Source organism: Serratia sp. K-E0102, from assembly GCF_029962625.1.
In the GTDB taxonomy this organism is placed as follows: domain Bacteria; phylum Pseudomonadota; class Gammaproteobacteria; order Enterobacterales; family Enterobacteriaceae; genus Serratia; species Serratia sarumanii.
Genome location: NZ_CP124754.1, coordinates 2,711,592 through 2,826,934 on the forward strand (window position 1 = coordinate 2,711,592; position 115,343 = coordinate 2,826,934).

The following is a 115,343-nucleotide window of genomic DNA, read 5'->3' on the forward strand; positions in this document are numbered from 1 at the left end:
TTTGCGTCTATGCTGGCGGCGCTAAGTAATTAGCATTCCACTATTTTCAGTGAATGATGGCTGAATTCTTCAACCGGCGCGACTTGCTGTCGCGCCGGCCTTTTTTCACATTAAAATAACACTCAGTGCACCGTGGCTTTCGACAGTAAATTAATCACCAGCACGCCGGCAATAATTAATCCCATGCCGACGATCGCCGGCCAATCCAATTTTTGCTGATAAACAAATACCGCGGCGACCGACACCAGCACGATCCCCATGCCTGACCAAATCGCATACACGATGCCCAGCGGCATACTCTTGACCACCATCGACAGCCCCCAAAATGCCACGCCGTAGCCCAGCACCACCAGCAGCGACGGCCACAGGCGGGTAAAGCCCTCGGAAGCTTTCAACATGGTGGTGGCGATCACTTCCGCGACTATCGCCATCGTCAAATACATAAATGCGCTCATGATTTTCTTCTGTCAGTTTGCCGATGCGCAATTATGACGTGCCGGAAATAAATTGTCTTTAAACGGTGAAAACAATTTATTGCCGCCGACCCCCAATCGACGAGGAAATAGGCCTTTGACGATTTGTCACCCGCCACACAAACACGATAAAGCCGCGTTCAAACCCTCTGTTAGACTTTTTTCCATTACTGCGAAAGTGCGCTTTCGCGGCTTTGAGAGCAATGAAAAGGTAACGCCGATGATAACTACAGATGGTAATAATGCAGTCGCTTCCGTGGCCTATCGCACCAACGAAGTGATTGCCATCTACCCTATCACGCCGAGTTCCACCATGGCGGAGCAGGCGGATGCCTGGTCCGGTGATGGCCGGCAAAACATCTGGGGCGATATTCCCCGGGTAGTGGAAATGCAGTCGGAAGGCGGCGCTATCGCCACCGTGCACGGCGCGTTGCAAACCGGCGCGCTGTCGACCTCGTTCACCTCATCGCAGGGTCTGCTGCTGATGATCCCGACGCTGTACAAACTGGCCGGCGAGCTGACGCCGTTTGTGCTGCACGTCGCCGCGCGCACCGTAGCCACGCACGCGCTGTCTATCTTCGGTGACCACTCGGACGTGATGGCGGTGCGCCAGACCGGCTGCGCCATGCTGTGCGCCGGCAGCGTGCAGGAGGCGCAGGACTTCGCGCTGATCTCGCAGACCGCCACCCTCAACGCGCGCGTGCCGTTTATCCATTTCTTCGACGGCTTCCGCACCTCGCACGAAATCAACAAGATCGTGCCGCTCAGCGACGATACGCTGCGGCAAATGCTGCCGCAGGCGGCGATCGACGCTCACCGCAGCCGGGCGCTGTCGCCGGATCATCCGGTGGTGCGCGGCACTTCCGCCAACCCGGACACCTATTTCCAGTCGCGCGAAGCCACCAACCCGTGGTATGACGCCACCGGCCAGCACGTGATCGACGCCATGGAAGCCTTCGCCGCCCTCACCGGCCGCCACTATCGGCCGTTCGACTATTACGGCCACCCGCAGGCCGAGCGCGTGGTGGTGGTGATGGGCTCCGCCGCCGGCACCTGCGAAGAGGTGATCGACACCCTGCTGACCCGCGGCGAGAAAGTCGGCGTGCTGAAGGTGCGGCTGTTCCGGCCGTTCTCCGCCCAGCATATGCTCGGCGCGCTGCCGGACAGCGTGCGCAGCGTCGCGGTGCTCGATCGCACCAAAGAACCGGGCGCGCTGGCCGAGCCGCTGTATCTGGACGTGATGACCGCGCTGGCGGAAGCCTACAGCCGGGGTGAGCGCGCCACGCTGCCGCGGGTGATCGGCGGCCGTTACGGCCTGTCGTCGAAAGAATTCGGCCCCGACTGCGCGCTGGCGGTGTTCCGCGAGCTGGCCCAGCCGCAGCCGCGCCCGCGCTTTACCGTCGGCATCTTCGATGATGTCACCGGGCTTTCGCTGCCGCTGAGCGACGAAATCCTGCCGCAGCGCGCCTCGCTGGAAGCGCTGTTCTACGGTTTGGGCAGCGACGGCTCGGTCTCGGCCACCAAGAACAACATCAAGATCATCGGCAATGCCACGCCGTTGTATGCCCAGGGCTATTTCGTCTACGACTCCAAAAAGGCCGGCGGCCTGACGGTGTCGCACCTGCGCGTCAGCGAACAGCCGATCAACTCGGCCTACCTGGTCAGCCACGCGGACTTCGTCGGCTGCCACCAACTGCAGTTTATCGATAAGTACCAAATGGTCGAACGCCTGAAGCCCGGCGGCACCTTCCTGCTCAATACCCCTTACGGTGCCGACGAGGTCTGGTCACGCCTGCCGCAGGAGGTTCAGGCGCTGTTGCACCAACGCCAGGCGCGTTTCTATATCATCAACGCCGCCAAGCTGGCGCGCGAATGCCGGCTCGGCGCGCGCATCAACACCGTGATGCAGATGGCGTTCTTCCACCTGACGCAGATCCTGCCGAGCGACGTGGCGCTGCAACAGCTGCAGGACGCCATCGCCCGCAGCTACAGCAGCAAGGGCCAGGAGATCGTCGAGCGCAACTGGCAGGCGCTGGGCGCCACCCGGGCCGCGCTGACCGAGATCCCGCTGCAGCCGGTCGACGTCAGCAGCCCGATGCGCCCGCCGGTGGTCTCGGACGCCGCGCCGGACTTCGTCAAAACCGTCACCGCCGCGATGCTGGCCGGGCTGGGCGATGCGCTGCCGGTTTCCGCCTTCCCACCGGACGGCACCTGGCCGGTGGGCACCACCCAATGGGAAAAGCGCAACATCGCCGAAGCGATCCCGATCTGGCAGCCCGACCTGTGTACCCAGTGCAACCACTGCGTCGCCGCCTGCCCGCACTCCGCCATTCGCGCCAAGGTGGTTCAGCCGGCGGAGATGGAGCACGCCCCCGCCTCCCTGCAGTCGCTGGATGTCAAAGCGCGCGATATGCGCGGCCAGAAATACGTGCTGCAGGTAGCGCCGGAGGATTGCACCGGCTGTAACCTGTGCGTCGAGGTCTGCCCGGCGAAAGATCGCCAGAACCCGGAGATCAAGGCCATCAACATGGCTTCGCGCCTCGATAATCTGACGGCGGAGAAAGACAACTACGACTTCTTCCTGCAGCTGCCGGAAATCGATCCGGCGCAGCTGGAGCGCATCGACATTCGCACTTCGCAGCTGATCACGCCGCTGTTCGAGTACTCCGGCGCCTGCTCCGGCTGCGGCGAGACGCCGTACATCAAGCTGTTGACCCAGCTCTATGGCGACCGCTTGCTGATCGCCAACGCCACCGGCTGCTCGTCGATCTACGGCGGTAACCTGCCGACCACGCCGTACACCACCAACGCCGAAGGGCGCGGCCCGGCGTGGGCCAACTCGCTGTTCGAAGACAACGCCGAATTCGGCCTGGGCTTCCGTTTAACTGTCGATCAACATCGCGCGCGAGTGCTGCGCCTGCTGAATGCTCTGGCGCCGCAGCTGCCGGAGCGGTTGGTCAATGCCCTGCAGATGGGCGACGTGGCGCCGGAGCCGCGCCGTCAGCAGATCGCCGAACTGCGCACGCTGTTGGCCAATCTCGAAGGCGAAGACGCGCGCCAGCTGGCGGCCGGCGCCGACTACCTGGTGGATAAATCCATCTGGCTGATCGGCGGTGACGGTTGGGCCTACGACATCGGCTTCGGCGGTTTGGATCACGTCCTCAGCCTGACGGAGAACGTCAACGTGCTGGTGCTCGACACCCAGTGCTACTCCAACACCGGCGGCCAGCAGTCGAAGGCCACGCCGCTCGGCGCGGTGACCAAGTTCGGCGAACACGGCAAGCGCAAGGCGCGCAAGGATTTGGGCGTCAGCATGATGATGTACGGCCATGTCTACGTGGCGCAGATCTCGCTGGGGGCGCAGCTCAACCAAACGGTGAAAGCAATTCAGGAGGCCGAGGCCTATCCGGGGCCGTCGCTGATCATCGCCTACAGCCCGTGCGAAGAGCACGGCTACGATCTGGCGCTCAGCCACGATCAGATGAAACAGCTGACCGCCACCGGCTTCTGGCCGCTGTACCGCTTCGATCCGCGCCGCAGCGCCGAGGGCAAGGCCGCATTGGCGCTGGATTCGCGGCCGCCGAACAGCAGCCTGTCGGAAACGCTGCTGAAAGAACAGCGTTTCCGCCGCCTGAACGCGCAGCAGCCGGAAGTGGCCAGCGCGCTGTATCAGGCCGCCGAGAAAGAGCTGCAGGAGAAATACGATTTCCTCAGCCTGCTGGCCGGCAAAGCGGAAAAATCTGCCGCAGAGTAACCTCCCTCAGGGCGCGAGCGATTCGCGCCCTGTTCTTTTACCGCCGGCGTCAGCCGCAGCAAAAACCCGCTGGCATTCCTGCGCGCAATCCGTACCATACAGGCCTCGCGTCGGGCGCGTGGCAGCAGGATGATGAATAATGATCAAAAGCGGCCGGTTGAATGGTAAACTCGCGGCTACAACGCCATGCCCCTAGTGCCCCCCATTGAGAATGAGCACGATTTAAATGTCAGAAAAGCAATCCGTTAGCCAAAAAGAGCAGTACAACCTCAACAAATTGCAAAAGCGCCTGCGCCGCAACGTGGGCGAAGCGATCGCCGATTTCAATATGATTGAAGAAGGCGACCGCATCATGGTCTGCCTGTCCGGCGGTAAAGACAGCTACACCATGCTGGAGATCCTGCGCAATCTGCAGCAGAGCGCGCCGGTCAACTTCTCCCTGGTGGCGGTCAACCTCGATCAGAAGCAGCCCGGCTTCCCGGAGCATATTCTGCCCGCCTACCTGGAAAGCCTGGGGGTGGAGTACAAGATCGTCGAAGAGAACACCTACAGCATCGTTAAAGACAAGATCCCGGAAGGCAAAACCACCTGTTCACTGTGCTCGCGCCTGCGCCGCGGCATTTTGTACCGCACCGCCACCGAACTGGGCGCCACCAAGATCGCGCTGGGCCACCACCGCGACGACATTCTGCAGACGCTGTTCCTCAACATGTTCTACGGCGGCAAGATGAAAGGCATGCCGCCCAAGCTGATGAGCGACGACGGCAAGCACGTGGTGATCCGCCCGCTGGCCTACTGCCGCGAGAAAGACATCGAACGCTTCTCGATCGCCAAGGAATTCCCAATCATCCCATGCAACCTGTGCGGCTCGCAGCCTAACCTGCAGCGCCAGGTGATCGGCGATATGCTGCGCGACTGGGACAAGCGTTACCCTGGCCGGTTGGAAACCATGTTCAGCGCCATGCAAAACGTGGTGCCTTCGCACCTGAGCGACATCAATCTGTTCGATTTCAAAGGCATTCACCACGGTAGCGCCGTGGTGGACGGCGGCGATTTGGCCTTCGATCGCGAAGACATCCCGATGCAGCCCGTCGGTTGGCAGCCGGAAGACTCGGACGACGCGGTGCCTGCGCCAGAGCGTTTGAACGTGCTGGAAATCAAATAAGCCCCTCTCGCCGCTTGCCCTCTGCAAGCGGCGACATTCCCCTCTCTCGACGATCTCGATCCTGTTCACAGTTTGCGCAAAATTTACTGGGCGGTGCCGTTTTTACCCTATACTGTTTATTTATACAGTCATATGGAGATCGCGCAATGAATATCACCCCCTGCCTGTCCCACGTCTCACTGGGCTCCAACGATTTCGAGGCCGCCGCCGCCTTTTACGATCGCACGCTGGCCGCCTTGGGTTGTCGACGCGTGCTGGAGCATCCCGGTGCCATCGGTTACGGCCGCGACTATCCGGAGTTTTGGCTGCAGGTGCCGATCGACGGCCGGCCGGCCTCGCCCGGCAACGGCACGCACGTCGGTTTTTTCGCCACCAGCAAGCAACAGGTGGATGAATTCCATCGCCAGGCGCTGCTGGCCGGCGCCGCCGATGAAGGCGCGCCCGGCTCGCGGCCGCACTACGGCGAGGCTTACTACGGCTGCTTTGTCCGTGATTTGGATGGGCACAAGATTGAAGCCAGCTTCTGGGATGAAAGCGCAGCCTGAAGAAAAGAGGAATGCCGAATAAAAAAATGCCGGTGATTAAACCGGCATTGTACGAATCAAATGTGCTATGCAGTAATTCAAAAATAAGAAAGTAAGACAATTATGGAGCGCAACGCCCATCGCTTGACGTTGCATTCACCTGCGAGAGAGATCATGCCCCATTTCCCCCGGCTAAATGTTGATATTGCTCAATGTTAACCGGGTTTTCGTCGTTTTTGCCTACAGCCAGCGGCTGCGCTTCAGCCACCAGGCGACGCCAAGCACCAACCCGCCCAGCATCAGGCAAAACGCCGCAAAACCGAGAGGATTGCCGCCGCCCGGAATGCCGCCAAGGTTGACCCCGAACAGCCCGGTCAGGAAGGTGGTAGGCAGAAATACCATCGCCAACAATGACATGGTGTAAGTGCGGCGGTTCATCGCATCGGCCATCACCGTGGTGATTTCGTCGGACAAGATGGCGGTGCGCGCGATGCTGCCGTCCAGATCGTCCAATCCCCGCCCCAGGCGATCGGCGATGTCCTGCATGCGGCGGCGATCGTCGTCGCTCATCCACGGCAGGCGGTCGCTGGCCAGCCGCGCGAAGACGTCGCGCTGCGGCGCCATATAGCGGCGCAGCACGATCAGCTGTTTACGGATCAGCGCCAGCTGGCCGCGCTCCGGCACCTGCTGCTCCAGCAAGGCGTCCTCCAGATCGATGATCTTGTCGTGCAGATCCTCGATAAATTCGCTGGTGTGATCGGTCAACGCATCGGAAATTTCCACCAGCCAGCTGCCGCTGTTGGTCGGCCCGGCGCCGCTTTGCAGATCGTTCACCACCTGATCGATGGAATACACCTTGCGGTGTCGGGTAGAGACAATCAGTTTATCGGTGATGTACACGCGAATGGTGACCAGCTGGTCCGGCCGGGAATTGGCGTTGAAGTTGATGCTGCGCAGGGTGATCATGGTGCCTTCGCCCTGGCGGCTGACGCGCGGCCGTGAGCTTTCGCCGGAGAGCGCTTCGCGCACCGAGTCCGGCAGCAGCGGCGTGGTGCTCAGCCATTCGGCGCTGGCCGGGTGCGCGTAATCAAGATGCAGCCAGCACGGCGCGTCGCAGGTGATCTTGTCACCCTGCTCGATCGGCGTGACGCCGCCCTTGCCGTCCAACTGGTAGGCGTAAACCGCATCGGCGATCTGCAGCTCGCTCCCCTCAATCACATCCATTCATTTATCCCCTCAGTCTTGCTTATGTTGCTGAGTCTAGCGTTAACGCCTTGGAGATCAAAGGCCAAGCTGTAACGCCAGTTTTCACGTTGTCCTATAAGCGTGGTCTATACTTCTGCCGCAAGGAACGCAAGACAGCCCGAGAGGAGACTCGCATGTTACAAATCAGCGCCGCGGATATTTTGAAAATCGTCTTACCGACCGTCATTACGCTGTTTATCGCCGTCGTCAAAACCCCTTTTCGCATTCGGCGGGAAAACCGCGATAAGCTGCTGAACCTGCTCGAATCCGTCGAGAAGCGCCAGAGCGCCCCCATACGCCTGTTGCGATTTCGCGACTATCTCGGCAACAGCAGCGCCGGCCTTACTGCGCTGCAACTGCTGCTGGCATTGCCGGACAGCGTAGCGGCGCTGGAACGTTATCGCTTCACCGGTGGCCGCCAGCAAATCTTGCGCGCCACGTCCGCGGGCTTCGTTTTGCGGCCAAGCGCCAATAACGCTTTCAAACGTTTCCTGCTTTCGTGCCGCTATTTTTTGCTGTATTTGCTGTTCGTCACGCTGCTGGTACTGTTCCCCGCGTTGACTCAATGGGGACTGCAACAGTCAGGGGTATTGATTACGCCCCATTCTCTCAGCTATCTGCCTAATGCGCGCATCACCGACGGCTGGCAGCTGCTGTTCCCCGGCTTATTATTTATTATCATTATGTTCAGCCTGGCATACCTGACCTTCAGACAGCTGGCACGCGCGGGTAACCTCAGCTCGGAACGCGCCTTTTATCGTTACTACCAACGAGCGCGTGAGGAACAACGATGCCGGGAAGTCCTGAGACAAATGCGCACTGCGCTGCGCCGAGCCTGACGAGAATGCGCCGCCTGCGGTGCATCGCAATGGCCGCCCTGCTGCTGTTCGGCCAATCGGTTCGTGCAGAGCCGGTGTTGGAGCGCCTCGCCACGCCCTATCGCGCGCCGACGGCGGCCGGTTCCCTGCCTTATTTTGTCGCTCACGCCCGATCCCCCCAGCCGCGTAGCGCACTGGTGGTGATGCACGGCCATCCACGCGACGCCGCCAGGACGTTGCAAGCGGCGATCGACGCCGCGCAGGGAGCGGGAGACAGCAGCTTGCTGGTCGCCCCGCTATTTCAGGTACCGGTAAAACTCGCCGCCCACTGCCATTCCGCCGGTCTGCCCCAGCCGCAAGACGGCGACGCCCTGTGGCGCTGCGGCTCCTGGATCGAGGGCGGCTTGGATAATGGCGGGAAGACCGGTTCGTTCAACGCCATGGATAACCTGCTGGCCGAGCTGAAACGGCGCTGGCCGTCGCTGCAGTCGATAACCGTGGCCGGTTTTTCCGCCGGCGCCCAGTTCGTGCAGCATTATGTCGGCTTTGCCCAGCCGCCACGCGGAGTGCGTCTGCGCTATGTGGTGGCCGATCCCGGCAGCTGGCTCTATTTTGATCGCCTGCGCCCTCTGCCCACCAGTTGGGGAAACTGCAGCAGTGAAGAAACCTGCCGTTTTCGCTGGCAAACGCTGGACGCCGGCCATTGTCCGCAGGCCAACCGATGGAAATACGGTCTGGAAGCGTTTCCCGCTCACCTGCAGCGCACCGCCGACGCGGCCCGCCGGCGTTACGCCGCCGCCGATATCACCTATCTGGCCGCCGCCGAGGATACCGGCGCCGCGCCGGGCGCTTACTATCGGATACTCGACAAATCCTGCGCCGCCCAGTTGCAGGGCCCCTATCGATTGCAGCGCGCCCTGGCCTACGCCGACTACGATCGGCGTTACCTGGCGCAGGAGAAGCCGCATCGGTTAACGATCGTTCCCGGCTGCGGGCACAACGTCGCCTGCGTATTTTCCGCCCCGGCGGCCAGGCAGGCGCTTTTCCCCATTAATGCAGACTAATAATAACGGCAATGAAATAAACCTTTGCCGACAAATCAGGCAATATCACCGATAAAACGCTGGCAATGCCGTTATTATTATGACTTAACATATTGCTATCATTTTTAATTCAAAATGATAATAATAAATCAACACAAAGCTGTTTCAGCGCAAATTTTAGGGGCATATACTTTTCTCACTACGAGGAGGTAGTTATGTTACGCGACCATTTAAAAATAAACGCCAGCGATACGCTGGAAAAAATCAGCAATATCCATTTGCAAAACCAGGGCCAGGAAGAGATCAGTGAGTTTGTGGTGATAAACGCCGCCGGCCTGCAGATTGGCAAGGTCTCCGTCCACGATCGTTTCAGCACCCGACGCTCGTACCCCACCAGTTACCGCATCACTCAAACCGACATGAACGGCCGGGTGGTGGTGGATGCCATGCGGGACTGTCTATAAGCGTAACCACTCTCTGAAATAGCGAAAATACTGTGATGATGGTAACCCTGTTTATTATTAAACGGGGTTTATCGCGTGGAATAATTAATTATCTTCTTAGTTTCATCGTCGAAAAAAAAATAAAGCCCCCGCATTAGACGGGGGCGATAAATAAATCGACTCAGTGTTTGATGATATACATCGTCTGGCTGTAGGCCACGTCTTCCGGATTGGTGATCGGGTAGCCTTTTACCCACGGTTTGATCAGGCGGCCGTTGGTGTACTGGTAAATCGGCGCGATCGGCGCCTGATCGGCAATGATCTGCTCCATCTTGTTGTAATCGGCGGTCACCGCCGCCGGATTGGTTTCCCGCCCCGCCTGCGCCAGCAGCTTGTCATAGTCCGCGTTCTTAAACTTGGCGATGTTGCCGCTGTGGGTCGAGGTCAGCAGCGACAGGAAGGTCGACGCTTCGTTATAGTCACCTACCCAGGAGGCGCGGATCACGTCGAAATTGCCGGTGTTGCGGCTGTCGATGTAGGTTTTCCATTCCTGATTCTGCAGCTTGACGTCAATCCCCAGCTTCTTCTTCCACATCGAGGCCACGGCGATGGCGATCTTCTGGTGGCTTTCCGAGGTGTTATACAGCAGCGTCAGCTTCAGCGGGTTGTTCGGGCCGTAACCGGCCGCCTGCAGCAACGCCTTGGCCTGCGCGTCCAACTCCGCCTGTGATTGCTGTTGCAGCAAGCTCACTTCCGGTTTGAACCCGGCGGTCACGTCCGGCGTGAAGTGATAGGCCGGTTTTTCGCCGGTGCCCAGCACTTTTTCGGCAATAATCTTGCGATCGATGGCATAGGACAAGGCCTGGCGCACCCGCACGTCGTTGGTCGGCGCGCGCTGGGTGTTGAACGCGTAGTAATAGGTGCCGAGCTGATCCGGTGTGTACACCTGCCCCGGAATGTCTTTCAGCAGCTTCTGATACATGTTTTTCGGGAAGGATTCGGTGATATCGATGTCACCTGCCAGGTAACGCTTGGTAGCGTTGGATTCCTGGTTGATGGGTACGAAGGTCACTTTGGTCAGCACGGTATGCGCATGATCCCAGTAATGATCGTTAGGCGTCAGTACCAGCTTCTCGTTCACCACCCGCTCCTGCAGTTTGAACGCGCCGTTGCCCACCAGATTGCCGACCTTGGTCCAGTCGTTGCCGTATTTTTCCACCACTGCCTGATTCACCGGGAACAGGCTGAAGTTGGCCGTCAGGCTGACGAAATAAGGCACCGGTTTGTCCAGCTGCACTTTTAGCGTGTAGTCGTCCGGCGCCGACACGCCCAAGCGATCGGCCGGCAATTTGCCGCTGATGATCTGTTCGGCGTTCTGGATCCCCGTCAGCTGCGCGAACCAGGCGAACGGCGACAGGTTTTTCGGCTCTACCAGCCGCTGCCAGCTGTAGACGAAATCCTTCGCCGTGACAGGGTCACCGTTTGACCACCGCGCGTCTTTACGCAGATGGAAAATGTAAGTCTGGTTGTCGCTGGTCTGCCAGCGCGTGGCCACGCCGGGGATCACTTTCCCGTTGGCGTCCTGATTGACCAGCCCTTCAAACAGATCGCGCGCCAGCTGGGCCTCCGGCAGGCCAACCGCTTTGATCGGATCGAGCGAGGCCGGTTCGTCTTTAATATGGCGCACGATTTCCTGTTTGGCCGCCAGCGCGGTGCCCGGGGGAACCTGCGCCGCCATGGCGCTGCTCATACAGGCGCCGATCGCCGCCGCGCAAAGCGCCAAACGAAAACCTCGTTGCATTTTTCTTCCCGTCATTATGATGTTCCCCCGTTAACCATCTGAATTTTTTATCATATAGCACAAGATCCGTCCGGCCTAGCGCTCACGGCCGAGAAGTTGCAAAAAGTGCGATTCAGGCGATAAAAAACCCGTGCGGCGCGGGGCGGCACGGGCGGTGTTTGCAGCGGCGACCGTCAGTCGTACACGTGGATGCTGTTGATGCGGTAGCTGAACTCTTCGCCCTCTTCTTCATCGAACACGGTGAAAAAGCCTTTCTCGGCCAGCGGACGGGCCGAGATATCGGTTTTTTGCAGCTGGCGCGCGTCGGCGTCGTCGTAGCCGTAATCGAGGTAGAAGGCATCTTTCTGGTAATCGATATGCAGGGTGAACGGATAGTTCGATTCATCCCCGCGCCCGTCGTCGTTTTTCACCACGCCGAACCACTCCCCCTGGCGGATCTGGTTTTCAGCGTCCACGCCGCACAGCAGCGTGATGGTGTCATTTTCATTTTCGCTATAGCTGGCGATGATTCTGGCTACTGGCATGTTAAATCCTCTTGCGGGTGATTGGCTTAGCACTGCCGTTAGTATAACAACAGCGTCAGGCCAGGTGCGGTTTAATTGGCGTTTTCGCCGCCGCCGCGTCACAGATCGCGCAAACGCCGCACAATTGCGATGGGAAAGATGTCTCAAAGCGTAATACACTGAATAAAATGACAATGACTCTCGACCTTTAATCCAGGGACAACACCATGACCGAACATCGACCACGCAGTGAACGTGGCCAGTTGGCCATCGCAGGAGAGAACTACGGCAGCTCGCTGCTGGGCGCACCGCTGCTCTATTTCCCGGCGGCGAGCAGCGGCCCGCAGACCGGGCTGATCATCGCCGGCACCCACGGCGATGAGAGCGCCGCCATCGTGACCCTGTCCTGCGCGCTGCGCAGCATCGCCCCCGAGCGGCTGCGGCACCACGTGGTGCTGGCGGTCAACCCCGACGGCTGCCAACTTGGGCTGCGCGCCAATGCCAACGGCGTCGATCTGAACCGCAACTTCCCGGCCGCCAACTGGCGCTCCGGCGACACCGTCTACCGCTGGAACAGCGCGGCGCCGGTGCGCGACGTCAAGCTCTCCACCGGCGGGCGCCCCGGTTCCGAACCGGAAACCCAGGCGCTGTGTCACCTGATCCATCGCCTGAAGCCCCACTGGGTGGTGTCGTTCCATGAGCCGCTGGCCTGCATCGAAGATCCCGCCAGCTCACGGCTCGGCGTTTGGCTGGCGCACAAGTTCGAACTGCCACTGGTGACCAGCGTCGGTTATGAAACGCCCGGTTCGTTCGGCAGCTGGTGCGCGGATCTGTCGCTGCCGTGCATCACCGCCGAATTCCCGCCGATCTCCGCCGATGCCGCCAGCGAGCGCTACATCGACGCGATGACCGAGCTGCTGACCTACCCGAATTAATCCTTACGGGGCGATATCGACGATCGCCCCGCATTCGAACGCTAGGCCCGGTTCGACGTCCCGCGCCAGCCAGGTCGGGCCGTCCAGATCGACGAAGCGCGCCGCCGGTGCCAGCGGCAAGGCGGCGGATATCGCCCGCGACGTGCACAACATGCAGCCGAGCATGATGTCGAACCCTTGTTCGCGCGCGGCCTGCGCCAGCGCCAACGCCTCGGTCAAGCCGCCGGTTTTGTCCAGTTTGATATTGATCATCTGATAGCGCTGCCCCAACCGCGGCAGATCGGCGCGGGTGTGGCAGCTTTCATCGGCGCAGATCGGCAGCGGATGAATAAAGTGCTCCAGCGCGGCGTCGTCACCGGCCGGCAGCGGCTGCTCCAGCATCGCCACGCCGAGATCGGCCAGCAGCTGGCAGCGCGCCGCCAGCCCTTCCGCCTGCCAGGACTCATTGGCGTCGACGATCAGCGTCGCCTGCGGCACCGCAGCGCGGATCGCCACCAGTCGTTCGCTGATATAGTGATCGTCGAGTTTGATCTTCAGCAGCGTGGCACCCTGCCGCTCCAGTTCGCGCGCGGCGAAGGCCATCGCTTCCGGCGTGCCGATGCTGACGGTCTGCGCCATACGGATATGCGCCGGAGCCGCCACGCCGCTGCGCTGCCACAGGCTCTGCCCGTGCAGGCGGCACTCCAGATCCCACAGTGCCGAATCCAGCGCGTTGCGGGCGGCGCCCGCCGGCATCTGCGCCAGCAGCTGCTCGCGGGTTATGCCTTGTGCGATCGCCGGCGCCATCTCTGCCAGCTGCGCCATCACCGATTCCTCGCTCTCGCCGTAACGCGGGTACGGCGTGCATTCACCGGTGCCGCGCACGCCCTGCTGTTCGATTTCGACCACCACCACCCGGGCTTCGGTGCGGCTGCCGCGCGCAATCACGAAGGCGGTATGCAGCGGCCAGGCTTCCGGGTAAAAACGCATGTCTCTCATAACGGCTCCTGAGCGAAAACTGCGCATTCAGCCAGGCTGATGCGCCGGTGATGTTTTATAGAACAGCCTAATATATACAACTATTTAGCAAACTTTGATATCCAATCCGCCCCGGTTGTCATAAACTGGCGCCAGGGTGTGAACCTGATGTTAAATGCCGTTGCCGGTGCGCCGTTTCATCAGGTTCATACCCTTTGTATAAACACCTGTAAAAGGAATCTAGCAATGACTCAGACAGTACATTTTCAAGGCAATCCGGTCAGCGTAGCGGGCAAACTGCCACAGCAGGGCGAACAGGCCAAGGCCTTCTCACTGGTTGCCAAAGACCTGTCAGACGTAGCGCTGAGCAGCTTCGCGGGTAAACGCAAAGTCCTGAACATCTTCCCAAGCATCGATACCGGCGTCTGCGCGACGTCGGTGCGTAAATTCAACCAGCTGGCCAGCGGCCTGGATAACACCGTGGTGCTGTGCATCTCCGCCGATCTGCCGTTCGCTCAGTCTCGCTTCTGCGGCGCAGAAGGCCTGAGCAACGTGGTCACCCTGTCCACCCTGCGCGGCGCCGAGTTCAAGCAGGCGTACGGCGTCGAAATCGCCGAAGGCCCGTTGGCGGGCCTGACCGCGCGTGCGGTCGTGGTGCTGGATGGCCAGGACAACGTGCTGTACAGCGAGCTGGTGAACGAAATCACCACCGAGCCGGACTACGACGCGGCGCTGGCTGCGCTGAAATAATAAAGCCGGCGTTCGCCGGCTCTGGAAACACGTTAAAGGCGCCGCAAGGCGCCTTTCTTATTCTTCGCCCTCGGTGCCGCCTTTGCGGCTGCTCAGGCCATACTCGCGCAGCTTGTTGGCGATGGCGGTATGGGAAACGCCCAGCCGCTTCGCCAGCTTGCGGGTGCTGGGATAGGTGCGATACAGGCGCGTCAGCACCGAGCGCTCGAAACGCTTGCTGATGTCGTCCAGCGAGCCGTCCAGCACCTCGTCGCCCAGCGACATCTCCACCTCGAACTCCGGCAACACGATATCCTGCGGCCGCAGTTCGTAGCCTTCGGTTTGCGTCAGCGCGCGGTAGATGGCGTTTTTCAACTGGCGCACGTTGCCCGGCCAGCCGTACTTGCTGAGGAAGCCGCCCAAATCGCTCGCCAGCTTGGGCCGCGCCACGCCCTGCTCATCGGCGAAGCGCGCCACGAACAGCTCGGTCAGCGGCATGATGTCCTGCGGACGTTCGCGCAGCGGCGGGATGGTGATGGTCAGCACGTTGAGGCGATAATAGAGATCTTCGCGGAATTCGCCGCGCTGCACCAGCTCGGTGAGGTTTTTCTGGGTGGCGCAGATCACGCGCACGTCGACGTGCACCTCATGCTCTTCGCCGACCCGGCGGAAGGTGCCGTCGTTGAGGAAACGCAGCAGTTTGGTCTGCATACGCGGCGACATTTCGCCGATCTCATCCAGCAGCACCGAGCCGCCGTTGGCCTGCTCGAAGAAGCCCTTCTTGCCTTCCAGCGCGTTGGGATAAGCGCCCGGCGCATGGCCGAACAGCTCGCTCTCCACCACGTCATCCGGCAGTGCGGCGCAGTTCAGCGCCAGGAACGGCTGTTTGCCGCGCGGGCTGCGCAAATGGCAGGCGCGGGCCAGAATATCCTTGCCGGTGCCGGTATCGCCGACGATCAGCAGCGGCGCATCAAGCATCGCCAACTTGCGCGCCTGCTCCAGCACGTGACGCATCTTGGCGCTTACCGCGACGATGTGGTCGAATTCGGTATCGTCGTTCACCGACAGATTTTGCAGCTGGCGGCCCATGCGCGCGGTGGACTTCAGCATCACCACCGCACCGACCGCGGCCGGCTGCTGCTGTTCGTCTTCCAGATAGATGGGCGTGATGTCCATCAGGAAGTCCTGGCTGCGGATCACCACCCGCTCGGAGTGCGGCGCCGTATGCTCGCTCTCCAGCCAGCGGCTGAAGTTATAGCCGCCGATCAGCGCCCCGGCGGTCTGGTTGCGGATCTTGTCTTCGTTCAGGCTGAACAGCGCCTGCGCCGCCGGGTTGGCCAGCTCGACCTTGCCCTTCATGTCGATCGAGAACACCGGTTCCGGCATCGATTCCAGCAGCGCGCGCAGCGCGCGGTGCTCGCGTTCGGAAGGCATAAAGCTGACGGTGCGCACGTCGGTCACGCCGGCGATGCGGCGGATCTCCGCCATCAGCGCGCGGAAAGTATCGAACTCCAGCTGGGAGAAATTGAGGTAAATGCGGCCGATGGGATCGATCTCGATGCCACGTAAGTCAATGCTGCGCGATACCAAAAGATCGAGTAATTCTCGAGTGAGACCGAGGCGGTCTTCGCAAAATACTTCCAAACGCATCAGTGTTGGCCTTATCTCTGCAGGTGCGGGGATCGTTGACGATGATGATACTCCCTCGCACCGGGCGGTAGAAGCGATCTGTCAGCAAAAGTTGACAGAACTCTGATTTATTGCCGTGGTTGCTGATTTTAAACGCAAGCTAATAACAGCATCGGCGTCATTTTAGACTACAAACAGAGAGTTATCACAACCAGAATTAATTTTGCAGAGATTTATCACGCACTCGCAGGGGGATCGACTGTCGTCAAGTCTCGATTACGTCCGGCGTCGGCGCCGTTGAGAAAGCGGCGCTCCTCAGAGCGCCGTGCGGGATTATTTGGCCTTGCCGTCGCTCTTTTTCAGCGTGTCTTTCAACTGGCCGATCAGCTGGCTGCGGAAATCGCCAAGCTTCGGCTTTTCCCCTTCCAGCCACGGCAGCGGGCGGCACAGTTCCATCGCCTTGATGCCCAGCCGCGCGGTCAGCAAGCCGGCGCCGATGCCCTGCGCCGCGCGCGCCGACAGCCGCGCTGCCAGATCCTGCGACATCCAGTCCATGCCCACTTCGCGCACCAGCTCGGAAGCGCCGGCGAAGGCGATGTTCAACAGCACCAGCCGGAACAGACGAATGCGGCTGAAGTAGCCCAGCTCGATGCCGTACAGCGCGGCGATGCGGTTGATCAAACGGATGTTGCGCCAGGCGATAAACGCCATATCCACCAGCGCCAACGGGCTGACGGCGATCATCAGCGTCGATTCGGCGGCGGAGCGGCTGATTTCGCGCCGCGCCTGGTTGTCGAGCACCGGCTGCACCAGTTTGGCGTACAGCTCCACCACTTCACGATCGTTTTGCGTTTCATGCAGCGAGGCCTGCCAGCGCTGCAGCGCCGGATGCCCCTGATCCAGCCCGGCCTGACGCGCCAGCTTCTCGCAGAATTCGCGCCCCTGGCCCAGCCCGTGACTGTGCAACAGCTCGCGCGCCACATCGCGCTCTTCCGCGCGCTGGCGCAGCCGATACAAACGCCGCCACTCGGTGACCACCGAACCGACGCCGGCGAACACGATCAGGCCGCCGGCCACGCCGCCGCCCATGGCGATCCAGTCCTGCTGCACCCAGGCGGTATGCACCCACTGCACGCCCTGCGCCACCACGCTGACGCCGAACAGCGCCAGGCCGGCGGTGACCATTTTGCGCCACAGGCTGCGTTTCGGTTTCAGCGCGGCGTTAATGATGCCTTCGGCGCGCCCTTCTTCCTCTTCCTGCTGCAGCTCCGGCGCAGCCGGGAAAAAGCTTTCCGCCTGTTCGGCATCGAACGCGACGCCGGCGCGCAACGCCGGCTCCTGCGGCGGCTGCAGCGGCTCGTCAAAATCGATACGCGGTTTGATCGGTTCGCTCATCGCAATTTGTCTCCCAATAAAAACTCCATCACCGCATCCAGACGGATGTGCGGCAACGGACTGTCCACGCTCATGGCGCGTGGACGAAATTCATCGAAGTGGAACCCCTGGCTCTGCCAGAACGCCGGCCCCGGCAGGCGCGCGGGCACTTCGCCGGGGAACACCGTCAGCGGCGCGCCGTCACCGAGGCGGTTGCCCTTCAGCGCCGGAATGCGTTGCCCCTGATGATCGACGATGCCGCTCTCGGTCGCCTGCACCGAGGCCAGGCCGACGCAATCCATGCTGATGCCCTCGAACGCCGCATTCTGCCACGCCTCCTGCACCAGCTGTTGCAGCAACGACACCAGATTGGCGTGCTGATCGGCGGTGATATGGTCCGCCTTGGTGGCGGCAAACATCAGTTTGTCGATGGTCGGCGAGAACAAGCGGCGAAACAGCGTGCGCTTGCCGTAATGGAAGCTCTGCATCAGTTGGGTCAGCGCCAGACGCATGTCGTTGAACGCCTGCGGGCCGCTGTTGAGCGGCTGTAGACAGTCGACCAGCACGATTTGCCGATCGAAACGGACGAAATGTTCTTTGTAGAAGTTTTTGACGATCGACTGGCAATAGTAGTTGAAGCGAGCGCGCAACATGCCGATGTTGGTGTGTTTGTCGGCCTGCGCCAGCTTAGATTCGCCGATCGCGGCCACGTCGGGCCACGGGAAAAACTGCAGCGCCGGCGCGCCGGCCATGTCGCCCGGCAGCACGAAACGCCCCGGCTGAATGAAGTGCAGCCCTTCGCTTTTGCAGCGCAGCAGATAATCGGTGTAGGCCTGGGCGATCGCCGCCAGGCGGTTTTCGTCGGCCGGGGCCAGCGGATCGCAGGCCTTGCACAACTCAAGCCAGGGTTTGGCCCATTCGGCGCGTTCGCCCTGCAGCAGCCCGGCCATCTGGCGCGACCAGGCCAGGTAATCCTGCTCGAGCATCGGCAGATCCAGCAGCCATTCACCGGGATAATCGACGATCTCCAGGTACAGCGTGGAGGTGTCTTTGAAGTGGCGCAGCAGCGAGTCGTTGGAGCGATAGCGCAGCGCCAGACGGATTTCGCTGACGCCGCGCGTCGGCGTCGGCCAGGCCGGCGGCGTGCCGTACAGCTGCGCCAGCCCTTCGTCATAGGTGAAACGCTGGATGCCGAGATCGCGCTGCGGGATGCGTTTGACGCCCAGCAGGCGCTCTTCGCGCGCCGGTGAAAACAGCGGCATGCGCGCGCCGCTGTGCACATGCAGCAGTTGGTTGACGAAGGCGGTGATAAAGGCGGTTTTGCCGCTGCGGCTCAGGCCGGTCACCGCCAGGCGCAGATGGCGATCCATTCCGCGGTTGACCAGCGAGGTTAACTCATTTTGCAGTCGTTTCATTGCTCTCCTTGACGTAACGCCCGAATGCCTTGTTCAGGCCTTTACGGAACAGCGGTTCCAGCACCAGCGCCAGCACGAAGCGCACCGGTTTGCGGCCGACGGTCTTCAACAGCCAGCCGGCGGCGCCCGCCGGGCCATAGTTCAATAACGCTATGATGATGACTTTAGCCAATGTCTTCAACATTGCCGCCGCTCCTCGTTTAAATCCACCCGTTCTGGCGGTGTTCGCAACATCGATTTTATTCATGACAATGCCCTCCGGCACAAGACGATTAATTGTACATTCAACGGGATAACGGCGGCGAAGATGCCCGGCCTGCGCAGGCCGGGTATCGCAAGAAGGGTTACAGCTTGCGGAAACGGCTCTGCACGCCGAAGGTATCGGACGTTACGTAGCGCTCGACCTGACGCAGCTGCTGCTCGCCGCTGCCCAACTCATATTCCAGTTGATCGAGCAGCTGGCGCGGCGTCTTCTGATGCTCGCCTTCGAAACGGCTGGCCGGCGCTTCGTCCAACACGAACACCAGCGCGATATAGGCCACCAGCGTGAAGAAAAACAGCCCGAAGAACAGCGACAGCACCACCATCACGCGGATCAGGCGCACCGGCACGTCGAAATAGTGGGCCAACCCGGCGCAGACGCCTTTCACCATGCCTTCTTCGGGAACGCGATAAAGCTTTTTACTGCCCAGCGTCATGCTCATCAGGACTGTCTCCAGTTCGGGTGTTCCGCATCAAGGATCTCTTCCAGCGCCTGAATGCGTTCACGCATGCGTTTGGCGTCTTCCGCCAGCTGCGCCAGGCGCTGCATTTCTTGCTGACTCAGCTGGATGCCGGTCTGTTGCCGATTGCTGTAATGCAGCCAAAGCCAAATCGGCGCGACAAACAGCACAAAAATTGTCAGCGGAATGGCAAGTAATAGAGCACTCATTGTTATTCCTTCTTATCGGGTCCTGGATAGGCGGCCACCTCCGACGTGTGGCCGCGGTTCGCCTTACTCTGAGCGGTTCATCTTGGCTTTCAGCGCCGCCAGCTGCTCACTGATGGCGTCGTCGGCTTTCAGCTCGGCAAACTCTTGGTCCAGCGACTTCTTTTTACCGATGCTGATGCTTTCCGCTTCGGCTTCCATATGGTCGATGCGGCGCTCGAACTGTTCGAAACGCGCCATCGCTTCATCCAGCTTGCCGCTGTCGAGCTGGCGGCGCACTTCACGGGAAGAAGACGCGGCCTGATGACGCAGCGCCAACGCCTGCTGCCGCGCACGGGTTTCGGTCAGCTTGTTTTCCAGCTCGCCGATTTCGCTCTTCATGCGCGCCAGCGTTTCTTCTACGGTCGCCACTTCTTGCGTCAGCGTGGCGATCAGATCGGCCACCTTTTGTTTTTCGATCAGCGCCGCACGGGCCAAATCTTCTTTATCTTTGCGCAGCGCCAGTTCAGCTTTTTCCTGCCAGTCGCCTACCTGGCTTTCGCCCTGCTCAATGCGACGCAGCAGCTGCTTTTTCTCCGCCAGCGCACGCGCCGACGTAGAGCGAACTTCAACCAGCGTGTCTTCCATCTCTTGGATCATCAACCGCACCAGCTTCTGCGGATCTTCCGCCTTGTCCAGCAGGGTGTTGATGTTGGCGTTCACGATGTCGGCAAAACGAGAAAAAATACCCATAATTCACTTCCTCTTGGTTCTGATGGCGTCTGAAGCGCCGCGTTAAGTCGTACAGCTTGCCTGAAGATATAATCAAAACCCGTGCCAACTTTTATATCATTGATAAATAATGGATATTATTTTTTGACTCTCTGCGTGCTTGCTGTAGAGTGATTATTTTCACCAAACATTGGCGAATTTCATCATGAACGAGCAGCCAGAGAATTTGTTGGGCGAGGCAAACGCCTTTGTCGACGTATTGGAGCAAGTCTCCCAGGTGGCAAAGCTGAACAAACCGGTGCTGGTGATCGGCGAGCGCGGTACCGGCAAGGAGCTGATCGCCCACCGCCTGCACTACCTTTCCAACCGCTGGCAAGGGCCGTTCATCTCGCTCAACTGCGCGGCGCTGAATGAAAACCTGCTGGATTCCGAACTGTTCGGCCACGAGGCCGGCGCCTTTACCGGCGCGCAGAAACGCCATCTGGGGCGCTTCGAGCGCGCCGATGGCGGCACGCTGTTTCTCGATGAGCTGGCGACCGCGCCGATGCTGGTGCAGGAGAAGCTGCTGCGGGTGATCGAATACGGCCAGTTGGAGCGCGTGGGCGGCAGCCAGCCGCTACGGGTGGATGTGCGCCTGGTGTGCGCCACCAACGACGATCTGCCGGCGCTGGCGGCGGCGGGCAAGTTCCGCGCCGATCTGCTGGATCGGCTGGCGTTCGACGTGGTGCAGCTGCCGCCGCTGCGCCAACGGCGGCCCGATATCATGCTGCTGGCCGAGCATTTCGCCATTCAAATGTGCCGCGAACTGGCGCTGCCGCTGTTTCCCGGCTTTACCGAACGCGCCAGGCAAACGTTGCTCGAATATGGCTGGCCGGGCAACGTGCGTGAACTGAAAAACGTGGTCGAACGTTCGGTCTATCGTCACGGCGACAGCGACAGCCCGCTTGACGAAATCATCATCAACCCGTTTGCGCCGCGTGAGGCGGCGCCGGTCGCGCCCGCCCCTGAAGGCGTCTGCGCGTTACCGGCGCTGCCGCTGGATTTGAAAAACTGGCAGCTGGAGCAGGAGAAGGTATTGATCGAAGCGGCGCTGCAGCAGGGGCGTTTCAACCAGCGCAAGGCGGCGCAGCTGCTGGGGCTCACCTATCATCAGCTGCGCGGCATGCTGAAAAAACATGCGCTGCTGCAAAACGGCGAAGCGGACGAGGAATAACAGGCAAAAAAAAAGCCAGCACCCGAGCTGGCTTAAAAAACACTGGAAGCAATGTGAGCAATGTCGTGCCTTCCACATCAGAGCCGCAAACTGTGGCCTTCCGTGAACTGCCAGGCGATGATAATAGTTATCAGTATCGTCTGTAAAGCACTTTGTTGAGAATTTTTCTCATTTCCACACGAAGATTGCGCAATTACCACTCAGGGAACGGGTCAGCCATGTCCAGCCAGTAGTCCACGCCGGCGGCCATTTCATCGTCGCTCAGCAGGCATTCGTCCAGCAAACGCACGATCGTCGCCTGCTGCAAATGCTGGCCGATAAACACCAGCTCCTGGCGCATGTCGCCGAACGGCTCCACCCATTTTTCCTGAATGTGCGCCCGCGCTTCGGGATCCTGCGGCCAGTTCTTTTGCGGGATGGCGCGCCAAAAGGTGCCCGCGAGGCCGTAGTGGGCGATGCCGCCGGCCTGGCTCCACTGCCCGGCCTGCCGCGGCCGCGTCGCCAGCCAGAAAAAGCCTTTCGAGCGCAGCAGCTTGCCGCCGCCCCAGTCGCCGTTGATCACGCGGTAAAACTTGTCCGGCGCAAACGGCCGCCGCGCCTGATAGACGAAGCTGCTGATGCCGTAGTTTTCCGTTTCCGGCACGTGTTCGCCGCGCAGCTCTTTCAGCCAGCCGGGCGCCTGCTGCGCCTTTTCAAAGCTGAAGCTGCCGGTATTCAGCACCGCCTCCAGCGGCAGCTTACCCGGCGCGATCGGCACAATGCGGGCATCGGGGTTCAGGCTGGCCAACAGCGCCATCACTTCGCCCTGCTGGGCTGGCGTCAACAGATCGGTCTTGCTGACCAGCATCACGTCGCAGAACTCAATTTGCTCAATCAACAGATCCGCCACGCTGCGCAGATCGTCCTCGCCCAGGCTTTGGCCGGCCTCCTGCAGGCTTTGCGCCCGCTGGTACTGCTGGATGAAATTCACCCCGTCGACCACCGTCACCAGAGTATCCAGCCGGGCGAACTGCGACAGGCTTTCGCCCTTTTCGTCCTCGAAGGTAAAGGTTTCCGCCACCGGCAGCGGCTCGGATATGCCGCTCGATTCGATCAACAGATAATCAAAGCGCCCGTCCTGCGCCAGCTCGCGCACCGATACCAGCAGGTCTTCGCGCAGCGTGCAGCAAATGCAGCCGTTGCTCATCTCTACCAGCTTCTCTTCCTGGCGATCGAGATGCACCGCATTTTCCACCAGCGCGGCGTCGATGTTCACTTCGCTCATGTCGTTGACGATCACCGCCACGCGCATGCCCTGCCGGTTGTTCAGGATGTGGTTCAGCACCGTGGTCTTGCCGGCGCCGAGAAAGCCGGAAAGCACGGTCACGGGAAGTTGTTTCATGGGAGCCTCATTAAAATTCATTGCGTAATGCCTGATAGCCGCGCACCAGTTCGACGTTGGTGGCGGCCACTTCTTCCGAAAACTGCAGCGCGCCGCGATCGACCTGGCGATAGCGCGACAGGTCGCTGTCCGGCCCTACGCGCTCGGTCGAGGGGATATAGCGGTTTTCCGGCAGCGTCACGCCGTCCACCACCGCGTTGTAACGCACCACGCAGCCGGACTGGATGTGGCAGTTGAACAGCACGCTGTTGAAACCGATAAACACCCGATCGTCGATGCGACACGGGCCGTGGACGATGGCGCGGTGGGCGATCGAACTGTAACGGCCAATGATGACCGCCGCCCCGCTCTTGGAGTGGATCACCACGCCGTCCTGAATATTGGAGTGCGAGCCGATGACGATCGGCTCCATGTCGCCTGCGGCGTTCAACTCGTCGGCGCGGATCACCGCATACGGGCCGACGTAGACGAAATCTTCGACGATCACCCGGCCGCAGATAATGGCGGTGGGATCGATGTAGGCCAGCGGCGAGACCTGCGGCAGGTGGCCGCTGGGATTTTTACGCAGCATGATTTTCTCCCCGCCAGCTCAGCTCCGCCACCGCATTGTGGGCATGCAGGCTCTCCTGATGCTCGACGCGCAGCGAGAACGCGCGGTAATCACACTGGCTGCGCAGCATGCGATACAGACGGCGCGCCGCATCTTCGCAAAACATCAGGTTCTGCCCGTTGGCCAGCGCGAATGCCTGCTCGTCGCGGCGTTTCACCAGCGTTTGTACCGGCGTGCCCAGCGCGTGTTCGATGCGGTCGATCAATTTCACCGGTTCGAACGCCCGTTCATTCTCGGGCGTCACGGTGACCCAGGCCCAGCTGCGCTGGCTGTGAGGGGTGGCCGGCATTCCCTGCTCCAACAGCCACTCGCTCACCTGGCGTTGGCTGATCCGCTCCGCCGCCTGTTCAAAATCAAACTGAAACTGTTGCTGCGCCAGCTGACGGCTGAGCGCCGCCGAACTCGGGCAGGTCGAGGAGTAAGGCACGCCGACGGTCAGCGCCAGCGTCAGCCTGTTCGTCAGAGTGGCCTCGATGCGCAGCGGGTAAGCCTTCCAGCCTCGCTGCGGCGACAGCAACGCCGGGCGCGACAGCAGCAGCTCGCCGCTGATCGCCAGTTTGGCGCGATCGCTGTGTTCCGGCTGCGAATCCAGAAAGGCCTGCAGCGTTCGGCCGAGGCGCTGCGGCGTCAGCTCGCCCTGCGTCAATTCGTCCAGCGCCAGATACAGCCGCGACATGTGAATGCCGCGTTCGCCCGCCGCTTCGGCGCGCAGGTTGATGCCGGCGTCGACCTTGGCCATCAGTGGCTTGCCGGCCAGCTCCAGCGGCAGCGCGATCCCTTGCATCCCGACCCAATCGAGCCCGACATCACTCATTTCGCCGCGCCATGCCTGAGCGTCCGGCAGCGAACGGCGTGGTGGAAGTGCAACTTCGTTCATACATCCCCTTGCGTTATTGTGACTTTGCCGGGGAACGGTATCATGATTTTGTTATGTTATAACATATCAAATAAGATTTTTTTCACGAACGCGAACGACATGATTAATCAAGTCGCAGAAAACTCAGCGATTTTGCTCAATGGATTGGGCTGCCGGTCAGAGTGCGATACACTAACGCTATTGCTGATTAACCCATGAGCCTCTATGCGTGGTTTACCCCTTTGGATAGTGTCGTTGTGCTTTACCGGCTCCGCCCTGGCCACAACAACACCGCCCGCGCCCGCCGCGGCGCCGCTGCCGGACATTCGCCAGAGCGGCTTTGTCTATTGCGTCAGCGGCATACTGAATACCTTCAACCCGCAAATGGCCAGCAGCGGCCTGACGGTGGATACCCTGGCCGCCCAGCTGTACGATCGCCTGCTGGATGTCGATCCCTACACCTACCGGCTGATCCCCGAGTTGGCGCAAAGCTGGGAAGTGTTGGACAACGGCGCCACCTACCGCTTCCATCTGCGCAAGGACGTGCCGTTCCAGACCACCGCCTGGTTCACGCCCACCCGCAAGATGAACGCCGACGACGTGGTGTTCAGCTTCGCGCGCGTATTTGACCAAAAACACCCGTATCACGACGTCAACGGCGGCGAATACCCCTATTTCGACAGCCTGCAGTTCGGCGATTCGGTGCAGAGCGTGAGAAAGCTCGACGACTACACGGTGGAGATCCGCCTGCAGTCGCCGGACGCCTCATTCCTGTGGCACCTGGCGACCCACTACGCGCCGGTGCTGTCCGCCGAGTACGCCGACACGCTGACGCGCGAAGGCCATCAGGAGCTGATCGACCGTGAACCGGTCGGCAGTGGCCCGTTCCTGCTCAACGAATACCGCTCGGGGCAATATATTCGCCTGGCGCGCAACGCCGCCTACTGGAAAGGCCTGCCGCGCATGCCGCAGGTGGTGATCGATCTGGGCGCCGGCGGCACCGGCCGCCTCTCCAAACTGCTGACCGGCGAGTGCGACGTGCTGGCCTATCCGGCGGCGAGCCAGCTGTCTATCCTGCGCGACGATCCGCGCCTGCGCCTGACGCTGCGCCCGGGGATGAACATCGCCTATCTGGCGTTCAACACCCGCAAGCCGCCGCTCGACAACCTCAACGTGCGCCAGGCGATCTCGCTGGCGATCAACAACCAGCGGTTGATGCAATCGATCTATTACGGCACGGCGGAAACCGCCGCCTCGATCCTGCCTCGCGCCTCCTGGGCCTACGACAACGACGCGCACGTCACCGAGTACGATCCGGCCAAATCGCGCGAAATGCTGCGGCAGGCCGGCGTCGGCCAGCTGAACCTGAAGCTGTGGGTGCCGACCGCCTCGCAGTCTTACAACCCGAGCCCGCTGAAGACCGCTGAGCTGATCCAGGCCGATCTCGGCCAGGTGGGCATCAACGTCACCATCGTGCCGGTGGAAGGCCGCTTCCAGGAGGCGCGCCTGATGGAGATGAACCACGATCTGACCCTGACCGGCTGGGCCACCGACAGCAACGACCCGGACAGCTTCTTCCGGCCGCTGCTGAGCTGCGCGGCAATCCGTTCGCAAACCAACTATGCTCACTGGTGTGACCCGGGCTTCGACGAAGTGCTGCAGAACGCGCTGCTGTCGCAGCAGCTGTCTCAGCGCATCGACAACTACCGCAAGGCGCAGAAGATCCTCGAGCAGCAACTGCCGGTGCTGCCGCTGGCCTCTTCCCTGCGGCTGCAGGCCTACCGCTACGACATCAAGGGATTGGTGCTGAGCCCGTTCGGCAACGCCTCGTTCGCCGGGGTGTACCGTGAATCCGCGCCGGAGGTGAAAAAGTGATTATCTTTACCCTGCGCCGCATTCTGCTGCTGCTGATCACGCTGTTCTTCCTGACGCTGGTCAGCTTCAGCCTGAGCTATTTCACGCCGCGCGCGCCGCTGAACGGCGCCGCCCTGCTGGACGCCTATCAGTTCTACTTCGTCAGCCTGCTGCACTGGGACTTCGGCGTTTCCAGCATCAACGGCCAGGCGATCAGCGAACAGCTGCGCGAAGTGTTCCCGGCCACCATGGAACTGTGCCTGCTGGCCTTCGCCCTGGCGCTGTTTATCGGCATTCCGCTGGGCATCATCGCCGGCGTGCTGCGCGGCAAATGGCAGGACACCGCCATCAGCACCTTCGCGCTGCTGGGCTTTTCGATGCCGGTGTTCTGGCTGGCGCTGCTGCTGATGCTGTTCTTCTCGCTGCACCTGGGCTGGCTGCCGGTATCCGGCCGTTTCGACCTGCTGTATCAGGTGAAGCCGATCACCGGTTTCGCGCTGATCGACGCCTGGCTGTCGGACTCGCCGTACCGCGCCGAGATGATCGGCAGCGCCCTGCGCCACATGATCCTGCCGATCGCCGCGCTGGCGGTGGCGCCCACCACCGAAGTGGTGCGCCTGATGCGCATCAGCACCGACGACGTGCTGAGCCAAAACTACATCAAGGCCGCCGCCACCCGCGGTCTGTCGCGCTTCACCATCATTCGCCGCCACGTGTTGCACAACGCGCTGCCGCCGATCGTGCCCAAGCTGGGGCTGCAGTTCTCCACCATGCTCACGCTGGCGATGATCACCGAAGTGGTGTTCAGCTGGCCGGGCCTCGGCCGCTGGCTGATCAACGCCATTCGCCAGCAGGACTATGCGGCGATCTCCGCCGGTGTCATGGTGGTCGGCACGCTGGTGATCACCATTAACGTCCTGGCCGATATTCTGGGTGCGGCAACCAACCCGCTGAAACATAAGGAATGGTATGCCCTTCGATAACGTATACCGCGAGAAAAAAATGCCGAGCCCGCTGCGCTACACCTGGCGGATTTTCTACGGCGACGCGCTGGCGATGATCGGTTTTTACGGGGTGATCGCCCTGCTGCTGCTGTCGCTGTTCGGCAGCCTGCTGGCGCCCTACGCGCTGGATCAGCAGTTCCTCGGCTATCAGCTACTGCCGCCGTCCTGGTCGCGCTACGGCAACGTGTCGTTCTTTCTCGGCACCGACGATCTCGGGCGCGACATCCTCAGCCGCCTGTTGACCGGCACTGCCGCCACCTTCGGCTCGGCGCTGGCGGTGACGCTGGCCGCGGCGTTCTGCGGGGTGATCCTCGGCGTGTTCGCCGGCGTCACCCACGGGCTGCGCTCGGCGGTGCTCAACCACATTCTTGATACCCTGCTGTCCATTCCCTCGCTGCTGCTGGCGATCGTGGTGGTGGCGTTTATCGGCCCCAAACTTGAACACGCCATGCTGGCGGTGTGGCTCGCCTTGCTGCCGCGCATGGTGCGCACCATCTACAGCGCGGTGCACGACGAGCTGGAGAAAGAGTACGTGGTGGCGGCGCGGCTCGACGGCGCTTCCACGCTGCAGATCCTGTGGTACGCCGTCATGCCGAACATCGCCGCGGTGCTGGTGACCGAGTTCACCCGCGCGCTGTCGATGGCCATTTTGGACATCGCCGCGCTCGGCTTCCTCGATCTCGGCGCGCAGCTGCCTTCGCCGGAATGGGGAGCGATGCTCGGCGATTCGCTCGAGCTGGTGTACGTCGCGCCCTGGACGGTGATGCTGCCCGGCGCGGCCATCCTCGTCAGCGTGCTGCTGGTTAACCTGTTAGGCGACGGTATGCGCCGCGCAATCAATGCCGGGGTGGAATAATGCCGTTACTCGATATCCGCAATCTGACGATTGAATTTATGACCGCCGAAGGGCCGGTCAAGGCGGTCGATCGCGTCAGCATGACGCTGACCGAGGGCGAGGTGCGCGGCCTGGTGGGTGAATCGGGCTCCGGCAAGAGCCTGATCGCCAAGGCCATCTGCGGCGTAACCAAAGACAACTGGCGCGTCACCGCCGACCGTTTCCGCTTCGACGACATCGATCTGCTGCAGCTGAGCCCGCGCGAGCGGCGCAGGCTGGTGGGCCACAACGTCTCGATGATTTTCCAGGAGCCGCAGTCCTGCCTCGATCCTTCCGAGAGCATCGGCCGCCAGCTGGCGCAGGCGATCCCGGGCTGGACTTATAAAGGCCACTGGTGGCAGCGCTTCAACTGGCGCAAACGCCGCGCCATCGAATTGCTACACCGCGTCGGCATCAAGGATCACGACGACATCATGGGCAGCTTCCCGTACGAGCTGACCGAAGGCGAGTGTCAGAAAGTGATGATCGCCATCGCGCTGGCCAACCAGCCGCGCCTGCTGATCGCCGATGAGCCAACCAACGCCATGGAGCCGACCACCCAGGCGCAGATTTTCCGCCTGTTGGCGCGCCTCAATCAGAACAACAACACCACCATCCTGCTGATCAGCCATGATTTGCAGATGATGAGCAAATGGGCCGACCGGGTGAACGTGCTGTACTGCGGGCAAACGGTGGAAAGCGCCCAGTGCGAAGAGCTGCTGGCGGCACCGCACCACCCTTACACCCAGGCGCTGATCCGCGCCATGCCGGATTTTGGCCGCTCGCTGCCGCACAAGAGCCGGTTGAACACGCTGCCGGGCGCCATTCCTTCGCTGGAACACCTGCCGATCGGCTGCCGTCTGGGGCCGCGCTGCCCTTACGCGCAGAAGAAGTGTATCGAAACGCCGCGCCTGCGCCCGGTCAAAAACCACTTCTTCGCCTGCCACTTCCCGCTGAACATGGAGGAGCAATAACATGGAAACGCTGTTGGAAGTGCGCAACCTGAGCAAAACCTACCGCTACCGCACCGGGCTGTTCCGCCGTCAGCACGTCGAGGCGGTGAAATCCGTCAGCTTTACCCTGCGCGAAGGCCAGACGCTGGCGGTGATCGGCGAGAACGGCTCCGGCAAATCCACGCTGGCGAAGATGCTCTCCGGCATGGTGGAACCGACCGCCGGCGAACTGCTGATCGACGATCATCCGCTGGAATTCGGCGATTATCGCTATCGCAGCCAGCGCATTCGCATGATTTTTCAGGATCCGAGCACCTCGCTCAACCCGCGCCAGCGCATCGGCCAGCTGCTGGACGCGCCGCTGCGGCTGAACACCAGTCTGGAACCCGCCGAACGCGAGCAGCGCATCAACCAGACGCTGCGCCAGGTCGGCATGCTGCCGGATCACGCCTACTACTATCCGCACATGCTGGCTTCCGGGCAGAAACAGCGCGTCGCATTGGCGCGTGCGCTGATCCTGCAGCCGAAGGTAATCGTCGCCGATGAGGCGCTGGCCTCGCTGGACATGTCGATGCGCTCGCAAATCATCAACCTGATGCTGGAACTGCAGGAAAAACACGGTATTTCCTATATCTACGTCACTCAGCACCTCGGCATGATGAAGCATATCAGCGACCAGGTGTTGGTGATGCACGAAGGAGAAATCGTCGAACGCGGCAGCACCGCCGAGGTGTTGGCGGCGCCGCTGCACGAATTGACCAAGCGCCTTATCGCCAGCCATTTCGGCGAGGCGCTGACCGCCGACGCCTGGCGGCGCGACGGCGGCCGTTTTTGAGGCCCGTCCTGGCCTGCAATAAACCCGCTGCGGCGGGTTTTTTATTGCCGCACGCGCCTGCCGCTACGCCAGAAAACGCAAATACAAATTACATTCTTGTTATATATCCTTATATTTTATTCCTTTCAGTTATTGATTAGTCCGTAACATTATTTTATCTCGCCAGGGCGATCGGTGAGGATATCCCCTACGTTGAGCCTCTCATACGACAGGATATCGCACTGATGAACAGCCTTCGCCATCGCCGCCTCTCGCAGTTTCTGCTTACGCTGGCCGCCGGTTTCTCTGTTTACGGCCACGCGCTGTGCTGCGATGAGCTGCGCTGAATCCGCCTTTCGCCCCGCCAGCGGGCATGTTGCCTCTTTGTCCAGCCGCCGCTGCCGTACGCAGCGTTGGCTGTTGATCACGATTAAGGATTGACCCTATGGAACGACTCCGTCGACAACATAATGCCCAGTGGTATCACGAAACCCAAAGCAGCGTACGGGGCGATGCGCCGCTGGAGCCGCAGGCGGCCACCCTGCGCGATCGTTTTCTGCTGGGGCTGGGCGCCTTCGCCGACGAAGCGCTAAATGCTGCGCTCAGCGCCCGCGCCGGGGTATTCAACGCCTCGCTGGCCGGTTACCACGCGCTGTTTCCCGACCAGGTGTCGCTGTCACGATACGTGACATTGTCACCCTACGATCGCCTCAGCACCGCGTTGACCGTCGCTCAGGTGACGGGCGTGCAATCGCTTTGTAGCCACTACGCCGCCCGCCTCGCCCCGCTGCACAGCCCGGACGCCTCCCGGGAAAGCAATATCCGCCTTGCCCAGATCACCCAATATGCCCGCCAGCTCGCCAGCCAGCCCACGCTGATTTGCCGCAGGGCGCTGCAACAGCTCGGCGACGTCGGGCTGAGCCCGGCGGATATCGTAACCTTCTCTCAGACGATCGGTTTTGTCAGCTATCAGGCGCGCGTAGTGGCGGGCGTCGCGGCGTTGGCCGGCCGCCCGGCGGTGGTGGTGCCCGGCTTCCCGAACGTCGAAGACGCCGATGGCGTCGCTTTCAGCGCCGACGAGTTGAGCTGGACTGCGCGTCTGCCGACAATCGACACGGAAGCCGCCGCCGCCGAACAGCTTGACGTGCTGGATCAGAGCCACCCGCAGGCGCGCGCCGAATCTTATTATTTGCTGTTGGCGCACGATGCCGCCGCGCTGCGCGAGCGTAACGGCGTGTTTAACGGCATCAATGCCGAAGGATATGGGTTATCGAGCCGATTGAAAGCGCTGGCGACGCTGGTGGTCTCGCGCATCAACGGCAGCCGCTACTGCGCGGCTACGGTGGCGCAAGAGCTACAGGACGACGGGCTGGCCCAGGCGCTGTTCGCCGGGCTGCCTCAGGGGCTGGCTTTTACCGAGGATGCCGTCAAACGTGCAGTGATCCACACCGCCGCCGAGCTGACGCGCGCTCCGGAGAAATTCACCCCGCAGAGCGTGCAGCCGTTGTTCAACAGCGGCCTGAATCAGGCGCAGGCGCTGGAAGTGATCCTCACCGCCGCGCTCTACGCCTGGGAAAACCGCCTGCGCCAAACGCTGGGCGATGCAGAGCCGGCACAGCCGGCGCAATGACCTATCACTGAGTTGACGGCTAATTTCGCCGTTAACTCTCTTTGGTCTATTTTGGCTAAAAACTTCACCAAAAGATGAACTGATAAAGTATAAATCCGAAAAAATAATATTTGTCAGAATTATGATTCGTTTTTCTCTGCCGCTCGCGAAAATAACGACTCGTCAAAATTATGTCTGCAAACAAAGCAATAGAAAGATTGCGCCCTCGCTCAATTATGTAACCGTTCTCATCGCAGAAGCAGTAAAACAAGGTTTTAACCCTGCTAATTAATAGAGAAACACATTAACGCCTCTAACTTTTCAGCAGTGGTGGGCTTGCTGTTTAGTTTCTATGATTAAGCCGATAGCGACGTTGTGATTTCCATTTCAAATATTCACTAAAAATAAACGCTCGCCGTCAACCCCATTATTTTTTGATTTTCCATCACAGCAAAAAAAATATTGTGAGGTAACCCCATGTCTGAGCAAGAACTTAAATCCAGCAACAGTATCGTTAACGTGATTGTCGTCATCGATACCGATGCTCTGATAGAAGCATTCGAGAATAACAACCCCAGTCAGGACTCCGGCAACCCAACAGGTATCGGGCATCAATACGCTTATATGGTCGTCACCTCCGAGCAGGTGATCGGCGGTTCCGGCACGGCGGACCTGAACTTTAAAGCCAATGTCGGCGACGTCATTCGCTGGACCGGCACCTCAGAATCCGCCAATTTCGACGCCGGCGTGCTGATCTACGGGCTGCCGCAGTTCGGCAGCGGCACCCAGGTCTTTTCCAACCCGACCTTCAAAATGTACACCCGCAGCTCGATGATGCCGGCGCAAAATACCGTGTTCCCCGTCACCTTCACCAACCAAACCTATTGGTTCATCCAGGCGGACATCAGCAATACCGGCACGGAAAATTATTGCATCCAATTTGGCCTCTATTATCTATTATCGGCCAAATGGCGGCGATCAGAAATTACTGGGTTATTTCTATTGGGATCCGACCATTACCATCAGCAATTAACCTTATTCCGTCGACCGTTAGGCACCACATGATTATGGCCCCTCGGGGCCATAATCGTTGCGGAAACATCGGGTAAACTTAAACGTCTCTATTCATTTTGCCGACGCAGCCACTCGCTGGCGGCGTCGAAGAATTTTTGCGCCAACGGCGTGGCGCGCTCCGCCATATCGACCACCACCGCCGCATGACGCGGCATGGCGCCGATGGCCACCGGGCGCCGCTGCAACGCCGGCATCAGCGGCGATTGCAGCTGGCCGCGCGGGAACAGCCCGCAGCCCAGGCCGACGAAAATTCCCTCCAGCAGTTGGAAGATCGAGGCCGTCTCCAGCCGCGTGTGCAGCGTCAACCCGGCGTCGCGGAAGTGTTGATCGAGATAGCGGCGGAAATAACGCGTCGGCTCGGCCAGGCACAGCGGCAAGGCGGCCACCGCTTCCAGCGGCAACGGCGTGTCGCCCACCAGCTTAGGGAAGTGTTGCGGATGAAATACCAGCTCGACGCCGGTTTCCACCAGCGGTTGCGATTGGAAATGCAGCTCCTTTAAGGTCGACAGCTCGAAAAAGCCGATGCCGATGTCAACGGTATGCGCCGTCAGCGCCTCCAGCAGCTGATCGGCGCTCAGCACCGCCAGCCGGTAATCGAGATGCGGGTAACGCGCGCTGACCGCCTTGAGCATTTCCGATACCGAGATACTGCACTGCGGCACCACGCCAAGGCGCAGCGTGCCGTGCAAGCCGTGCTTGAGCGACTCCACCTCCAGCTTCAGCCCCTGGTAGACCGAGACGATCTCACGCGCCCACGCCAGCACCCGCTCGCCTTCGGCGGTAAAACCGCCGAAATGGTTGCCGCGGTTAATCAGCGAAACGCCCAGCTCTTTCTCCAGATTTTTCAATCGCATGGATAGCGTTGGCTGGCTGACGAAGCTGGCTTCCGCCGCCCGGCCGAAGTGGCGTTCCCGTTCTAAATTACACAAATAAATCAGTTGTTTAATATCCATAGCGCGGCTCAATGATCGGCATTCGCATCAGTATACCACCGGGCGCCGTCGCCCGCCCGGCGAGTCAGAGCTTCAGCTTCACGTAATCCGCTAGGCGCGAGAACACGCCGCCCTGCGGCACCGCCTGCAGCGCGACCAGCGGCAGGGTTTTCACCACCTGGCCATTGTCGCTGATGCGGATCTCGCCGACGGTCTGCCCTTTGCCAATCGGCGCTTCCAGCCGTGCGGTATTGATTACGTACTGCGCCTTCAGCTTGTCCGCTTCGTTTTTTGGCAGGCTGAGCGACTGGTTCTGCGCGCTGCCGACCGGCAAGCGGTGATCCTCGCCGTACCAGACCGGCTCTTCCCCCAGGCTCTGCCCGGCGCTGAACAGGTGTACGGTGGTAAAGTCGCGCAGCCCCCAGGTCAACAGCTTACGCGCCTGCTCCTCACGCCCCTTAGCGCTTTTGCCGCCCATCACCACGGCGATCAGGCGGCGATCCCCTTCGGTGGCGGAGGCGATGATGTTGAAGCCGGCCGAGGCGGTGTGCCCGGTTTTCAGCCCATCGACGTGCAGCGTCTTATCCCACAGCAGCCCATTGCGGTTCTGCTGCGTGATACCGTTCCAGGTCAGCGACTTCTCGCTGTACATATGATATTCCGCCGGTTCACTCATGATAATGGCACGCGCAATCACCGCCAGATCGCCGGCGGTGGTGAACTGCCCCGGCGCATCCAGCCCGTGTACCGTTTCGAAATGGGTGTTCTGCAGGCCCAGCTGCGCGCTCTTCTCGTTCATCAGCTTGACGAAGTTGGCCTGGCTGCCCGCCACATAGTCCGCCATCGCCACGCAGGCGTCGTTGCCGGAATCGATGATAATGCCGCGGCTGAGATCGCGTACCGTGACCCTGTCACCGGGCTTCAGGAACATCAACGAAGACCCCTTGAACACCGGGTTGCCCTGCGCCCAGGCGTCTTTCCCCACGGTGACGACATCGTCAAGACCAATCTTGTGCTGGTCAAGCGCGTGGTCGATCACCAACCCGGTCATGAGTTTAGTCAGGCTGGCCGGGTTGCGCCGTTCATCGGCATTGCCGGCAGCCAACACCTGGCCGGTGGTGTAATCCATCAAAACGTAAGAGGCGGCGTCTATCGCCGGCGGGGTCATGGTGGGAAAATGGGGCGTCGTTCCCGCCGCCTGCGCCGCTAAAGGCAGTAATATACCGCCGATCACCACTGATACTGAACGCTTCACGCTGTGTTCCTCAGGCCCGCAGGCTGAATAAAATGCCAATATAATCCGCGAGATAGACTGCATTAATTCACTTTCAGACGAAACCATTACTCTTTTGCAGCGGGTGTCTTTATGCAACCATTTGTTTACGTCATCGCCCGCCGGCGATAGATAAGCTCTATGCCGCCATTGCCCCATTCGATTAGACGCCACCCGGCAGCCCCCCTAAACTTGTGACATAAATACGCAAGACGCATAAAAAAGCGTTTACTTTTTAGCTACAACCACCTGCGAAGTGTCATCATGAAATTTAAACCGTCAATCAAGCCTTACACCGGCCCGGCGGGCGGCTGGGGTTCGCTTGAAGCCACCACCCGCTTTGTCCTCGACAGTAAACAAACGCTCAAAAACATGCGCAACCTGATGCGCGTCAACAAGGCTCGCGGCTTCGACTGCCCAGGCTGCGCCTGGGGCGACGACAACCACAGCACCTTCAGCTTCTGCGAAAACGGCGCCAAAGCGGTCAGTTGGGAAGCGACGCGCAGCGCCGTCGAGCCAGAGTTCTTCGCCGCCCACAGCGTCAGCACCTTGCAGCAGCAAAGCGACTATTTCCTCGAGTATCAGGGGCGCCTCACCCATCCGATGCGCTACAACGCCGAAACCGACCACTATGAGCCTATCCATTGGCCGGACGCGCTGGCGCTGATCGCCAAGCACATCAACGGCATGGACAACCCGAACCAGATCGAGCTGTATACTTCGGGCCGCGCCAGCAACGAAGCGTCGTACCTTTATCAGCTGTTCGGCCGCATGCTCGGCACCAGCAATTTCCCCGACTGTTCCAATATGTGCCACGAGGCGAGCGGCGTTGGGCTGAAGCAGAGCATCGGCGTCGGCAAAGGCACCATCCGCATCGATGACTTCGAAAAGGCCGATGCCATCTTCGTGTTCGGTCAAAACCCCGGCACCAACCACCCGCGCATGCTGCACAGCCTGAAAAACGCCGCCCGACGCGGCGCGCGCATCGTCAGCTTCAACACCCTGCGCGAACGTGGGCTGGAAAGGTTCGCCGATCCGCAGGATCCGGTACAGATGCTGACGCCAAAATCCTCGCCGATCAGCTCTTCCTATTACCAACCGAATCTGGGCGGTGATATGGCGGCGGTGCGCGGCATGGTAAAAGCCCTGCTGGAAACCCACCGCCAGCGTCTGGCCGCCGGCGAGCCCGCCCTGTTCGACCTGGCGTTTATCGAACGGCACAGCGTCGGCGTAGAGGCTTACCTGGCGCAGGTAGACGCCACCGAGTGGCAAACCATTACCGCGCAGTCGGGCCTGAGCGAGGCGCAGCTGCGCCAGGCGGCGGCCACCTATCAGGGCGCCGAACGGGTGATCTGCACCTGGGCGATGGGCGTGACGCAGCATAAACACTCCATTGCGACGGTGCGCGAAATCACCAACCTGCAGCTGCTGTTCGGGCAACTGGGCAAACCGGGCGCCGGCCTGTGCCCGGTACGCGGCCACAGCAACGTCCAGGGTAACCGCACCATGGGGATCGACGAGAAGTCGCCCAAAGCGCTGCTCGACAGCCTGGAGCGCCACTTTAACTTCACCGCCAATCGCGCGCTGGGCCACAACACGGTGGAAGCGATCGAAGCGATGCTGCGCGGCGAAGTGAAAGTGCTGATCGCGCTGGGCGGCAACCTGGCCGCCGCGGCGCCGGACACCGAGCGCACCGCCCGCGCCCTGCGCAACTGCGATTTGACGGTGCATATCAGCACCAAGCTTAACCGCAGCCACCTGGTGACCGGCAAAGACGCGCTGATCCTGCCGACGCTCGGCCGCACCGAACTGGACATGCAGGCCAGCGGCTCGCAGTACATTACGGTCGAGGATTCGTTCAGCATGGTGCACGCCTCGGAAGGCATCGGCAAACCGCTGGCGGAGACCCAACGTTCGGAGACGGCGATCGTCTGCGGTATCGCCGACGCGGTGCTGGGCACCCGGCAGTTGGACTGGCTGGAACTGGCCGACGACTACTCGCTGATCCGCGATCATATCGCCGCCACCATTCCCGGCTTTGAGGATTTCAACCGGCGCTGCGACCAGCCCGGCGGTTTCTACCTGGGCAATGCCGCCGCCGAACTGCGCTTCGCCACGCCAAGCGGCAAGGCAGAATTCAGCGCCGCCGCGCTGCCGACCACCCTGTTCCCGCAGCTGGGCGGCGAGCAAGCGCCGTTTACCCTGCAGACGCTGCGCTCGCACGATCAGTACAACACCACCATCTATGGTCTGGATGACCGTTATCGCGGCGTTTACGGCCAACGCGAAGTGTTGTTCATCCATCCGGAGGATCTGGCGGCGCTGGGCCTGCAGGATGGCGAACGGGTAGAGATTGAAACCCTGTGGAACGATGGCGTGGTGCGTAAAGTAGACGGGTTCAAGCTGGTGAGTTACGACATTCCGCGTGGCAACCTGGCGGCCTACTACCCGGAAACCAACCCGCTGGTGCCGCTGGCCAGCTTCGGCGACGGTACCGGCACGCCGACTTCGAAGTCGATTCCGGTGGTGATCCGCCGCAGCGAACAGCAACCTTCGCTGCGCATCGCCTGAAAACGCGCGCCCGGTTCACCCCGGGCGCGCCAATATCGCCAGGATGGTCTGCAACTCGTCGGACAGCTGATGCCGTCGCCAGACGAAATACAGGTCGCTCACCCCCTCCTCACCCATTTCCACCACCTTCAGCCCCGGCGCCGGCAAGATCAGCGGCAGCAACGAACCGGGTACGCAGGCGACGCCACAACCGGCCTGCACGCAGGCCGCCATCGCGGCATAAGACTCCATTTCCAGCGTCATGCGCGGTTTCAGCCCGCGCGAGGCCAGCCAGTGATCGACCTTCAGGCGAAACGAACATTCGCGGCTGAAGGTGTAAAACTCCAGCGGCGACAGCGTGGCGGCGTCGGGTTCCCCGGCATCGGCCGGCATCAGCAATACCAGCCGTTCGTCGAATGCCTTTTGGCTGGCCAGCAGCGGATGTTCTATCGGGCCGTCGGTGATCGCCAGATCGAGATCGCTGTCGATCAACATGCGTTCCAGCACCAGCGAGTCGCGGCTCAGCACGTTGATGTGCAGATGAGGCTGTAAACGGCGCAGCCGGGCAATGCGCACCGGCAAATGGCTGACCAGCGAGAAATCCAGCGCCCCGAGGTTCAGCAGCCCATGTTGGTGCTCGCCGGCGAACAGCTGCTTGCTGCGCTCCGCCTGCGCCACAATGTCGCGCGCCTGCTGGTAGAACAGCCGCCCTTTGGGATTGACGTACAGCCGGTTCTTGTCGCGGAAAAACAGCTCGCCGCCCAGCGACTCCTCCAGCTCGCGCAGCCGCAGCGTGACGTTGGAAGGCACGCAGTGCAGCTCGCGCGCGGCGGCGGCGATGGTTTTATGTTCCACCACGGTGCAGAAAAACTTCAGCTGGCTCAGCTTCATCTATCATTCACTTTTAGTTAGTGTTTTAGTTAAAAACAATCACTTTAGATTAGCATCGATTTCACCTACAGTCTGCCGACACCCTGAGGAGGATCTCTGATGCCACTGAATGACCTACTGACGCTGCCCGGCGTGGCGGCCCAACCGGATGCGGTAACCGACGGTTACGTGTTCAACCACACCATGATCCGCGTGAAGGATCTGACCAAGGCGCTGGATTTCTACACCCGCGTGCTGGGCTTTACCCCGGTTTATCTGGAAACGTTCGAAGAAGCCGCCTTCACCATCTGCTACCTGACGCGCAGCCCGCGTGAACAGATCCCGCAGGACGACGACGAACGCAAGCGCTGGGCGCTGAGCCAGCCAGGAATTCTCGAGCTGACCCATAACCACGGCACCGAAAATCAGGCGGATTTCCACTATCACAACGGCAACGGCGAGCCACGCGGCTTTGGCCACCTGTGCGTCACGGTGCCGGACGTGCGCGCCGCCTGCGAGCGGTTTGAGCGCCTCGGCGTCACCTTCCAGAAACGCCTGCATGAAGGCCGCATGAACTACGTGGCGTTCATTCGCGATCCGGACGATTACTGGATTGAAATCCTGCAGCCGACGCCGCTGCAAGACTGACGGTCACCCGCCCTCCACCCCGGCCCTCGCGCCGGGGTTTTTCATCGATAGCGTTTCGATTGACCAATCTTGCGCAAAATCGCGCGGCAACGCGGGGTTCAGTGACGTTAGGCTTGCTCGCAGCGGGTGATTCGCGTAAAACTGTCAGCCGCAAATCTTGCCACTCACAACCCATTCACTGGACGATATGTTTCAAGATAACCCGCTGCTGGCGCAGCTTAAACAGCAACTTCACTCTCAAACCCCGCGCGTTGAAGGCGTCGTGAAAGGGACTGAGAAAGGCTTTGGCTTTCTTGAAGTAGACGGTCAAAAAAGTTACTTCATTCCGCCGCCGTACATGAAGAAAGTCATGCACGGGGATCGCATTATCGCCACCCTGCACACCGAGAAAGAGCGCGAAATCGCCGAGCCGGAAACCCTGGTCGAGCCGTTCCTGTCGCGCTTTGTCGGCCGCGTGCAAAAGCGCGACGACCGTCTGTCCATCGTGCCCGATCATCCGTTGCTGAAAGAGGCGATTCCGTGCCGCCCGGTGCGTGAATTGACCCACAACTTCCAGGCCGGCGACTGGGCGGTGGCGGAAATGCGCCGTCATCCGCTGAAAGGCGATCGCGGCTTCAACGCCGATCTGACCCAGTTTATCACCAACGGTGAAGACCATTTCGCCCCGTGGTGGGTGACGCTGGCGCGTCACAACCTGGAAAAAGAGGCGCCGGAGATGCTGGCTCTCAGCAAGCCGGCCGCCGCGTCGGCGCGTGAAGATCTGACCGCGCTCGAATTCGTCACCATCGACAGCGCCAGCACCGAAGACATGGACGATGCGCTGTACGTGACCGACAACGGCGACGGTTCACTGCAGTTGACCATCGCCATCGCCGATCCGACCGCCTACGTCGAACAAGGCAGCAAGCTGGACGATATCGCCCGCGTGCGCGCCTTCACCAACTACCTGCCTGGCTTCAACATCCCGATGTTGCCGCGCGATCTGTCGGACAACCTGTGCTCGCTGCGCCCTAACGAGCGCCGCCAGGTGCTGGCTTGCCGCGTGACCATCGCCGCCGACGGCGCGCTGGGCGAAGATATTCAGTTCTTCGCCGCCGAGATCGAATCCAAAGCCAAGCTGGTATACGACGAAGTGTCCGACTGGCTGGAAGGCATTGCCGGCTGGCAGCCGCCGAGCGACGCCATCGCACAGCAGGTAGCCCTGCTGAAACGCGTTTGCGACGCGCGCAACGCCTGGCGCCACCAGCATGCGCTGGTGTTTAAAGATCGCCCGGACTACCGCTTCGTGCTGGGTGAAAAAGGCGACGTGCTGGAGATCGTTACCGAGCAGCGCCGCAGCGCTAACCGCATCGTTGAAGAGTGCATGATCGCCGCCAACGTCTGCGCCGCCATCGTGCTGCGCGATCGCCTGGGCTTCGGCGTGTACAACGTGCACACCGGTTTCGATCCTGCGCTGGTCGAGCAAGCGGTCACCGTATTGCAGGCCAACGGCGTGGAAGCCGAAGCCGACAAGCTGCTGACCCTCGACGGTTTCTGCGAACTGCGCCGCCACCTGGACGCGCAGCCGACCCAGTTCCTCGACAGCCGCATCCGCCGCTTCCAGACCTTCGCGGAGATCAGCACCACGCCGGGGCCACACTTCGGTCTGGGGCTGGAGGCTTACGCCACCTGGACATCGCCGATCCGTAAGTACGGCGATATGGTCAACCATCGCCTGCTGAAGGCGATCATCAACCAGCAGCCGGCGGAAAAACCGCAGGATGACGTGACGGTACAGCTGGCGGAGCGCCGCCGCCTCAACCGCATGGCGGAGCGCGACGTCGGCGACTGGTTGTACGCTCGCTTCCTGCAGGACAAGGCCGGTACCGATACCCGCTTCAACGCCGAGATCATCGACGTGACCCGCGGCGGCCTGCGCGTGCGCCTGCTGGACAACGGCGCGGTTGCCTTCATTCCGGCGCCGTTTATTCACGCGGTGCGCGACGAGATGCAGTGCAGCCAGGAAACCGGCACCGTGCAGATCAAGGGTGAAGTGGTTTACCGCCAGAGCGACACCTTGCAGGTCACCATCGCCGAAGTGCGCATGGAAACCCGCAGCGTGATCGCCCGCCCTGCGGCCTGAACGCCAACCTGAAACGGTAGCAGCGCCAAACGCCGACGGTGAAAACCGCCGGCGTTTTTTTTCGCCTCATTCCGGCTAGCGCAGCGGCTCGCCGCCGGTTTCGCGCAGCAGCGGCAGTACCGCCAGCGAAGCCAGCGTCGCCAGCATCAAATAGACGGCGGGCGCCAGCAGCGAGCCGCTCAGCGCGATCGACTGCGAGGCGATGTACTGGGCAAAACCGCCGAAGATCGCCACCCCGAGGCTGTAGACCAACGCAAACCCCAAAGCGCGAATGCGCTGCGGGAACAGCTCCGAAATCATCAGCATGGTCGGCACCGAACCGAGCGTGGTCAACCCGACCAGCAGCGCGACAATCAGCAACAGCACCGCCGGATGCGGCACCGCGCTCAGCCACCAAAACGCCGGCAGGGCCACGATCAGAATCGCGATCCGCGACCAACGGATCAGCGGCAGGCGGCCGTAACGATCGCACCAGTGCCCGACCAGCAGGCTGCCGCCGAAGGTGACAAGCCCCGCCAGCAGCATCGCGGCATAGCCGTAGGCCTGCGCCATCCCCAAGTATTTCACCGCGTAGGTGCCGAGATAATACATCGAGATGTAAGTGGCGACGGTGGCGCCGATGGTCAGCATCACGCCGAGCACCACCGCCCGCGAGTGCTTGCGCAACTGCGCGGGTGGCTCGTGCGCCCGCGGCACCGACGGCCGATCGCTCTCCAGCCCGAGACGCAGCCAGCAACCGAGCGGCGCCAACGCCACGCCGATAAAGAAAGGAATACGCCATCCCCACTCGGCCATGGCGTTCGGCTCGCCGGAAAGCACCGGCAAGGCCGCGCTGAGCGCCAGCGCGGTGACGCCGCCAACCACGGTGGCGATGCCCTGCGTCGCCAACGACCAGCTGGAATAGAAGCCGCGCCGGTTGGGCGGCGCCGACTCCACCAGCAACGACATCGACGCCCCTACTTCGCCGCCCGCCGCCACGCCCTGGATCAGGCGCGCCGCTACCAAGGTGACGGTTCCCCAGTAGCCGGCGCTGGCGTAGGTCGGCGCAAAGCCGATCATCGCCGTGCCCAGGCTCATCAAGGAAATCGTCAGGATCATCGCCGGTTTGCGGCCGCAGCGATCGGCATAGGCGCCAATCAGAATGCCGCCCAGCGGCCGCATGAAGAAGCTGACGCCAAACGTCGCGAACGCCAACAGCAATGCCAAATGCGGATCGCTGGACGGTGGAAAGAACAATACGCTGATGTAAATAACGAAGAAGTTATAAATACCGAAGTCGAAAAACTCCAGCGCATTACCGAAAGAGGCGGCGAATATGACCTTTTTGCCGCTGGCGTTCGGAGCCGATATTATTGCCGTTTGAGTTTCAGCCGTATTTTCACTCATCATTATCTTCCCTGTTATTATTTTTCGCGTTTATTTTAAATACGCTTCCGCCAACGCTGCCCAATAATGGCTGCCGGCCGCCAGACAGCCGTCGTTAAAGTCATATCCCGGGTTATGCACCATGCAGCTGCCTTCGCCATCGCCGTTGCCGATGATCAGGTAACAGCCCTGCGGGTGCGCATCGAGCATGAAGGCGAAATCTTCGCTGCCCATCAGCGGCCGGGCGCCATAGTGCACGCGGGCGGCGCCGAACTGCTGTTCCGCCACGCGGTGGGCGAAACGGGTCATCCCTTCGTCGTTGATCAGCACCGGCGTGCCGTTAACATGTTCCACCACCGCGTGAGCGCCGAAGCTTGCCGCCTGCGCCTCGATCAGCGCCGGAATGCGCGCCAGCAAGGTTGCGCGCGCCTGGCGATCCAGCGAGCGCACGCTGAGCTTCATCTCCGCGCTGTCCGGGATCACGTTGGCCGCCTCACCGGCCTTGATGCTGCCGACGGTGATCACCGCCGCTTCCAGCGGATCGATATTGCGCGAGACGATGCTCTGCAGGGAAACGGTGATATGCGAGGCCACCAGCACCGGATCGATCGTCAGCTGCGGGATGGCTCCGTGGCCGCCACGCCCCTGCACCCGCACGTTGAACTGATCCATCGAGGCCATAAACGGGCCGTGCTGGAAGAAGAACTCACCGAGCGGCATGCCCGGCATGTTGTGCATGGCGAAGATGGCGTCGCAGGGGAAGCGCTCGAACAGCCCCTGTTCCACCATGCGCGCGCCGCCGTTCAGCATCTCTTCCGCCGGTTGGAAAATCAGGTGCAGCGTGCCGTTGAAGTTGCGCGTATGCGCCAGGTAACGGGCGGCGCCGAGCAGCATGGTGGTATGGCCGTCATGGCCGCAGGCGTGCATGCGGTTGGCCACGCTGCTGCTCCAGGGTTTGCCGGTGTTCTCCTCGATCGGCAAGGCATCCATATCGGCGCGCAGCCCGAGGCTTTTCACGCCGTCGCCCGCCCGCAGCGTGCCCACCACGCCGGTGCCCGCCAATCCGCGGTGCACCTCATAACCCCACGAACTCAGATAATCCGCGACCAGATCGCTGGTACGAAACTCTTCGAAACCCAATTCGGGGTGCTGATGAATATCGTGCCGAATAGCCGTGAGCTGCGGTAAATACCCTTCGATGATTTTATTTATCATAATTACATTCCTTTCGTGATTTTATTATTTATTTGGTGAATGAATAAACCTGGGGGTGAAAATAAAGGTATAACACGGCATGAATAATTTTATTTCGGCTCGCCTCGACAGATAAAATAATAATCCGCCAGACGCCGTATCCAGATAAAAAACGACAATGATTCGCTGTACGCGCCGCGAAAATGCAGAATGAATAACTGCCCGGGATTCTGTGGGCGGCAGCCTGCGCCAACGCTGTTTCATCACTTTGTTTTTACACTAAAACCCCACCTGCTTCACATTTCTCATCCGACCTGCCGCGGTTCAGCGGCAAAACTTCTACTGTTAAAACGTCATTCCAAATAACAACGTCGATTTTTACCTCTGTACGCCAAGGAGTTGTTTCATGAAAAACATCAGGTCCGGACTTATCTGGCTGCTGGTGGCGTTGGTCGGCGCCTTCGCCTTCGCCATGCTGGCGCTCAGCCGCGGCGAACACGTCAACGCCGTCTGGCTGGTGGTCGCCGCCGTCGCCTGCTACAGCATCGCCTACCGCTTCTACAGCCGGTTTATTGCCGACAAGGTCTTTGAACTGGACGACCGCCGTCTGACCCCGGCCGAACGCCGCAACGACGGCCTGGACTATGTGCCCACCAACAAATGGGTGCTGTTCGGCCACCACTTCGCCGCCATCGCCGGCGCCGGGCCGCTGGTGGGGCCGATTCTGGCCGCGCAGATGGGCTTCCTGCCGGGGACCATCTGGATCCTGGTCGGCGTCATGCTGGCCGGCGCGGTGCAGGATTTCCTGGTGCTGTTCATTTCCACGCGCCGCGACGGGCGTTCGCTGGGGGAAATGGCCAAGCAAGAGTTGGGCGCCTTCGCCGGGGTGATCACCATGCTCGGCGCGCTGGGGGTGATGATCATCATCCTGTCGGCGCTGGCGCTGGTGGTGGTAAAAGCGCTGGCCGACAGCCCCTGGGGGCTGTTCACCATCGCCGCCACCATCCCGATCGCGCTGTTCATGGGCATCTACATGCGTTTTATCCGGCCGGGCAAAATCGCTGAAATTTCGGTGATCGGCTTCGTGCTGATGCTGCTGGCGATCATTTACGGCGGCAACGTGGCGCAAGATCCCTACTGGGGGCCGTTCTTCACGCTGCACGGCACCACCCTGACCTGGGTGCTGGTGATCTACGGCTTCGTCGCTTCGGTGCTGCCGGTGTGGCTGCTGCTGGCGCCGCGCGACTACCTTTCCACCTTTATGAAAATCGGCGTCATCATCGGCCTGGCCATCGGCATCGTCTTCGCCATGCCGGAGATGAAAATGCCGGCGGTCTCGCGCTTCATCGACGGCAGCGGCCCGGTGTTCGCCGGCGCCCTGTTCCCGTTCCTGTTCATCACCATCGCCTGCGGCGCCATTTCCGGCTTCCACGCGCTGGTCTCCAGCGGCACTACGCCCAAGTTGGTGGAGCGCGAAAGCCACATCCGCTTTATCGGTTACGGCGCCATGTTGATGGAGTCTTTCGTCGCCATCATGGCGCTGATCTGCGCCTCGGTGCTGGATCCGGGGGTTTACTTCGCCATGAACTCACCGGCGGCGCTAATCGGCACCACGGTGGAAAATGCTTCGCAGGTCATCAACAGCTGGGGCTTTATCGTCACGCCGGAAACGCTGGCGCTGATCGCCAAAGAGGTGGGTGAGAACTCCATCCTGTCGCGCGCCGGCGGCGCCCCGACCTTCGCCGTGGGCATGGCACACATCATCAGCGAGGTGTTCAACAGCCGGGCGATGATGGCCTTCTGGTACCACTTCGCCATTCTGTTCGAAGCGCTGTTCATTCTGACCGCCGTCGACGCCGGCACCCGCGCCTGCCGCTTTATGGTGCAGGATCTGGTGGGCGTGGCGGTACCGCAGCTGGCCAACAACCGTTCGTGGTTCGGCAACCTGGCGGGCACCACGGTGGCGGTGGCCGGCTGGGGCTTCTTCGTGTATCAGGGCGTGGTCGATCCGCTGGGCGGCATCAATACCCTGTGGCCGCTGTTCGGCATCGGCAACCAGATGCTGGCGTCAATGGCGCTGATCCTCGGCACCGTGGTGCTGTTCAAGATGAAAAAACAGCGTTACGCCTGGGTCACCATTCTGCCGACCGCCTGGCTGTTCGTCACCTCCATGACCGCCGGCTGGCAGAAGATCTTCCATGAGAAACCGAGCATCGGCTTCCTGGCGCAGGCGAAGAAATTTTCCACCGGCATCGAGCAAGGCACGATCATTGCGCCGGCCAAATCGCTGAAAGACATGGAAACCATCGTATTCAGCAACCAAATCAACGCCGCGCTGTGCGGGTTCTTTATGCTGGTGGCGGTGACCATGCTGATCGCCGCCTTCTTCGCGATCCGCCGGGCGTTGCGCTCCGAACAGCCGACGACGCATGAGGTCAGCGCCGCGCTGCGGGAGGAGACCGGCCGCGGCTGAGTCTCGCCGTTAGGAGAAACGGCCGGCCTCTTGAGCAGTGCGCTGCTTAAGGGGTTGGGCCGTTAACGGACGACAGTTTGTCTGAAGATGTCGCCCCTAGGAATATTGTCTTCACCGACCCGCTTCTTGATTTCCGTCGCCAGGTACGGCGAGGCGCCGCTTGCCAGGTTATTGCCCGCCAGCGCCGTCAGCGCCCCCGTCACCGCCTGCGCCGCCTTCTGCAGGTCGCTGCCGGTGCCGTATTGCCGCATCGTGTTGTCGTATGCCCGCTGCATCACCGCCGCATCGTTCGTCGGTTTACCGCTCTTCTCAAGCTGCTCCCTGGCCTGCGCCTTCAGCCCGGCGATATCGCCCTGCGTGCGAATCACGTCCATCGCCTGGCCGCCAATCTCGCCGATAAGCTGCGCCTGCTTGAGCCGGTTTTGCTCCTTCTCCTTGTTGAATATCGGGCTGATGCTGCCGTCGTTGGCATGCTCGGTATCCCGGTTCAGCTGCTGTTTGCCGGTGTCGCGGACTATCAGCGCTCCCTCACTAACATCGGATTTTGCTTATGGTTGGTAATCCTCATATTCCCAAGCAAAAACACGAGAGAGTTTCTGAGCAATCTCCATCCAGTCACTACCTTCACACTGGTCAATATAATCCGTGATGGTTTTGGTGATCTCATCAAGATCGTACTTTCGAACCAACAGAGTATGACGTATCAGCTCAGGCACCCAGCGATTCTTACAAAGCCATTCAGGAGTGCAAATTAACACTTGATAATCATGCCCTCCGACCTCATTTTCAGGACCGATACATAAGTTGACCCATAATCCAAAACAATCAATCTCATCAGGTTGATAAGTTTCTGGAGTGAATTCTGCTGAGTAAACACCTAAAGATTTAAGCTCACCTTTCATTGAGTTATCACCATGTGCGCACTGCCTGTTTTTTGACCATCTTTTAATGTTTCAAATGTTGGTGGCGCCTTGTGCTGCACCTCTGTCTCCCAGCAGCAAGCCGGCGGCGGCGTTTTTCGCCTCAGCAGACGCGATCACTACACTCGAGTTTACCCCGGTCCTCATGACAACTGACGTTTCAGCATCACATACTCTGGATCACCACCGTCACCGATAAGACCACCTGGCGCGAACTCTGCCAGGCCAGCCAACAGCGGCAAGATTTGGGGGCCGACCAGGCGCGAGAGAACGGCGAGCAGGTTATCGCTGGCGACTGGCTAAGTCAGCCCGGGATCACCGAGGCGGAACACCTGGAGGTCTCTGCTGCGCCCGGTGTGATCCGGTTGCGGCGGCGAGAAGTGGGAGGATTTAGAGATTAGAAGCACAACCCCGGTCAAGACCGGGGTTACTGTTTTAATTCAGAAGATCCATTGAAACATTGCCTGTATCAAAGAACTCTTTAAAGATCCTGACAACAAGATCAAAGTCCTTAGTAAGCTGCCGCTTCGGCCAGTAATTACCAAGAATCATGACATTTTCCCCAGAAGAAGAAGTTTGATCCCATATAGACCTTACATCGCTCCCAGACTCATCATATTCAAGCAAAGTCACCAGATAAAAGCCATTCTCTGCCTCAACACTGAGTCTTTCAGGCCCAACTTCTGGAGCATTAATGATCCTAATATTTACACTACCACTACTATTCTTCAAAAGATTTAAAAAATCGAGCACATCGGGCCATAAAGGGGACTCATTTCTGGCATATTTCTCACCAGCCAATAGACACGAAAGTTCATAATTCATCATTTTGCCGGCCCTCGGTTCTCTATTTTTTTCATCCCTTGCTGCCAAAAAAGAACGTTACCAGTTGCTTCTTCGTATATCGTCAGTGACTTTAATCCGGCCTTTTCTGCCATAGTTCTTACATCACTCAGACAGTAGTTACATACTTCCTTACCAGCTACACTCATCGCCATTTCACGCCCTTGAGTCATTCCTTTATCAAAGGCTTGCTGAATCACACCTATTTCTGCATGAGCGGTGCCCATATTTCCATTAGGGTAATTTTTATCAGGCCGCTTCAGGTACTGACGAGTAAAAAGAGCCCTGCACCAAGGCCGGGCTATAATATACTGCTAATCCTTTATACCTAGACGGATTATCTCCGTTGGAAATAGAGGCTGCAATATCAATTCGTTATTAAAAATGAACATTTTAGGAGACAAAGCTGTAACATCATAAATATTTTCAGCAACCAACATTAGGTTAGCTCTAAAAATAGGAATGTTAATATCATCCACAAAAACGAACACATCATAACTTTTATTATAATTATCAGATACAAGATCATTTATATCTTCATAATCGGAATACTTAAATTCAGACCATAGTAAGTTCCCATTAGCAAAGGGATATTTATACAAAACATCAAGAGCATCCTTCTCTCTCTGACCTTCAAGCACTTCGAAATCAGCACTGAGAGCTTCTTTACATTCATCAAATAGAGTCATTTCTCTACCACTGTAACTGACTGACATTGCTGGTGACCTCCACGAAGCGCTCGCTGCTTTGCTAGACGAAGTCGATGCCGGTCTATCTACCAGCACTGTTAGTCAACTAAAAGCGGAGTCGCGGGCTCAACTACCGCCGACTTTAGTCGGCGGAATTGGCCGGGATTTTGTTACTTTAATTTAAAGTATCTATATACGGATTTTTAGTGAGGATATCATCAATTTCATGCTGAGCCTTTAATCTCCACTCATCACTAATAATCCCCATAAGATCAAGTACTTTATTGAACGCAATTCGCCGCCCATCTCTGTTCTCAACACGATTTTCCAGTTCATATTGAAAGGCTACTTTATAAATGAAGTCAGACATAATCCAATAAAACAGCTCATCTTTTGAACTCGTTGTTTTTCTAAAAAACTCTACCCCTCTCTCTGCATATACATAATTGTACAAACCACCATCATAGGAAATATGTGGCCTACCATCACCAGGTGATGATGAAAAAATGTGCAAATCACTTGCAGGAATCCCGACACTCGCCCCTAGGTCATTAATTTTTCTTTGTATTTCAGAAAAAGAGAGCAGCATATTACTTTATCTCCCGTAGATATCCATTTTTCACCAGCCAGTCAACATTTACTCGTTCTTGCATGTTGGGTAATATTTGGACACCTCCACCTGGCTGACCAAAAGCAGGAGCAATTTCTCCTTGTATTGCAGGCAAAGGTTTTATTACCTCATACTCATAATATTTTTCAGCTTTAGCACCAGGCGCAAGGGCCCGTTGTTCGTAAGGTGTCCCTTTCGGTGCAAGGAAAGAACCATTGGGCTCTCCATATCTATCCAAACGAGTACCTACTGGGATTGTAGTTTTGACAGGATCACCTTCAAATCCCAAATTCTTAGGCCAATCCCATCCCCCATTAGCATTCTTGAATTGGTCATAGTAAGAATACCCGCCTGCCTCAACATCAGTAATAGCACTTGAACTATTAGGGTTACCAGATGGTGTTTTAAGATTTGGTGAGTCAATTTTGCCAACCACTTTTGCTGCAATTTTCTCTGTGAGAGCTGTCCCCACTTTTGCAACACCAACGCCACCTGCAACAGCACCAATCAGATCAGACACTAGTTTACCGGCTTCAACACCCGCGTTATACGCACCACTTGCGCCAGCTTTCTGGTACTCCGACTCCATCAAGTTGATGCGATCAATGTAGTTTTGCTTAACGGCATCCGACATTGTGCTAAAGATGTCATCGCTCGATATCAGTTGCTTGATTGCATCATAAGCCGCAGCAGGATCACTGATGGATTTCGATAAACTCTCGACAGAGTCGTAGAGCCCTTGAGGAACACCAACTAACATGCCTGCACTGTAAGCGGTATCTTGCCCCAGACTGATAGCATCCCATTTGGCACCCACTTGCAATTGACAGGACACATTGCCTTTACAAGCATCAAACTCTTTATCTCTATCTGAGCGCTGTTGATTGCTCAGATAGTTATTCTCCACCGCATTCTTCCCAGCCTGCCCGCCGGTCACCGCTCCCGCAGTATCTCCCGTCGCCAGCCCGCCTGCAAGCCCTGCGGCCAACTGGCTCAGCGCGCTCACCTGCTGCTTCTCGCTTTCGCTCAGCTGCTCTTTCGTTTTGCCCGGGAACAGCTGCCCGGCAATGTAGCGCGCCGCCAGTTCACCGCCCCCCGCGCCCAGTCCCCCTGCCGTGGCCGACTGGTTGTTCAACTGCGCCGTCACCGCCCCCAGTACAGCGTGCGCCATTGTGTTGGCAGCAACGTCGACTTCACCGGTCAGCGGATTGGTGGTCAGTTTCTTGATTTCCGTCGCCAGATACGGCGAGGCGCCGCTCGCCAGCGCGCCCGCCAGGTTATTGCCCGCCAGTGCCGTCAGCGCCCCCGTTACCGCCTGCGCCGCCTTCTGCAGGTCGCTGCCGGTGCCGTATTGCCGCATCGCGTTGTCGTATGCCCGCTGCATCACCGCCGCATCGTTCGTCGGTTTGCCGCTCTTCTCAAGTTGTTCCCTGGCCTGCGCCAGCGCCGCCGGGTCTTTCTGCGCCTTCAGCCCGGCGATATCTCCCTGCGTGCGGGAATGACATCCATCGCCTGGCCGCCAATCTCCCCAATCAACTGCGCCTGTTTGAGCCGGTTCTGCTCCTTCTCCTTGTTGAATATCGTGCTGATGCTGCCGTCGTTGGCATGCTCGGTATCCCAGTTCAGCTGCGCCACATCCTGCTGCTGTTTGCCGGTGTCGCGGACTATCAGCGTACCTTCGCTAACCCCGGCCTTCGTCGTGCCCTCGGCGTGCCCGCTGTGGTTGGCGCCCGACAGCATGCCGCCGGCCATGTTGGTCAGCAGATCCTTGACCACCGGCCCGCCGGTGCTAAAGCTGCCGCCGCTGTGCGTTGCGCTGTAGTCCGCCTGGTTGTGGATGTCCGTCCAGCCCAGCGTGCCGGTATCGAGGCGGCTCTGTCCTTTGCCTACCATGCTTGAAACAAAGATCCCGGCCAAATTGCTGGAAACTTTGCTACTTGATAGGGCAATTATAATGCGCAGGTATTTGATAATGCTCTGGTATATCAGGCCAATCTGAAGATCTCAATAAAGAATCCGCATCCTCTTTAAATGCATCAAAAAAACTTGATAAATTCATTGAGTACACTCTGATATATACTAGTGCCGCTTGTATTGCGACCTTATCATCATCCAAGCTCGCCTTTACCAAAAACTCTTTTGCATTTCCAAGCAATTCAAGTTGACGATGGAATGAAGCACATTGTTGAGCTTTATAATCAACCAAAAGATCACTCTCATTTATTGGTTTTTTTGGCATTATCTTCGATAACTGAAGATAAATGTCTTTTAACTCATCAAAATTAATTTCTTTAATCATTTAGGTAATTTCCGTCCTTCAGTAGCAGCACTTTTTGTTTTATCTACATTAACTGAGCCATCCAGATTTAAAACAACTCTAAAGTTACCTTTGCTATCAAAAACTTCAAGATGATTTTTATGGCTAGCATCCAGATAAAATTGATCTCCCTTACGGATCTCATCACTGATGTTACTAGAAGCTTTATAAACTGTTTGTCCTTGATAAATTTTGCTAGTTTTCTGTGAACTATCTTTTGCCAAGACACCAAAACCAGCCTGCTTAAAGAACTCCCCCATATTTCCGACAGAGCCAGCATTAGGAACATATGGAACTTTCTTACCTGGAAGGATGATTCCAGCAATCAACCCTCCTGTTGCTTCCAGCGCTGCCTGATTCCCTTCAGATGCCTGAACTAACGTGTCTTTCACCGCTGACCAGGTTTCACTTTGCATCAGGGCAGTAACGGTATCCGCCACTGCCTGATTCTTCCCGGCCAGGTCGCTCATCGCCTTGCTGCAGTAGCTGTCGCCCGCAGCACATGAAGCCAGTGCCATTGCAGCATCAGCGGCGTAGTCCGCCGAGCCTAGTGCAGCATCACCTGTATCAGCAAGGCCATTGATAATGGCGTTCGCGATAGCAGAAGTGGTGCCTTTACCCAGCTTTTCCCTAACCTGATTTTTCAGAGACTCGGCGGCCTGTTTAACAGACTCCCGCGCCTTATCTCCTGACAACGAGTTATTCTCTACCGCATTCTTCCCTGCCTGCCCGCCGGTCACCGCTCCCGCAGTATCCCCCGTCGCCAGCCCGCCTGCAAGCCCTGCGGCCAGCTGGCTCAGCGCGCTCACCTGCTGTTTCTCGCTTTCGCTCAGCTGCTGCGCCGTCTTGCCCGGGAACAGCTGCCCGGCAATGTAGCGCGCCGCCAGTTCACCGCCCCCCGCGCCCAGTCCCCCTGCCGCGGCCGACTGGTTGTTCAACTGCGCCGTCACCGCGCCCAGCACTGCATGCGCCATTGTGTTGGCAGCAACGTCGACTTCACCGGTCAGCGGATTGGTGGTCAGTTTCTTGATTTCCGTCGCCAGATACGGCGAGGCACCGCTCGCCAGTGCGCCCGCCAGGTTATTGCCCGCCAGTGCCGTCAGCGCCCCCGTTACCGCCTGCGCCGCCTTCTGCAGGTCGCTGCCGGTGCCGTATTGCCGCATCGCGTTGTCGTATGCCCGCTGCATCACCTCCGCATCGTTCGTCGGTTTACCGCTCTTCTCAAGCTGCTCCCTGGCCTGCGCCAGCGCCGCCGGGTCTTTCTGCGCCTTCAGCCCGGCGATATCCCCCTGCGTGCGGATGACGTCCATCGCCTGGCCGCCAATCTCGACGATAAGCTGCGCCTGTTTGAGCCGGTTTTGCTCCTTCTCCTTGTTGAATATCGGGCTGATGCTGCCGGCGTTGGCATGCTCGGTATCCCGGTTCAGCTGCGCCACATCCTGCTGCTGTTTGCCGGTGTCGCGAACTATCAGCGTACCTTCGCTAACCCCGGCCTTTGTCGTGCCCTCGGCGTGCCCGCTGTGGTTGGCGCCCGACAGCATGCCGCCGGCCATGTTGGTCAGCAGATCCTTGCCCACCGGCCCGCCGGTGCTGAATGACCCGCCGCTGTGCGTCGCGCTGTAGTCCGCCTGGTTGTGGATGTCCGTCCAGCCCAGCGTGCCGGTATCGAGGCGGTTTTTCTCCTTGTCAGCTTGGCTTGCAATCACAGCGCCGTCGAGCTGGGTATGTTCTTTGACCTTGACGTCATACCCGCCTTTGCCGGCAAACAGCCCGGTCTGCTCTTTTACCGAGTCGAAGTTGCTGTGCAGTTTGTCCTTACTGGCGCTAAAATTCGCCGAGCCGCTGCCGGCGCCGATCGGCACGCTGATCCCGCCGCTCATCTGGGTCTGCCTGGCGTCATAGCGGTCGCTGTCCTGCTGGCTTTCCAGCGCCAGGTTACGGCCCACGTCGACGGTGACCTTTTCTCCGCTGGCCTGCGCGCCGGTAAGCCGGGTGTCGCGGCCGCTGGTCACCTTGAGATTACTGCCGGCATCCAGGGTGGTTTCGGCATGCGTCAGGCCGTTGCCGTTCTCATGCCCCTTGCCGGCATTGACGCCGGCCGAGACGCTGATGCCATAACCGCCAGAGCCTGCGCCGATGCCGACACCGACGTTGCCGCCTTTGCTGCTGTTTTTGCCGACGGTGCTTTCGCGGTTCTGCGCCGACTGCAGGGTAATGTCCCGCGCCGCATCGAGCGACAGATCTTTGCCCGCTTTCAGCTGGCTGCCGGTGACGACGATATCGCCACTTTGCGCGTTGTGGTTCTTGCCGCTCGCCGTTATCGACAGGTTTTGCCCGGCGGTGAGCGTGCTGCCCTGCGACTGGTGGCTGTCGGTGCGGGTTTCGCTTTTCGACGACTGACTGCCGTAGGAGGCGCTGATGCCCACTGTGTTGGTGGCACCTTGCGCCGCACCTTCGTCCCCCGGCTGTAAACCGGCGGCGGCGTTTTTTGCCTCCGCCGAGGCGGTCAGCGCATTATCCCGCTCCCAGGCCTGTGCAGCCTGCACGCCGGACAGCGCCGCCTTGGTGTTTTGCAGCGCGTTCAGGCGCCCATCGCCTTCTTTTCGCGCCTGCTGCGCCGAGCTGACGGCGGTGTTGAGCGCGCCGCCCACGGTGCCCGACAATGCCACGCTTAGGCCGCTCTGCTTCTGCTCGTAGGTCTCTTTACGCGTGCGCGCATCAACGCCGGGATCGATAGTCACGCTGTCGCCGGTAAGAGCCAGATCCTTGGCCGCTACCAGATCGGCGCCGCCGATGTGCAGTTGGTTGCCCGCCGTGACGTTGACGCTGCCCTGGCTGCTGCCGACGGTGCTGACGCTTTGGCTTTGGGTCCGGCCTTTCTCGTCGATTTCGTGTTTGCTCGACTGTTTGCCAATGGTGAAGCCGATGCCGCCGCTGCTCAGCAGGCCGCTTTTTTTCTTCTCTTCCAGCCGGTAATGCGTGTCGGTCTCGGTGGCCGCGCCGATGTCGACGTTACGGCCTGCCTGCAGGTTCACGTCCTGGTCGGCGGCAATGGCCGAGCCGGTGACCGTCAGATCGTTGCCGGCGCTGACGCTGACGCTGTTGCCGCTGAGCAGGCTGCCTTTCTCGCGTGTGGTGGCGTCATGCGCCACGCTGTGGCTGCTGCTTTTTTTCAGGAAACCTTTTTTCTGTGACCGCTCTTCACTGAGGGCCGACTCGCGTTCGGTGGCGGTATTGAGGGTCACATCCTGCTTCGCCTGCAGGGCGATGGCGCCCTGGTCGCTGTGCAGGGTGCTTGCCGTGGCGATGATGCTGCCGTCCTGCGCTACCACCGTGACGCCGCCCTGCCCGCTGAGGGTGCTGCCCACCACGTTTTCCCGTAGGACTTCTTCGGCGCGCTCACCTCTGGTTTTCCGGCCGCGACTTTCCTCGTTGGAGACGCGATGCTCGCTGTCGGTGGTGTGGTTAAGGATCACATCGTTTTTCGCCTGCAGGGCGATGGCGCCCTGGTCGCTGTGCAGGGTGCTGCCGGTGACCGTGACGTCGCCTTCACGCCCGATCACGGTCACGCCCTCGCGCCCGTTGAAGGTGCTGCCGGTGCTGATTTCGCGCCCGGTTTGTTCGATGCGATGGCTTTTGGTTTTGCCCTCGCGTTTGTTTTCGCTGTCCTGGTCCTGCGTGCGGGTGCGCGCGTCTTTAATGGTCACGTCCCGCGCGCTGACGCCAATACGCCCCTCTTTACTGTCAATCTGCGCGCCTTCGGCCAACAGGCGGTTGCCCGCCACCAGGGTGACGCCCTGGTCTCCGCCGAGTGCGCTTACTGTCAGGCGCTCTTCCTGGCGGTCGTTACTGACTGATGAAGTACGGCTGTTGGCGTCCAGGTGCGTGGTATTGGTGGTGCTTTCGGCCCTGATGTTGATATCGCCGCCGGCCTGCACGCGGGTGCTGCCGGCGACGCTGGCCTGGCTGCCCGTGAACGTGACGTCTCGCCCGGCATTGAGCGAGAGGTTGCCGCCAGCGTTAAGCTGACTCCCCAGAGCCTGCTGCCATTCGCCGCTGACGTGCGCCATCCGGGAGCCTGCCGCTTCCGTGCCGCCGCGGGTGCGGTTACCCATTGAACCGGAGATAACCTCAAGATCGGCGGTATGGCTGCTTTTCGCGGCGGTGATGGTCAGATCGTTACGCGCGCTCAGGCTGAGCGTATCGGTCGCATCCAGTTTCGCTCCGGTGAGCGTGATATCGGTGCCGCGCAGGCGAATGTCGCCGGCGCTCATGGTCGCCTGGCGCAGCGCGTCCTGCAGGTTAGTGCTCATGGCCAGACTGTCTGCCTGCACGTCAATGCTGCCTGCCCTGACGTCGCCGCCCTGATGCAGGAACTGCCCGGCGTCAACCGTCAGGGCTTTTTCGGCAAACAGGTTGCCGGCATTGGTGATGCTGTTTGCCGAGAGTTGCAGGTCACCGCCGCCAATTAGCGCGCCATCGCCGGTCAGGCGCAGCGTAGTCTGTGCCAGATACACCTTCGGCACCCACACCGTTTGCGGGCCGCCTTCCGTTTGCACCGTCTCGCTCACCAGCCAGACGATATCCTGTTGCAGCGCCGCAATCTGCTCCGGCGTCAACGCCACGCCCGGCACCAGATGGAAGTCCTGGGCGACTTTGCTGCCATTGTTCATCAGTTGCTGGTACTGCTCCATCGCATCCCAGCCCTTGACGGACGGTTTGCCGGTCAGCGCCAGCACCTGCTCGCGCACCAGACGCTGCTCGTAAAAACCGTCCCCCAGGCGCTTATGGGCCTGCGCGGGGTCATACCCTACGCGCTCGAGCATGTAGTCGCTGCTGATAAAGTTGTCGCGGCGGGTAAAGCGTTCATCGGTTACCACCAGGAACGGGCTGCCGATCGCCGTATGTTGACTAAACAAGCCGTTATTGGGGATGGCGGTGGCCACATTGCCCAGATGCTGTAACTGCGTCAGCGCCAGCTCAGACGGCAGCAGTGGGCGCCCCAGCGGCGAGGACGGCGTGGCGCCCGGTCTTGTCATTTGCTCGCCCGGCGCCAGCGTCGTATCGCCGTCAGGTCGGGCAGCGCCCTCTACCGTGAAGGCCAGCGGATTGCGCTCAAGCTCGGCGCGTTCGGCATCTACCGCCTTTAACGCCGCATCAAGTTGACTGATTTGCGCCTGATTGACCGTGGTGTTGGTGATGCGGGCTCCGTTGATGGTGACCGTGCCATTGCCGGTGATCACCCCGTCAACGGTCGCCAGCGCCGTGGTTTCGTCCCGGTTGAACGTGGGGTACCAGTGATGCGTGTCCTTGTCATAATGGTCAACGATAGCCGCCTGACGCCGCTCGTTAACCGAGTAACCGCGGTTGTCCACGCTGCCGCCGCCGTCCTGCTTCAGGTTGCCGTTGGCCGTAATGACGCTGGCGTCATTGAGCAACGTTCCCGTGATGCGCAGCACCATGTTGCCGCCGGCCAGAATACGCGCGCCGATCCCCTCACTCACCAGCTTATCGCGCGTCACCGTGCCGCTCTCGGTACGTTCGCGGAAGTTGTTGTAATCGGTGATGAACGGCGCGCTGTCGATATCGACATGCTTTTCGGGATCCCAGGTCATCACCTGCGTCCAGTCGTGCTCCCAATGGAAGCCGTTTTGATAAGGCGTCGGGATGGTCGCCAGCTGATTGCCCCCACGCGTTTCATAGAACGTCATCGCATAGCTGCCATCGGCATTCGGCTTGAGCGCCAGGTAGTTGACCCACAGGTCGGTCAATTGGCCCTTATTGTCCTTGACCCGTACCTGTGCGCGCTTGCCCGCCGCATCAATGGCCAGCAGTGTGCCGTAGCGGTTGGTTTGCGCCGCCGCGTCATCCTGATAGGTCAGCTGCTGGGTGGTCGGTGCCATGGTGCTTTTATCGGGATTGACCTTTGAACCGTAGGAGCGCCAGTAGTAGTTGTAGCGGTGCCATTTGTAGTCGCTCTTCTCGGCGTTACGCTCAATCACCAGCCCTTCGCGCAGGTTGTTCAGGCGACGCGCTTCCACGGTGGCGTCACCGTCCGCTTCGATAAAGCTGGCCCGGTTTTCAATCAGGTCATCGCTGTGCAGGTGCAGACGGTCGGCGCTGTAAATCAGCGCGCCCTCCCGGTTGGTCAGCCGCTCACCGGCCTGCACCGTCAGGCTGTGGGTCGCCGCCATCACCGCAGGCGCACCGTGGTTGTCGATAATGCGCCCGTTCACGGTGATGTCGTCGCCCATCAGCGCCGCGGCGTTGTCCAGGGTATCGACGTTCAGCGTCATGCTGTCCGCCTCAAGACGCCCGGTGTTTTGCAAGGCTCCGGTCGTCAGCTGCAGCGTTTTGCCCACCAGCGCCGCCGGATTGGTGATGCTGGCAGCATGGAGCGCCAGCTTGCCGGGCAGCAACCAATCCGCCAGGTTGGTAAAGGCGCCGCTCAGAGAGAACGTCACCGTACCGTTACTGCTGATCGTTTCGCCGGCCTGATGGATGTAGTCCTGCTGCGCGGACAGCGTCAACGCCTGCAGCCCCAGCAGGGTACCGTTCTGATTATCCAAGGTACGCGCATGCAAGGTAAGTTGCCCGGCGCTCTCCACTCGCCCGCCCTGGTTGAGCAGCGCCAGCGGCGAGTCGGTCCGTGACCGGTCAGTATTGATATTGAGGTTGCCGTTGGCCAGGATCCGCCCCTGGCGGTTGTCCAGCTGCGTTACCCCCGAGAGGGTCATCTGGCCGCTACTCTGCAGGCGGCCTGCGGTATTGTCGATATCACGAGAGGTGATATCGGTGCGCGTGGTGCCCAGTATCAACCCGCCATCGCGATTGTTCAGGCGCTCGGCCTGCACATCCAGTTCCGCCTGGCTGCTGAGCGTGCCCTGACCGCTGTTATCGAGCGTCCCGGCCTTGAGCGCCAGCCCCTGGGTTGACACTAATTGCCCACCCCGGTTGTTGACCTGCGCCCCCTCAAGCGTGAGCGCGTCGCCGCTGTGCACCTTGCCATGCTGATTGTTAAGCCGGTCGAGTCGGTAGGTGCCCGCCCCCTGACTGATGAGCGTACCACCGGTATTATCCAGTTGCTTTGATGCCACCGTGATGCCGCCGCGGCTGCTGAGTACGCCGCGTGTATTATTGATACCGGCGGCCGACACCTCTTGCCCGCCATTGCTGCGCACTGCACCGCCGGTATTTTCCAGCAAACCAAGAATGCGCAGCGCCACGCGTTGCTGGCCGTCTATCGTCCCGCCGGCATTATTCAGCGCCTGCGCATCAAACGTCAGCGCATCGCCGCCCTGTATTTTCCCGCCGCGGTTGTCCAGCCCGCCGTTCAAATTGAGCCGCAGCTGCTTCTGGCTGTAGAGTTGCCCCGCCTGGACGTTATCAAGGCTGCGGGCGGCGATAGTCAGCGCCTGGCCCGCCAGCCATTCGCCGCCGGTGTTATTGATGGCGCCGGCGTGCTCGCCGTCAGCGGCCCCTTGTACGGTCAGTTGCCCCTGCGCCGAGACCTTACCGCTGCGGTTATCGATATCCTGTTTGATGCGCAGCGCCAGGTTTTGCGCCGATTGCATCACGCCCCGGGCGTTATCCAACCAGTCAGCCGTAAGCTGTGTTTCCTGCCGGCTCTGTACGCTGCCCTGCGTATTGTCAAAACCGCCGCTGATGGCCCGCCAGCTCCCCAGGCTGCCCATCCAGCCCTGCGTGTTGACGATATCCTGTGCCTGCAACACCTGAGACGATTGACTGAAAACTCGCCCCTGGCGGTTATCCAGTTTGCCGGTGAACTGCATGTCCAGGCTATCCAGCGCGTTGATGGCGCCCTGAGCATTGAGCAGACTGGCGGCGCGCACCTGCGTGCGGCCATTGCCGGTCAAGGTGCCGTTTTGGTTATCCCAGCCCCCCGCCAGATTCAGAGAAAGCGCCTGGCCGCCCAGCACCACCCCTGCGGCGCGGTTGGTCAACTGGCCTCCCTGCAGAGACAGATCGCCGCCGCTCTGCAGGGAGCCGCCGTCATTATCGAACAGGCTGGCTGCTCCGCCGTTAACGGCAAGGGCCTGCTGCGCGGTCAGTTTGCCGGAACGGTTGAGGATATTGCCTGTCGCATCCAGCGTCAGGCCTCCGCCGGACTGCAGCCGCCCGCCGGTATTGTCGAGCGACTGCGCGTTGGCGGTGACCTGCCGGCCACCTTGTGCGGTGCCGCCCTGATTGTCCCAATCGCCATCGGTGTTGACGGCGAGTGCGCTGCCGCCTTCAAGCCAGCCGGCGGCGTTGCTCAACCCTTGCTTCGCCGTCAGGTTCGCATCCTGCCTGGCGACCACCTTGCCCTGAGCGTTATCGAGGCGCTGCGCCGTTAGCGTGAGCGACTCGCCGCTGATTTCCCCCTCGCGGTTGCCAAGCACGCCCGACGCAGTGAGAGAGAGTCTCTGCCCGCCCAGCAGCTTGCCGGCCTCGTTGTGGATGTCTCGCGCTGACACCGTGGTTTGCCCATTCCCCTGCACCCTACCGTGATGATTGCTCAGCTCGCCCTCACTGCTCACCGTCAGCATCTCATCGGCGCCCAGCAGCCCCTGCGTGTTGTCCAGCCCCTGACGGGCATGCAGGTTAAGCCGTTGTCGGCCAATCACCTTGCCCTGCGTGTTGTCGAGACGGTCAGACTGCACCGTCAGCACCGTGGCACTGATTTCGCCGCCGCGGTTGGTGGCGTTGCCCGAGGTCTGCAGGGTTGATGCATGGCCTGAAAGCAGCTTACCGCCGTCGTTGTTGAGATTGCTCGCCGTTGCCGTCACGGCCGTTTCGCCTTGCGCCGTGCCGCCACGGTTGTCCCAGTCGCCGGCGTGCACATTCAGCGCCTTGCCGGCGCCAATCAGGCCGTGTTGGTTATCCAGGCGGCCGGCCGTCATTTCGAGATTTCCCTGGCCGATGACCTGCCCCTGCGCGTTATCCAGCCGTTGTACCGCCAGACGCACGTCATCGCCGCTCAGGGTGCCGGACTGGTTATTCAGATCGCTACCTGCCTCAAGCGTCAGGCCGTTCCCCGCCAGCAGATTGCCCCCGGCATTATTCACCGCGCCATCAACATGGAGCGTGAGCCCCGCCTGGGTTTTTATCGTGCCGCGCTGGTTATCGAGGCGGCCGGCGTCGAGGCGAAGCGCTCCGTTGCTGCCCATCGTGCCACCGCCATTGTCGAGCAGGCCACCCACTCGCCAGTGCTGCGCCGTTTCCCCCAACGCCACCAGGCGACCGCGCTGATTGACTAACTGACCGGCCGAAAGCCGGAGGCTCTGCGTCTCGATGGTGCCGTCACTGTTATCCAGCGCGCCTGCCAGGGTGAAACGGCTCTCACCGTCACCGGTCTGAGACCAGGTAGCCTGTTGGTTGAACAGGTTGTCAGCATCGACCGCCCAGCGCCCGGCCTTGACCTTGGCCTGCTGCGCATCCACATTTCCCTTCGTGCTCACGGCCAGCTCACCGCTGTCTACGGTGGACTGGCGCAAGGCCACGCCGCCCTCGCGGGCCGCCAGCGCGGTGCGGCCGGCCGCAACCTGCGCGCCGCTGATATCCACCCGGCGCCCGGACGCGTTGACGTTCTTTTTACCGAGCAGACTGCCACTGGCGCGGATATCGCCCTGGCTATCAAGCTGCAGATTGGCATCATGGACCAGCGCGCTTTCGACATTACTGCCCGCCAGCAGGTGGCCGCTGCTTTGGATGCCGCGCGCGGCGTTCAGGTGCACATTCCCGGCCGCCGCCAGCGTACCGGACTGCGTCAACATTCCCTCGCGACTCTCTATGGCCAGTTGCCCACCGCTGTACACTTTGCCGTGCGTCTCGATGTCGCCTTTTGCCGCCAATTGAATATCGCCGCCGGCCTGGGTGGCCGCATCCGGCGCATCAGAGCGCCAACTGAGCTTGCCTTCGCTGCTCACGGTGAGCGTTTTGCCCGCCCGGACCTGTCCGCCCTGGTTACGCACGCCGACGCCGGCTTCGGTGCCGATCATGCGGATACTGCCGCTGTACATGCCACCCATCTGCCCCATGTCGATGGCAAGCTCAGGCCTGGCACTGCCGTCGTCCGAAAGCGGCGCGGCGGTTTTGCCGTCCGCGCTCACGCGGTTACGACCGGCCACCACCGACACGCCTTCTTTAGCCCAGACGCCGGCGTTGACCTCCACCGCGCGCGCCAGAATGTCGACGTACTCGGTATCATGACGGGTATCGCCGTTGAGCCCACCGCCCTCGATGCGCACCACGCCGCGCTCGACCTGGTAGCCCGCCACGCTGCCATCGGCGTTCAGTTGCGGTTTGCCGGTGGTCAGCGTCATGCGCCCAGCGTTGATGGTGCCGCAGCCGTTGCAGACAATGCCGGCGGGGTTGGCCACAATCACCTGCGCCTTGCCGCCGGCCACTTCCATAAAACCGCGCAGCTGGCTGGGATTGTTGCTGTTGACTTCGTTGAGGATGACGCGAGCCGGCGCGGAATTGGGATTGAGATTAGGGTTACCCTGGATCATCCCGGCCATCTGGGTCGCGGTCATCACCGCCGAGTTGTTGAGGATGGCGCCTTTGGCGTCAACGTCAAACTGCTGATACTGATTATGTGAGACCCCAGCCTGGTTGGGGGCGGTGATGTTGACCTGCGGCAAGCCGTTCTGGGTAGTGATGACCTCCGGCCGCTGGGAAGGATTGGCACCGCCGTCCGCGACAATGCCGTCTGCCATGACGGGGCCGGCGAACATCAACAGCCCAAGCAGCCACACTGACCGACGCACGGTGACCCACAGACGACTTCCACCTGTTATTCCTGAACCGATGCGCTGCCCCGGCTCGCTGCTGCAGCTGCGGGCCAGTTCGGACACCACCCGCAACTCCCCGTGGGTGCGGCTGAAGATAAGGCGATAGCAATGTTTGTTCATAGGTCACATCCGTGAGAAAAGTCAGTCCGTTCAGATCAGCGCAGCAACGCTGCCGGTATCGCGATGTTCAGATTTCCAGATTTACGCTAAAACCCGCGGTCGCGCCGGAGGTATGGAACCCCGCAGGCTTGTAGAGCGGAACGCCGGCAAACAGGTCATAGCTGAATCGCGCCCACAGCGCGCCGCGCACGCCGAGCGCGCTGCCCGCCAATTGATGGCCAACCAAGTGGCGAGTGTTTGGGCCGTCCACCCGGCCGTAGTCGGCGGCCAGATACAATTCATGCCCGCGAGAAAACACGTTCCAGGCGATTTCATTGCGCCATAGCAGGCCCTTTTCGCCGGACAGCATCTGTTCGCCGTCAAAGCCACGCACCGTGTAACGCCCGGCAATGGCCATCCGCTCCTGCGGCGTCAGCGCGTTCGGGCTCCACTGCCCCCTTACGCTGGTATACACCCGCCAGGGCTGATCGCCCCAGGAGAACGGCTGATTGATGCCCAGGTCGCCGAGCAAAATGCCGGTACGTGCGCTGCCTTCATGACGCGACTCTTCCGGGGCAGGCAGGGCATTGAATGCGCCGGTGCCGCGGCGCCAGTTGATATTGGCGTCCAGCGTAGTGGTACCGTAGTAGCTGCGCTGATTCAGCCCCAGCTCCCAGCCGGCGGTCCGACGTTTTTGCGACACAATATCAACGTTGTCCACGGCGTTAGTCGAGTGCTTGCGGTAGCCGCGCAGGTTGAGCGTTAACTTGTGCGACTGGTCGCGGTACAGCAACCGGGAGACGGTCAACTGAATGTTGTCGCTCTTGCCGCTGTAGCGCAGCACCTCATTGGCGTTGGGGATGTTCTGGTGATAGGTGTAGTCGTTGTAATTGGCCGAGAAAGCCCAATATCCCACCGGGAAAAAGTAGTTCAGCGTATGTGAACGGTTGCCGAACGGCCCGTGCTGAAACACATCCTTGCCGATGTTGGCGTAAAACAGGTCATTCTGTGCAAACGGCGCATCGATAGCCAGAGTGGCCGAACCGAGATAACGCCCGGTACTTTTGGAGCCGCTGTCGTCCAGCCCCAGGCTGAGCCGCACCGGGCGCCCTTCGTGCCAGTTGACCTGCAGGTCACTGGTTCCGTCCTCGGCGCCGGGTACGATTTTAATATCGGCATTGGCGCTGGGCACCCGCCTGAAGTTCTCCAGCCCCTGTTCGATATCGCGCAGGCTGAGAATATCGCCGCGTGAGGCCGGAATAGCGTTCCACAGCCGCCCACGCCAGGAGACCGGCTCCTCAAAGCGGATCTCACCGATACGCCCCGGCTGCAGCGTCAGCGCCAACACGCCCGTGGTCAAGTCCTGCTCCTGCGCCATCACGCGTGTGGTGACATAGCCCTTGGCCAGTATGGCGTTTTGCACCTTGTTGATGGCAAGCACAATGCCCTGGCTACCCAGACAGCGGCCCCTGGTATCCGCCGCGGCGTTCAACGCCCATTGAAAGCGATCGGCAGACTCGCCGACCAACGTTAGCCGATTGATGATGAAGCAAGGGCGTTCATCGGTTGGGTAATCGGGCAGCACAACGTCGGGACGGGAAAGGCGCGCATCGGCCTGTGGGGCATTTTGCTGTTGCAGGGCGCGTTCGCGCTCCTGCTGGCGCTGCTGTTCGCGGGCATCAATGGACGCCATTCCATCGCTGGTAGACGCCGAAGCGGAAAACAGGGGTACAACGCCGATCAATAATCCCGACAGCCCGCAGCGGATAGAATAAAGTAAAGCACGAGCAGTATCTGAATCTGAGCGCATCCTTGGCTCCTCACCGTTACTTATAGTTATTTATTTGGTCAAAATCATAAGTTAAGTAAATTAATGTAAATAAACTTACTCTGGGGCGAATTATGAGCTTCGAGGGGGAAAAATCAACAGCTTTATGGCACTGCGATTCACAAAACCATAAGGGAGGCGGCGGGCATGCGAAGAATGGCGAAACGGCGGGAGGATGACGCCATGATGCGCCATCCTTTAAAATTAATTGTCGATCGGGAGGAGAATCAGTAAACGAGACGGACAGCTATCAGCCCAGCAAATTGCTGCCGAACGCCCCCTGCCAATCCTGTTCGAATTTCTCGACCGCGGCCTGCACCGCCGGCGCGCTCAGGAACTGCTCCGCCACATCCACCGGCAGCGTGATCGCCTGGCAACCCGCCAACAAGCATTCCAGCGCCTGGCGCGGCGTCTTGAAGCTGGCGGCCAGCACCTGCGCCGACGGCGCGTGCAGGCTCAGCAGCTGCTGCAGCTCGTGCACCATTTCGATGCCGTCGCCGCCCTGCGCGTCCACCCGATTGACGTAAGGCGCCACGTATTCCGCCCCGGCCAAGGCCGCCAGCAGCCCCTGCCCGGCGCCGTATACCGCCGTGCCCAGCGTCGGGATGGACATCGTTTTAAGCTTCTTGATCGCCGCCAGCCCCTCGGCGGTTGCGGGGATCTTGACCACCAACCCCGGTACGCGCTGGCTGAGCAGCGCGGCCTCCGCCACCATGCGCTCCGCATCGGCCGCCATCACCTGCGCGAACAGCTTGCCGGTGCCGCCGAGGGCGTCGCGCAGCGCGGGCAGCACTTCCCAGATCGGCTTGCCTTCCTTCGCCACGATGCTTGGGTTGGTGGTGACGCCGTGCAGCGGCAGAATGCGCGCCAGGCGTTTTACCGCCGTCACATCGGCGGTATCGAGATAAAGCTCCATCACGGACTCCTGTGTCATGTTCTGTGGGCGGATTCAAACTCTGATCATCATAGGGCAAAAACCCCGCCAACCTTTGACCAAAATCAATCCAACTTTCATTCGAAACATTTTTAATGGCGAAAGATTCAGCAACGCCAAACGGGTGACTCATGTTCTTCAATCTGCAGCGCTACTCGACCCATGACGGCCCCGGTATCCGCAGCGTGGTCTTTTTAAAAGGGTGCCCGCTGAGCTGCCGCTGGTGCCAGAACCCCGAAAGCCGCTCGCGCCACGCGGATCTGCTGTTTGACGAACGCCTGTGCCTGAGCGGCTGTACGCTGTGCGCCGAGCGCTGCCCGCAAGGCCTGCAGCGTGACGAGGGCGCGCTGACGCTGCGGCGCGAAGCCATCAGCGCAGACGACTATGCGGCGCTGGCCGCCGCCTGCCCGACCGGCGCGCTCAGCCTGTGCGGCAGCGCGGTCAACCCCGACGATATCATGGCCGAGGTGATGCGGGATAAGCCTTTCTACCTGCGCAGCGGCGGTGGTGTAACGCTGTCCGGCGGCGAACCCTTTATGCAGCCGGAGGTCGCGGCGGAGCTGCTGCGGCGCGGCCGCGAAGCCGGCATCCACACCGCCGTCGAATCCTGTCTGCACGTTCCGTGGCGTTACATCGCCCCTTCGTTGCCCTGGCTGGATCTGCTGTTGGCCGATCTCAAACACACCGATGAAGCGCGTTTCAACACCTGGACCGGCGGCTCCGCCCGTCGGGTGATGAACAATTTCCGCCGGCTGGCGGCGCACGGCGTGCCAATGACCGTGCGCGTGCCGCTGATCCCCGATTTCAACGCCGATCGCCATTCTGTCCGCGCGATTGTCGACTTCGCCGCCGACGAGATCGGCGTGTCGGAAATCCATTTTTTGCCGTACCACACGCTGGGCATCAACAAGTATCACCTGCTCGGCGAACCTTACCGCGCCTCCCGCACGCCGCTGGACGCGCCCGATCTGCTGGCCTTCGCCGAAGCGTATGCCGGCGCCAAAGGCCTGAGCGCCATTTTGCGAGGATAACGCCATGACTACGTTGGATTTGACCACCCTCAGCGCCCGCATCCAGGCGCATAAGAACGCGCTGATTCACATCGTCAAACCGCCGGTGTGCACCGAACGCGCTCAGCACTATACCGAGGCCTATCAACAGCATCAGGATCGGCCGCTGCCGGTGCGCCGCGCGCTGGCGCTGGCCAACCATCTGGCGAAGCGCAGCATCTGGATCGCCAACGACGAGCTGATCGTCGGCAACCAGGCCAGCGAGCTGCGCGCCGCGCCGATCTTCCCCGAATACACCGTCGGCTGGATAGAAAACGAGATCGACCAGTTGGCCGACCGGCCGGGCGCCGGCTTCTCGGTCAGCGAAGAGAACAAGGCGATTTTGCACCGTCTTTGCCCCTGGTGGCGCGGCCAAACGGTGCAGGATCGCTGCTATGGCATGTTTACCGACGAACAGAAGGCGCTGCTCGCCACCGGCATCATCAAAGCCGAGGGCAACATGACCTCCGGCGACGCCCACCTGGCGGTCAACTTCCCGCTGCTGCTGGAACTAGGCCTCGACGGCCTGCGTGAAAAGGTGAACGCCCGCCGCAGCCGCCTGCGCCTGACCGAGTGGGAAGATCTGCATAAAGCGCAGTTTCTCAACGCCATCGACATCGTGCTGGCGGCGCTGAGCGAACACATACTGCGCTTCGCTCACCTGGCGCGCGACATGGCGCAGCGCGAAACCCGCGACTGGCGGCGCACCGAGCTGCTGGCTATCGCAGACAACTGCGATCTGATCGCCCATCGCCCGCCGCACACCTTCTGGCAGGCGCTGCAGCTGTGCTATTTCATCCAGCTGACGTTGCAGATCGAATCCAACGGCCATTCGGTTTCCTTCGGCCGTCTCGACCAATATCTCTATCCCTGGTATCGGCGCGACGTCGAGCTGGAGCAGAACCTGGCGCGGGAAGACGCCATCGAGCTGCTGCACAGTTGCTGGCTGAAGCTGCTGGAGGTCAACAAGATCCGCTCCGGCTCGCACTCCAAGGCCTCCGCCGGCAGCCCGCTGTACCAGAACGTCACCATCGGCGGCCAAAAACTGCTCGACGGCCGGCCGTGCGACGCGGTCAACCCGCTGTCCTACGCCATCCTCGAATCCTGCGGCCGCCTGCGCTCCACCCAACCCAACCTCAGCGTACGTTACCACGCAGGAATGAGCGCCGATTTCCTCGACGCCTGCGTACAGGTGATCCGCTGCGGCTTCGGCATGCCGGCGTTCAACAACGACGAAATCGTCATTCCCGAGTTCATCAAGCTGGGGGTTGAACCGCAGGACGCCTACGACTATGCCGCCATCGGCTGCATCGAGACCGCCGTCGGCGGCAAATGGGGCTATCGCTGCACCGGCATGAGCTTCATCAACTTTGCCCGCGTGCTGCTGGCGGCGCTGGAACAGGGCCGCGACGCCACCTCCGGGCAGATTTTCCTGCCGCAGGAACAGGCGCTGTCCAAAGGAAACTTCGCCGATTTCGAGCAGGTGATGGCCGCCTGGGACCGACAAATCCGCTACTACACGCGCAAGTCAATTGAGATCGAATGCGTGGTGGACAGCGTGCTGGAGGAGAACGCCCACGATATTCTCTGCTCCGCGCTGGTGGATGACTGCATCGAACGCGGCAAAAGCATCAAGCAGGGCGGCGCCAAGTACGACTGGGTTTCCGGCCTGCAGGTCGGCATCGCCAACCTCGGCAACAGCCTGGCGGCGGTGCGCAAACTGGTGTTCGAGCAAGGGGCGATCGGCCAGCAGCGGCTGGCGGCGGCGCTGGCCGACGACTTCGCCGGGCTGGATGGCGAACAGCTGCGCCAGCGGCTGCTCAACGCCGCGCCCAAATACGGCAACGACGTGGACGAGGTCGATCGGCTGCTGGTGCGCGCCTACCAAACCTACATCGACGAACTGAAGCAGTATCGCAACACCCGCTTCGGCCGCGGGCCGATAGGCGGCGGCTACTACGCCGGCACCTCGTCAATCTCGGCCAACGTGCCCTTCGGCGCTGCCACCCTCGCCACCCCGGATGGACGCAAGGCGCACCAGCCGCTGGCGGAAGGCGCCAGCCCGGCGTCCGGCACCGACCACCTGGGGCCGACCGCGGTGTTCAATTCGCTCGCCAAGTTGCCTACCGAGGCAATCCTCGGCGGCGTGCTGCTCAACCAAAAGCTGAACCCGGCGACGCTGGACAACCCGCGCGATCGGGAAAAGCTGATGCTGATGTTGCGCACCTTCTTCGAGAGCTATCGCGGCTGGCATGTGCAGTACAACATCGTGTCGCGCGAAACGCTGCTGGCGGCGAAGCAACACCCTGACCAATATCGTGATTTAGTGGTTCGCGTAGCTGGCTATTCCGCCTTCTTTACCGCATTATCCCCTGAGGCGCAGGATGATATTATTGCGCGCACAGAACATACTCTTTAAACCTTTGACTCTTAGCGGCCGCGCCTTGGCGGCCGCATCATCAGGCCGATATGAATTTACGACAACAGACCATATTGCAGTTGGTTAACGATCGCCGGCGGATCAGCGTCAATGAGCTGGCGCGCGCCTCGGGCGTCTCGGAAGTCACCATCCGGCAGGATCTCAACCTGCTGGAAAAGCGCAGTTATCTGAAGCGGGTACACGGTTCCGCCGTGGCGCTGGAGAGCGACGACGTCGACGCCCGCATGATGTCCAATTTCACCCTCAAACAACGGTTGGCGCAATATGCCGCCGCGCAGGTCAACGACGGCGAAACGATCTTCATCGAGAGCGGTAGCGCCAATGCCCTGCTGGCACGCTACATCGCCGAGCGCAAGCGCATTACGCTGATCACCGTCAGCCACTACATCGCCAACCTGCTGAAAGAAACCGACTGCGACGTGATTGTGCTGGGCGGCATGTACCAGAAGAAAAGCGAGACCGTGGTCGGCCCGCTTACGCGGCTGTGCATTCAGCAGGTGCATTTCAACAAGGCGTTTATCGGCATTGACGGCTTTCAGGCCGAAACCGGCTTTACCGGCCGCGACATGATGCGCGCCGACGTGGTCAGCGCGGTGCTGGCCAAGGGCGTGGAGAATATCGTGCTGACGGACTCGAGCAAGTTCGGCCAGATCCAGCCCAACCCGCTGGCGCAGACCGGCCAGATCAGCCGGGTGATCACCGATTCGCGCTTGGCGCTGGAGTATCAGCATCAGCTGAAACGCCAGGGCGTACAGGTGGAGCTGGTTAACGAATAACGCAGGTCACCGCCGCACCGCGCGGGCTACACCGCGCGCCTTCCCCTTGCGCAGCGGGATTTTAAGACTATTTACCTGTTTATCCTTCCCGAGAAACCTATACTCAGTTTCGGCGCCTTTTGGCGCCGTAACTTGCTAATTATTCGGCCGTTAACAAAAAATGCCATTTTTTATATCGATACTGTACGGGAATCAACGGCAGGCCTGATTTATGGTTAACGCCTATACTTATAGGGCACTTCCATATAGCCAATGCTAAGGAGAAGTCATTATGATGATTATCAATAAACGTTTCGCCACCGCCGCGCTGGCACTGACTCTGGCGTTTTCACTCAGCGCCTGTTCCAACATGTCCAAACGCGATCGCAACACCGCTATCGGCGCCGGCGCCGGTGCAGTCGGCGGCGCAGTGCTGACAGACGGCAGCGCGCTGGGCACGCTGGGTGGGGCTGCGGTAGGGGGCATCATCGGTCACCAGGTTGGCAAATAACCTGACCGAGAGACCTCGGCCGACAGGCTGGCAAAAGCGCCTCGGCGCTTTGACGTATTAACCAGAATAACGATGATTTCAGGTCTGTTTTACTTTAAGTCTATGGTTCTTTTGCCGTTAACGGGCTAACCCCCGGCAGCAACAACCTCAAGCCATGCCGCAGTATTGCACCGCGGCATGGCGATTCACCTCAACCGCCCGCCAGTTTGACCTTCATGCCTTTGGCTTCCAGCAGCTGTTTGAGCAGATCGCGTTTATCGCCCTGGATCTCGATAATCCCGTCTTTCACAGAACCGCCGCAACCGCATTTCTTTTTCAGCTCGGCCGCCAGTTTGTCGAGCGCGGCATCATCCAGATCGACGCCGGCGATCAGGCATACCCCCTTCCCCTTGCGGCCGCTGGTCTGACGCTGGATGCGCACGATGCCGTCGCCCTTGGCGCGTTGCGGTTTAACGTCTTCCTGCTTGATGCGGCCGGTGTCCGTGGAATACACCAGGCGGCTGTTATCGTCATTCATCATTGCCTCCTCAGGCCAAAGAGGCGCGGATCGCGCGCAGCGTCGCGGCCGGATCCGCAGATTGGGTGATCGGACGTCCAATCACCATGTAGTCCACGCCGGCGGCCTGGGCCTGCACCGGGGTCATGATACGGCGCTGATCGCCCGCCGCGCTGCCTTCAGGGCGGATCCCCGGCGTAACCAGCTGGAAAGCCTGCCCGCAGGCGGCCTTCAGGCGCTGCGCTTCGTGTGCCGAACAGACCACGCCGTCCAGCCCGCAGTCGCGGGCCAGGCGCGCCAGGCGCTCGGCGTGTTCCGCCGGGCTGGCCTCGATGCCAATGCCGCGCAGGTCTTCCGCTTCCATGCTGGTGAGCACCGTCACGGCGATCAGCAGCGGCGCATCCGCTCCGTAAGGCAGCAGCGCTTCTTTAGCGGCGGTCATCATGCGCGCGCCGCCGCTGGCATGGACGTTGACCATCCAAACGCCCAGCTCGGCCGCTGCCGCAACCGCATGCGCGGTGGTATTGGGAATATCGTGGAATTTCAGGTCGAGAAACACGTCGAAACCGCGCCCGTGCAGATCGCGCACCAGCTGCGGCCCAAACAGCGTGAACATTTCTTTGCCCACTTTCAGCCGGCAGTCTTGCGGATCGATACGGTCGGCGAACGCCAGCGCAGCGTTCTTATCGGCGTAATCTAACGCCACAACGATTGGAGATGATTTTAAGTCATTGTTATTAGTGTTATTTTCAGACTTCATTTCTTCTACCTTCTGTAAAATGGACATAATCAGGTACTCACCCGCGAAACTGACCGCCGCATTCTACATGCCGGGGGCCAGAAATCCCAGCCGCAGCGCGTACCGCCGCTCTGTCATGTTACCTCTCACCTTTGTCATGGCGCGTCAACAAAAGCGCGTCAGCGATAAACCACGCAGCGTAAAACGTCGTAAAGATGCGTAAATTCTCAATCAAACATTTTGAACAACTTGCTCAGCATTATCAGATTTTCAAACGGCGCAGATGCTTTATTATTCACCACATCGGAAGCGAATGGCTTCCTTCCTAAATAAACAGACTGGAGTCACCTATGAAAACCATCAAATATTTTGCAGCCGCTACCGCTATCGCACTGACCTCTTTCGCTACCTTCGCCGCTGAGCCGGTCAACAGCCAACAGGCTGACAGCCTGACCGCCAGCGGCATCGTTTCCGCGGGCCATGCGACCACCCTCAGCAGCCTGGAGAAAAAACTGGCCGCTAAAGCCGATGCCCAAGGCGCCGGCAGCTACCGCATCATCTCCGCCGGCGGTAACAACATGCTGAGCGGCACCGCGATCATCTATAAATAATGTTTCCGGTACAGGGCCCGCACGCTCGGGCCCTGCCTCTGTTTCTCGCCTAAAAAACCCGCGTTTGCCTCACCCTTCTTTGTTACAGAAATATTAAATTTTTATTACACACTAGACACCCGATCGTCAGTGGCTTAGCTTGAAGGCATCTTCCTGCAGAAAGGCTTTCAAAATGAGCGAGATATCGACACTTACCATCAAAATTCCTCTGGAACTGAAGGAAAAAATCCGCGCCGCCGCCGCTGAAAACGAATTTTCGTTGAGCGTGGAAGTATGCCAGCGCCTGGAAAACAGCTTCAACGCGCCCGCCGCCAAGGCAGAAAAGCCGGCCAAAAAGGCGGATGAGCTGCACCACGGCGAGATCGACAATCAAAGCACCGAAGAAGAGGTTGAACAGCCGCTGAGCCAGAAAGAACTGAAGAAACTGCGCCAGCTGTTGAAAACCGGCGCCAAAGGCGGCAAGAAAAAGTAAGCGGCAAACGAAAAAACGGGGCGATAAATCGCCCCGTTTTGTTTTGCCCCGCCGCCGCGTTATTGCCCGTCCAGACCGCGGATCGGTTTGACCGATGACCAGGCTCGGCACGACGGGCAATGCCAATAGAGCGAGTGCGCGGTGAAGCCGCATTTGTGGCAGCGGTAACGCGGCTTGGTGCGAATTTGCTCGCCGACCATATCGCGCAACAGCAGCAGGCTCTCTTTCGCCCGGCCGTCTTCGGCGTCCGCCAGGTGATAATCCATCAGCCGGTAAAACACGCGCATGGTCGGATGGCGCTGCAGCTGGCGGTTGATATAGACCTGCACCACGTCGCGCCCTTCGTGCTGTTCGATGATCTCGGCCAGCATCAAATCGGCGGTGGCGCCGGTGTTCTCTTCCACGCAGCGTTTCAGGAATTCAACCCAGCTGTGCTGTTGTTCCGGCAGATGCGTGTAGCATTCCTGCAGCATCGGCAGCGTTTCGCTGACCAACTCTTTATCCTGGCTCAGCACGCGTTGCAGCGACTCTGCCGCTTTGGCGTAGTCGTTTTGCGCCATATAGATGCGCCCGAACATGATGGATACGCGCGCACACTGTTTATCGGCTGCGTCCGCACGTTTGAGCAGGCTCATCGCCCGATCGAGATCGTCGCTGCCCATCGCCTGCAGCGCCAGTTCGCAATAGAAGTGCGCGATCTCGACGCGCTGTTTCTCTTTACCCAGCTTGACCAGCTTTTCCGCCACGTCGATCGCTTTTTGCCAATCGCTGGTGGCCTGATGGATCACCAGCAGTTGCTGCAGCGCCGATACGCGAAAATCCGCTTCGTCAGTCAACTGGCTGAACATGTCTTCCGCGCGATCGTACAGCCCGGCCGCCATATAGTCGCGGCCCAGCTGCTGTACCGCCAGCAGGCGCTGTTCAAAGGTCAGGGAGGCGCTTTCCATCAAGGCCTGGTGGATGCGGATGGCGCGGTCGACTTCGCCGCGCGAACGGAACAGGTTACCCAGCGTCAGGTGGGCTTCAACGGTGTTGCTGTCCTCTTTCAACATGTCGAGGAACAGATCGACCGCCTTGTCCTGCTGGTTGGAAAGCAGAAAGTTCACCCCTGCCACGTATTCACGCGACAGGCGGTTGGCTTCTTGCTGTTTATCCTGCTGAGCGCTTCTGCGCCCCATGTACCAACCGTACGCGGCAGCCACGGGCAGCAACAGAAACAGCAGTTCTAACATAGAGGATTATTCCTTGCTGACAACGGGCTGAGCCGCCGGTTCAGCGGGCTGCTCAAGCTGCAGCTCCAGCCTTTTGATCTTGCGCTCGGCGCGGCCCAACGCAATGCGCGTGCGCAGGTAAAACAGGCCGCAAATGATCCAGCCGAGAACAAAACCGGCGCCAAACAGCGTGGCCAACAGGGTCGATACGCGATAGTCACCCTGCGCAACCAGATAGTTGAAATTGACCACCTGATCGTTATGCGCACCCAAGGTGACGGAAATCACGAAGATCACCAGAACCAACAAAAAAATCAGCAAATATTTCACATTCTTTCCCGCGATGCCGAGTGAATCGGATGAACGATGCCAAAACGTGGCGTCCCTAACCCTTAAGTTAGCATTTCCCACTGCGGCAGGGAAACCCTGCGGCACGATAAAACCACATATCTGCTGGCATATTCGGCAGTAAACGGCCTTAGCGAACAAATTGATGAGAAAGCTTCTCAAAACGTCGAATTTATAAGGATATGGGGGCGACGGCGCGGATTGCAATGGCGGGAAAATGTAAGCGGTTAATGCGGCGCCGTTCCGACGCCGCGTTTTTGTGACACAGTCACGTCATGACATGATTAACCCGCCGTCCACATTGATGGTTTGGCCGGTGATGTAGTCGGCATCGTCCGAGGCAAGAAAGGCCACGAGACCCGCCACGTCCTCGGGCTGACCGGCGCGCTTGAGCGGAATACCCGCCACCCACTCGGCCATCAACTCCCCTTTGCCGTAGGTTTTTTCCGGCCCGCTGAGAATTTCGCCCCAAACGCGGTCGTTATATTCCCACATCTCGCTTTCAATGATGCCGGGGCAGAATGCATTGACGGTAATGCCATACGGTGCCAGCTCGAGCGCTAAACTTTGCGTAATGCCGATCACGCCCATTTTGCTGGCGGCGTAATGCGGTGTGTAAATGAATCCGTTACGCCCCTGACCGGAAGAGGTGTTGATCAGTCGCCCCTGGCGCTGGCCGACCATATATTTAGCCGCTTCCCGGCAGCAGAGCCACACCGCAGTGGTATTTACCGCCAACACTTTCTCAAAATCGCTTTTGGGCATCTGGTCAAAACGATCGATAGTGATCACCCCGGCGTTTTGAATGGAAACGTCGATCGCGCCGAATTGCTCCCAAGCCTGACGATAAAAATCAACCACCTGCGCCTCATCGGTGACGTCGAGGATCACCGGCAGAATCTCCACACCATAACGCTGGCGCAGCGTTTCCGCCGTGGTCAGAATGCGTTCCGCATTCGATGCAATCACCAGATTGGCGCCCAAACGGGCGAAGCGCTCGGCGATGCCGGCCCCAATGCCGCGGCATGCGCCGGTAATCACCACGGTTTTCCCCGTGAAATCACGATTCATGGTTGTTCTCCTGTCATCAATGAGCTCGCCTGCGGCCGCCACAAGGTGCGTTGCACCGCCTGCCGCCAGGCGCTGTAGTTTTCCTGCAGCTGCCGGTGGCGCTGCATATCGGGTTTAAATTCATCATGTTGGGGCAACAATGCCGCCAGTTGCCGATCGGTAGTCCCCCACAGGCTGCGCATCGCCATCAGCGCCGCCCCCAGCGCCGAGAGTTCCGCCGTGTTGCTGCGCCACACCGGGCAACCCAGCAGATCGGCCTGAAACTGCATCAGCCAGTCATTGCGGCTGGGGCCGCCATCGGCCATTAACCCCTGCAATGCAAAACCCGGCTGTTGCCGCAATACGCCGATCACATCGGCGATTTGATAAGCCACCGACTCAAATGCGGCCCGCACCAAATGTTCCCGCCGCGTGCCGCGGCTGAGGCCGCAGATCACGCCGCGCGCCTGCTCATCCCACCAGGGTGCGCCGACCCCGGTCAGTGCCGGCACAAAATAGACGCCACCGCTGTCGGCCACGCAAACAGGCAGTTCACTTAACGGCGTCTCGCCCCCCGCCGGCATGGCGGTGATATCCAGCATCCAGGCAATGGCGTCGCCGGTGTGGGGAATATTGCCCTCCAGCGCATACTGCATACGCTCGCCATCGTGCCAGGCGACGGTCGTTGCCAGAGCGCTCGTGTCGCATTGCGCTTCGGCGATCGGCGCCATCACCGATGAACCGGTGCCATAGGTGGCCTTAACCTGCCCCGCCTGGCCGAGCGCATGGCCGTACAGCGCCGCATGCGAATCACCGACCATCGCGCCAATCGGAATGCCGTCGGCAATGCCTTCCAATCCCAACGTCGCGCCGAACACATGGCTGGAGGGGGAGATCGTCGGCAGCGCCTGGCGGGGAATGTTGAACAGCGCCAGCATCCGCTCGTCCCAATCGCCGGAGGCAAGGTTCAACAGCTGGGTGCGAGCGGCATTGGAGGTATCGCAGCCGAATGCCTGTCCTCCGCTCAACTGCCACAGCAGCCAGGCATCGATGGTGCCAAGGCAGATTTCCCCGTTCTCCGCCATCCGTTGCCCCCCTTCGCAGCGATCGAGCAACCAGCGCATTTTCGCCGCCGAGAACAGCGGTGAAAGCGGCAGGCCGGTGGCGCGACGCACCACTTCGGCCTGCCGATCGTGCCGCAGCCGTTCACAGAAATCGGCAGCGCGCGCGCATTGCCAGGTTAGGGCCGGCCCGATCGGCTGGCCGTCGGAACGCCGCCAGCCGATGGCGGTTTCACGCTGGTTGCTGATGGCGATACCGGCAATACGGGATGCGCCGGCCAACGCAATCGCTTCCCGCAGCACCGCCAGAGAGGCTGCCAGCAAGGCCTCGCCCCGCTGCTCCACCCAACCGGGCTGCGGCGTCTGCAGCGTCAACGGCCTGCTGGCTCTGGCGACGATCGCCCCCTGCGCATCCACCACCACGGCCTTGGCGTTGCTGGTGCCTTCGTCCAACGCGACAATGCAATCCGCTTTAGCCATGGCTCACCTCAGCCAGCGGCTGCACCGCTTTTTTATCCTGCCGCTGCATCAAAATGACCTTGCTCTGCAAACGCTGCTGGAACTGGTCAATCACCACGGCGGTAACGATCACCAGCCCTTTAATCACCATTTGCCAGAACTCGCTGACGCCCATCATCACCAGACCGTCCGCCAGAAAAACGATCACAAAGGCGCCGATGATCGAACCGAATACCCTGCCGCGGCCACCGCTGAGCGCCGTACCGCCCAGCACCGTCGCGCCGATGGCGTCCATCTCGAACATATTGCCGGTCATCGGGTGCGCGGTTTGCAACTGAGAAGCGATGACCAGCCCCACCAGCGCCGCACACAGCCCGGAGAAGGCATAGACGAACATTTTCACTTTGACGATCGGCACTCCCGACAGCCGCGCCGCCGGCTCATTGCCGCCAATCGCATAGATATAACGGCCCAGCGGCGTTTTCTTGGTGAGATAGATCCCCAACAACACGATGGCCAACATCAGCCAAATCGGGTTGTAAATCCCGAGAAAGGTGCCGGATCCCAGGGCCGCGAAACCGGTGTTGCCCAGCGCTTCCATGCCCACCAGATTGGGATAGGTTTTGCCGTCCGCCGTCAGCAATGCCGCCCCACGCGCCACGTACATTGCGCCCAGGGTACAGATGAATGGCGCAACGCCGAGCCGCGTGATCAGCGTGCCGTTGACCAACCCCAACAATACGCCCAACAGCGCCACCGCGCCGAGCACTTCGAAAACGTTGAGAAACAGCCGGTTGCCATCCCACAGCGGGATGCCGACGGTCAACAGCGCACCGGCGATCATCCCGCACAGGCCCGCCACCGCGCCGACCGACAAATCGATGCCGCCGGTGAGGATCACCAGCGTCATGCCAACCGCCAGCAACCCGGTAATCGCCACGTGCTGCGTCATGATCAGCAGATTGGAGACGGTCAGAAAATTCGGCACCATGCTGCTGAAGAACAGCACCACCAGCAACAGGGCGATGAAGGTGCGCGCCTGCAGCAAATACATATACAACCGATACTTGGTTTGCATTGCCTTATCCTTATGCGTGTGGGGTTGAGGCGCGGATCAGCGTTTCGCGATCGGCCCGTTCGCGCGGCAGATCGGCCGTCAGTTTCCCGTCCGCCATCACCATCACCCGGTCGGCCAGTGAGACCACCTCATCCAGCTCCGACGAAGAGAACATCACCGCCAGCCCCTGGCGTGCCATCGCGCCAATCAGGTGATAAACGTCCGTTTTGGCGCCGACGTCGATTCCGCGCGTCGGCTCATCGAGAAACACTACCTGCGGCCCGGTCAGCAGCGCCTTGCCCAACACCACTTTCTGCTGATTGCCGCCGCTCAGGCTGGTGATTGGCAGCTCCCGGTCACTCACCTTGATCGCCAGTTTTTCGATCATGCCATCGACCAACGCACACTCCCCGGCCGATGCCAACGGCCGCAGCGCGTTGCGCCCCAGGCTGGCCAGGGTCATGTTGGCCTTGATCGACATCATCTGCACCAAGCCCTCCGCCTGCCTGTCTTCCGGCACCAGCGCCATGCCCAACGCCATGCGCTGACGAAACCCCAACCGCTCCACGCTTTTGCCGTTGAGCAGAATGCGGCCTGCCGTCTGGCGCATCACGCCGTTGATCACCTTGAACAGTTCGGTGCGGCCGGCGCCCAACAGGCCATAAATGCCGATCACTTCCCCTTTGCGCAGTGAAAAACTGACGTCGTTAAGGCAATAGCCGCCGTTTTCACGCGGCAGCGTCAACTGCTCAACCTTCAGCACTTCATCCCCTTGCTCTGCCGCGCAATAATCAAAGTGCTTGCTCTTTTCCCCGACCATCTTTTCGATGATCCACGGGATGTTGACGTTGCAGACCGGCTCGGCGGCAACAAAACGCCCATCGCGAAACACCGTGATGCGATCGCCAATCTCCATCAGCTCTTCCAGACGGTGAGAAATGTAGATGATGGTGACGCCGCGTTTTTTCAGATCGGCGATCACCCGAAACAGCGTGCGCACTTCAGCCTGGCTCAGCGCCGACGTCGGCTCATCCATGATCAGCACCCGGGTGTCCTTCGCCAAGGCGCGAGCAATTTCCACCAGCTGCTGATGTCCGATGCCGAGACTGCCCAACGGCGTATGCGGATCGATGTCCAACTCCAGCCGCTGCAGCAAGGATTTGGCCAGCTGATATTGATAGTCCACATTGATGCGGCCACGCTGGAAGAACTCGTTGGCCATAAAAATGTTGTCCATCACCGACAGGTTGGGGAACAGGTTCAGCTCCTGGAAAATAATGCTGATCCCGAGCCGCTCCGCCTGCTGCGTGGAAGTTAGCGTCACCGCTTTACCCTCCAGCTCGATGGTGCCGGAGGACGGGGTTTCCACCCCCGCCAGCAGCTTCATCATGGTCGACTTGCCGGCGCCGTTTTCGCCGATCAGCACGTTGACCTGATTGCGAAACACTTGATAACTCACGCTATCCAATGCCGTGACGCCAGGATAGAGACGCGAAACGTTGCGCGTTTGAATAATGACCGGATCGCTCATCACGCCCCCTTAGGTTGAATGCGTACCGGCGTGATCAACAGCGGCTCGGCAGGCGCCTGCCAACTGCTGAATACGCCGTACACGGTAATGTGGTCACCCACCTTGGGCGGGGATCCGGCGAGTTCGTCGATCGAAGCCTGATTAATCGCCCTGGCAAAATCGCCGAACAGCGCTTGGTCATTGAAATCGCTGTAGCTCAGCCCGCGATAGCTGTCGCGCAACGCCGTACCGCGATAAACCGGCCCGATCTGCACCTCCACGCTGCTGAGCGGCGCATCGGTCAGCTTGAGCGTTAATTTTCCGCTGCGCGACCGGGTGTTGACCGCCGCGACTTCACCGCTGACCTTAACGTTGAAATAACAAGGGAACTCCGGTTGAGCGCGGTACCCCAGCAGATCGCAGGCGCTGTCAAAATCCTTGGCCTGGGCGATCCGGGCGAGCAGCTCGCCCAGCGGCTGCGCCGTTTTGACCGCTTGCGGAGCGATTTGGCTGCGGTAAATTTCCGCCGCCTGCGCCACATGCGGATTCACCGGGGAGCGAAGCTCCGCCAGCTTTTTCTCCGAAACGATACGGCAACCGCTCAACGCCAGGACGACGGTGACGGCCAGCGCAATGCGCATCGACATAACAACACCTCCGATCGCACCCCGCCGCCGGGACGGGGTGGTGAAAGACGCCGCTCAGCGCGGATTACGGTTTGAAGTTGAAGTCACTGACCCGTTGCGCATTGTCTTTGCCGATCAGGATGCCGCGGAACATCACGCGCTCCTTGCCGGTATAGCTGCCGGATTGGAAATAACCGTCGAGGATTTCAACGCCCTGCGCGGCGATCGCCTGCGCCTGCAACATCACACTGGCGTAGAGGCTGCCGTTGAGAATGGCGTCGCGTTCATCGTTGCTGCCGTCGATGCCCACCACGGTGACATCATGCCGGCCGGCGGCCTTCAGCGCCGCCACTGCGCCCAGCGCCACCGGGCCGTTGCCGCAGATCACGCCTTTGATGTCCGGATGCGCCTGCAGAATGCTGTCCATGATGCGTTTCCCTTCCAGCAGATTGCCCTTGGCATCCTGACGCGCCACGCTGACCATCTCAGGGTATTGGTCGATCACGTTGTGGAACGACTGCGAGCGCGTAACGCAGTTATTGTCCGCCAGGTTGCAGGTCAGCTCGGCGTATTTGCCGGTTTCCCCCATTTTTTCGACAAACTGGTTGGCGACGTCCGAGCCGGCCTGGAAGTTGTTATGGGTGATCTGCGCCAACGCCACGCCATCGACCGGGATCTCGCGGTTGATCAGTACCACCGGAATACCGGCGTTTTTCGCCTGCTGCACGGCGGCGACGCTGGCCTGAGAATCGGCGTTATCCAAAATGATGCCCTGAACCTTGCGGCCGATAACCAGGCTGATCAGCTCCCCCTGGCGCTTAACGTCTTCGCCGTGCGACAACACCAGCGTCTGGTAACCGAGCGACTTGGCCTTGCTCTCGGCCCCCTTGGCCTCTGCGGAGTAATAAGGGTTATCCAGCGAATTGACGAGAATGGCGATCGTGCCCTTTTCCGCCGCCATGGCAGAGGTGCAGGCAAAACCGGTGAGCAGGGTAAGGTAAGTGGCTATTTTTCTCATGATGGTGTTCTCTTATCGTTGTGTTGAACATCGTCTGGTGTTGGCGATCGCTGCAGTTGCCGCTTACCAAATGGTAAAACCGCCGTCGATCATCAGGTCCGCGCCGGTGATCATGTCGCTGCCGTTGCTGGCAAAAAACAGGATCGCCGCCGCAATTTCGTCGGTATAAGCAAAACGCCCCAGCGGGATCAGTTTTTTCATCGCCTCGCCCTTCTCGCCGCGCCAGGCTTTCTCTCCCATAGGCGTCAGCACCACGGTGGGCGATAACGTGTTGACGGTGATGCCGTGCGGCGCCCACTCTTTGGCCATCACCTTGGTCATGCCCAGCAGCCCTGCCTTGGCGGCGGTGTACGCGCAGTGATCGTCAATGGCGATGGAGGCCGCCTGCGACGCGATGTTGATGATTTTCCCGCCGTGGCCGGCGGCTATCGCACGGCGCGCCAGTTCCTGCGAGCACAAAAAAGGCCCGGTGAGGTTGACCGCCAAGTGGCGCTGCCACTCCTCGAGCGTCACTTCCGTCGCCGGCTGCAAATTGACGTAGCCGGCGCAGTTGACCAGGATATCGAGCCGGCCAAAGCGCCGCTGAGCCGCGTTGAAGGCGGCAGCCACCGAGCCGGGTTCGGTCACGTCGCACACCTGGCAGAACACCTGTTCTTCACCCAACTCCCGCAGCGCCGCCGCGGCCTTGTCCTGTTCAAAGGCCGGATACATCAATACCAGGCGCGCGCCCTTCTCCAGCAGCAGGCGATTGGCGGCCATCGCGATGCCGCCCAGACCGCCGGTGATCACCGCTACCTTCCCTGCCAGCGACATCCGGCTATCGACACCGTAGCGTAAATTAACGTCGTATTCGTTCTGCTCCATCGCATTCCCCCTATGGCGTTAACTGAGCATGCAACCCTGCGGCGTCGATGGCGTATTGCCGCCGCAGCGCCGCCCGGCTGCTGCTGTGGGTAAATTCATAAGCCGGCACGCCCAGCGCGGTAAACGGCCGCGGCAGCTGATGCCGCAGCAACAGCTCACCGATGATGGTGCCCAGGCCACCGCTGAGGGCGTGCTCCTCCATGGTCAGCACCCGGCGGTGCGAACGCATCAACGCCACTACCGCCGCCTCATTGAGTGGCCAGAGCGAAGGCAGCGAGACGATGGTCGGGTTATCGCCCAATTCCAGCACCTTCATCGCCTCGTGCGCCACCGTCCCCAGGCAAAACACCAGGCTGTCAGATCCTTGATGCAGCACCTCCGGCTCTCCGGGGCGGAAGTGATAGCTCGCGTTCAGCACCGGCAGCTTGTCGCTGTCCATACGGATATAGGCCGGGCCGGGTTGCGCGATGACATAACGGACAATCTCTGCCGCTTGTCGCGCATCCGCCGGCGCATAGACGCTGAGATTGCCCAGCGTGCGGGCGATGGCGATATCGTTCATGCAATGGTGCGTCGCCCCCAGCGGCCCATAGCCGAATCCGGCATTCAGGCCGAGCATTTTCACGTTGGTTTCCGTGTAGCAAACATCGTTTTTCATCTGCTCGTTAGAACGGGCGAACAGGAAAGGCGCTGCGTTGGCGGTAAAGACCGTGCGACCGCTGAGCGCCATGCCGGCGGCCATGCCCACCATATTTTGTTCGGCGATGCCGACGTTCACCACTCGCTCCGGATAAGCCTGCTCAAAGGGCGCGATTTTCGACGTGGACGTGGAGTCCGCCACCATCACGCTCAGATCTGCCCCCGCCAGCTGCTCTTCGATCAACGCCGTCACCACGGCATCGCGTAAGTCCTGCATGTTCACCCCTCCAGTTCCGCCAGCGCCTGCGCCAGCTGTTGTTCGTCCGGTACCGCGTGATGCCAGGCGGCAACGTTAGCCATAAACGACACGCCGTGCCCCTTTTCGGTATTGGCCAAAATCACCCGCGGCTTGTCCTGGCTCGGGCGTTGGATCGCCGCCACCAGCGCCACCGGATCGTGCCCGTCGCATTCCAGGGTTTCGAAACCGAAAGCGCGCCATTTTTCCGCCAGCGGCTCCAGCGGCATGATGGCCTCTGTCTTGCCCGCCAGCTGCAGCCGGTTGCGATCGACGATGGCAATCAGGTTATCCAGCTTGAATTTGCTGGCCGCCATCGCCGCCTCCCAGTTGGAACCCTCCGCCAGCTCGCCGTCGCCCAGCAGCACGAACGCGCGGCGATGTGCGCGCCCGGCCAGTTTGTTGCCCAGCGCCAGCCCCACGGCGATCGGCAGGCCATGCCCCAAACCGCCGGAGTTGATCTCCACCAGCTCCGGCAGCTTCTGCCGCACCGGATGCCCGGCCAGCAAGGTGTCGTCGCCCATGAACTGATCGAGCACCGCCGGATCGAGCAGGCCCATCGCCGCGCAGCTGCAGTAAAAACCGCCGGCGCCGTGCCCTTTAGACAAAATGAACCGATCCTGATCGGGCCGGGCATTGCCGCGATCCATCACCGCCATATACAAGGTGCAGATGATGTCGATTTCCGACAGATCGGCGCCGGTATGGCCCTTGCCTGCCTTATGGTTCATGGTCACCACATATCGGCGCGCCTGGCGCGCCGTGTTTTTAATCGCCTGGAAGTCCATCGTCACCTCTGTTTGAGCACGTTGATTATCGTTATCGCCTCTAAAACGATCCGCTAACCCGCCATTGATTTTCGAATGGAAATCATATGCAGCAAAAACGATAATTAATGTGGGCAAGATCAAATTTCAAGCAAAAGCACGCAACAGGCGGAATCACAATTCACAAAAAGCAATAAATAACAATGAAATGAAAACATTCAAATAACTTAAAATTCGTTTTACCCGGTGACTTTTGCTGATACCATAGACTTTCGAATAAAAATCAATATGGGTTGACCGGGTTTATCCATAGCTTTATCAATAATCGCGAGCTAAAATTCAGCGCATCAATAAGGAGTTGCCGTGGCAAACCGCCCGGCGGGAACTGACAGGTGCAGGAGTCTTTCGATTGAAAAGCAAAAGCGAACAGCTGGCGGAAATGCAGCAACGGCGCGAAAAGATCCTCGACATGATCCGCGAAGACGGCTCGGCGACGGTCAAAATGCTGACCGATACCTTCAAGCTGACCGAAGCGACCATTCGCACCGACCTGCGGGTCCTGCAGCAACAAGGTTATGTGCAGCGTTTCCACGGCGGCGCAACCCTGGTCGATGGCAAGCAAAACACCCATGCCATGCTGTTGGAACGCCAGGTCAACCTGACCGCCAAGGATCGCATCGGCAAGCTCGCCGCCGGTTTTATCGAACCGGGCGACACCATCATTCTTGATTCGGGCACCACCACCACGGCTATCGCCAATCACCTGAGCCACATCAAGAAACTGTCCGTTATCACCACCGGCGTCAATATCGCGCTGCAGCTGGGCGGCGAACCGGGCGTGAACATTTTGCTGACCGGCGGCTCGTTCAAATTTCCGACGCTTTCCACTTCGGGGGACAAAGCCGCCGGCTTCTTCGAGAACGTTCTGGCCCAGAAACTGTTCCTCGCAACGGCCTGCATCTCACCCCGCCACGGCCTCAGTTTCCCAAGCGAGACCGACATCAAACTGAAAACGGCGATGATCAACGCAGCCAACACGGTGTATGTGGTTGCCGACTCCAGCAAAATCGATAAGGTGTCGATGTTCGCATTGCCCTGTGACTGGCAGCATATCGACTATTTGATCACCGACGACGGTATCAGCAATACCGCCATACAGGCCTTTGAGAAGGTGGGAGTAAAGGTGTTGGTGGCAGGCGCCTGACGGGCGCCTGCGAGAAGAATGCTTATTCCGGCTTGCGCGCCGCGATTTCCTGCTGCTCTTGCGGCGGCGGCGTCAGCGGGCCAAACCAGCGCTGCGCCAGCCAGCAGGTGACCACCACCAACAGCCAACTGATCAGCGTGGCCATCGCCAGATCGCGTGGCCAGTGCATGCCCAGCAGCAAACGGCTGCCCATCACCCCCGTTGCCCACACCATCAGCAGCGCGACGGTTTTATAATGGCGGCGCGGCCACAGCAGCCCTACGCCCAACAGCGCCCAGGTGGCGGCGAACATCGTATGCCCCGACGGGAAAGCGAAGCCGGTTTCAAACTGCCAGTGCTTGCGCAGCCAGTTCGGCACCAGGGTCTGATCCTGCAATTGCTCGCGCACCAGCGCGCTGCGCTCTTTGCGATGCAGCGAATAGAAGTATTTGCCGTCCACGCCGTGGTTTTGCTCGAGCCATACCACAAACGGCCGCGGTTCTTGCACCCGATCCTTGATCAGCGACTTGATCCCCTGCCCAATCACCAACGCGGCGGAAAGCAGGATCGCCAGACCGATGGCCGCCTTGAGCCGAAAGCGCAGACACCACAAAAACCAACCGCAAAGGATAGCGCTGGTCAAAATGCCCCACGGCGAGGTCACGGTTTCGGTCACCCAGTACAGCGCTTTCAGCAGCCGATCATTGCCGCCGGGCTGCCAGTGCCAGCCGGATACCCAGACCGCCAGCGGCATCAACAGCAGCAGCAGCGCGCCGCCCGCCGTGCGTTTTGCTATCTCATACATTCCCGTTTTCCTCTGCGTGAATCAGACTGCAGTGTAACAAGAGTGTAATCTTGATAACACGCGAAAAATTAAACAGATAGGCAACCTATCGCAATAATAGGTAGCCGGAAAACGCCATCTGCTGGTTTGCTGAGCACCGCCCGGCAAGAAGTTGTGGCAAAATAGCCGATAATTAACGAAATAGAGATCGGCGCAGCACGTTTTAGTCTTGGTCAATTTACCGAACCGGACTTAGGATGCGCGACAATGATTGAATCGTAGGTTTTTGTGGAGAGTGACATGCAGCTTAAACGGGTGGCAGAGGCTAAACTGCCGACACCTTGGGGCGATTTCCTGATGGTAGGATTCGAAGAACTGGCGACCGGGCATGACCATCTGGCGCTGGTATTCGGTGATATTTCCGGCGAAGCGCCGGTGCTCGCGCGCGTGCATTCCGAATGTCTTACCGGCGATGCCCTGTTCAGCCTGCGCTGCGACTGCGGTTTTCAGCTGGAAGCCGCGCTGGAGCAAATCGCCGAAGAAGGCCGCGGCATTCTGCTTTATCATCGCCAGGAGGGCCGCAATATCGGCCTGTTGAACAAGATCCGCGCCTATGCCCTGCAGGATAAGGGCGCAGACACCGTGGAAGCCAACCACCAGCTCGGCTTCGCCGCCGACGAGCGCGACTTTACCCTGTGCGCCGACATGTTCAAACTGCTGGGCGTCGACGCGGTGCGTTTGCTGACCAACAACCCGAAAAAGGTCGAGATCCTGACCGAAGCCGGCATCAACATCAGCGAGCGCGTGCCGCTGATCGTCGGCCGTAACCCGAAGAACGAACACTATCTGGCGACCAAGGCCGCCAAAATGGGCCATTTGCTCGACCAGAAGTGATCGCCGCCGCGGCGGAAACAATCAGGGCGCCTTGCGGCGCCCTTTTTATTGCTTAATTACAGCATTTTCCTGATCACATAATGCAGGATGCCGTCGTTTTCGTAGTAGGTCAGCTCATTGCCGGTATCGATGCGGCAACGGGTGTCGATCACTTCCTTGCGCCCGTCGGCATAGGTGATGTGCACCGGCACCGTCTGGCCCGGCTGCAGCTGCTGCAGGCCGCCGACGCTGATCTGCTCATCCCCGGTCAACCCCAGGGTTTTGCGCGTCACCCCTTGCGGGAACTCCAGCGGCAAAATCCCCATGCCGATCAGGTTGGAGCGGTGAATGCGCTCGAAGGATTCGGCGATCACCACCCGCACGCCCAGCAGGCGCGGCCCCTTCGCCGCCCAGTCGCGGCTGGAGCCAGAGCCGTACTCTTTACCGGCGATCACCGCCAGCGGCACCTTTTCCTGCTGATACTGCATGGCGGCGTCGTAGATAGACAGCTGCTGCTGCGACGGGATATGGCGGGTATAGCCCCCTTCCACGCCCGGCACCATTTCGTTGCGAATGCGGATATTGGCGAAGGTGCCGCGCATCATCACTTCGTGGTTGCCGCGGCGCGAGCCGTAAGAGTTGAAATCCTGCGGCGCCACGCCGTGCTCGCTCAGGTAACGCCCCGCCGGGCTGTCGCGCTTGATGTTACCCGCCGGCGAGATGTGGTCGGTGGTCACCGAGTCGGCCAGAATCGCCAGAATGCGCGCGTCTTTGATGTCCTGCACCGGATCCGGCGTCACTTTCATGGTGCTGAAGAACGGCGGATGACGAATATAGGTAGAATCCTCCTGCCACTGATAGGTCGCCGAGCCGGTCACCTGGATCGCCTGCCAGTTAGCGTCGCCGTCGAACACTTCGCCATATTCCTTGTGGAACATCTCGGTGCGCACTTCTTCCACCGCCTGAGCGATGTCCTGGCTGCTCGGCCAGATGTCCTTCAAATAGACCGGTTGACCGTCGTTGCCCTCGCCCAGCGGCTCTTTGGTCAGGTCAATCTTCATGCTGCCCGCCAGCGCATAAGCCACCACCAGCGGCGGCGAGGCCAGCCAATTGGTTTTCACCAGCGGGTGGATGCGCCCTTCGAAGTTGCGGTTGCCCGACAGCACCGCGCCCACGGTCAGATCGCTCTCTTTTATCGCCTGCTCGATCGGATCCGGCAGCGGGCCGGAGTTACCGATGCAGGTGGTACAGCCATAGCCCACCAGATTGAACCCCAGCTCTTCCAGATAGGCGGTAAGTTTGGCGCTGTCGAAGTAGTCGGTCACCACTTTGGAACCCGGCGCCAGCGAGGTTTTTACCCAGGGCTTGCTGCGCAGCCCTTTCTTGACGGCATTTTTCGCCAGCAGGCCGGCCGCCATCATCACGCTCGGGTTGGAGGTGTTGGTGCAGGAGGTGATCGCCGCGATCACCACCGCGCCGTCGCGCAGTTCGTGCTGCTGCCCGTCCAGCGTAAAGGTTTTGCCGTCGGCTTTGGCCTTTTGACCGCCGATATCCAGCTCGGTGGCGGCCTTGAACGCCTGCGGCACATTTGGCAGCGCAACGCGATCCTGCGGGCGTTTCGGCCCGGCGAGGCTGGCTTCCACCGTCGACATGTCCAGCGCCAGCGAGCTGGTGAAGACCGGTTCATCACCGGGGTTGCGCCACATGCCCTGCGCCTTGGCGTAAGCTTCCACCAGCGCGATTTGTTCTGCGCTGCGGCCGCTGAGCTTCATATAGCCGAGCGTAACGTCATCCACCGGGAAGAAGCCGCAGGTGGCGCCAAATTCCGGCGACATGTTGGCGATAGTTGCCCGGTCCGCCAGCGGCAGATCGGCCAGGCCATCGCCGTAAAACTCGACGAACTTGCCGACAACGCCGTGCTTGCGCAGCATTTGGGTGACGGTCAGCACCAGGTCAGTGGCGGTAATGCCCTCGCGGAGCTTGCCGGTCAGCTTGAAGCCGACCACGTCGGGGATCAACATCGACACCGGCTGGCCCAGCATCGCCGCTTCCGCTTCGATGCCGCCGACGCCCCAGCCGAGGATGCCGAGGCCGTTGATCATGGTGGTGTGGGAGTCGGTGCCCACCAGCGTATCGGGATAAGCCACGCGGCGGCCGCTTTCGTCGCTGTGCCAGACCGTTTGGCCGAGGTATTCGAGGTTGACCTGGTGACAGATGCCGGTGCCCGGCGGCACCACGCGGAAGCGGTTGAAGGCTTTCTGCCCCCAGCGCAGGAAGGTGTAGCGCTCGTGGTTGCGCTGCATTTCGATACGCACGTTGTCTTCAAAAGCGTTGTCATCGCCAAATTCATCGACGGTGACCGAGTGGTCAATCACCAGATCCACCGGCGACAGCGGGTTCACCTGATCGACGTTGCCCCCCAACCGCCGCACCGCTTCGCGCATCGCGGCCAGATCCACCACCGCCGGAACGCCGGTAAAATCCTGCATCAGCACGCGCGCCGGGCGGTAGGCTATCTCACGGTCGGCATGGCCGGTTTGCAGCCAGGCGACGATGGCCTTGAGGTCGTCAACCTGCACGGTATCGCCATCCACATGGCGCAGCAGGTTCTCCAACAGCACTTTCATTGATTTCGGCAACCGGTCGATATCACCCAGCTGCTTCGCCGCCAGCGGCAGACTGTAATAGTAATATTCGCTATTCAGCGCAACCAGCTTATCCATACTTGTTTCACGAAGATCGGACGACATAGCTCCTCCATTTCTTATTGTGATAAAACAGGGTAATCACTGAGGTCTTGTTTAAAGATACCACAAAGATAAGTTAACGTTTTGATAACAACACGATTTGATCACAACGATAGGCGGGAACAATCAGCGCAAAGGAAGTCCGAACGCCGCCAAGGGGTTAGGCTGCGCGCCAACGAAAACGCCGCAAGGAGGCGGTACTTTGGCGAGGAAGATCTCGCGGTTTTAGCGGGGGTTAGCTACGCCTTAGCAGCGCATCCCGAAGAATATGAAAGTCAGATGCCTGATAGAGAGTGTTCCTGGAGGACGGCGACTTTTCAGGATGATCAACAAGCAAGGTGCGGATTTCCGGGCTAAAAAAACCCGGTTTGGCAGGCGCCTCTCCGGGTTTGATTTGATATCGTCAACGGTTACTTAATCGGCAGCTTGATGTCCTTGAACATCGCCTCGATCTCTTCGTTGGAACGCAGCGCCACCGCGCTGTCGACCACGTCGCGCGTCAGGTGCGGCGCGAAGCGCTGAATGAAGTCGTACATGTAGCTGCGCAGGAAAGTGCTGCGGCGGAAGCCGATTTTAGTGGTGCTGTAGGTGAAGATATCGCTTGCATCCACCGTCACCAGATCCGGATCCTGCACCGGATCCACCGCCATGCTGGCGATCACCCCCACCCCCAATCCCAGACGCACATAGGTTTTGATCACGTCGGCGTCGGTGGCGGTAAAGACGATGCGCGGCGTCAGGCCGGCGCGGTTGAAAGCGGTATCCAGCTCCGAACGCCCGGTAAAACCGAAGGTGTAAGTAACGATCGGGTAAGCCGCCAGCTCTTCAATGCTGATGCTGCTTTTGCCCGCCAAAGGATGATCGGGCTTCACCACCACCGCGCGGTTCCAGTGGTAGCACGGCAGCATGATGAGATCGTCGTACAGGTGCAGCGCTTCGGTGGCGATGGCGAAATCGGCGGTGCCTTTGGAGACCGCTTCGGCGATCTGCGTCGGCGAGCCCTGGTGCATGTGCAGCGAGACGCGCGGGTAACGCTCGATAAAGCCCTTGATGACGTTGGGCAAGGCGTAGCGAGCCTGGGTATGCGTGGTGGCGACGTACAGCGAGCCTTTGTCCGGGTAAGTATGTTCACCGGCAACAGCTTTGATGGCATCCACCTTGGACAGCACTTCACGCGCGATGCGAATGATTTCCTGGCCGGCCGGGGTGACCTGGGTCAGGTGTTTGCCGCTGCGGGCGAAGATCTGGATGCCCAGCTCATCTTCGAGCATGCGCACCTGCTTACTGATGCCGGGTTGCGAGGTATAGAGCCCTTCTGCCGTCGAGGAGACATTCAGGTTGTGGTTAACCACTTCCACAATGTAACGAAGCTGCTGCAATTTCATATCTTATACCATCCTAGGTTAAACACTGCGGCTTACCCGCAGCCAGGTATATCGGTGTCGCCCCGGTATGCTGAAACTCACAAGCCATAAACACCGTGTTTTACCCTGATGGTGAAGAAAACGCCGTTGTTAATAAGCTTTAATAATAAAAAAACTTTTTATATAACCACTATACCACGTTGCAGCTTCAAGTATAGATCCGCGTCACACTATGATAACGATTATTTTGCATTGGTATCAACGTGAAACGGCGGTGACGGAGGGGTAAAAACAGCAAAGGATAGATCCGTTTCCCCCTTTTCACCAATAAAAAACCAGCCGCCAGGGCTGGTTTTTCATCTTGCGGGCGGGACATTGGCCTTACTTCTTGCCTTCGACCCACTTGCCGTCCACGTAGAACGCGGACCAACCGGTCGCCTTGCCGTCTTTTTCAGAAGAGACGTACTGCTGTTTGGTTTTGCGGCTGAAACGCACCAGCGTTTTATTGCCTTCGGCGTCCGCCACCGGCGCATCGGCCAGATAGCGCAGCTTCTCCGGCAGGCGATCCTTGAAGCGAGCCAGCTCTTCCACCAGCGGCGCGCGGGTCTCGCGCGATTTAGGGAAGGTGTTGGCCGCCAGGAACACGCCGGCAGCGCCGTCACGCAGCACGAAATAGGCGTCGGACTTCTCGCACGGCAGCTCCGGCAACGGCACCGGATCTTCCTTCGGCGGCGCGACGTCGCCGTTACGCAGGATCTTGCGGGTGTTTTTGCAGTTCTCGTTGGTGCAGCCCATGTACTTGCCGAAACGCCCCATTTTCAGGTGCATTTCCGAGCCGCACTTGTCGCACTCCACCACCGGGCCGTCGTAGCCTTTCAGACGGAACTCGCCCTCTTCGATCTCGTAACCGTCGCACGCCGGGTTGTTACCGCAGACGTGCAGCTTGCGCTGGTTGTCGATCAGATAGCTGTCCATCGCCGTACCGCATTTCTTGCAGCGGCGGCGGGCGCGCAGCGCGTTGGTTTCCGCCTCGTCGCCTTCGAGGATGTTGAGCACTTCCGCTTCCGGCACCAGGTTGATGGTGGTTTTGCAGCGCTCCTTCGGCGGCAGCGCGTAGCCGGAACAGCCGAGGAACACGCCGGTGCTGGCAGTACGGATGCCCATCTTGCGGCCGCAGGTCGGGCAGTCGATGCTGGTCATCACCATCTGGTTAGGCCGCATGCCGCCTTCTTCCGGATCCTTCTCCGCCGTTTCCAGCTGTTCGCTGAAGTCGACGAAGAACTCGTCCAGCACCGCTTTCCACTCGGCCTGGTTGTTGGCGACCTCATCGAGACCATCTTCCATGCGCGCGGTGAAGTCATAGTTCATCAGCTCGCGGAAGTTTTCTTCCAGGCGATCGGTGACGATCTCGCCCATTTTCTCGGCATAGAAGCGGCGGCTTTCCACCCGTACATAACCGCGATCCTGAATGGTCGAGATGATGGAGGCGTAGGTGGACGGGCGGCCGATGCCGCGTTTTTCCAGCTCTTTCACCAGCGAGGCTTCGCTGTAGCGCGCCGGCGGCTTGGTGAAGTGCTGGCTTGGGATCAGTTTCTGCAGATCCAGTTCGCTGCCGATTTCGACGTATGGCAGGGTGCGATCTTCATCGCCCTTGCGCAGCGCCGGCATGACCTTGGTCCAGCCATCAAAGCGCAGCGTACGGCCCTTGGCGCGCAGCTGATAATCGCCGGCCTTCACCGTCAGCGTGGTGGAATCGTATTGCGCCGGCGTCATCTGGCAGGCAACGAACTGGCGCCAGATCAGCTGATACAGCTTCTGCGCGTCCGCTTCCATGTCCTTCAACTGCTCAGCGAGCACGTTCACGTCCGAAGGACGGATCGCTTCGTGCGCTTCCTGCGAATTCTCTTTGCTGCTGTACTGATTCGGCGCCTTCGGCAGGTATTTGTCGCCGAAGTTGTCGCCGATGTAACCACGCACCATGTTGAGCGCATCCTGGCTCAGGTTGGTGGAATCGGTACGCATATAGGTGATGTGGCCGGCTTCATACAGCCGTTGCGCCATCATCATGGTTTTTTTCACGCCGAAGCTCAGGCGGGTACTGGCGGCCTGCTGCAGCGTGGAGGTAATGAAAGGCGCGCCCGGTTTGCTGCTGGTCGGTTTGTCTTCGCGATCCAGCACCGTGTAGCGGGCTTTTTCCAGCAGCTTGACCGCGGCGTGAGTCTGCTCGCGGTTGACCGGTTTGAACGGCTTGTCGTGCGCGTGGGTCACTTCCATCTGCAGCGCGGTTTCACCCTTCGCCAGCAGATCGGCATGCAGCTCCCAGTACTCTTCCGGCACGAAGGCCTTGATGTCGCGCTCGCGCTCAACCACCAGGCGCACCGCCACCGACTGCACGCGGCCGGCGGACAGGCCGCGGGCGATTTTCTTCCACAGCAGCGGCGAGACCATATAGCCCACCACGCGGTCCATGAACCGGCGCGCCTGCTGCGCGTTGACGCGGTCAATGTTCAGCTCGCCCGGCTGTTTGAACGCCTGCTGGATCGCGTTTTTGGTGATTTCGTTAAACACCACGCGGCTAAAGCGTTTGTCATCCCCACCGATCACTTCCCGCAGGTGCCAAGCGATGGCTTCCCCTTCGCGGTCAAGGTCGGTTGCGAGATAAATGTGGTCGGCGTTTTCCGCCAGCGATTTTAACTCGGCGACCACTTTTTCTTTACCCGGCAGGATTTCATAATGCGCTTTCCAGCCGTGATAAGGGTCGACGCCCATGCGATTTACCAGCGCCGCCTTCTCATCTTTTTTAACTTTTTTCTTGGCTTTGTCTTCGGTTGAGTCAGCGCTCTTTTTGCTGGCTGAGCCACTGGTCGGCAAATCACGGATATGACCGACGCTGGACTTCACCACGTAGTCACTTCCTAAATATTTATTAATAGTTTTGGCTTTTGCCGGGGACTCAACTATTACGAGAGCTTTACCCATATTTACCTTTACCTAATTTATTTCTTCTAAAAAGAAGTCTTTTATCTCGCCGTGCCGCGGCAATTCGTGTCTCTTTTTTTATATTGCGGCAGTCTGGCAAGAGATCAACAGATTTTTTTCTTTTGGTTGCCCAACCGCTCAACCTGAACGCAAGTTGTTGATCCTGCCTGCTATTCACCCATGCCCCAGAAGTATGGCTGTGTGAGTTTTATTCATGGCGTAAACAAAACCTTCCACCCGACGCCGCAAAATCCCACACTGTACCTGATAAAAAGCGTCACGCAACCTAATTAGCACGGAAAGACCGATTTCGCCAACCGGCGGCCGCGCATGGCCATCCAGACGGCAAATAAACCTTAGTCGGTTTGCGGATAAAAGCGAACCGGCGTTAGAATATGCGCAGAGTTTTTAGTTTGGAGTCTAATAAATGCGCACAAATACTGCCCCTATCGGCCGCGAGGCCCTGCTGGCGGAAGCAAATAACATCATCCGCCAACACGAAGATTATCTGCACGGCATGATCGCCACCGACGTTGAACAAAAAAACGGCGTTTTAGTTTTCCGCGGCGAATACTTTTTGGATGCCGACGGATTGCCCACCGCCAAAACCACCGCGGTATTTAATATGTTTAAACATTTGGCCCATCTGCTTTCGGAAAAATACCACCTGGTCGATTGAGAAAAGAAAACGGGGGCGCCCGGCCCCCGCTGATTCACGCTATCGCCGCCGTTACAGCAGCGGCTTTTCCCCACGCTGCCACCAGCGCAACAGCAAGCGATCGACGCTTTCCGCCGCGCTGCCGGTAAAGCGATCCATCAGGCGTTTGCGGCGCGAATAGCGCACGGCGATCACTTCGTGGTTATCCAGCTCGGCGATCAGCAAGTCATCGCTGGTGCCGATAGCGTCAATCAGGCCCTTCTCTTTCGCCTGTGAACCGAACCAGTGCTCACCGGTGGCGACGCTGTCGATGTCGAGCGACGGGCGCTGCTCATGCACGAAGCGTTTGAACAGCTCGTGGGTTTCGTTCAGATCTTCGCGGAACTTCTCGCGCCCCTGCTCGGTGTTTTCACCGAACAGCGTCAGCGTGCGTTTGAACTGCCCGGCGGTGTGCAGCTCCACGTCGATGTCGTTCTTCTTCAGCAGGCGGTGGAAGTTCGGGATCTGTGCCACTACGCCGATCGAGCCGATGATGGCGAACGGCGCCGCCACGATGCGATCCGCGACGCAGGCCATCATGTAGCCGCCGCTGGCCGCCACTTTATCCACCGCCACCGTCAGGCGAATGCCGCCTTTACGCAGGCGCTCCAGCTGCGAGGCCGCCAGGCCGTAGCCGTGCACCACTCCGCCAGGGCTTTCCAGCCGCAGCAGGACTTCATCCTGCGCCGACGCCACCGCCAGCACCGCCGAGATCTCTTCGCGCAGCGAGGTCACCTCGTGCGCATCCATGCTGCCCTTGAAATCCAGCACATACAGGCACGGCTTGGCCACCTCGACCGCGCCGGACTTGGCGCGCTGCTTTTTCAGCTTGTCGTCGGCCTTGGTCTGTTTCTTGAACTGTTTCAGCCAAACCTTTTGCTCGGCGGTATCCATGCGCGCCAGGCGCATGTCACGCTGCATCTCGCGATACTGTTCACCGAGATCGGTCAGCTGCAGCTCCCCTTTCTGGCGGCTCTTGCGTTGCCCCAGACTGACAGCCAGGATGGCCAACGCGGCGATGGCGAGCACCACCGTGGCAACCTTGGCCAGAAACAGGCCATAAACAGATATAAACTCCACAGATTCCGCCTTTATTTACAGGTTGTTAGTATGATTCTTCCCATTTTAGCCAACCGCAGCGGCTGCTGTCGCGGCTAAATGAAAATTCATTGCGCACGGAGCATCACTATGGGGACGATTTGCGGCCGAACCAAGCCGTCGCCGCCGCGCTTTTGTTACAAAAGAATGCCATTTCAGCCTGCTACGCATTGAAAATGCCGGCGGATTAAGGCATATAACACCCATTATTCATCAATATGATGAGACGCATTCGCTGCGCGGCCCGCAGACGGTCGGGCCTTCGCTCCCGCCCCGGCCGCGCGTTTCACTCTTGCTCCCCGATATCTGCGGGAGAACGGCCACCCAGGCGAGGATTTATCGTGCATTACCAACCCAAGCAAGATCTGCTCGAACAACGTATCATTCTGGTCACCGGCGCCGGCGACGGCATCGGCCGCGAAGCGGCGCTGACCTACGCGCGCTTCGGTGCCCGGCTGGTGCTGCTGGGGCGTACCGAAAGCAAGCTGCTGGCGGTACAACAAGAGATCGCGGCCCAGGGCGGCGCCCCGGCGTTGGTGGTGACGCTGGACTTGCTGCACGCCACGCCGGAGCAATGCCGGCAGATAGCCGACGATCTGGCGCGCCAGATCCCCCGCCTTGACGGCGTGCTGCACAACGCCGGCCTGCTCGGCGACATCGCGCCGATGGCCGACCTGTCGATGACCATGTGGCAAGAGGTGATGCAGGTTAACGTCAACGCCACCTTTATGCTGACTCAGGCGCTGCTGCCGCTGCTGCTGAAATCCCACGCCGGTTCGCTGGTGTTCACCAGTTCCAGCGTCGGGCGCACCGGCCGCGCAGACTGGGGCGCCTATGCGGTGTCGAAGTTCGCCACCGAGGGCATGATGCAGGTGTTGGCCGACGAGTATAAAAACCGCAATTTGCGAGTGAACTGCATCAATCCGGGCGGCACCCGCACCAAAATGCGCGCATCTGCCTTCCCGCACGAAGACAAGAACAAGCTGAAAACCCCGGCCGATATCATGCCGCTGTATCTGTATCTGATGGGCGAAGACAGCCGCCGCAAAACCGGCATGAGCTTCGACGCCCAACCGAACCGTAAACCCGGCGCGGCCGAATAAGGAGCGTTTTCATGGCGGAAGATCGTCATCAACAGCGTCAGCAGCGCCTGAAAGAACAGGTCGATGCGCGTATCGCCGCGGCGCAGGACACGCGCGGCCTGCTGCTGGTGTTTACCGGCAACGGCAAGGGTAAGACCACCGCCGCCTTCGGCACCGTCACCCGGGCGGTCGGCCACGGCATGCGCGCCGGGGTGATCCAGTTCATCAAGGGCGAATGGCCCAATGGCGAAAAGAATCTGCTGCAGCAACACGGCGTTGAATTTCAGGTGATGGCCACCGGCTTCACCTGGGAGACGCAGAACAAAGCCGGCGATACCGCCGCCTGCCAGGCGGTGTGGCAACACGGCAAACGCATGCTGGCCGACAGCAGCCTGGATCTGGTGTTGCTGGACGAAGTGACCTACATGCTGACCTACGGCTATCTGGAACTGGAAGAGCTGAAGGCCGCGTTGCTGGAGCGCCCTGCGCACCAAACGGTGATCCTGACCGGGCGCGGTTGCCATCGCGATCTGCTGGAACTGGCGGATACGGTCACGGAGATGCGGCCGGTGAAGCACGCGTTTGATGCGGGCGTGAAGGCGCAACAGGGGATCGATTGGTAACAAAAGTTCTGGCCCCGAACGGGGCCAGAATGAGAGATTAGCTGCGTTTGCTCGGCTTGCCCGGTTTACCCGGCTTGCTGCCTGGCGCACTGCGGCGGCCGCTGCTGGCCACCTGCGAATGGCGCTTGACCGCGCGGCGGATCTGGTTGGCCTTCACGCGGCGGCGCTCACGCTCCACCGGCATCTTGCTGACCGTTTCCGGCTTCAATTCCACCAGCTCGCGCAGGTAGTTGATCGCCGGCAGATCCAGCTCGGCCCAGCCGCCGCGCGGCAGGCCTTTCGGCAGATCGATGTCGCCATAACGCACGCGGATCAGGCGGCTCACCTGCACGCCCACCGCTTCCCACAGGCGACGCACTTCACGGTTGCGGCCTTCGGTCAGGGTCACGTTGTACCACTGGTTGAGGCCTTCACCGCCCTGGAAGCTGATGGTGCGGAAGGCGGCCGGGCCGTCCTCCAGCTGCACGCCCTTGCTCAGCTGCTTCACTTTCGCATCGTCGACCTGGCCGAACACGCGTACCGCGTACTCGCGCTCCACTTCACGGCTCGGGTGCATCAGACGGTTGGCCAGTTCGCCATCGGTGGTGAACAGCAGCAGACCGGAGGTGTTGACGTCCAGGCGCCCTACCGCCACCCAGCGCGAACCGCGCAGCTTAGGCAGACGATCGAACACCGTCGGGCGGCCTTCAGGATCGCTGCGGGTACACAGCTCGCCTTCCGGTTTGTAGTAGGCCAGCACCCGGCAGACCACGTCTTCAGACTCTTTGATCGACAGGACATGACCGTCCAGGCGAATTTTCATCGCCGGCGTCACTTCAACGCGATCGCCCAGCTTGGCGACCTTGCCGTCGACGCTGACGCGCCCGGCTTCAATCATGGTTTCGATTTCACGACGCGAGCCATGCCCGGCGCGCGCTAAAACTTTCTGTAACTTTTCGCTCATTGAGCAACCTCTAATGTCGCCTTCACAGGCGTCGGGGGGATAACCGCCGCGGCCAACCGCCACAACGGTAACAATACATTTATCAGGATCGAACCGCGCATTATACAGGCTTTCTAAGGTGTTGAAACCCACTTTATCGGCGGCGACCTCCCTCGGGCGGCGTTTACGGCGCCAAAAAATCCTCCACCGCCCACAGCACCGCGTCGGGCCGTTCCAGAATGCCGAGGTGAGTGCGAGCCTCCCCCAAACGCACCACGGAGAAAAACGGCTGCTCGGCGGCAAATGCCTGCTGGCGCCGCAGATAGTCGTCGCGGCGATCCAGCGAGTAGATGTGGCGACACGGCGGCGGCGCGCTCATTCCCGCCAGACGTTGCAGCGGCGAGCCGAATTGCCGGTAGGCCTGTTCGATGGCCACGCCGGCGGCACGCCAGAGCCGGTAATCTTCTTGTGCCATCTCGACCTCCAGATGGCGTTTGACCCGTTCGTGGCGGATGCCGCCCTGCCAGAAGGCGAACAAGGCGTCGCGCGCCGCCAGCCACTGCTGCGGCTGCTGCATGCGGCTCACCGCCGTAAAGAACGCCGGTTCCGGCTGCGTCATGATCCAATCGAGAAACACCATGCCCCGCACCCGCTGCGGCAACGCTTCGGCCAACGCCACCGCCAGCCAGCTGGCGTGCGCCACCGACAGAGTCACCACGTTGTCCAAACGCAGCGCCGTCAGTAGCTGACGCACATCTTCCAGCAAATCGTCCGCCGCGAGCGACATCTCCGCCGTTTTTGACGACAGGCCGTGGCCGCGCCAGTCGATGCTGATCACCCGATAACGTTCTGCCGCCAGGGCGATGAAGGGATCGAACACGGTTTTCGGCTCGCACCAGCCGGGCAGCAGCACCAGCGTGAGCGGCCCTGAGCCGATATCCTGATAATCGAGAGCGATGTTGGCGCTGTGAAATGTGGTCATATAACCTCCTGCGCGTCTCTCCCCGACCCGTTCGGGGGATGCCGACGATGCTAAGGTGACAGCGCCGCGGAGATTGATCTATTGAAGTTCGTGCGGAAAGTATGAGAGCGCACCTTATGAAAAAATGCGCACTAAATGGAATGCAAATTTAATGGCGCACGCAGGGATAGGCGGCGCTTAACGCCAGCATGATCACCGAAGGCGCAGAGTAATGCAACTGCTCGGGATGCTCGTTCAAATAGCGCATCACCGCATCGGCGGCCGTGCCGATACTCATCCCGGCTTCCGGGCAAATATTGCGGTTGCCCTGCATCGAATAAGTATCGAATACGCCGGCGACGTATCCCATAAACATGCCGCCGTTAAGCGCTTCGGCAACGGTGGCCTCACCGTTTTTATTTTTTACGTAACCGCCGGATTCCGCCAGCAAGGAACTGCCCGAATAAAAACCCGCATTTGCCATCGAGGAAAATAATAAGGCCGCTAAAAAAGAAACCCGTTTAATCATTGGTGCGCATCCTGCCCATTATCAATTCTGAAGTAGCAAGAATAGCTGCTTTCACCCGAAATAGCGTCGCTTCAGCCGATTTTCAGACAATGGGCAAGTCGGCGACGGTTTACATCAGCGGAAAGGCGCCGCGTCGCCCGCCCCTTCACGCACCACTTCCGGCGAGGATTCGGTCAGATCGATAACCGTAGTCGGCTGTTGACCGAGGAAACCGCCGTGGATCACCAGATCGACCACCTTGCCCAGGTGATCGCTGATCTCTTCCGGATCCGATTCGGCAAAATCATTGCCCGGCAGCATCAGGGTGGTGGACATCATCGGTTCGTTCAGCGCCTCCAGCAGCGCCAGCGCGATCGGGTTCGACGGCACGCGCAGGCCGATGGTTTTACGCTTTTCATTCATCAGGCGGCGCGGCACTTCCTTGGTCGCTTTCAGAATGAAGGTGTAGTTACCCGGCGTATTGTTTTTGATCAGGCGAAACGCCGTATTATCGACGTGCGCATAGGTCGACAACTCGGACAAATCGCGGCACATCAGGGTAAAGTTGTGGTTGCCGTCCAACTGGCGGATGCGGCAAATGCGCTCCATCGCCGCCTTCTCTTCCAGCATGCAACCCAGCGCATAGCCGGAATCGGTGGGATAAACGATCACCCCGCCCTTGCGCAACACCTCGACCGCCTGGTTAATCAAACGCGGCTGCGGGTTGTCCGGGTGAATATAAAAAAGCTGACTCATGACTTGCTCCTAAAATGATGCCCGCGCGCGTTGCCACGCGCGTAAAATCAGACCGCCTCGCCAGGCTGCGGCCAATCGCGCCACACCGGCTCGACGCCGCCCGGCAGCCACAGTTTGCGGCCCAGTTCGATCCACGAACAAGGCTGATGAAAATCAGAGCCTTGCGAGGCCAACAGGCGGTAGTCCTGGGCGTATTTCGCCAATTGCGAGCGCTCATGCGGCGCCTGCTGACACTGCGCCACTTCCATGGCGTCGCCGCCGTGTTCGGCGAAATGTGCCAGCAAACGTTTCAACCACTTCGCGGTCAGATCGTAACGGCCGGGATGCGCCATCACCGCCTGGCCGCCCGATTGATGAATCGCATCAATGGCTTGTTCTATTGTACACCACTGCGGCGGCACGTAGCCGGTTTTGCCCTTGGCCAGGTATTTCTTGAACACCTGCGCCATGTTGTCCGCCACGCCGATCTCCACCAGATAACGGGCGAAATGGCCGCGGGTCACCGCGCCGTCGCCCGCCAGCCGCTGGGCGCCGGCATAGGCGTCGGGAATGCGCGCCTTACCCAGACGCACGCCGATCTCCTGCGCACGCCGATTGCGCCGTTCGGTTTGTTCCGCCAACAGCGCCACCAGCGCCGGGTGCGCGACGTCCATGCCCAATCCAACGATATGGATCTCATGATTTTCCCACAGCGTCGAGATTTCCACCCCGTTGACCAGCCGCAGCGGCAACGCCTGCTCCGCAATGGCGGCGGCGGCCTCGGCCAGGCCTGCGGTGGTGTCGTGATCGGTGATCGCCAGCACGCCCACGCGCATCTCGACCGCCCGCTGCACCAGCTGCGTCGGCGTCAGGTAGCCATCGGAGGCGGTTGTGTGGCTGTGGAGGTCGTACAGAGTAAAGGCGGTGGATGGGGGGTTACTGTCTGTCAAAACGGCTATCCGGCAATGGCTTGGTTTTCTATCATACCCGCGATCGGCGGCCGGACGGAAATCTATTCTGCCCCGGCCGCGGACGCCAGGCTGAATGATGAATATAATTCACGCTGACCGCTAAAACATTGTGCAAAAAGAGGGTTGACTTTGCCCTCTCGAACCAGTTAACTAGTACACAAGTTCACGGCAACGGCCGTGTCGGATGAGCGTTAACAGAGAGAGTCTACAAATGAACAACTACATTTCTCTTCACGGTTGGTGGCGTACCTCCCTCTTGCGGGCGGTGTAATCGCGCATAGCTGTCATCTGACAATGCAGATTTCCTGAGCCCGCACCTGATGCGGGCTTTTTTATGGACAGAATTCACTGGAACCACCGATGATGAACATCAAACCACAAATGACATTGCTGAAGGCGCAAGCCAGCTACCGGGGCGATCCCACCACCATTTTCCACCAGCTGTGCGGCGCCCGTCCGGCCACCCTGCTGCTGGAATCGGCGGAAATCAACAGCAAACAGAATCTGCAGAGCCTGCTGGTGATTGACAGCGCGCTGCGTATTACCGCACTGGGACACACCGTCAGCGTGCAGGCGCTGACCGCCAACGGCGCGGCGCTGCTGCCGCTGCTGGACGAAGCGCTGCCGCCCGAGGTGCGCAATCAGGCGCGCCCCAACGGCCGCGAGCTGAGCTTCCCGGCGATCGACGCGGTGCAGGACGAAGACGCCCGCCTGCGTTCACTGTCGGTGTTCGACGCGCTGCGCACGCTGCTGACCCTGGTGGACTCCCCGGCGGACGAGCGCGAAGCCGTGATGCTGGGCGGCCTGTTCGCCTACGATTTGGTCGCCGGTTTCGAAGACCTGCCGGCGCTGCGCCAGGATCAGCGCTGCCCGGACTTCTGCTTCTATCTGGCGGAAACCCTGCTGGTGCTGGATCACCAACGAGGCTCGGCCCGTCTGCAGGCCAGCGTCTTCAGTGAGCAGGCGAGTGAAGCGCAGCGTTTGCAGCAACGCCTGGAACAGCTGCAGGCCGAATTACAACAAACCCCGCAGCCGATCCCGCACCAAACGCTGGAAAACATGCAGCTGAGCTGCAACCAGAGCGACGAAGAGTACGGCGCGGTGGTCAGCGGGCTGCAGGAAGCGATCCGCCAGGGCGAGATTTTCCAGGTGGTGCCGTCGCGCCGCTTCTCCTTGCCGTGCCCGGCGCCGCTGGCAGCCTACCAGACCTTGAAAGACAACAACCCCAGCCCGTACATGTTCTTCATGCAGGATGATGACTTCACCCTGTTCGGCGCTTCGCCGGAGAGCGCGCTGAAATACGACGCGAGCAATCGGCAAATCGAAATCTACCCGATCGCCGGCACCCGCCCGCGCGGCCGGAGTAAGGACGGTTCGCTGGATCTGGATCTCGACAGCCGCATCGAGCTGGAAATGCGCACCGACCACAAAGAGCTGGCCGAGCACCTGATGCTGGTCGATCTGGCGCGCAACGATCTGGCGCGCATCTGCCAGGCCGGCAGCCGCTACGTCGCCGATCTGACCAAGGTGGACCGCTATTCGTTCGTCATGCACCTGGTTTCCCGGGTGGTGGGCACCCTGCGCGCCGATCTCGACGTGCTGCACGCCTACCAGGCCTGCATGAACATGGGCACCCTGAGCGGCGCGCCGAAGGTGCGGGCAATGCAGCTGATCGCCGCCTCCGAAGGCACGCGCCGCGGCAGCTACGGCGGCGCGGTAGGCTACTTCACCGCCACCGGCGATCTGGATACCTGCATCGTCATTCGTTCCGCCTACGTTGAAGACGGCATCGCCACCGTGCAGGCCGGCGCCGGCGTGGTGCTGGATTCCGTCCCGCAGGCGGAAGCCGACGAGACCCGCAACAAAGCCCGTGCCGTGCTGCGTGCCATCGCCACTGCGCACCATGCCAAGGAGGTGTTCTGATGGCCGATATTCTGCTGCTCGACAACGTCGATTCCTTTACCTACAACCTGGTCGATCAGCTGCGCGCCAGCGGCCACCAGGTGGTGATTTACCGTAACCAGATCGCCGCCGAGGTGATCATCGAACGCCTGGAGCACATGACCCAGCCGGTGCTGATGCTGTCGCCCGGCCCCGGCACCCCGTCCGAAGCGGGCTGCATGCCGGAACTGCTGCAGCGCCTGCGCGGCCGGCTGCCGATCATCGGCATTTGCCTCGGCCACCAGGCGATCGTCGAAGCCTACGGCGGCCAGGTCGGCCAGGCGGGCGAGATCCTGCACGGCAAGGCCTCGGCGATCGTTCACGATGGCGAAGGTATGTTCGCCGGCATGGCCAACCCGCTGCCGGTAGCGCGCTACCACTCGCTGGTCGGCAGCAATATCCCGGCCGATCTCACCGTCAACGCCCGGTTCGGCGAGATGGTGATGGCGGTGCGCGACGATCATCGCCGCGTGTGCGGCTTCCAGTTCCACCCGGAATCGATTCTGACCACCCACGGCGCACGCCTGCTTGAGCAGACCCTGGCCTGGGCGCTGGCGAAGTAATATAAGGAACACGACGATGCAACCTATTCTTGAGAAACTGTACCGCGCCGAGTCGATGAGCCAGCAGGAAAGCCAACAGCTGTTCAGCGCCATCGTGCGCGGCGAATTGGAGCCGAGCCAACTGGCGGCGGCGTTGATCAGCATGAAAGTCCGCGGCGAGCGCCCGGAAGAGATCGCCGGCGCCGCCAAAGCGCTGCTGGACGACGCTCAGCCGTTCCCCCGCCCTGACTACCCGTTCGCCGATATCGTCGGCACCGGCGGCGACGGCACCAACAGCATCAATATTTCCACCGCCAGCGCCTTCGTCGCGGCGGCGTGCGGCGCGAAGATCGCCAAACACGGCAACCGCAGCGTCTCCAGCCGCTCCGGCTCTTCGGATCTGCTGGCGGCGTTCGGCATCCGCCTGGATCTGCCGGCGGAAGAAGCGCGCAAGGCGCTGGACGATCTCGGCGTGTGTTTCCTGTTCGCGCCGCAGTACCACACCGGTTTTCGTCACGCCATGCCGGTACGCCAGCAGCTGAAAACCCGCACGCTGTTCAACGTGCTGGGCCCGCTGATCAACCCGGCGCGTCCGCCGCTGGCGCTGATCGGCGTTTACAGCCCGGAACTGGTGCTGCCGATCGCCGAAACCCTGCGCGTGCTGGGTTATCAGCGTGCGGCAGTGGTTCACGGCGGCGGCATGGACGAGGTGGCGATCCACGCCCCGACGCACGTGGCGGAATTGAACAACGGCGAAATCAGCAGCTACCAGCTCACGCCGCAGTCCTTCGGATTGGAAACCTATCCGCTGGAAGCCTTGCTGGGCGGCACGCCGGAAGAAAACCGTGACATTTTGGCGCGGCTGTTACAAGGTAAAGGCGAGCCGGCGCACGCCGCGGCCGTCGCGGCCAACGTCGCGTTGCTTCTGAAGTTATTCGGACATGAAGACCTGCGCCAAAATGCGCGGCAGGCACTGGATATGATCAACAGCGGGCAGGCCTATGAGCGTGTCATCGCACTGGCGGCAAGAGGATAAATGATGCAGGAAACCGTGCTACACAAGATTGTCCGCGACAAAGCGCAATGGATCGCGGCGCGACAACAGCAACAGCCCCTGGCCGGCTTTCAGAACGACATCGTACCGAGCGAACGCAGCTTCTATCACGCGCTGCAGGGCACCCGGACGGCTTTCATTCTCGAATGCAAGAAGGCCTCGCCTTCCAAGGGGCTGATTCGCGAGAACTTTGATCCGGTAGAGATCGCCACGGTGTATAAAGATTTCGCCTCGGCGATCTCGGTGCTGACCGACGAGAAATACTTCCAGGGCAGCTTCGATTTCCTGCCGCTGGTCAGTAAAACCGTCAGCCAACCGGTGTTGTGCAAAGACTTTATCATCGATCCGTATCAGATTTACCTGGCGCGCTACTATCAGGCCGACGCCATCCTGCTGATGCTGTCGGTGTTGACCGACGAGCAGTATCGCCAGCTGGCGGCGGTGGCCCACAGCCTGAATATGGGCGTGCTGACCGAAGTGATCAGCGAAGAAGAGCTGCAGCGCGCGATCGCGCTGGAAGCGCGCGTGGTCGGCATCAACAACCGCGATCTGCGCGATCTGAGCATCGATCTGAACCGCACCCGTCAGCTGGCGCCGCGCGTGCCGCACGGCGTGACGGTGATCAGCGAATCGGGCATCAACAACTACGGGCAGATCCGCGAGCTGAGTCATTACGCCAACGGCTTCCTGATCGGCAGCGCGCTGATGTCGGAACCCGATCTGCGCGCCGCCGTGCGCCGCGTGATCCTGGGCGACAACAAAGTGTGCGGCCTGACCCGTCCGCAGGACGCCGCCGCCGCCTATCAGGCCGGCGCCATCTACGGCGGGCTGATTTTCGTCGGCCGCTCGCCGCGCTATGTGGACATCACCCGCGCTCGCGAAGTGATCTCCGGCGCGCCGCTGAAGTACGTCGGCGTGTTCTGCGACGCCCAGGTCGATACCGTGGCGTTGACCGTTGAGCGCCTCGGTCTGCACGCGGTGCAATTGCACGGCGCGGAAGACCAGGCCTATATCAACGCCCTGCGCGCCCGCTTGCCGGCCGATTGCCGCATCTGGAAAGCGCTGAGCGTGAAAGATCGGGTGCCGGCGCGCGATCTGCAGCATGTCGATCGCTATCTGCTCGACAACGGCGCCGGCGGCACCGGCCAACGCTTCGACTGGTCGGTGTTGCAAGGCGAAGATCTGACTAACGTGATGCTGGCGGGCGGCCTGCGCGCCGACAACTGCGTCGAGGCGGCCAAGCTCGGCTGCGCCGGGCTGGACTTCAACTCCGGCGTGGAAAGCGAACCGGGCATCAAAGATCCCGCGCGCCTGGCCTCGGTCTTCCAGACCCTGCGCGCCTACTGAATACGGCTCAACATTAATAACGGATAATAACGGGAACTCTCATGACGCTGCTTAACCCCTACTTCGGCGAATTTGGTGGCCAATACGTGCCGCAAATTCTGATGCCGGCCCTGAAACAACTGGAAGAAGCCTTTGTCAGCGCCCAGCGCGATCCGGCATTCCAGGCGGAATTTATCGATCTGCTGAAGAACTACGCGGGCCGCCCGACGGCGCTGACGCTGTGTAAAAACCTCACCGCCGGCAGCAACACCAAGCTGTACCTGAAGCGTGAAGACCTGCTGCACGGCGGCGCGCACAAGACCAACCAGGTGCTGGGCCAGGCGTTGCTGGCCAAGCGCATGGGCAAAACCGAGATCATCGCGGAAACCGGCGCCGGCCAACACGGCGTCGCGTCGGCGCTGGCCTGCGCGCTGCTCGGCCTGAAATGCCGCATCTATATGGGCGCCAAAGACGTCGAGCGCCAGTCGCCTAACGTGTTCCGCATGCGGCTGATGGGCGCGGAAGTGATCCCGGTGCACAGCGGCTCCGCCACCCTGAAAGACGCCTGCAACGAAGCGCTGCGCGACTGGTCCGGCAGCTATGAAACCGCGCACTATATGCTCGGCACCGCCGCCGGCCCGCATCCGTACCCTACCATCGTGCGTGAATTCCAGCGCATGATCGGCGAAGAAACCAAAGCGCAGGTGCTGGAGCGCGAAGGCCGCCTGCCGGATGCGGTCATCGCCTGCGTCGGCGGCGGCTCCAACGCCATCGGCATGTTCGCCGATTTTATCGATGACGCCGACGTTGGGCTGATCGGCGTGGAACCTGCCGGCCTGGGCATCGAAACCGGCCAGCACGGCGCGCCGCTGAAGCACGGCCACGTCGGCATCTACTTCGGCATGAAGGCGCCGATGATGCAGACCGCCGAAGGCCAGATTGAAGAATCCTATTCAATTTCCGCCGGGCTGGACTTCCCGTCCGTCGGGCCGCAGCACGCCTACCTGAACAGCACCGGCCGCGCCGAATACGTGTCGATCACCGACGACGAAGCGCTGGAAGCGTTCAAGGCGCTGTCGCGCCATGAAGGCATCATCCCGGCGCTGGAATCCTCGCACGCCCTGGCTCACGCGCTGAAAATGATCCGTGAAACGCCGCAGAAAGAGCAGATCCTGGTGGTCAACCTGTCCGGCCGCGGCGACAAAGACATATTTACCGTTCACGACATTTTGAAAGCACGGGGAGAAATCTGATGGAACGTTATCAGCAACTGTTCACGCGTCTGGAAATCAGCAAGGAAGGCGCCTTCGTCCCGTTCGTGACGCTGGGCGATCCTAATCCGGCGCTGTCGCTGCAGATTATCGACACCCTAATCGAAGCCGGCGCGGACGCGCTGGAGCTGGGCATCCCCTTCTCCGATCCGCTGGCGGATGGCCCCACCATCCAGAGCGCGACGCTGCGCGCCTTCGCCGCCGGCGTCACGCCGACCCAGTGCTTCGAGATGCTGGCGGCCATCCGCCAGAAGCACCCGACCATTCCCATCGGCCTGCTGATGTACGCCAACCTGGTGTTCCATAAAGGCATCGATGCGTTTTACCAACGCTGCGCCGAAGTGGGCGTGGACTCGGTACTGGTCGCCGACGTGCCGTTTGAAGAGTCTGCGCCGTTCCGCGCCGCCGCCGCGCGCCACGGCATCGCGCCGATCTTCATCTGCCCGCCGAACGCCGATGACGATCTGCTGCGGGAAATCGCGTCGCACGGCCGCGGCTACACCTATCTGCTGTCGCGTGCCGGCGTCACCGGCACCGAAAGCCGGGCGCAGCTGCCGTTGCATCACCTGGTGAACAAGCTGCGCGAGTACCACGCCGCGCCGCCGCTGCAAGGCTTCGGCATCTCCGAACCCGAGCAGGTGAAGGCCGCGCTGCAGGCCGGGGCCGCCGGCGCGATCTCCGGCTCGGCAATCGTCAAAATCATCGAACAGCACCATGCCAACCCGGCGGAGATGCTGACCAAGCTGGCGGCCTTCGTCAGCAATATGAAGCGCGCTACCCGGGCGTGATCCTCTTCAGCGAGCGCCCTGCCGGCGCTCGCTTTAACAGCTTGTTTCCCCTCAAAGTTTGTTCCATTTATTTACAGCAAAAATTTGAACAAACCCAGGTCTTGTCTCACAATGAACTTTGTTCGCTATGCATTTCTTCGTTTGATTTGGGGAATGCGCCCGCTGCGGCGAAAAACCGTAGCGAATTTCAACCATAACATTGCATGGAGAGTAATTTATGAAGCTTTTTAAAACCCTTTCGGCCTTGTGCATGGCAGCCGTTGTGGCGGTCGCGGTGAGCGCTTGCGCGCCGACGGCAAAATCTGAGGGAACGGGTGGTTATATTGATGACACGGTGATCACCACCAAAGTGAAATCGGCACTGCTGGCGGATAAAAACATCAAGTCACGCGAAATCAGCGTGGAAACCTTTAAGGGACGCGTGCAGTTGAGTGGCTTCGTGACGTCCAGCGATGACGCCAACCGTGCGGTGCAGGTCACACGCGGCGTGGCCGGCGTGAAATCGGTTGAAAACGTAATGCAGATTAAATAATACCGACACAGGGAGGCGCAACGCCTCCCTGCTTGGAGCCTTCATCAGAAGCGGTACCCCGCCCCGAACATGAACACCCACGGATCCAAACGCGTATCGAAGCTGTGGTGCCCGCCATTCGCATCGTTGAAGCGAGTTTTGGTTTCGATATTCATCCACCACACCGACATGTTCAGCATCCAGTGCTCATCCAGGTTGTAATCCAGGCCGGCCTGCGCCGCCACACCCCAGGAATCTTTCAGATCGAGATTGCTCAACCCGGCGCTTTTGCCGTAGTCGTTGAACTTCTCATCGAAGAAAGTGGTGTAGTTAACGCCGACGCCCAGGTAAGGACGCAGTTTATCCTGCTTATCGCCGAAGTAGTATTGCGCCATCAGCGTAGGCGGCAACTGGTGAACGGTCGCCAGATCGGTGCCGCCCAGCGTCACCTTGTGGCGGAATGGCGTTGCGGCCAACAACTCAACGCCGATGTTGTCCGTCACCATATAACCGAAGGTCAGACCGAGCTGGGTGTTGTTTTTCGCATCCAGCGAACCCAACCCCAGCACGTTGTCCGAACCCGCATTTGGACGCACCGTCGCGGTGCCCGCGCGGAACAGGAAATCACCGGCCTGATGCGCACTTGCCAACATAGGCGCCATCATCGTCGCCAATACCATCAGAGTTGTCTTTTTCATTATCCATTCCATTTGTGTGGTTAATCGCTCGAGGGGGAATATACCTACTTTCGGGTATTTGTGATCCCATCGAGATCACATCTTATGTGTAAAAATTTAAAATCCTACTAAAAACAAGGTTACCTAACCGCCTAATAAATCAAGGATTGATCTGCATCAAAAAATCGATTTTGTTGCAAATTATCTACATGTTCAAATTTCGGTTGCGGAGAAAATTGCGGCTGAGGTAATTTCATTTTCCGTGTTGGTTTTGGTTGGTGCCGTGAGGAGTCGGCGGGCAATCAAGATGAGCGAAATCCTTAATCCCTGTGTCAGCTGCGGCGCATGCTGCGGTTATTTTCGAGTGTCATTCTATTGGGCCGAAGCCGAAGACGGCGGCGGCACCGTCCCTCTTTCCCTGACGGAGCCTTTGACCCCGTTCCTGCGCTGTATGCAGGGGACCAACAGCAAGTCCCCCCGCTGCAACGCGCTGGACGGCGAGATCGGCAAAGCCGTGTCCTGCTCGATCTACCTCAATCGGCCCAGCCCGTGCAGAGAGTTCGATCAGTCCGGTGAAAACGGCCTGCGCAACGAAGCCTGCGATCGCGCCCGGGAACGCTATGGCCTGCCGCCCTTGCCGGTGCCCCTGCCGCTGTCGCTGCCTGAGACGACGATCGTTGAAGAAATAGGCGTAGTGCAATTCGCGGGGTGCCACAGCGGCGTGGAACAGGGTACAATCACCCACTGATTTATCTCTGTTTTCCCGACGCCAAGGAGTCTGCATGTCTATCACGGCCAACGCTTTGTACCGTGACAGTTTTAACTTTTTACGTAACCAACTGGCCAGCATCCTGATGCTGGCTTTGTTGACGGCGTTTATCTCCGTGCTGCTGAATCAGGCCTTCAGCCCCGATGCCGAACAGTTGGCGACGCTCGCTGCCACCACCAGCGATTTCGCTTCGTCTACCGGTATGGGCATTCAGGAAGTGATCCAGCAGATGACGCCGGAACAGCAGATGGTGTTGCTGAAAGTGTCGGCGGCCGCCACCTTCTCCGCGCTGGTCGGCAACGTGCTGCTGGTCGGCGGGATGTTGACACTGATTCGTCTGGTGTCGCAAGGGCAACGCACCAGCGCCCTGCGCGCGCTCGGCGCCTCGGCGCCCGACTTGCCGCGCCTGCTGCTGCTGCTGTTTATCTGCACCCTGCTGATCCAGCTTGGCCTGACGCTGTTTGTGGTGCCGGGCGTGCTGATGGCGATCGCCTTCGCGCTGGCGCCGGTGATCGCCTCGGTCGACAAGAAAGGCGTGTTCGCTTCGCTCAAGCTGAGCAGCAAACTGGCCTTCGCCAATGCGCGCGTGATCGTGCCGGCGATGATGCTGTGGCTGGCGGCCAAACTGCTGGTGCTGTTTTTGGTGAGCCATCTGTCGGTGCTGACGCCGAACGTCGCCAGCGTGGTGTTGACCGCGTTGAGCAACCTGGTGTCTGCCCTGCTGCTGATCTACCTGTTCCGCCTGTATATGCTGCTGCGCGGCTAACGCCGGCGTCAGCGAAAATCAAGGGGCACGCTTCGGCGCGCCCCTTTTTTGTTTACCCCATCACGGCGGCTTCCGCCTGCTCCTTACTCTGAATCAGCTTCAGCGCCAGATACAGATCCGGCACCAAAATCAGCTCTTTGTCGCGCCCTAAGCGGTTGATGCGGAACCAACGCGTCAGTTCGGTGCGACGCCCCGCCAGCACCAGCCTAACGTTACGCTGTAACAGATCGCGTTTCAGTTCGTCGATGGCCGTCAACACGCTGATGTCGGCATGGGTAAAACTGGCCACCGCGTCCACCACCACCCAACGCGGCTGGAACGGCGTGCCGTCGACCAAATTGAGAATGCGGCGTTTGAAGTACGCCACGTTGAAATAGGTCAGGGGCGAATTGAAACGATACATCATGACGCCGGGCACCGCCTTCACCCCATTGTTGTTGCCCATGGAATGGATCATGCCTTCGTCGTTGACGCCCAGCAGCTGTTCCGTCGGCCGGAAGACGGTGCGCAGAAACTGCATCAATCCCAGTAACACCGCCAGCCCGATGCCGCTGATCACCCCCACCAGCAGCACGCTGAGGAAGGTAAACAGCGCCAGGCGGAACGCCTGCGCGTTGCGACGGCGCAAGATCCAGATGCCGCGGATGTCCAGCAGTGACCAGGCCGCATACATCAGCACCACCCCCAATCCCGCCACCGGAATAAACTGCAGCGGCGACATCAGGAACAGCAAGACGAAGGCGATTACCGCGGCGGCGATGATCGACACCAGCTGGCTCTTGCCGCCGTTGGCGTCATTCACCGCGGTGCGCGAGTCTGCGCCGCTGATGGCGAAACCTTGCGACAGCGCAGAGACGATATTCACCAGCCCCAGCGCGCGAAACTCGGCGTCGGCGTTCACCTCATAACCGTTTTTGGCGGCAAAGCTGCGGGCGGTGAGCATCATGCTGACAAAGCTCACCACCGCCAGGTTGAGCGCCGGGATCACCATGTCGCGCAGTAAACCGGGCTGGAAATCCGGCCACTGGACGATCGGCAACACGCCGCTGAAACCGCCCACCGTCACCACGCCATGCTGTTGCAGGCCGCCCGCCCAGGTCACGAACGCCGCCAGCACGATGGCGAACAGCGGTGCCGGCCAGTTAGGCCGCCATTTTTTAAATCCGAGCAGCGTCACCAGCGTCAATAACGACACCGCCATCGTCAGCCAGTCGCTGTGCAGCAGGTTGCCGGGCAGCGCGTAGATGCGCTCGATCAGCTGCGCCGGGCGCACCGTGAACCCCAACACCTTGCCGATCTGATCGACCATAATGGTGATCGCCACCCCGTTCAGCAACCCGCTGAGGATCGGCCGCGACAGCAGATCCGCCAGCGCCCCCAGCTTGAACCGGCTGGCCAGCAGGCACCAGCCGCCCATCATGGCGGTCATCATGATGGTCAGTTGCCAATGGCGCTCCATATTGCCCGCCGCCAGCGGCGTCACCACCGCGGCGATCACCGCACAGGTGGCGGCGTCGGGCCCGACGATCAGCTGGCGTGACGATCCGAACAGCGCATAGGCCACCATCGGCAAAATACAGGAATAGAGCCCCACCACCGGGCTGACCCCGGCCAGCTCGGCATAGGCGATGGCCACCGGCAAGGCGACGGCGGCGACGGAAAGGCCGGCGCGAATATCCGGCTTGAGCCAACTGCGTTGATAGCCCAATAAATGCGTCAAACCCGGCGTCAGGGCCTGGAGAGATTTCCACTGCATGCTGTTTTCCGCGGTAAATTATCTGGTTATTATGCTACTTACTATGCGGCCTGCGGCACGCGCTGGCAATGCGCCCGCGCTTTCTCGCGTAAGTTTATGCAAATTCCTGCTTTCGCGGCAGAAATCCGCCGGCCAAACGCCGATAATCGGCAGCGCCCGGCGGTACACAGAGCTCGCCGAATCCGGTATAGTCGGCCGATGAACAGATGATGGATTGATTTATGAAGCAGTTTCTTGATTTCCTCCCGTTAATTGTCTTTTTCGCTTTTTACAAGCTGTACGATATTTACGTCGCTTCCGGCGCGTTGATCGTCGCTACCGCACTGGCGCTGGTGTTCACCTGGGTTAAATACCGCAAGGTCGAGAAGATGACGTTGATCACCTTCCTGATGGTGCTGGTGTTCGGCACCCTGACGCTGGTGTTCCACAACGATTTGTTCATCAAATGGAAGGTCACGGTGATTTACGCGCTGTTCGCGCTGGCGCTGCTGATCAGCCAATGGGTGCTCAAAAAACCGCTGGTTCAGCGCATGCTGGGCAAAGAGCTGACGCTGCCGGACAAAGTGTGGAGCAACCTCAACCTGGCCTGGGCGGTCTTCTTCCTGGCCTGCGGCCTGGCGAACATCTATGTCGCCTTCTGGCTGCCGCAAAGCGTCTGGGTCAATTTCAAAGTCTTTGGCCTGACGGTGCTGACGCTGGTCTTCACCCTCCTCAGCGGTATCTATATTTACCGGCACATGCCGGAAGAACAGAAAAAATAGTTACAAAATTGTTAATGCCTGCGGCGCTTGTCGCGGGCAGTATGATGTTATTCCCTCCTTTTAAAAGCAGACTGCTATGACACAACAACGACCTTTACCCAGCGGCGAGCTGGTGCTGCGCACGCTGGCGATGCCGGCCGATACCAATGCCAACGGCGATATCTTCGGCGGCTGGCTGATGTCGCAAATGGATATCGGCGGCGCCATCCAGGCAAAAGAGATCGCCGAAGGGCGCGTGGTGACCGTGCGCGTGGACGGCATGACCTTCCTGAAACCGGTGGCGGTAGGTGATGTGGTTTGCTGCTATGCGCACTGCATCCGTACCGGGCGCAGCTCGATCACCATCAATATCGAAGTGTGGGTCAAGAAAGTCTCCTCCGCCCCGATCGGCCAGCGCTACCGGGCGACCGAAGCGGTGTTCACCTATGTGGCTGTCGATGCGGAAGGCAACTCGCGCGCGCTGCCTGAGGGCAAAATGAATTTCCGCGTTGGCTTCGAAGAATAAACTGACGCTACGCCGCAAATGCAAAAAGGGTCGCCGAGGCGACCCTTTCTTTTTGTGTTGACCGAACTCAGTTCAATTCAGTCGTGCCGTTCAGCTTGAAGCGGATAGTGACGGTGCGATCTTTCGCTTCTTTGGCTTCATAGCGCCACTTGCGCATCGCCTGCTTCACTTCACGCTCAAACATGTTGCGCGGCTCGGCCGACAAGATGCGCACGTTGCTCACGCGCCCGTCGCTGTCGATATCGAACTGTACCCGCACGTTGCCTTCGATCTGCAAAGCCTGGGCCCGCGGCGGATAGAGCGGATTGGCGCGGCTGATCGGCCTTGGCCCGACCTCGCGCGAGTTGCCCTGCACCGGCGCAGCAGGCGCCTGTTTCACCGGCGCTTTATCGATCGGCTTGGCCGGCGAATCGTTGTTGAACGGCGACGGCTCGCGCGGCTCGACCTTCTTCGGCTCCGGTTTGACCTGTTTTTCGACCTTCGGCTTCGGCTTAGGCTTCGGTTTCGGCTTGACCGGCTCCGGCTTCACGATCGCCTTCGGCGGCGGCTCCACGATAGGCTCCGGTTCTGGCTCCGGCTCAGGTTCGACCTGCGGCGGTTCCGGCTCGGCCGGCGCCGGCGGTGGCGGTTCAGCCATCGCGGCGGTGTTGACCATCATGACGCTGATCGGCGCGTCCTCTGGCTTCGGCAGCTCCACCACTTCTTTTACCGAAGCGTAAAGCAATCCCGCCACCAGGGCGCTGTGCAGGCCTACGGACAAGACGAAAGGCACGGATATACGGCGATTAAGGAACATCTTTTTTAGCGGCATAATGATTCTGTTTCCTCTGGTTCGCCAAGTTTAAATGCAAATAGCAATCATATTCAATAACGAAAGGCAAACTATCGCTTTAATCGTCAGTATGCGCGGCTAAAACCAGCAAACTCATAAGGATATTAACCTGGCCGTTGCTTTTTTATCGCCGGAACACCACGCTTCATTAACGTTTCGCCTGGCGTCAAAAAGTAAAAAACCCGCCGTAGCGGGTTGATTGCGGTGATTAAGCGTTATTCTTCATCGCCATAGTAAAGCACGCCCAGCTTGATCAACGGCCGCCCTTGCGCCTTGCGGTGCAGGTTGGTGTCGCGCAGCGAATAGACGCAGCCGCAGTATTCCTGCTGATAGAAGCGTTCGCGCTTGCTGATCTCTATCATGCGCGAAGAACCGCCCTTCTTGCGCCAGTTGTAATCCCAGTACACCAGGTCAGGATACTTTTCCGCCGCGCGAATGCCGCAGTCGGTGATCTGCTGCATGTTCTTCCAGCGCGAAATGCCGAGCGAGCTGGAGATGGTGTCGTAACCGTGCTCATGCGCATACAGCGCCGTGCGCTCGAAACGCATGTCGAAACACATGGTGCAGCGGATACCGCGCTCCGGCTCATTCTCCATCCCTTTGGCGCGGGCGAACCAGTTGTCGGTATCGTAATCGGCATCGATGATCGGCACCCCGTGCTGCTCGGCGAAGCGGATGTTCTCTTCCTTACGCAACAAATACTCTTTTTGCGGATGAATATTGGGGTTATAGAAGAAAATGGCGTACTCGATCCCGGAGGCCTGGATCGCTTCCATTACCTCGCCGGAACAGGGCGCGCAGCACGAATGCAGCAGCAGTTTGCTTTTGCCCGCCGGCAAATCGAGTTTTTCCCTTACCAGTTCCGTCATGTCCTCACCTCAATGGCATATCAGTTTAAGCGCGCCGCACTATACGAATAAAAAGTAGCGGCTTCAAGGCATAAGCGCCAATCCGCCGGGAAATTCGCCCTACGCCGTTCCCCTGCCGCGCCTTTTGCGCTACCTTGGTAGCACCGTTTTATAGCCATGATTTTAAAGGTGAAACATGCTTTATCTGATCTACGCGCAAGACGTCCCCAACTCGCTGGAAAATCGTCTGGCGGTGCGTCCGGCACACCTGGCGCGCCTGCAGGCGCTGCGCGACGCCGGTCGCCTGGTGGTCGCCGGCCCTAACCCGGCCATCGACAG

The 115,343-nt window shown here is 60.1% G+C and carries 100 protein-coding genes, 2 pseudogenes and 1 other annotated feature (1 of these 103 only partly in view); of the genes and pseudogenes, 43 read left to right on the forward strand and 59 right to left on the reverse strand.

The window, feature by feature from the left end; genetic code table 11:
- Window positions 1-122 precede the first annotated feature (122 nt).
- Entirely contained in the window at window positions 123-455 is a 333-nt protein-coding gene (gene ssmE, locus SSARUM2_RS13005; protein ID WP_033634669.1) for a multidrug efflux SMR transporter SsmE, read from the reverse strand.
- 238 nt (window positions 456-693) lie between these two features.
- On the opposite strand from ssmE, the gene nifJ reads away from it, so the two are divergent.
- The 3 genes from nifJ to SSARUM2_RS13020 all read left to right on the forward strand — a co-directional run bounded on the left by nifJ (window position 694) and on the right by SSARUM2_RS13020 (window position 5,937).
- A complete protein-coding gene (nifJ, locus tag SSARUM2_RS13010; protein ID WP_060452620.1) occupies window positions 694-4,227 on the forward strand; it encodes a pyruvate:ferredoxin (flavodoxin) oxidoreductase in 3,534 nt (1,177 codons plus the stop codon).
- A gap of 226 nt (window positions 4,228-4,453) precedes the next feature.
- The gene (gene ttcA / locus SSARUM2_RS13015) at window positions 4,454-5,392 is read left to right on the forward strand and encodes a tRNA 2-thiocytidine(32) synthetase TtcA (protein WP_033634672.1); all 939 of its coding nucleotides are present in this window, start codon (window positions 4,454-4,456) and stop codon (window positions 5,390-5,392) included.
- Between the two features lie 146 nt (window positions 5,393-5,538).
- Window positions 5,539-5,937, forward strand: coding sequence for a VOC family protein (locus tag SSARUM2_RS13020; protein ID WP_033634674.1), 399 nt, complete (start codon window positions 5,539-5,541; stop codon window positions 5,935-5,937).
- 219 nt (window positions 5,938-6,156) lie between these two features.
- Here SSARUM2_RS13020 and zntB read toward each other — a convergent pair whose 3' ends face one another.
- On the reverse strand, window positions 6,157-7,140 hold the full coding sequence (gene zntB / locus SSARUM2_RS13025; RefSeq protein ID WP_033653059.1) for a zinc transporter ZntB: 984 nt from the start codon (window positions 7,138-7,140) through the stop codon (window positions 6,157-6,159).
- 50 nt (window positions 7,141-7,190) lie between these two features.
- On the opposite strand from zntB, the gene SSARUM2_RS13030 reads away from it, so the two are divergent.
- From SSARUM2_RS13030 to SSARUM2_RS13040, 3 genes are all read left to right on the forward strand, one after another.
- Complete coding sequence (locus SSARUM2_RS13030; protein ID WP_225369028.1) at window positions 7,191-8,000, forward strand: hypothetical protein; 810 nt, start codon at window positions 7,191-7,193, stop codon at window positions 7,998-8,000.
- Window positions 8,001-8,029: 29 nt separating this feature from the next.
- On the forward strand, window positions 8,030-9,043 hold the full coding sequence (locus tag SSARUM2_RS13035) for a hypothetical protein (RefSeq protein WP_225369029.1): 1,014 nt from the start codon (window positions 8,030-8,032) through the stop codon (window positions 9,041-9,043).
- A gap of 194 nt (window positions 9,044-9,237) precedes the next feature.
- A complete protein-coding gene (locus SSARUM2_RS13040) occupies window positions 9,238-9,486 on the forward strand; it encodes a hypothetical protein (protein WP_060452617.1) in 249 nt (82 codons plus the stop codon).
- Between the two features lie 160 nt (window positions 9,487-9,646).
- Here SSARUM2_RS13040 and SSARUM2_RS13045 read toward each other — a convergent pair whose 3' ends face one another.
- Window positions 9,647-11,281 carry a peptide ABC transporter substrate-binding protein gene (locus SSARUM2_RS13045; protein ID WP_060452616.1) on the reverse strand — a complete coding sequence of 545 codons (1,635 nt, stop codon included), beginning with the start codon at window positions 11,279-11,281 and terminating at the stop codon, window positions 9,647-9,649.
- A 158-nt stretch (window positions 11,282-11,439) separates the two neighbouring features.
- Complete coding sequence (locus tag SSARUM2_RS13050) at window positions 11,440-11,790, reverse strand: hypothetical protein (RefSeq protein ID WP_060452615.1); 351 nt, start codon at window positions 11,788-11,790, stop codon at window positions 11,440-11,442.
- A gap of 206 nt (window positions 11,791-11,996) precedes the next feature.
- Here SSARUM2_RS13050 and mpaA point away from each other — a divergent pair, with 206 nt between their 5' ends.
- Window positions 11,997-12,704, forward strand: a complete 708-nt coding sequence (gene mpaA / locus SSARUM2_RS13055) for a murein tripeptide amidase MpaA (protein WP_033648445.1) — start codon at window positions 11,997-11,999, stop codon at window positions 12,702-12,704.
- 3 nt (window positions 12,705-12,707) lie between these two features.
- Here mpaA and ycjG read toward each other — a convergent pair whose 3' ends face one another.
- Window positions 12,708-13,682: an L-Ala-D/L-Glu epimerase gene (gene ycjG, locus SSARUM2_RS13060; protein WP_060452614.1), complete on the reverse strand. Its 975-nt coding sequence runs from the start codon at window positions 13,680-13,682 to the stop codon at window positions 12,708-12,710.
- Window positions 13,683-13,907: 225 nt separating this feature from the next.
- On the opposite strand from ycjG, the gene tpx reads away from it, so the two are divergent.
- Window positions 13,908-14,411, forward strand: coding sequence for a thiol peroxidase (gene tpx, locus SSARUM2_RS13065; protein ID WP_004930536.1), 504 nt, complete (start codon window positions 13,908-13,910; stop codon window positions 14,409-14,411).
- Between the two features lie 57 nt (window positions 14,412-14,468).
- Here tpx and tyrR read toward each other — a convergent pair whose 3' ends face one another.
- The 7 genes from tyrR to pspA all read right to left on the reverse strand — a co-directional run bounded on the left by tyrR (window position 14,469) and on the right by pspA (window position 20,468).
- A complete protein-coding gene (tyrR, locus tag SSARUM2_RS13070) occupies window positions 14,469-16,040 on the reverse strand; it encodes a transcriptional regulator TyrR (RefSeq protein WP_049212551.1) in 1,572 nt (523 codons plus the stop codon).
- 312 nt (window positions 16,041-16,352) lie between these two features.
- Window positions 16,353-17,414, reverse strand: coding sequence for a YcjF family protein (locus tag SSARUM2_RS13075; protein ID WP_004930545.1), 1,062 nt, complete (start codon window positions 17,412-17,414; stop codon window positions 16,353-16,355).
- Window positions 17,411-18,808: a YcjX family protein gene (locus SSARUM2_RS13080; protein ID WP_033653054.1), complete on the reverse strand. Its 1,398-nt coding sequence runs from the start codon at window positions 18,806-18,808 to the stop codon at window positions 17,411-17,413. The genes SSARUM2_RS13075 and SSARUM2_RS13080 overlap by 4 nt, the downstream gene beginning before the upstream one ends.
- Complete coding sequence (gene pspD, locus SSARUM2_RS13085) at window positions 18,789-19,055, reverse strand: phage shock protein PspD (RefSeq protein WP_031299672.1); 267 nt, start codon at window positions 19,053-19,055, stop codon at window positions 18,789-18,791. Before pspD ends, SSARUM2_RS13080 begins: the two co-directional genes overlap by 20 nt.
- Before the next feature lie 97 nt (window positions 19,056-19,152).
- Window positions 19,153-19,512, reverse strand: a complete 360-nt coding sequence (gene pspC, locus SSARUM2_RS13090; protein WP_033643233.1) for an envelope stress response membrane protein PspC — start codon at window positions 19,510-19,512, stop codon at window positions 19,153-19,155.
- A complete protein-coding gene (pspB, locus tag SSARUM2_RS13095; RefSeq protein ID WP_004930553.1) occupies window positions 19,512-19,739 on the reverse strand; it encodes an envelope stress response membrane protein PspB in 228 nt (75 codons plus the stop codon). Before pspB ends, pspC begins: the two co-directional genes overlap by 1 nt.
- A gap of 63 nt (window positions 19,740-19,802) precedes the next feature.
- Window positions 19,803-20,468: a phage shock protein PspA gene (pspA, locus tag SSARUM2_RS13100; RefSeq protein ID WP_033634686.1), complete on the reverse strand. Its 666-nt coding sequence runs from the start codon at window positions 20,466-20,468 to the stop codon at window positions 19,803-19,805.
- Window positions 20,469-20,652: 184 nt separating this feature from the next.
- On the opposite strand from pspA, the gene pspF reads away from it, so the two are divergent.
- Window positions 20,653-21,660 (forward strand): phage shock protein operon transcriptional activator, encoded by a 1,008-nt coding sequence (gene pspF, locus SSARUM2_RS13105; RefSeq protein ID WP_060438604.1) that lies wholly within the window; start codon window positions 20,653-20,655, stop codon window positions 21,658-21,660.
- A gap of 193 nt (window positions 21,661-21,853) precedes the next feature.
- Here the strand turns inward: pspF and zigA are convergent, their stop codons facing one another.
- From zigA to folE2, 3 genes are read right to left on the reverse strand one after another with little or no spacing between them, the layout of a single operon-like run.
- Window positions 21,854-23,041, reverse strand: a complete 1,188-nt coding sequence (gene zigA / locus SSARUM2_RS13110; protein WP_041035289.1) for a zinc metallochaperone GTPase ZigA — start codon at window positions 23,039-23,041, stop codon at window positions 21,854-21,856.
- Window positions 23,042-23,051: 10 nt separating this feature from the next.
- The gene (locus tag SSARUM2_RS13115; RefSeq protein WP_033634689.1) at window positions 23,052-23,612 is read right to left on the reverse strand and encodes a carbonate dehydratase; all 561 of its coding nucleotides are present in this window, start codon (window positions 23,610-23,612) and stop codon (window positions 23,052-23,054) included.
- A complete protein-coding gene (gene folE2 / locus SSARUM2_RS13120; RefSeq protein WP_060438603.1) occupies window positions 23,602-24,528 on the reverse strand; it encodes a GTP cyclohydrolase FolE2 in 927 nt (308 codons plus the stop codon). Before folE2 ends, SSARUM2_RS13115 begins: the two co-directional genes overlap by 11 nt.
- A gap of 204 nt (window positions 24,529-24,732) precedes the next feature.
- On the opposite strand from folE2, the gene sapA reads away from it, so the two are divergent.
- From sapA to SSARUM2_RS24370, 8 genes and pseudogenes are all read left to right on the forward strand, one after another.
- Window positions 24,733-26,382: an ABC transporter substrate-binding protein SapA gene (gene sapA, locus SSARUM2_RS13125; RefSeq protein WP_033648454.1), complete on the forward strand. Its 1,650-nt coding sequence runs from the start codon at window positions 24,733-24,735 to the stop codon at window positions 26,380-26,382.
- Complete coding sequence (gene sapB, locus SSARUM2_RS13130) at window positions 26,379-27,344, forward strand: putrescine export ABC transporter permease SapB (protein ID WP_004930575.1); 966 nt, start codon at window positions 26,379-26,381, stop codon at window positions 27,342-27,344. Before sapA ends, sapB begins: the two co-directional genes overlap by 4 nt.
- Entirely contained in the window at window positions 27,331-28,221 is an 891-nt protein-coding gene (gene sapC, locus SSARUM2_RS13135; protein ID WP_004930580.1) for a putrescine export ABC transporter permease SapC, read from the forward strand. Before sapB ends, sapC begins: the two co-directional genes overlap by 14 nt.
- The gene (sapD, locus tag SSARUM2_RS13140) at window positions 28,221-29,213 is read left to right on the forward strand and encodes a putrescine export ABC transporter ATP-binding protein SapD (protein ID WP_004930587.1); all 993 of its coding nucleotides are present in this window, start codon (window positions 28,221-28,223) and stop codon (window positions 29,211-29,213) included. Before sapC ends, sapD begins: the two co-directional genes overlap by 1 nt.
- A gap of 1 nt (window position 29,214) precedes the next feature.
- The gene (sapF, locus tag SSARUM2_RS13145; RefSeq protein ID WP_033648455.1) at window positions 29,215-30,027 is read left to right on the forward strand and encodes a putrescine export ABC transporter ATP-binding protein SapF; all 813 of its coding nucleotides are present in this window, start codon (window positions 29,215-29,217) and stop codon (window positions 30,025-30,027) included.
- A gap of 424 nt (window positions 30,028-30,451) precedes the next feature.
- Window positions 30,452-31,636 carry a peroxidase gene (locus SSARUM2_RS13150; RefSeq protein ID WP_041035297.1) on the forward strand — a complete coding sequence of 395 codons (1,185 nt, stop codon included), beginning with the start codon at window positions 30,452-30,454 and terminating at the stop codon, window positions 31,634-31,636.
- 456 nt (window positions 31,637-32,092) lie between these two features.
- Window positions 32,093-32,497, forward strand: a pseudogene (locus SSARUM2_RS13155) (AidA/PixA family protein); the annotation flags it as partial.
- Window positions 32,498-32,555: 58 nt separating this feature from the next.
- Window positions 32,556-32,648, forward strand: a complete 93-nt coding sequence (locus SSARUM2_RS24370) for an AidA/PixA family protein (RefSeq protein ID WP_349016942.1) — start codon at window positions 32,556-32,558, stop codon at window positions 32,646-32,648.
- Window positions 32,649-32,736: 88 nt separating this feature from the next.
- Here the strand turns inward: SSARUM2_RS24370 and SSARUM2_RS13160 are convergent, their stop codons facing one another.
- Complete coding sequence (locus SSARUM2_RS13160; RefSeq protein WP_033653045.1) at window positions 32,737-33,642, reverse strand: LysR family transcriptional regulator; 906 nt, start codon at window positions 33,640-33,642, stop codon at window positions 32,737-32,739.
- Between the two features lie 64 nt (window positions 33,643-33,706).
- Window positions 33,707-34,876 carry a serine-type D-Ala-D-Ala carboxypeptidase DacD gene (gene dacD, locus SSARUM2_RS13165; protein WP_060430337.1) on the reverse strand — a complete coding sequence of 390 codons (1,170 nt, stop codon included), beginning with the start codon at window positions 34,874-34,876 and terminating at the stop codon, window positions 33,707-33,709.
- A gap of 282 nt (window positions 34,877-35,158) precedes the next feature.
- Here dacD and SSARUM2_RS13170 point away from each other — a divergent pair, with 282 nt between their 5' ends.
- The gene (locus SSARUM2_RS13170; protein WP_041035302.1) at window positions 35,159-37,465 is read left to right on the forward strand and encodes an FdhF/YdeP family oxidoreductase; all 2,307 of its coding nucleotides are present in this window, start codon (window positions 35,159-35,161) and stop codon (window positions 37,463-37,465) included.
- Window positions 37,466-37,480: 15 nt separating this feature from the next.
- Here SSARUM2_RS13170 and SSARUM2_RS13175 read toward each other — a convergent pair whose 3' ends face one another.
- The gene (locus SSARUM2_RS13175; RefSeq protein WP_060430338.1) at window positions 37,481-38,335 is read right to left on the reverse strand and encodes a LysR family transcriptional regulator; all 855 of its coding nucleotides are present in this window, start codon (window positions 38,333-38,335) and stop codon (window positions 37,481-37,483) included.
- 99 nt (window positions 38,336-38,434) lie between these two features.
- Between SSARUM2_RS13175 and gloA the strand changes: the two genes are divergently transcribed.
- Entirely contained in the window at window positions 38,435-38,962 is a 528-nt protein-coding gene (gloA, locus tag SSARUM2_RS13180; protein WP_004930603.1) for a lactoylglutathione lyase, read from the forward strand.
- A 187-nt stretch (window positions 38,963-39,149) separates the two neighbouring features.
- Window positions 39,150-41,084, forward strand: a complete 1,935-nt coding sequence (locus SSARUM2_RS13185) for an exoribonuclease II (protein WP_060452612.1) — start codon at window positions 39,150-39,152, stop codon at window positions 41,082-41,084.
- A gap of 75 nt (window positions 41,085-41,159) precedes the next feature.
- Here SSARUM2_RS13185 and SSARUM2_RS13190 read toward each other — a convergent pair whose 3' ends face one another.
- Window positions 41,160-42,470 (reverse strand): MFS transporter, encoded by a 1,311-nt coding sequence (locus tag SSARUM2_RS13190; RefSeq protein ID WP_039565906.1) that lies wholly within the window; start codon window positions 42,468-42,470, stop codon window positions 41,160-41,162.
- Window positions 42,471-42,500: 30 nt separating this feature from the next.
- Window positions 42,501-43,664 (reverse strand): M20 aminoacylase family protein, encoded by a 1,164-nt coding sequence (locus SSARUM2_RS13195; RefSeq protein WP_060452611.1) that lies wholly within the window; start codon window positions 43,662-43,664, stop codon window positions 42,501-42,503.
- A gap of 385 nt (window positions 43,665-44,049) precedes the next feature.
- Between SSARUM2_RS13195 and SSARUM2_RS13200 the strand changes: the two genes are divergently transcribed.
- Window positions 44,050-46,116 (forward strand): carbon starvation CstA family protein, encoded by a 2,067-nt coding sequence (locus SSARUM2_RS13200; RefSeq protein ID WP_033653036.1) that lies wholly within the window; start codon window positions 44,050-44,052, stop codon window positions 46,114-46,116.
- Window positions 46,117-46,178: 62 nt separating this feature from the next.
- Here SSARUM2_RS13200 and SSARUM2_RS13205 read toward each other — a convergent pair whose 3' ends face one another.
- The 12 genes from SSARUM2_RS13205 to fsa form a co-directional block, all read right to left on the reverse strand.
- Window positions 46,179-46,490 (reverse strand): hypothetical protein, encoded by a 312-nt coding sequence (locus tag SSARUM2_RS13205; RefSeq protein WP_060438598.1) that lies wholly within the window; start codon window positions 46,488-46,490, stop codon window positions 46,179-46,181.
- 174 nt (window positions 46,491-46,664) lie between these two features.
- Window positions 46,665-47,018, reverse strand: a complete 354-nt coding sequence (locus SSARUM2_RS13210) for an immunity 8 family protein (RefSeq protein ID WP_072008382.1) — start codon at window positions 47,016-47,018, stop codon at window positions 46,665-46,667.
- 453 nt (window positions 47,019-47,471) lie between these two features.
- Window positions 47,472-47,864: a hypothetical protein gene (locus tag SSARUM2_RS13220; protein ID WP_125460731.1), complete on the reverse strand. Its 393-nt coding sequence runs from the start codon at window positions 47,862-47,864 to the stop codon at window positions 47,472-47,474.
- Entirely contained in the window at window positions 47,861-48,106 is a 246-nt protein-coding gene (locus tag SSARUM2_RS13225) for a hypothetical protein (RefSeq protein ID WP_060452609.1), read from the reverse strand. The genes SSARUM2_RS13220 and SSARUM2_RS13225 overlap by 4 nt, the downstream gene beginning before the upstream one ends.
- 87 nt (window positions 48,107-48,193) lie before the next feature.
- The gene (locus SSARUM2_RS13230; protein WP_060438597.1) at window positions 48,194-48,568 is read right to left on the reverse strand and encodes a hypothetical protein; all 375 of its coding nucleotides are present in this window, start codon (window positions 48,566-48,568) and stop codon (window positions 48,194-48,196) included.
- A 175-nt stretch (window positions 48,569-48,743) separates the two neighbouring features.
- Window positions 48,744-49,157: an Imm63 family immunity protein gene (locus SSARUM2_RS13235; RefSeq protein WP_060421284.1), complete on the reverse strand. Its 414-nt coding sequence runs from the start codon at window positions 49,155-49,157 to the stop codon at window positions 48,744-48,746.
- A gap of 1 nt (window position 49,158) precedes the next feature.
- Window positions 49,159-50,562, reverse strand: a complete 1,404-nt coding sequence (locus SSARUM2_RS13240; protein ID WP_060438596.1) for a glycohydrolase toxin TNT-related protein — start codon at window positions 50,560-50,562, stop codon at window positions 49,159-49,161.
- Between the two features lie 83 nt (window positions 50,563-50,645).
- The gene (locus SSARUM2_RS13245) at window positions 50,646-51,071 is read right to left on the reverse strand and encodes a hypothetical protein (protein ID WP_060438595.1); all 426 of its coding nucleotides are present in this window, start codon (window positions 51,069-51,071) and stop codon (window positions 50,646-50,648) included.
- A gap of 40 nt (window positions 51,072-51,111) precedes the next feature.
- Window positions 51,112-51,477 carry a hypothetical protein gene (locus SSARUM2_RS13250; protein WP_125460730.1) on the reverse strand — a complete coding sequence of 122 codons (366 nt, stop codon included), beginning with the start codon at window positions 51,475-51,477 and terminating at the stop codon, window positions 51,112-51,114.
- The gene (locus tag SSARUM2_RS13255) at window positions 51,474-62,411 is read right to left on the reverse strand and encodes a hemagglutinin repeat-containing protein (protein ID WP_120150968.1); all 10,938 of its coding nucleotides are present in this window, start codon (window positions 62,409-62,411) and stop codon (window positions 51,474-51,476) included. Before SSARUM2_RS13255 ends, SSARUM2_RS13250 begins: the two co-directional genes overlap by 4 nt.
- A gap of 67 nt (window positions 62,412-62,478) precedes the next feature.
- Complete coding sequence (locus tag SSARUM2_RS13260) at window positions 62,479-64,083, reverse strand: ShlB/FhaC/HecB family hemolysin secretion/activation protein (RefSeq protein WP_225369030.1); 1,605 nt, start codon at window positions 64,081-64,083, stop codon at window positions 62,479-62,481.
- Between the two features lie 385 nt (window positions 64,084-64,468).
- Window positions 64,469-65,134 carry a fructose-6-phosphate aldolase gene (fsa, locus tag SSARUM2_RS13265; protein WP_033647546.1) on the reverse strand — a complete coding sequence of 222 codons (666 nt, stop codon included), beginning with the start codon at window positions 65,132-65,134 and terminating at the stop codon, window positions 64,469-64,471.
- Between the two features lie 149 nt (window positions 65,135-65,283).
- Between fsa and SSARUM2_RS13270 the strand changes: the two genes are divergently transcribed.
- From SSARUM2_RS13270 to osmB, 4 genes are all read left to right on the forward strand, one after another.
- Entirely contained in the window at window positions 65,284-66,183 is a 900-nt protein-coding gene (locus tag SSARUM2_RS13270) for a glycyl-radical enzyme activating protein (RefSeq protein ID WP_060452607.1), read from the forward strand.
- A gap of 4 nt (window positions 66,184-66,187) precedes the next feature.
- A complete protein-coding gene (locus SSARUM2_RS13275) occupies window positions 66,188-68,620 on the forward strand; it encodes a formate C-acetyltransferase/glycerol dehydratase family glycyl radical enzyme (RefSeq protein ID WP_060420996.1) in 2,433 nt (810 codons plus the stop codon).
- Window positions 68,621-68,670: 50 nt separating this feature from the next.
- Window positions 68,671-69,417, forward strand: coding sequence for a DNA-binding transcriptional regulator YciT (locus SSARUM2_RS13280; RefSeq protein ID WP_033647550.1), 747 nt, complete (start codon window positions 68,671-68,673; stop codon window positions 69,415-69,417).
- 271 nt (window positions 69,418-69,688) lie between these two features.
- Window positions 69,689-69,907: an osmotically-inducible lipoprotein OsmB gene (osmB, locus tag SSARUM2_RS13285; RefSeq protein WP_004945176.1), complete on the forward strand. Its 219-nt coding sequence runs from the start codon at window positions 69,689-69,691 to the stop codon at window positions 69,905-69,907.
- 190 nt (window positions 69,908-70,097) lie between these two features.
- On the opposite strand, the gene yciH is transcribed toward osmB, so the two are convergent.
- Window positions 70,098-70,424, reverse strand: coding sequence for a stress response translation initiation inhibitor YciH (gene yciH / locus SSARUM2_RS13290; protein WP_033647552.1), 327 nt, complete (start codon window positions 70,422-70,424; stop codon window positions 70,098-70,100).
- 10 nt (window positions 70,425-70,434) lie between these two features.
- The gene (pyrF, locus tag SSARUM2_RS13295) at window positions 70,435-71,163 is read right to left on the reverse strand and encodes an orotidine-5'-phosphate decarboxylase (RefSeq protein WP_049232982.1); all 729 of its coding nucleotides are present in this window, start codon (window positions 71,161-71,163) and stop codon (window positions 70,435-70,437) included.
- 329 nt (window positions 71,164-71,492) lie between these two features.
- Between pyrF and SSARUM2_RS13300 the strand changes: the two genes are divergently transcribed.
- Both SSARUM2_RS13300 and SSARUM2_RS13305 read left to right on the forward strand, forming a co-directional pair.
- Window positions 71,493-71,753, forward strand: a complete 261-nt coding sequence (locus tag SSARUM2_RS13300; RefSeq protein ID WP_041035330.1) for a YdgH/BhsA/McbA-like domain containing protein — start codon at window positions 71,493-71,495, stop codon at window positions 71,751-71,753.
- Between the two features lie 172 nt (window positions 71,754-71,925).
- Window positions 71,926-72,225: an Arc family DNA-binding protein gene (locus SSARUM2_RS13305; RefSeq protein ID WP_033653022.1), complete on the forward strand. Its 300-nt coding sequence runs from the start codon at window positions 71,926-71,928 to the stop codon at window positions 72,223-72,225.
- Window positions 72,226-72,284: 59 nt separating this feature from the next.
- Here the strand turns inward: SSARUM2_RS13305 and lapB are convergent, their stop codons facing one another.
- The 11 genes from lapB to SSARUM2_RS13360 form a co-directional block, all read right to left on the reverse strand.
- Window positions 72,285-73,457, reverse strand: a complete 1,173-nt coding sequence (gene lapB, locus SSARUM2_RS13310) for a lipopolysaccharide assembly protein LapB (protein WP_033634721.1) — start codon at window positions 73,455-73,457, stop codon at window positions 72,285-72,287.
- Window positions 73,458-73,463: 6 nt separating this feature from the next.
- Entirely contained in the window at window positions 73,464-73,766 is a 303-nt protein-coding gene (locus SSARUM2_RS13315) for a LapA family protein (RefSeq protein WP_004930650.1), read from the reverse strand.
- A 291-nt stretch (window positions 73,767-74,057) separates the two neighbouring features.
- On the reverse strand, window positions 74,058-74,855 hold the full coding sequence (locus SSARUM2_RS13320) for an SDR family oxidoreductase (protein WP_049195433.1): 798 nt from the start codon (window positions 74,853-74,855) through the stop codon (window positions 74,058-74,060).
- On the reverse strand, window positions 74,852-76,375 hold the full coding sequence (locus SSARUM2_RS13325; RefSeq protein WP_060438592.1) for an FGGY-family carbohydrate kinase: 1,524 nt from the start codon (window positions 76,373-76,375) through the stop codon (window positions 74,852-74,854). Before SSARUM2_RS13325 ends, SSARUM2_RS13320 begins: the two co-directional genes overlap by 4 nt.
- Entirely contained in the window at window positions 76,368-77,432 is a 1,065-nt protein-coding gene (locus SSARUM2_RS13330) for an ABC transporter permease (protein WP_060452606.1), read from the reverse strand. Before SSARUM2_RS13330 ends, SSARUM2_RS13325 begins: the two co-directional genes overlap by 8 nt.
- 10 nt (window positions 77,433-77,442) lie before the next feature.
- Complete coding sequence (locus SSARUM2_RS13335; protein WP_060452605.1) at window positions 77,443-78,942, reverse strand: sugar ABC transporter ATP-binding protein; 1,500 nt, start codon at window positions 78,940-78,942, stop codon at window positions 77,443-77,445.
- Window positions 78,942-79,568, reverse strand: a complete 627-nt coding sequence (locus SSARUM2_RS13340) for a DUF2291 domain-containing protein (RefSeq protein WP_033647562.1) — start codon at window positions 79,566-79,568, stop codon at window positions 78,942-78,944. The genes SSARUM2_RS13335 and SSARUM2_RS13340 overlap by 1 nt, the downstream gene beginning before the upstream one ends.
- Window positions 79,569-79,632: 64 nt before the next feature.
- Complete coding sequence (locus SSARUM2_RS13345) at window positions 79,633-80,565, reverse strand: D-ribose ABC transporter substrate-binding protein (protein ID WP_033647563.1); 933 nt, start codon at window positions 80,563-80,565, stop codon at window positions 79,633-79,635.
- Window positions 80,566-80,628: 63 nt separating this feature from the next.
- Window positions 80,629-81,429, reverse strand: a complete 801-nt coding sequence (locus tag SSARUM2_RS13350) for a GolD/DthD family dehydrogenase (RefSeq protein WP_033647564.1) — start codon at window positions 81,427-81,429, stop codon at window positions 80,629-80,631.
- A gap of 10 nt (window positions 81,430-81,439) precedes the next feature.
- A complete protein-coding gene (locus tag SSARUM2_RS13355; RefSeq protein WP_033647566.1) occupies window positions 81,440-82,345 on the reverse strand; it encodes a transketolase C-terminal domain-containing protein in 906 nt (301 codons plus the stop codon).
- 2 nt (window positions 82,346-82,347) lie between these two features.
- Window positions 82,348-83,151: a transketolase gene (locus SSARUM2_RS13360; RefSeq protein WP_033653013.1), complete on the reverse strand. Its 804-nt coding sequence runs from the start codon at window positions 83,149-83,151 to the stop codon at window positions 82,348-82,350.
- 388 nt (window positions 83,152-83,539) lie between these two features.
- Between SSARUM2_RS13360 and SSARUM2_RS13365 the strand changes: the two genes are divergently transcribed.
- Window positions 83,540-84,334, forward strand: a complete 795-nt coding sequence (locus SSARUM2_RS13365; RefSeq protein ID WP_033647568.1) for a DeoR/GlpR family DNA-binding transcription regulator — start codon at window positions 83,540-83,542, stop codon at window positions 84,332-84,334.
- A gap of 22 nt (window positions 84,335-84,356) precedes the next feature.
- On the opposite strand, the gene pgpB is transcribed toward SSARUM2_RS13365, so the two are convergent.
- Window positions 84,357-85,118: a phosphatidylglycerophosphatase B gene (gene pgpB, locus SSARUM2_RS13370; protein ID WP_033647569.1), complete on the reverse strand. Its 762-nt coding sequence runs from the start codon at window positions 85,116-85,118 to the stop codon at window positions 84,357-84,359.
- Window positions 85,119-85,397: 279 nt separating this feature from the next.
- On the opposite strand from pgpB, the gene ribA reads away from it, so the two are divergent.
- The gene (gene ribA / locus SSARUM2_RS13375) at window positions 85,398-85,991 is read left to right on the forward strand and encodes a GTP cyclohydrolase II (RefSeq protein ID WP_019452695.1); all 594 of its coding nucleotides are present in this window, start codon (window positions 85,398-85,400) and stop codon (window positions 85,989-85,991) included.
- A 56-nt stretch (window positions 85,992-86,047) separates the two neighbouring features.
- Here the strand turns inward: ribA and acnA are convergent, their stop codons facing one another.
- The 3 genes from acnA to topA form a co-directional block, all read right to left on the reverse strand.
- Window positions 86,048-88,720, reverse strand: a complete 2,673-nt coding sequence (acnA, locus tag SSARUM2_RS13380; RefSeq protein WP_060452604.1) for an aconitate hydratase AcnA — start codon at window positions 88,718-88,720, stop codon at window positions 86,048-86,050.
- 407 nt (window positions 88,721-89,127) lie between these two features.
- Window positions 89,128-90,102, reverse strand: coding sequence for an HTH-type transcriptional regulator CysB (gene cysB / locus SSARUM2_RS13385; protein ID WP_033634747.1), 975 nt, complete (start codon window positions 90,100-90,102; stop codon window positions 89,128-89,130).
- 360 nt (window positions 90,103-90,462) lie between these two features.
- Window positions 90,463-93,060 carry a type I DNA topoisomerase gene (topA, locus tag SSARUM2_RS13390; protein WP_033647571.1) on the reverse strand — a complete coding sequence of 866 codons (2,598 nt, stop codon included), beginning with the start codon at window positions 93,058-93,060 and terminating at the stop codon, window positions 90,463-90,465.
- 427 nt (window positions 93,061-93,487) lie between these two features.
- Here topA and SSARUM2_RS13395 point away from each other — a divergent pair, with 427 nt between their 5' ends.
- Window positions 93,488-93,739: a YciN family protein gene (locus SSARUM2_RS13395; RefSeq protein WP_033634749.1), complete on the forward strand. Its 252-nt coding sequence runs from the start codon at window positions 93,488-93,490 to the stop codon at window positions 93,737-93,739.
- A 51-nt stretch (window positions 93,740-93,790) separates the two neighbouring features.
- Here the strand turns inward: SSARUM2_RS13395 and sohB are convergent, their stop codons facing one another.
- On the reverse strand, window positions 93,791-94,837 hold the full coding sequence (gene sohB, locus SSARUM2_RS13400; RefSeq protein ID WP_060425418.1) for a protease SohB: 1,047 nt from the start codon (window positions 94,835-94,837) through the stop codon (window positions 93,791-93,793).
- Window positions 94,838-95,196: 359 nt separating this feature from the next.
- Here sohB and SSARUM2_RS13405 point away from each other — a divergent pair, with 359 nt between their 5' ends.
- Together SSARUM2_RS13405 and cobO are read left to right on the forward strand one after the other, a co-directional pair.
- Window positions 95,197-95,958: a YciK family oxidoreductase gene (locus tag SSARUM2_RS13405; RefSeq protein ID WP_033634751.1), complete on the forward strand. Its 762-nt coding sequence runs from the start codon at window positions 95,197-95,199 to the stop codon at window positions 95,956-95,958.
- An 11-nt stretch (window positions 95,959-95,969) separates the two neighbouring features.
- Window positions 95,970-96,560 (forward strand): cob(I)yrinic acid a,c-diamide adenosyltransferase, encoded by a 591-nt coding sequence (gene cobO, locus SSARUM2_RS13410; protein ID WP_033647573.1) that lies wholly within the window; start codon window positions 95,970-95,972, stop codon window positions 96,558-96,560.
- Between the two features lie 37 nt (window positions 96,561-96,597).
- Here cobO and rluB read toward each other — a convergent pair whose 3' ends face one another.
- The 5 genes from rluB to SSARUM2_RS13435 form a co-directional block, all read right to left on the reverse strand.
- Window positions 96,598-97,503: a 23S rRNA pseudouridine(2605) synthase RluB gene (gene rluB, locus SSARUM2_RS13415; protein ID WP_060452603.1), complete on the reverse strand. Its 906-nt coding sequence runs from the start codon at window positions 97,501-97,503 to the stop codon at window positions 96,598-96,600.
- A 163-nt stretch (window positions 97,504-97,666) separates the two neighbouring features.
- The gene (locus SSARUM2_RS13420) at window positions 97,667-98,464 is read right to left on the reverse strand and encodes an alpha/beta hydrolase (RefSeq protein ID WP_033634754.1); all 798 of its coding nucleotides are present in this window, start codon (window positions 98,462-98,464) and stop codon (window positions 97,667-97,669) included.
- Between the two features lie 148 nt (window positions 98,465-98,612).
- Window positions 98,613-98,972 carry a Rap1a/Tai family immunity protein gene (locus tag SSARUM2_RS13425; RefSeq protein WP_033634755.1) on the reverse strand — a complete coding sequence of 120 codons (360 nt, stop codon included), beginning with the start codon at window positions 98,970-98,972 and terminating at the stop codon, window positions 98,613-98,615.
- Between the two features lie 114 nt (window positions 98,973-99,086).
- On the reverse strand, window positions 99,087-99,707 hold the full coding sequence (locus tag SSARUM2_RS13430; protein ID WP_033643268.1) for an L-threonylcarbamoyladenylate synthase: 621 nt from the start codon (window positions 99,705-99,707) through the stop codon (window positions 99,087-99,089).
- Window positions 99,708-99,754: 47 nt separating this feature from the next.
- Window positions 99,755-100,636: a PHP domain-containing protein gene (locus tag SSARUM2_RS13435; RefSeq protein ID WP_060418856.1), complete on the reverse strand. Its 882-nt coding sequence runs from the start codon at window positions 100,634-100,636 to the stop codon at window positions 99,755-99,757.
- 253 nt (window positions 100,637-100,889) lie between these two features.
- Window positions 100,890-100,993: a sequence feature (Trp leader region), on the forward strand.
- A 24-nt stretch (window positions 100,994-101,017) separates the two neighbouring features.
- On the opposite strand from SSARUM2_RS13435, the gene SSARUM2_RS13440 reads away from it, so the two are divergent.
- The 6 genes and pseudogenes from SSARUM2_RS13440 (at window position 101,018) to SSARUM2_RS13465 (ending at window position 108,111) form a co-directional block, all read left to right on the forward strand.
- On the forward strand, window positions 101,018-102,580 hold the full coding sequence (locus SSARUM2_RS13440) for an anthranilate synthase component 1 (protein WP_060452602.1): 1,563 nt from the start codon (window positions 101,018-101,020) through the stop codon (window positions 102,578-102,580).
- Window positions 102,580-104,176, forward strand: a pseudogene (gene trpD, locus SSARUM2_RS13445) (bifunctional anthranilate synthase glutamate amidotransferase component TrpG/anthranilate phosphoribosyltransferase TrpD). Before SSARUM2_RS13440 ends, trpD begins: the two are co-directional and overlap by 1 nt.
- Before the next feature lie 3 nt (window positions 104,177-104,179).
- Window positions 104,180-105,541 (forward strand): bifunctional indole-3-glycerol-phosphate synthase TrpC/phosphoribosylanthranilate isomerase TrpF, encoded by a 1,362-nt coding sequence (gene trpCF, locus SSARUM2_RS13450; protein WP_079656981.1) that lies wholly within the window; start codon window positions 104,180-104,182, stop codon window positions 105,539-105,541.
- A gap of 41 nt (window positions 105,542-105,582) precedes the next feature.
- On the forward strand, window positions 105,583-106,773 hold the full coding sequence (gene trpB, locus SSARUM2_RS13455; RefSeq protein ID WP_033634762.1) for a tryptophan synthase subunit beta: 1,191 nt from the start codon (window positions 105,583-105,585) through the stop codon (window positions 106,771-106,773).
- Window positions 106,773-107,579, forward strand: coding sequence for a tryptophan synthase subunit alpha (gene trpA / locus SSARUM2_RS13460; protein WP_049195446.1), 807 nt, complete (start codon window positions 106,773-106,775; stop codon window positions 107,577-107,579). The genes trpB and trpA overlap by 1 nt, the downstream gene beginning before the upstream one ends.
- Before the next feature lie 217 nt (window positions 107,580-107,796).
- On the forward strand, window positions 107,797-108,111 hold the full coding sequence (locus tag SSARUM2_RS13465) for a BON domain-containing protein (protein WP_033634764.1): 315 nt from the start codon (window positions 107,797-107,799) through the stop codon (window positions 108,109-108,111).
- A 44-nt stretch (window positions 108,112-108,155) separates the two neighbouring features.
- Here the strand turns inward: SSARUM2_RS13465 and ompW are convergent, their stop codons facing one another.
- A complete protein-coding gene (ompW, locus tag SSARUM2_RS13470) occupies window positions 108,156-108,788 on the reverse strand; it encodes an outer membrane protein OmpW (RefSeq protein ID WP_004932076.1) in 633 nt (210 codons plus the stop codon).
- A gap of 286 nt (window positions 108,789-109,074) precedes the next feature.
- Between ompW and SSARUM2_RS13475 the strand changes: the two genes are divergently transcribed.
- On the forward strand, window positions 109,075-109,515 hold the full coding sequence (locus tag SSARUM2_RS13475) for a YkgJ family cysteine cluster protein (RefSeq protein WP_033634766.1): 441 nt from the start codon (window positions 109,075-109,077) through the stop codon (window positions 109,513-109,515).
- A 34-nt stretch (window positions 109,516-109,549) separates the two neighbouring features.
- Window positions 109,550-110,302: a YciC family protein gene (locus SSARUM2_RS13480; RefSeq protein ID WP_033647584.1), complete on the forward strand. Its 753-nt coding sequence runs from the start codon at window positions 109,550-109,552 to the stop codon at window positions 110,300-110,302.
- Window positions 110,303-110,354: 52 nt separating this feature from the next.
- On the opposite strand, the gene SSARUM2_RS13485 is transcribed toward SSARUM2_RS13480, so the two are convergent.
- Window positions 110,355-112,058 carry a SulP family inorganic anion transporter gene (locus SSARUM2_RS13485; RefSeq protein ID WP_049195449.1) on the reverse strand — a complete coding sequence of 568 codons (1,704 nt, stop codon included), beginning with the start codon at window positions 112,056-112,058 and terminating at the stop codon, window positions 110,355-110,357.
- Window positions 112,059-112,279: 221 nt separating this feature from the next.
- Between SSARUM2_RS13485 and SSARUM2_RS13490 the strand changes: the two genes are divergently transcribed.
- Window positions 112,280-112,819 (forward strand): septation protein A, encoded by a 540-nt coding sequence (locus tag SSARUM2_RS13490; RefSeq protein WP_004932082.1) that lies wholly within the window; start codon window positions 112,280-112,282, stop codon window positions 112,817-112,819.
- 76 nt (window positions 112,820-112,895) lie between these two features.
- Entirely contained in the window at window positions 112,896-113,324 is a 429-nt protein-coding gene (yciA, locus tag SSARUM2_RS13495; protein WP_004932085.1) for an acyl-CoA thioester hydrolase YciA, read from the forward strand.
- Window positions 113,325-113,391: 67 nt separating this feature from the next.
- Here the strand turns inward: yciA and tonB are convergent, their stop codons facing one another.
- Window positions 113,392-114,135 carry a TonB system transport protein TonB gene (tonB, locus tag SSARUM2_RS13500; RefSeq protein ID WP_016927510.1) on the reverse strand — a complete coding sequence of 248 codons (744 nt, stop codon included), beginning with the start codon at window positions 114,133-114,135 and terminating at the stop codon, window positions 113,392-113,394.
- Between the two features lie 236 nt (window positions 114,136-114,371).
- Window positions 114,372-115,025: an epoxyqueuosine reductase QueH gene (locus SSARUM2_RS13505; RefSeq protein WP_025303057.1), complete on the reverse strand. Its 654-nt coding sequence runs from the start codon at window positions 115,023-115,025 to the stop codon at window positions 114,372-114,374.
- Between the two features lie 175 nt (window positions 115,026-115,200).
- Here SSARUM2_RS13505 and SSARUM2_RS13510 point away from each other — a divergent pair, with 175 nt between their 5' ends.
- Window positions 115,201-115,343: the start of a YciI family protein gene (locus SSARUM2_RS13510; RefSeq protein WP_033634770.1), read on the forward strand. 154 nt of this gene lie beyond the right edge of the window; only the first 143 of its 297 coding nucleotides appear in the window; the start codon lies at window positions 115,201-115,203; its stop codon lies off the right edge, out of view.

Coding starts and splice junctions, on each gene's coding strand:
- ssmE (WP_033634669.1), bottom strand. CDS start 455: ATGAGCGCATTTATGTATTTGACGATGGCGATAGTCGCGGAAGTGATC.
- nifJ (WP_060452620.1), top strand. CDS start 694: ATGATAACTACAGATGGTAATAATGCAGTCGCTTCCGTGGCCTATCGC.
- ttcA (WP_033634672.1), top strand. CDS start 4,454: ATGTCAGAAAAGCAATCCGTTAGCCAAAAAGAGCAGTACAACCTCAAC.
- SSARUM2_RS13020 (WP_033634674.1), top strand. CDS start 5,539: ATGAATATCACCCCCTGCCTGTCCCACGTCTCACTGGGCTCCAACGAT.
- zntB (WP_033653059.1), bottom strand. CDS start 7,140: ATGGATGTGATTGAGGGGAGCGAGCTGCAGATCGCCGATGCGGTTTAC.
- SSARUM2_RS13035 (WP_225369029.1), top strand. CDS start 8,030: ATGGCCGCCCTGCTGCTGTTCGGCCAATCGGTTCGTGCAGAGCCGGTG.
- SSARUM2_RS13040 (WP_060452617.1), top strand. CDS start 9,238: ATGTTACGCGACCATTTAAAAATAAACGCCAGCGATACGCTGGAAAAA.
- SSARUM2_RS13045 (WP_060452616.1), bottom strand. CDS start 11,281: ATGACGGGAAGAAAAATGCAACGAGGTTTTCGTTTGGCGCTTTGCGCG.
- SSARUM2_RS13050 (WP_060452615.1), bottom strand. CDS start 11,790: ATGCCAGTAGCCAGAATCATCGCCAGCTATAGCGAAAATGAAAATGAC.
- mpaA (WP_033648445.1), top strand. CDS start 11,997: ATGACCGAACATCGACCACGCAGTGAACGTGGCCAGTTGGCCATCGCA.
- ycjG (WP_060452614.1), bottom strand. CDS start 13,682: ATGAGAGACATGCGTTTTTACCCGGAAGCCTGGCCGCTGCATACCGCC.
- tpx (WP_004930536.1), top strand. CDS start 13,908: ATGACTCAGACAGTACATTTTCAAGGCAATCCGGTCAGCGTAGCGGGC.
- tyrR (WP_049212551.1), bottom strand. CDS start 16,040: ATGCGTTTGGAAGTATTTTGCGAAGACCGCCTCGGTCTCACTCGAGAA.
- SSARUM2_RS13075 (WP_004930545.1), bottom strand. CDS start 17,414: ATGAGCGAACCGATCAAACCGCGTATCGATTTTGACGAGCCGCTGCAG.
- SSARUM2_RS13080 (WP_033653054.1), bottom strand. CDS start 18,808: ATGAAACGACTGCAAAATGAGTTAACCTCGCTGGTCAACCGCGGAATG.
- pspD (WP_031299672.1), bottom strand. CDS start 19,055: ATGAATAAAATCGATGTTGCGAACACCGCCAGAACGGGTGGATTTAAA.
- pspC (WP_033643233.1), bottom strand. CDS start 19,512: ATGAGCATGACGCTGGGCAGTAAAAAGCTTTATCGCGTTCCCGAAGAA.
- pspB (WP_004930553.1), bottom strand. CDS start 19,739: ATGAGTGCTCTATTACTTGCCATTCCGCTGACAATTTTTGTGCTGTTT.
- pspA (WP_033634686.1), bottom strand. CDS start 20,468: ATGGGTATTTTTTCTCGTTTTGCCGACATCGTGAACGCCAACATCAAC.
- pspF (WP_060438604.1), top strand. CDS start 20,653: ATGAACGAGCAGCCAGAGAATTTGTTGGGCGAGGCAAACGCCTTTGTC.
- zigA (WP_041035289.1), bottom strand. CDS start 23,041: ATGAAACAACTTCCCGTGACCGTGCTTTCCGGCTTTCTCGGCGCCGGC.
- SSARUM2_RS13115 (WP_033634689.1), bottom strand. CDS start 23,612: ATGCTGCGTAAAAATCCCAGCGGCCACCTGCCGCAGGTCTCGCCGCTG.
- folE2 (WP_060438603.1), bottom strand. CDS start 24,528: ATGAACGAAGTTGCACTTCCACCACGCCGTTCGCTGCCGGACGCTCAG.
- sapA (WP_033648454.1), top strand. CDS start 24,733: ATGCGTGGTTTACCCCTTTGGATAGTGTCGTTGTGCTTTACCGGCTCC.
- sapC (WP_004930580.1), top strand. CDS start 27,331: ATGCCCTTCGATAACGTATACCGCGAGAAAAAAATGCCGAGCCCGCTG.
- sapD (WP_004930587.1), top strand. CDS start 28,221: ATGCCGTTACTCGATATCCGCAATCTGACGATTGAATTTATGACCGCC.
- sapF (WP_033648455.1), top strand. CDS start 29,215: ATGGAAACGCTGTTGGAAGTGCGCAACCTGAGCAAAACCTACCGCTAC.
- SSARUM2_RS13150 (WP_041035297.1), top strand. CDS start 30,452: ATGGAACGACTCCGTCGACAACATAATGCCCAGTGGTATCACGAAACC.
- SSARUM2_RS13160 (WP_033653045.1), bottom strand. CDS start 33,642: ATGGATATTAAACAACTGATTTATTTGTGTAATTTAGAACGGGAACGC.
- SSARUM2_RS13170 (WP_041035302.1), top strand. CDS start 35,159: ATGAAATTTAAACCGTCAATCAAGCCTTACACCGGCCCGGCGGGCGGC.
- SSARUM2_RS13175 (WP_060430338.1), bottom strand. CDS start 38,335: ATGAAGCTGAGCCAGCTGAAGTTTTTCTGCACCGTGGTGGAACATAAA.
- gloA (WP_004930603.1), top strand. CDS start 38,435: ATGCCACTGAATGACCTACTGACGCTGCCCGGCGTGGCGGCCCAACCG.
- SSARUM2_RS13185 (WP_060452612.1), top strand. CDS start 39,150: ATGTTTCAAGATAACCCGCTGCTGGCGCAGCTTAAACAGCAACTTCAC.
- SSARUM2_RS13190 (WP_039565906.1), bottom strand. CDS start 42,470: ATGAGTGAAAATACGGCTGAAACTCAAACGGCAATAATATCGGCTCCG.
- SSARUM2_RS13195 (WP_060452611.1), bottom strand. CDS start 43,664: ATGATAAATAAAATCATCGAAGGGTATTTACCGCAGCTCACGGCTATT.
- SSARUM2_RS13200 (WP_033653036.1), top strand. CDS start 44,050: ATGAAAAACATCAGGTCCGGACTTATCTGGCTGCTGGTGGCGTTGGTC.
- SSARUM2_RS13205 (WP_060438598.1), bottom strand. CDS start 46,490: ATGGACGTGATTCGCACGCAGGGCGATATCGCCGGGCTGAAGGCGCAG.
- SSARUM2_RS13210 (WP_072008382.1), bottom strand. CDS start 47,018: ATGAAAGGTGAGCTTAAATCTTTAGGTGTTTACTCAGCAGAATTCACT.
- SSARUM2_RS13220 (WP_125460731.1), bottom strand. CDS start 47,864: ATGATGAATTATGAACTTTCGTGTCTATTGGCTGGTGAGAAATATGCC.
- SSARUM2_RS13225 (WP_060452609.1), bottom strand. CDS start 48,106: ATGGGCACCGCTCATGCAGAAATAGGTGTGATTCAGCAAGCCTTTGAT.
- SSARUM2_RS13230 (WP_060438597.1), bottom strand. CDS start 48,568: ATGACTCTATTTGATGAATGTAAAGAAGCTCTCAGTGCTGATTTCGAA.
- SSARUM2_RS13235 (WP_060421284.1), bottom strand. CDS start 49,157: ATGCTGCTCTCTTTTTCTGAAATACAAAGAAAAATTAATGACCTAGGG.
- SSARUM2_RS13240 (WP_060438596.1), bottom strand. CDS start 50,562: ATGCAGCGGGCATACGACAACGCGATGCGGCAATACGGCACCGGCAGC.
- SSARUM2_RS13245 (WP_060438595.1), bottom strand. CDS start 51,071: ATGGTAGGCAAAGGACAGAGCCGCCTCGATACCGGCACGCTGGGCTGG.
- SSARUM2_RS13250 (WP_125460730.1), bottom strand. CDS start 51,477: ATGATTAAAGAAATTAATTTTGATGAGTTAAAAGACATTTATCTTCAG.
- SSARUM2_RS13255 (WP_120150968.1), bottom strand. CDS start 62,411: ATGAACAAACATTGCTATCGCCTTATCTTCAGCCGCACCCACGGGGAG.
- SSARUM2_RS13260 (WP_225369030.1), bottom strand. CDS start 64,083: ATGGCGTCCATTGATGCCCGCGAACAGCAGCGCCAGCAGGAGCGCGAA.
- fsa (WP_033647546.1), bottom strand. CDS start 65,134: ATGGAGCTTTATCTCGATACCGCCGATGTGACGGCGGTAAAACGCCTG.
- SSARUM2_RS13270 (WP_060452607.1), top strand. CDS start 65,284: ATGTTCTTCAATCTGCAGCGCTACTCGACCCATGACGGCCCCGGTATC.
- SSARUM2_RS13275 (WP_060420996.1), top strand. CDS start 66,188: ATGACTACGTTGGATTTGACCACCCTCAGCGCCCGCATCCAGGCGCAT.
- SSARUM2_RS13280 (WP_033647550.1), top strand. CDS start 68,671: ATGAATTTACGACAACAGACCATATTGCAGTTGGTTAACGATCGCCGG.
- osmB (WP_004945176.1), top strand. CDS start 69,689: ATGATGATTATCAATAAACGTTTCGCCACCGCCGCGCTGGCACTGACT.
- yciH (WP_033647552.1), bottom strand. CDS start 70,424: ATGAATGACGATAACAGCCGCCTGGTGTATTCCACGGACACCGGCCGC.
- pyrF (WP_049232982.1), bottom strand. CDS start 71,163: ATGAAGTCTGAAAATAACACTAATAACAATGACTTAAAATCATCTCCA.
- SSARUM2_RS13300 (WP_041035330.1), top strand. CDS start 71,493: ATGAAAACCATCAAATATTTTGCAGCCGCTACCGCTATCGCACTGACC.
- SSARUM2_RS13305 (WP_033653022.1), top strand. CDS start 71,926: ATGAGCGAGATATCGACACTTACCATCAAAATTCCTCTGGAACTGAAG.
- lapB (WP_033634721.1), bottom strand. CDS start 73,457: ATGTTAGAACTGCTGTTTCTGTTGCTGCCCGTGGCTGCCGCGTACGGT.
- SSARUM2_RS13320 (WP_049195433.1), bottom strand. CDS start 74,855: ATGAATCGTGATTTCACGGGGAAAACCGTGGTGATTACCGGCGCATGC.
- SSARUM2_RS13325 (WP_060438592.1), bottom strand. CDS start 76,375: ATGGCTAAAGCGGATTGCATTGTCGCGTTGGACGAAGGCACCAGCAAC.
- SSARUM2_RS13330 (WP_060452606.1), bottom strand. CDS start 77,432: ATGCAAACCAAGTATCGGTTGTATATGTATTTGCTGCAGGCGCGCACC.
- SSARUM2_RS13335 (WP_060452605.1), bottom strand. CDS start 78,942: ATGAGCGATCCGGTCATTATTCAAACGCGCAACGTTTCGCGTCTCTAT.
- SSARUM2_RS13340 (WP_033647562.1), bottom strand. CDS start 79,568: ATGTCGATGCGCATTGCGCTGGCCGTCACCGTCGTCCTGGCGTTGAGC.
- SSARUM2_RS13345 (WP_033647563.1), bottom strand. CDS start 80,565: ATGAGAAAAATAGCCACTTACCTTACCCTGCTCACCGGTTTTGCCTGC.
- SSARUM2_RS13350 (WP_033647564.1), bottom strand. CDS start 81,429: ATGGAGCAGAACGAATACGACGTTAATTTACGCTACGGTGTCGATAGC.
- SSARUM2_RS13355 (WP_033647566.1), bottom strand. CDS start 82,345: ATGCAGGACTTACGCGATGCCGTGGTGACGGCGTTGATCGAAGAGCAG.
- SSARUM2_RS13360 (WP_033653013.1), bottom strand. CDS start 83,151: ATGGACTTCCAGGCGATTAAAAACACGGCGCGCCAGGCGCGCCGATAT.
- pgpB (WP_033647569.1), bottom strand. CDS start 85,118: ATGTATGAGATAGCAAAACGCACGGCGGGCGGCGCGCTGCTGCTGCTG.
- ribA (WP_019452695.1), top strand. CDS start 85,398: ATGCAGCTTAAACGGGTGGCAGAGGCTAAACTGCCGACACCTTGGGGC.
- acnA (WP_060452604.1), bottom strand. CDS start 88,720: ATGTCGTCCGATCTTCGTGAAACAAGTATGGATAAGCTGGTTGCGCTG.
- cysB (WP_033634747.1), bottom strand. CDS start 90,102: ATGAAATTGCAGCAGCTTCGTTACATTGTGGAAGTGGTTAACCACAAC.
- topA (WP_033647571.1), bottom strand. CDS start 93,060: ATGGGTAAAGCTCTCGTAATAGTTGAGTCCCCGGCAAAAGCCAAAACT.
- SSARUM2_RS13395 (WP_033634749.1), top strand. CDS start 93,488: ATGCGCACAAATACTGCCCCTATCGGCCGCGAGGCCCTGCTGGCGGAA.
- cobO (WP_033647573.1), top strand. CDS start 95,970: ATGGCGGAAGATCGTCATCAACAGCGTCAGCAGCGCCTGAAAGAACAG.
- rluB (WP_060452603.1), bottom strand. CDS start 97,503: ATGAGCGAAAAGTTACAGAAAGTTTTAGCGCGCGCCGGGCATGGCTCG.
- SSARUM2_RS13420 (WP_033634754.1), bottom strand. CDS start 98,464: ATGACCACATTTCACAGCGCCAACATCGCTCTCGATTATCAGGATATC.
- SSARUM2_RS13425 (WP_033634755.1), bottom strand. CDS start 98,972: ATGATTAAACGGGTTTCTTTTTTAGCGGCCTTATTATTTTCCTCGATG.
- SSARUM2_RS13430 (WP_033643268.1), bottom strand. CDS start 99,707: ATGAGTCAGCTTTTTTATATTCACCCGGACAACCCGCAGCCGCGTTTG.
- SSARUM2_RS13440 (WP_060452602.1), top strand. CDS start 101,018: ATGATGAACATCAAACCACAAATGACATTGCTGAAGGCGCAAGCCAGC.
- trpCF (WP_079656981.1), top strand. CDS start 104,180: ATGCAGGAAACCGTGCTACACAAGATTGTCCGCGACAAAGCGCAATGG.
- trpB (WP_033634762.1), top strand. CDS start 105,583: ATGACGCTGCTTAACCCCTACTTCGGCGAATTTGGTGGCCAATACGTG.
- trpA (WP_049195446.1), top strand. CDS start 106,773: ATGGAACGTTATCAGCAACTGTTCACGCGTCTGGAAATCAGCAAGGAA.
- SSARUM2_RS13465 (WP_033634764.1), top strand. CDS start 107,797: ATGAAGCTTTTTAAAACCCTTTCGGCCTTGTGCATGGCAGCCGTTGTG.
- ompW (WP_004932076.1), bottom strand. CDS start 108,788: ATGAAAAAGACAACTCTGATGGTATTGGCGACGATGATGGCGCCTATG.
- SSARUM2_RS13475 (WP_033634766.1), top strand. CDS start 109,075: ATGAGCGAAATCCTTAATCCCTGTGTCAGCTGCGGCGCATGCTGCGGT.
- SSARUM2_RS13480 (WP_033647584.1), top strand. CDS start 109,550: ATGTCTATCACGGCCAACGCTTTGTACCGTGACAGTTTTAACTTTTTA.
- SSARUM2_RS13485 (WP_049195449.1), bottom strand. CDS start 112,058: ATGCAGTGGAAATCTCTCCAGGCCCTGACGCCGGGTTTGACGCATTTA.
- SSARUM2_RS13490 (WP_004932082.1), top strand. CDS start 112,280: ATGAAGCAGTTTCTTGATTTCCTCCCGTTAATTGTCTTTTTCGCTTTT.
- yciA (WP_004932085.1), top strand. CDS start 112,896: ATGACACAACAACGACCTTTACCCAGCGGCGAGCTGGTGCTGCGCACG.
- tonB (WP_016927510.1), bottom strand. CDS start 114,135: ATGCCGCTAAAAAAGATGTTCCTTAATCGCCGTATATCCGTGCCTTTC.
- SSARUM2_RS13505 (WP_025303057.1), bottom strand. CDS start 115,025: ATGACGGAACTGGTAAGGGAAAAACTCGATTTGCCGGCGGGCAAAAGC.